This is a genomic window from Pseudomonas sp. S2_C03 (assembly GCF_054668405.1).
Genome location: NZ_CP162766.1, coordinates 2985663 through 3098860, shown reverse-complemented (window position 1 = coordinate 3098860; position 113198 = coordinate 2985663). Strand labels below are relative to the sequence as shown.

Here is a 113198-nt window from a genome sequence, read left to right as displayed (position 1 = left end):
GTGCAGGCAATCAAAGTAACAGACGAGGTCATAGTCATTGCCGGGGTAACTCTTCGCGGTACCCTGGAAGAACCGCGCCCTGTCGGACACACCGCCTTCCTCGGCACGCTGGGTGGCGACGCTCACGGACGGAGCATGGTAGTCGAAGCCAACGAACTGCGACTGCGGGAACGCCTGCGCCATGATCACCGTCGAGGCGCCGTGTCCGCAGCCGATGTCCGCCACCTTGGCACCGGCCTGCAGTTTTTCGACTACGCCGTCCAGGGCCGGCAACCATTCGGCCACCAGGTGTGCGCGATACCCGGGCCGGAAAAAACGCTCGGTGCCGCTGAACATGCACGGATGGTGGTCCCCCCAGGGCAGGGCGCCGTTGCCGCGCATGGCGTTGACCAGTTTATCCTTGTCGTGGAAGAACGACGCGACCACGCCGACACCCCCCGCCACGTACACCGGCGACGCTTCGATCGCCAACGCCAGCGCTTGTTCTTCCGGCAGGCGGAACTGGCCGTCGTGGTGTTCCATGTAGCCCGAAGCCGCATGGGCGCTGAGCCATTCGCGTAGCAGGCGGGCGTTACAGCCGGTTTTGCCCGCAAGGGCCTCGGGGCTGATCAGTTGGCTGTCGGCCATGGCCCGATACAGGCCGAGCTCTTCGCCGAGGATGACATTGGCGAGCATGGCCGCGCCGCCCATGTCGCTCACCAGTTTGCCCATGAAATCGTTAAGCCTGGCCTCGTCCATCACGTGCGCTCCTGTTGCAGGGTCCAGGGTCATGTTGTTGGAGGCAGCGGGCTCTGGGCGGTGGTTGTGGGTTCATTGAGTTTAGTTCGCCGGCAGCGTGCAGGTGACCTGAGCGACGAAAGTACCTCTGATAACCACTTTTCTCTGTGGGATTCATGTATCGCAGTGTATCCAGGCACCCTCTCGATACACTCCCCACCATTTCCCGCTCGCCCCCGAACACAGCCCAGATACAAAGCTGCGATGAACTGTTCAGGTCGTTTGGCACCTACCGTCCGGGGATAACAATGAGCACGTTTAAGCCTGAAACAGACCTGAAATCCGAACCCGTGCAGCGTTTGCGCGTCGAGCAGTACACCAATGGCCTCATCGGCCCGAGCCAGCCGATGCTGGGCCCGTTGGCCGACGGTGGCACCCTGGTCACCGGGACGCCGCCTGGCTGCTGGGGGCCGATGATCACGCCGGCTTTCGAGGGCGGGCATGAAGTGACGCAACCGGTGGCCATCGCGGGAGCCGAGATCGGCGACGCCGTGGCGATCAAGATCAAAAGCCTGCGCGTCACCTCACAGGCAACGTCCTCCGGGGTGATGAGCTTTGTCGAAGGCCGTTACCACGGCGATCCTTTCGTTGCCAAATTCTGCTCCAAATGCGGCACCGAACACCCGGCGAGCCACGTCGAGGGCATCGGAGAGGATTCGATCCGCTGCAATACCTGTGGCGCAGAAGTCAGTGCGTTCCGGTTCAGTCATGGTTACGTGATCGTGTTCGATGCGCAGAACCAGGTCAGCCTGACCGTCAATCAGAATGTGGCCAACCGCCTGGCCGGCAATGCATCACAAATGTCGGCGCTTCCGGAATTCGCCGCGCAGCATTCGATCCTGTCGCTGGCCCGCGCCGATATTCCCGGTGTTGCCGCGCACATGCGTCCATTCCTCGGCAACATCGGTACAACGCCGTCCCGAGATCTGCCGGATTCGCACAACTGCGCCGATTTCGGCCAGTACCTTATCGGCGCGCCGCACCGTTTTGGCATGACCCGCGAAGAGCTGCACGCGGCCAAGACCGATGGGCACATGGACACCAATTCGATCCGTGAGGGCTGCGTGTTGATCTGCCCGGTGAAAGTACCGGGAGCCGGTGTGTACATGGGCGACATGCATGCCCAGCAGGGCAATGGCGAAATCGCCGGGCACGCCACCGATTGCTCCGGCGAAACCGAAGTGCAGGTGCAGGTGATCAAGGCGCTGAGCCTGGAAGGCCCGATCATCCTGCAAAACCTCGACGACCTGCCGCCCATGGCCCGGCCGATGACCGCTGAGCAGCGGCGCAACGTTCGCGAGCTGGGCGCACGCTGGGGCCAGACCGAAATCGAACAGAGCGGCCCGATCACCTTCATCGGAAGCGGCGAGAACCTCAACGTGGCGGTAGAGAACGGTCTGCAACGTGCCGCCAGCGTCACGGGCTTGCCCTACGACGAAGTGCTCAACCGCGCGACCATCACCGGCTCCATCGACATCAGTCGCTTGCCGGGCACCGTGCGCGTGACGTTCCTGTGTCCGATGGACGTGCTCGACCGCATGGGCATCGGCCATCTGGTGCGTGAGCAATACGACCTGACCCTTGAGATCGACATCATGCAAACCTCTGTTGCCTCAATCAAAACCAGCGTCGGGCTGGGCCTGCGTCGCGGTTTGATGAAAGATCTCCTGGCGGCCCCGATGGGTGATTTCGACTTTCTGGAAGTCGCGCCGGAGAACTGGATCGGCATCGGTGGCGCCCATGGCGTGGCGTTGCACACCCTGGCCGAACGTTATCCGCTGTCCTGTCACGGCCTGTCGCTTTCGTTGGGCGGGCCGGCACCACTGGATGTCGGGTTCCTCCGTGAGGTCAGGGTGTTCCTCGATCACTACAAGGTGCCGTTGTACAGCGAGCACCTGAGTTACTGCAGCGATGACGGTCACCTGTACGACCTGTTGCCGCTGCCGTTTACCGAGGAGGCGGTGCATCACGTGGCTGCGCGGATCCGTCAGGCACAGGACATTCTCGGCCGGCGCCTGGCCGTGGAAAATGTCTCGTATTACGCCGCGCCCCGGCAGGACATGGACGAGGTGACCTTCACCAACGCGGTGTTGCGCGAAGCCGATTGCGATCTGCTGCTGGACGTCAATAACGTTTACGTCAACTCGATCAACCACCGTTTCGATCCGCAGGCCTTCCTGGCCAACATCGACGCGGGTCGGGTGGTGGCCATGCACGTGGCCGGTCATTTCGATGAGTCGGATACCTTGAAAATCGACACCCATGGCGCATCGGTGAAACCGGCCGTGTGGTCGCTGCTGGCCGCGGCCTACGCGCGTTTTGGCGCCCAGCCGACGCTGCTGGAGCGCGATTTCAACTTCCCGGCCTTTACCGAACTGGTCGGCGAGTTGCAGACCATTCGCCGCTTGCAAACGGAGGCTCCGAATCGTGGATAAATCAGCCCTGTTCGATGAGCAAACCAACCTGGGTCGTTACCTGCGCGATCCCGATCACTGTGCGCCACCGGTCGGGATGGACATCGCACGGGTGCAAGTCTACCGGGACCTGATTTTCAACAACCTTTCGCTATTGCTCAGTGGCACCTTTCCAGTGTTGATCAGGATTCTCGGTGATGAGCGCTGGCGTGCGCTGATGCGCGCTTTCCTGCGTGACCATCGTGCGCGCACGCCGAAATTCGGCGAGATCGCCCAGGAGTTCGTTGAATTCCTCGCCTCGCAACCCGTCTTGAGCGGGGAGGCCTGGCCGCCGTTCATGGTGGAGTTGGCACACTATGAATGGGTGGAAATGGCGCTGCAGCAGTCCGAAGCCGAGGCGTTTCCAGCCAGTGATGGCGGGCAGTTGTTGGGCCGCGCCTTGCGGGTTTCGGCGCTGGCATGGCCCCTGGCCTACACGTGGCCTGTGCATCGGGTGGGGGTGGACTATCAACCTGAAACACCGCCGGCCCAGCCGACCTTGCTGCTGGTGCGGCGGGTGGAAGACTGGAGCGTGAGGTTTTCCGAATTGAGCCCATTGGCCTGGCGGTTGTTGCAGCGTATTGGCGAGTTTCCTCAATTGAGTGGGGCAGAGCAGTTGCAGGGGTTGGCGGTTGAGGCCGGTGCGGTGGGATCGAATGAGTTCATCGAGAACGGCGCGGCGTTGTTGCGGCAGATGCATGCAGAAGGTGTCATCAACCCGGCGTGATAATTCCCCTGTAGGAGCGAGCTTGCTCGCGATAGCGGCGTATCAGTCTTCATGGTTTTGACTGGAAAACCGCTATCGCGAGCAAGCTCGCTCCTACAGGGGAAGTTGTTACGTCACCGAAAAAAAGTACCGCGTCAGGTGAAAGAAGATCGGCGCGGCAAAGCAGATCGAGTCCATGCGGTCGAGCATGCCGCCGTGGCCCTTGATCATGGTGCCCCAATCCTTGGCACTTAGACTGCGCTTGATCGCCGACATCACCAGCCCGCCGAGAAAACCCATGGCGACGATGACAAACGACATCAGCAGCGACTGCCAGAAGCTGAACGGTGTCATCCAGAACATGCAGCCGCCAATCAGGGTGGCTGACAAGCCGCCGCCGACCAGTCCTTCGACGGTTTTCGACGGGCTGACCAGCGGCGCCACCTTGTGTTTGCCGAACAGCTTGCCGAATACGTACTGCAACACGTCGCTCAACTGCACCACGAACACCAGATAGAACAGTAGTAGCGCGTTTTGCCCCTGGAAGCCTTCGAGGTCCAGGAGCAGCAGGGCCGGTGCGTGGCTGATGCAGTAGATGCAAATCATCACACCCCACTGGATTTTTGCGGTCCTTTCCAGAAACGCGTCCGTGTCCTGGCTCAGCACCGCAATCGCCGGCAGCAACAGGAAGGCGTACACCGGAATCAGCAGGGTGAACATCGAATACCAGTGCGTGCCGATCAGCAGGTATTGCAGGGGGATGAGGATGAAAAACGCGGAAAACAGGGCGTTGTGATCGCCCAGGGTGGTTGGCGTCAAGGTGATGAATTCCCTGAGCGCGAACAGCGAAATGAAGGCGAACAGCACGACGGTCGCATTGCCACCCAACTGGTAGGACACAAAGAAGATGATCACCATCCCCCACCAGGCATTCACCCGCTGGTTGAGGTTTTCGATGGTCGCCACCGAGCTATCCGATGTCGCGCGCCGGGCCAGCACACGGCCGATGATCGAAGCCAGCGCCAGCAGGCAGGCGATGGCGAAGAAGAACCACAGGAACTTGTCTTCAAGACTCATTTGGACAGCCTCAAAATGGCTTCACGCGCCCGCTCCAGAAACACTTGTTTTTCCTCATGCGCGATGTGGGGCAGAGGGTCGCCGATGCGGATGGTACAAATGATGGGCAACGGCACATGCTTGCCCTTGGGCATCGAACGGTGCAGGTTTTCCAGGTAGATCGGCACCAGGTCAACGTCCGGGAAGGTCTCGGCGAGCCGGAACAGCCCAGATTTGAATGGGCCAGGCAGGGCCTGGCTGGAGCGGGTGCCTTCGGGAAAGATGATGATCGAATGACCGTCGCGCACCACGTCGAAAATCGGCTCCAGCACATTCACTCCTGGCTCGGGGTTGCGTTCGATCAGTACGGCGTTGAGGCCTTGCTGCGAGATGTACGACAGGAATCGGTTCTTGCCCCAGTAATCGGCGGCGGCCACCGGTTTCACATTCTTGCGGGCTTTGGGAGGCAGGGCCGCGATGATCGCCAGGGTGTCCATGTGGCTGGTGTGATTGGCAAAGTAGATGCGCTGGCGCGACAGGTCCGGGGGGCTTTCCCAGCGCGCCGTCACGCCAATGAGAAAACGCAGGACGGAGATCAACGCATTACTGATCCACATGGGCGGCCCCTTTGAGTTGCCTGGCAATGGCCAGCGTGCGCGTGACGCAAGTGGCGGCGGAGCCGACGGCGATGATGATCAGCGCGATCAACAAGACGTAGTGGCTGGCGTAGACCGCCGCTTCGACGGCGTTGAGCAGCAGCGCCAAGGTCATCACCGCCATCCGGTGCTGCTTGGCCATCGGGCCGATGAAGATCTGCGCCAGCCCGATGGAGCCGCCGAACACCCGCACGTAAGCGGTCAGCGCCGCCGCCAGCGCGGCAAACCAGCCCAGGTCCGAATAGCCGATGGCGTAGCCGAGTCCGACGATCAGCAGGCTGTCGGCGATGCGGTCGGGAAATTCGTTGTACAGGCTGCCGATAGGGGATTGCTTGCCGCCTTCGATCGCCACCATGCCGTCGAACAAATTGCACAACAGGCGCAGTTGAATGCCAATGGCGCAGAGGATCGAGCCAGCAACGCCTGTGTCGATGTTCAGCGCGCTGATGCCGATCAGCGCGAAAACGATGCTCGCCACGGAAATCTGATTGGGGGAGAGGTCGCGCTTGACCAGGATGTCGGTGATACGTCTGGCCCATCCCGAAGAACGGGTCTTGATGGGCCGGCGGTTTTCATCCATTGGCATGTCCTTGGCAATGATGAAGAGGGGACTGGAGTTTCAATATAGAGGCTTTCCGTGGCCTCTGCTCTGTGCTGCCTTGAACTGGTAGGAGCGAGCTTGCTCCGGGCGGCGTTCCGACGATGGTGGCCCACACACCGCGGGGATTCAGACAGCCATCATCATCGTTGACCACCATCGCGACGGTTCGACGCCTCGACATGCTCGCTCCTGCAGGTCAAGGTTTCAGAGGGCTGCTTGGCAGGGTCAATTCTGCGCACAGGCCGCCACCTTCGCGATTACTCAGGGTCAGCGATCCGCCGAGTGCCAGTGCCAGTTGTTGCGCAATGGCCAGGCCCAGGCCCGTACCGCCGGTGCTGCGGTTGCGTGAGTTTTCCACGCGGTAGAAGGGTTCCATGACGTGGGCCAGGTCTTCTTCGGAAATGCCAGGGCCGCGGTCCAAGACTTTCAGCGAAAGCTTGCCGTCAGCCCCGGTTTGCACCTGCAGCTCGGCTGCACCTGCGAATTTCAGCGCGTTGTCGGTCAGGTTCACCAACACCCGGCGCAAGGCATGCGGGCGGGTGTCGATGACCGCGTCGCTTTTTCCGCTCAGTTGCACGAGCTTGTTCATGTCCTGATAGTCGAACACCAGGCTGTCGAGGAAGGAGTCCAGATTGGTGCGGCGGGTCTCTTCGGTGGCGCCATGCACACTGCGGGCATAGGCCACGCCTTCGCGCACCAAGTGCTCCATTTCGCTGAGGTCATTCCACAGTTTGTCTTTTTCGCTGGAGTCGTCCATGAACTCGGCGCGCAGTTTCATGCGGGTGATCGGCGTTTGCAGGTCGTGGGAAATGGCTGCCAGCAGTTGCATGCGCTCCTTCAGGTACGCGGCGATGCGCGCCTGCATGGCGTTGAAAGCCCTGGCGGCATGGGCCACTTCGGTCGGGCCTTTTTCATCCAGAAGCACCGGATGGGTGTTGGGGTCCAGGGTTTCCACGGCTTGCGCCAGGCGGGTGAGGGGGCCAATGGCGATGCGCACGGCCAGCCAGGTGCACAGGATGAGCAGCGCCAGTTGACCGAGCAACACAAAGGGTAACCACGGTGATAGCGGCACCATGCTCGGGCGAACATCGATGGTCACCGGGCTGCCATCGGCCAGTTTCAGGTGGACCTGAAAGCGTTTGATCGGGCCGGGAATATCGGTCACGGTCATGGGGTAGTCCATACCGATTGCGTCCTTGATCGATGTCACCGCAATCGGTGTGTCGTTCATGGCTCTGCCTGGCGAACCTTCATCGAGCAGGTAGCGATAGTTACGCCGGTCCAGCTGTGGCAACCAGCTTGCCCGCTCATCCGCCGGCAAGCGGTCGAGGATGGCAATCGAGGTGGAAACGTCGGTTTCGAGGTTGCCGAGCATGGTGTTTTTGGCACTTTCGTAGCGCTCGTAATATTGCGCGCCGAAAGACAGCGCCTGCGCCAGGATCAGACCAACCAGGAAAATCAGCGACAGTCGCGAGGCGAGGGTACGGGGCCAGCGCAGCGGGTATTTCATGAGAGCTCACCGAGGATTTCCACTGGCAGGGAAAACACATAGCCCTCACTGCGCACGGTTTTGATGTAGGCCGGTTCGCGCGCATCGTCCAGCAAACGCTGACGCAAACGGCTGACCAGCAGGTCAATGGAGCGGTCGAACAGGTCAGCGTCGCGACCCTGGGTCAGGTTCAGCAACTGGTCGCGGGTCAGCACCCTCTGCGGGTGATCGAGGAACACCCGCAGCAGTCGATATTCCGCGCCGCTCAGGGCAACCATGGTGTCGTCCTTGTCCAGCAAATGTCGGGCTGAAGTGTCCAGGCGCCAGCGTCCGAAAGCAAGCAGCCGTCCGCTTTCGGTCACGACGAGGTTGGGTGGCAGCATCCGCGTCCGACGCAACACGGAGTTGATACGTGCCAGCAGTTCGCGGGCGGCAAACGGCTTGACCAGATAGTCGTCAGCACCCATCTCCAGGCCGATGATGCGATCGGTTTCATCATTGCGTGCCGTGAGCATCAGCACTGGGGTCGCCTTGTGTTTACCGGCGCGAATCTCGCGACACAGCATCAGGCCATCGTCGCCCGGCATCATGATGTCGAGCACGATCAGGTCAACCGGCGTCGATTCCAGGAACGTACGCATCTGCCGGCCATCCGCGACGACCGTGGTGCGCAAACCGTTTTTCTTCAGGTAGTTGCCTACCAGTTCTCGGATTTCACGGTCATCGTCAACGATGAGAATGTGATCGACGTGTTCCATGGTGCAGCCTCAACAAAGGGGGGATGGGCCGCAGTCTATCGAGCCTTTGCCCGCTCGCCCGACACGATTTGTATTGCAGTGTATCTGCTGTGTCGACGGATACACGCGGACAAAAAAACGCCGGATTTGAGGGGTTTTGTATCGCTGTGTATCTCCGGGCGTTCTGGATACGTACCGATTTACACGCGCCGGTTTTGGACACAGACGAGATACCTCGCAGGTTTTAAATGGCTTCCATCGAGGCAAACGCAACCGCCTCACTCGAACACCCAACCATTGAAACCTGAGGATCTCACCATGAACACCAAAGCCATCTACGCCGCCTGCCTGTTTGCCGCCCTGAACATCTGCACCCTGTCGGCCCGCGCCGAAGCCGATGTCAGCGAGAAAACCTACTCGTACGGCACCCACCTGGACATCAAGAAAGTGGTGTCGCTGACCCAGGCCAGCAGCGATACCTGCGGCATTGTCGACGCCAAGCTGACCTACCTGGACTCCCAGAGCAAAACCCAGGTCCTGGACTACCGCAAATTCGGCGAATGCAGCTCGGACAACTGAGTCTGGCGTCGTCTGCACATCCATTCTTTTCGAGACAGGAGCACCATCATGAACAACATCACACGCTTTCTGACCGCGTCAGCCTTTGCCTTTGCCGGTGCCGCCGCCCATGCCAACGCCGCCGTTGAACAAAGCACCTGCGGTAGCAGCACGTGCTTCCAGCTGGCCCCGATGAAAAACCAGGGCGCCCATGACTTCCTGGCACAGGACGGCGCAAGCCGTACGCCGCAGGGGCAATCGCTCGATAACCAGATGGCGTGATGTTGGGCGCTGCTCTTGATAACGCCGTTGATCCCCTTGTGGGAGCGGGCTTGCCCGCGATGACGCCCAACCAGTCGATATAGATGTTGAATGTACGGGCCTCATCGCGGGCAAACCCGCTCCCACAAGGGGTGATGTGGTGTGTCGTGAATACATAAAGGTGATCACCATGTTCCTCATCGCTTTTCTGGGCGGCATCCTGACCGTCCTCAGTCCTTGTATCCTGCCGGTCGTGCCGTTCCTGTTCGCCGGCGTCGACCGCACCCGTTCCTCGATCCTGTTGACTCTTGGCGGCATGGTCATGACCTTCGCCCTCATTTCCAGCCTGGCCGTGGTCAGCAGTGAGTGGGTGATCCAGGCCAACAACACCGGTCGGCACGTCGCCCTGCTGGTCATGGCGCTGTTTGCCCTGTCGCTGATCTCCGCGCGAGTGGGCGGCTGGCTCGCACGTCCATTCGTATTGCTGGGCAATCGCCTCGACCCCAACACCCGCAAAATGTCCGGTCCGCTGGGTTCGCTGATGATCGGCGTGGCTACCGGCCTACTCTGGGCACCGTGTGCCGGGCCGATTCTCGGGGTCATTCTGACCGGCGCGATGCTACAGGGCGCCAACGCGCAAACCAGTTTGTTGCTGGTGGCTTACGGCCTGGGCAGTGCGTTGTCACTGGGCACATTGATCTTCGCCGGTCGTGGCCTGGTCAATCGCTTGAAAGCCTCGATTCCGGTCACCGGCTGGCTGCGGCGTGGCACTGGCTTCGCGGTACTGGCCGCTGCACTGGTGATCTCCACCGGTGCTGACAAGACCTTGCTGGCCGGCACTTCCTCCGAAGGCGTCAGCGCTCTGGAGAAAGGCGTACTGCAAAGCGTACCCAAAGTGGTCGACTACCTGGTCAGCAAGGTCCAGGCCGACATGATCGAGGACAATGCCAAAGGCGCCATGCCGTCACTGACCGGTGCCGTGGAGTGGATCAATTCGCCGGCGCTGACCAACGATGCGCTCAAGGGCAAAGTGGTGCTGGTGGATTTCTGGACCTTTGACTGCATCAACTGCCAGCATACCCTGCCGTATGTGAAGGATTGGGCGAAGAAATACGAGAAGGACGGCCTGGTGGTCATCGGCGTGCACACCCCGGAATACGGCTTCGAGCGCATCATCGATAACGTCAAGGCTCAGGTGAAGAAACTCGGCATTACCTACCCGGTGGCCATCGACAATAACTATGCGATCTGGCGCAACTTCGACAACCAGTACTGGCCGGCGCACTACCTGGTCGATGCCAAGGGGCAGGTGCGTTACACCCACTTCGGTGAGGGGCGCTACGACGAGCAGGAAAAAATGATCCAGCAACTGCTGCAAGAGGCCAAGGCCGACGCCCCCAAACCGGCAGCGTAAAACGCAAGGATCAATGGCTCACAGGTCTCGCACCATGAGCCATTGCTCCTTGTCCCAGGCGCGAAAACGCTCAAGCGCGGTCCAGCCACGTTTGGCGTAGTAGGCATGCTGGTCCTGGGTGTGCAAATAAATGTTCCGTTCACCAGCGGCTTTGGCCTGCTCGCAAATCCGCTCGATCAAGGCTTCCGCCAGGCCCTGGCCTCGTGCCTCGGGGGTGACGAACACACAGGCGAGCCACGGTCCCAGGTCTGGCCGCTGTTCCAGGTCAGACCTCGCCAGCGCGGCCCCTCCCAGCAATTGATCGCCCTGCAGTGCAATCAGGCATTTCCAGTCGCCGTTGAGTTGTCCCTGGGCAAACTCCCGTTGCCAGTCGGGGAGGGATTGCTCGGCGTACTCGTAGTGAAACTGTCGATGAATCCACGCGGCGAAGGTGTCGCTGTGTTGCGGATGATCGACCAGCCAGTCCAGGCGCAGTGCCATGCTTGAATCCTTTCAAAAAATGCAGGTGGCCCATAAGAGCCGATTCACGACGTCTCGGCAATCCCGATCTCGTTACGGGGGCTCGTCTGCCCGCGCCGCCAGGCCGCAGGTGGCGCGCCGTATTCGCGCCGAAAGGCCCGGCTGAAGGCCGTGTCGGTCTGGTAGCCCACCTCTTCGGCGATGCGTAGCAGCGAGCTGTTACTGCTGCGCAACAGATTGGCCGCCAGCAGCATTCGCCATTGCGTCAAATACTGCATCGGCGACACTCCGACCATCTGCTGGAAGCGCTCGGCCAACACCGATCTTGACGTGCCGGCTGTGCGCGCCAGCTCCTCCAGAGTCCAGGTGTGACAGGGCTTCTTGTGCAGCGCATTGAGGGCGGCGCCGACGATCCGGTCCCCCACGCCCGCCAGCCAACCGGTGCGACCCTCGCCCTGCTGGTGCATGTACAGGCGCAGCACCTCGATGAACAGCACCTCCGCCAGCTTGGCCAGGACGCCTTCGCCACCCGGACGAGGCGAGCGGGCTTCGGCCAGTGCGTAGCGCACCGAGGACTCGAGCCATTTGCCGGCGTTGGAACCCCGCACGTTGACTCGAACCACCGTCGGCAAGCCAGTCAACAACATGCCCGCCAGGCGCTTGTCGCACGCCAGGTAACCGCAGACCAGACGGCAGACCGTGCCACCACCGCCGTAATTGAGCTGCCGTGGACGGCGCGCCAGGATCTCGTCCAGCCGTGCGCTGGTTGCGGGTTTCAAACCCGGCTGGGAACTCATGCGATGGGCGTCTCCCTGGGGAAACAACACCACGTCTCCGGCACTCAGGAGCAGTGTCGGGGCATCGCCGAGCTCGACGTAACACTCGCCTTCGGTGATCAGGTGAAAAATCACCACCCGCTCGGCGTCGGGCTCCAGGAACGGGGCAGCGGTGTCGGCGTGGGGCGATTGATAGCACCAGGGGGCCGTAAATCTCGCACTGATGAAGATTGCACCGACCAGGCGGACCACACGCAGGGTCTGGGACAGGGCGTCCATGAGGGGTTTCCCCTGTTTGGCGAAATGTTTTTGATTGTGAGCCTGTTGTGGCGCTTGGGAAAACCTCCGGACGATCGGACAGTCTTGCCCGACGATCGGATAGGACGCTCCCTGTCAGCGGCGCGATAGTGGACGCACAGGGCCTGCCGGCCCTGTCATCCATAACAAGAATGAGAGGTTGCCATGCCCAAGTTCGTCATTGAACGTGAGATTCCAGGCGCTGGAACACTGTCAGAAAGGGATCTGAAAGCGGCTTCACAAAAGTCCTGCAAGGCGTTGCGAGATTTGCCCCAGGTGCAGTGGCAGCAGAGCTATGTCACCGGTGACAAACTCTACTGCGTGTACATCGCACCCGACGAGGAGTCGATCAGGGAACATGCCAGGCTAAGTGGATTCCCAGCCAGCAGTATTGCCCGGGTTGCCACCATCATCGATCCCACCACGGCCGAATGAGCCTTGGCATTGTATTCCCTGAACGGAGCTGCTTTATGAGTACCCCCATTGATCTTGCTGCCTTGAAAAACCGCCAGATGGCCTCCTGGGCCAGCGGCGACTACGCCGTGATCGGCACCACCCTGCAACTGGTGGGCGAGCAGTTGGCCGAAGCCTGCGATCTGCTGTGCGATGAGCGCGTTCTGGACGTTGCGGCCGGCAACGGCAATGCGACGCTGGCGGCCGCGCGCCGAGGAGCCCACGTCACCTCCACCGACTATGTGGCGGCCCTGCTGGAGCGCGGCGAAGACCGGGCACGGGCCGAACGGCTGGAAGTGACTTTCCAGGTGGCCGACGCCGAGGCGCTGCCGTTCAAGGACGACAGTTTCGACCTGGTACTGTCTACCTTCGGTGTGATGTTCGCGCCTGACCAGGTGAAGGCCGCCGCCGAACTGGCGCGGGTTTGCCGCCAGGGCGGGCGAATCGGCCTGGCCAACTGGACGCCTGACGGTTTTGTCGGGCAGATGTTCAAGACCCTCGGCCGGCACTTGCCACCTTCCGGAGCACAACCGCCGTCGAACTGGGGCAGCGAGCCCTGGTTGCACGAGCACTTTGAAGAGCGGGATTTCCTGATCCAGGTGACCCGGCGCTTCTTCAACTTCCGCTATCGCTCGGCGGCGCACTTCATCGACACCTTCCGCACCTGGTATGGCCCGGTCCACAAGGCCTTCGCCGCACTGCCAGCCGAAGCGGCCCAGGCGCTGGAAGCGGACTTGACCGAACTGATCAACCGCTCGAACCGCGCCGGTGAGAAATCGCTGGTGGTGCCGAGCGAATACCTTGAAGTGGTGATCACTCGGCGCTGAGGTGGGTTATTGAGAGATTCCCCAGTGGGAGCGAGCAGGCTCGCTCCCACTGGGGGTAGTGATCTATGTCGCGGGCACACCACACCCTTCGATGTCAGCGATGCCGCGCTTCGTCGAACCACTCCATCGCCGTGCGCCAGATGCAGATACCCAGGAAGTACGCCGACATCAGTAGCCAGAGGCCCATCACCAGAGGGTTGATCACCGGGTGGTTGATCACCAGCGAAAGGCTGCACAGCAACCAGATGGCGGTCACGGCGATGTTGATCGGCATGAAACGGCGCACCCGGAATGGGTGCAGGAATTTCATCCGGGTCACGGTCAGCAGCGCCAGGCCAATGACCGTGAGCAGGGTGATCCAGGGCGACGGCGCAATGATGTACAGGCACAACGCAACCACATTCCAGGCAGCGGGGAAGCCCTGGAAGTAGTTGTCCTTGCTTTTCATGTTGACGTTGCAGAAACAGAACAGTGACGACACCAGGATCAGCGACACCGTCAGCAGCAGTGTGTAGTCCGGCAGCGGGATGTAGCGATAGATGAACAGGGCAGGGATGAACACATAGGTGAGGTAATCGATCACCAGGTCGAGGATCGACCCGTCGAAACTGGGCAAGACAGACTGCACATTGACCTTGCGCGCGAGTGCGCCATCCAGCCCGTCGACAATCAGCGCAACGCCCAGCCACAGCAGGCAATTGGTCGGTTGGTTCTCCAGCAGGGCGAGCGTGGCGAGGAAGGCAGTGACCACTCCGGTGGCGGTGAAACCGTGGGCACCCCACGCTTTGAGTCTGGCGATGTGTAGGGTCGAAATCACGGGGCATTCTCCAGAAAGTCAAACAAGCCAATCATCACCCTCGAGGTCCGGGGGCGGTGGCAAACCGGGTCGGGTTGCAGGTATCGACCGAAAATCCGGGAATAAGGTTCACCATCCGTAAATCTTAGCTGGGCCTCGTAAAAACACTGCGGATTAATCCAGTCGCCATTTTGCGTATTTGTCGGCTAAACGGTGCTGGCGCAATGGGGGACGCGGTCTATCGTTCTCAGACGGAATGCTCCCTTCGATGAGGACGTCGTCATGAACACCAGCGATTTGCTCGAACAACTGCTGCGAGCCGGCCAGGGCTCAATGACCCGTCCGGGCGGCGCGCCCCAGGGTGGCACGGGGGGCGACCTGGGTGGATTGCTCGGTGGCCTGCTGGGTGGCGGCGCCGGTGCGGGCGGCGGCCTGGGTGGCCTGCTGGGTGGGTTGCTCGGTGGCGGCTCGGCGTTGGGTGGTGCAAGTCAGCGCCGGTCGGGCGGTGGGACCAACTACGCCGCGCTCGCCTCGTTGGGCATGATGGCATTCCAGGCCTATCAAGCCTGGCAGCGCAGCCAGGCCGCCGCCCCCCAGCAGGCCTTGCGCACGGCTGACATGCTGGCCGGCCCGGAGGTCGAAAGTCACAGCCACGCGGTGCTGCGGGCACTGATTGCGGCCGCCAAGGCCGACGGTCGCATCGATGAGGCCGAGAGGCAGATGATCAGCACGGAAATCGGCCGTCATACCGACGACCCTGAGTTGCAGCAATGGTTGGACGACGAAGTCGCCAAGCCGCTGGACGCCCATGACGTGGCGCAATCAGCGACAGACCCTGCGATGGCCGCCGAGATGTATCTGGCCAGTGTGATGGTGGCTGGGGATCAGCAGGGCGCCGAGCGCGACTACCTGGATGAACTGGCGGCGGCGTTGCAGATCGACCCGCAGTTGCAGGTGCACCTGGAGCAGCAGGCCAGGGGCGTTTGAGTTTTGTGCCTTGGTTGAGTTATCCGGCCGCATCGCGGGCAAGCTCGCTCCTACAATGTATTCGCATAGCTACTGTAGGAGCGGGCTTGCCCGCGATGAGGCCATTCCATCCAATGCAGATAAAGGTGCCCTCCACAAAGTCCGTCCATCCCTGCATTCCAAAACCCGATTGAATTTTTGCCCCAGCGCATCGCTCTGCTGAAGAAGAGACGTTGTTTCAGCGTCCTGCCCCGGCCAACAGACCGAGAGATACGCCCATGACTGCCCTGACCCAAATCCATTCCCGGCCTGCTCAAGAGATCCGCAGCGCCGGCTGCCTGAAAGAGACTTACGAACAATTGCTGCTCGGTGATGATCCCGGCCAGCGTCGCGACCTTGGCCAAGCCTTTCTCGAGACTCAGCTACAGAAGGCCGCCAGCTTGCCGGATGAATTGCCACGGGACATTTCGGCCCTGCAAGGATTCGTCGAGCAGCACTGTGCCGACGTGGCGAGCCAGTACGGCGAATACCTGAGCGCGCGCCAAGAGGGTGGCCCGCGCCAGTTTTTCCATAACAAGGCACACGCACTGTTTTTCCTCCAGGCAGTCAGCCCGACCAAACTGGTCGACGGCGCCTGGCTGTACGGTTTGCTTGAGCATTGGCGCGATCCGCGTTTCGACGGTTTGATCTGCACCTACCTGGAAGAGCTGGGTGACGGCAACCCGGCGCAGAATCATGTGGTGATTTATCGCAAGCTGCTGGCCGAACACGGTTTGGACAGCTCGGTGGTCCCTGACGAGTACTATTTGCAAGGCGCCATCCAGCTGGCGTTGGGCGAATGTGCCGAGCAGTTTCTCCCGGAAGTGATTGGTTACAACCTGGGTTACGAACAATTGCCGCTGCATTTGCTGATCAGCGCCTATGAACTGCGCGAGCTGGGCATCGATCCGTATTACTTCACTTTGCACGTCACCATCGATAACGCCAGCACCGGGCATGCGCAAAAAGCCGTGCAATCGGTGCTGGAGCTGTTGCCGATCGAGGGCGATCGCGAGGCGTTCCTGCGGCGGGTGGCAGTGGGGTATCGGCTCAATGACCTGGGGCTGGGGAGTCGGGCGATTATCGAATCGTTCGACCTGGACGCCGAAGTACTGGGCATGCTCGAACGCAAGCGACCTTTCGGCCAGCACATGCATTCCGATTACTGCCGTTTCGAAGGCAAGACCGTCAACCAGTGGCTGGCCTCGCGGGAGCAACTGCCCGGCTTTCTCGCCGCCATGGAGAACAAGGGCTGGATCAAGCGCAACCAGGACCCGCAGCAGAGCCGCTTCTGGCAGTTGATCGAGGGCAACGGAGCGGCGATGTTCGGGGTATTCAGTCCCTTTGAGAAACAACTGCTGCACGACTGGATCGCCGGCGACTGGAAGCCCGAACGCAAAACGCCGCCCGTGCGTAGCACCAGCACTCCGGCGATGGAGCCCACCCCCCCAGCGGCCGACCCGGATGTTCAACGTTTGCAGGTCGCGCTACAGAGCGTGCCCGCCCATGAGCAGATGCAAGTGCTGCTGCCATGGTTGTCGGCCCATCGCCATGCGCACCCAGCCGGACTGCTTGCCACCCGCCGCTTCATCGAACTCAAATCCAGCCTGCGATAAGGAATGCCGCATGAATGAACCATCACAACTCAATGCAGCCGATCTGGCGCTGGTGCAACTGGGGCGCCGTTTGCAGGCGGACGGTTATCGCTTCATCACGCCGACGCCGCTGACCCATCAACGAGTCAATGACCGGGCGTTCGGGCAGAGCGCGCGGAACCTGCGTGAAGTGTTCGGCTGGTCTCGCTCATTCGAGCCAGGGCTGTTGTCACCCGACGAGCAGCAACAGTTGCACCAGGCGGGCGTACTGGAAGAGAGCAATGGCCGAATGAAGAGCCGGATCCGCTGGTCGAGCCTGGATGACCTGCTATTCGTGCATTCCGGGTTTCCCACCGATGCTGCGGACTCCGTGTTTTTCGGGCCGGACACCTATCGCTTTGCGCAACTGATCCACCGCCATCTGCAGCAGTCCTTCACTCCGATAAGGCGCGCGGTGGACATCGGCTGCGGCGCCGGTGTCGGGGCCATTGTCATTGCCCGGGCACGGCATGAGGCCCAGGTGCTGGCGGTCGATATCAATCCGGCGGCGCTACGTTTGACCGCTGTGAACGCGGCGTTGGCCGAAGTGAGCAACCTCACTGTCGAAACCAGCGATGTGCTGCAGGGGGTGGACGGCAGTTTCGACCTGATCGTCGCCAATCCTCCCTATATGGCCGACCCCAACGAACGCGCGTATCGCCACGGCGGGGGCGCACTGGGCGCACAGCTGTCGTTGCGCATCGTCGAGCAGGCGTTGAATCGTTTGGCGCCAGAGGGTTCGCTGGTGCTGTACACCGGTGTGGCGATGGTCGATGGCTGCGACCCGTTTCTCGATGCCGTGACGCCTTACCTGGATTCGGCGCGATTTGGCTGGACGTATCAGGAAATCGACCCCGACGTCTTCGGAGAGGAACTGCTGACCCCCGGCTACAAACGGGTGGAGCGTATTGCCGTGGTCGCCCTGATTGTGACGCGGCTCGGCGGGGACGCTGGCGCCAAGGTTGAATCAGCCACAGGTGATTGAACATGAACAAGGATCTGGACGACTACAACCGTATGCGCGATTTCTCGGCCACGTCGGAGCCGGCCGCCAAACGCCCGGGCAAGAAATCCGCAAAGGCCCATGCCTTGCAGTTCTGTATCCAGAAGCATGACGCCTCGCGCCTGCATTACGACTTTCGCCTGGAACTCGATGGTGCGCTGAAGAGCTGGGCCGTGCCCAAGGGACCGTCGCTGGATCCCAAGGTCAAGCGCCTGGCGGTGCATGTCGAAGATCACCCCATCGACTATGCGACCTTCGAGGGCAGTATCCCCGAAGGCCATTATGGTGCTGGCGATGTGATCGTTTGGGACCGTGGCGTATGGATACCCCAGGAAGACCCTGCCAAGGCGTACGCCAAGGGCAAGCTCAAGTTCGAATTGCAGGGCGAGAAGCTTGCCGGCTTATGGAACCTGGTGCGAACGCACATGCCCGGCAAGCAGGAACAATGGTTTTTGATCAAACACCAGGACAGTGCCGCCAAGCCTGAAAGCGATTACGACGTAGTGACCGCCGAGCCGGACAGTGTGCTCAGCGACCGGACCATCGAGCCCAAAAAGGCCAGGACGGCCGCCAAGCCCAAGCCCGTCAAGAAACCGGCCAGTAAAGTCGCGGCCAAAACACAGTCGGCGAAACTGACTGGCGCGCACAAGGCCAAGCTGCCGGAGTCGTTCAAGCCCGAGCTGGCGACGCTGGTTGAAACGGCCCCGGAGGGCGAGTGGAGCTACGAGATCAAATTCGACGGCTACCGGATCATGGCGCGCATTGATCACGGCGAAGTGAAACTCTTTACCCGCAACGGCCATGACTGGACGCACAAGTTGCCCAACCAAGCCGAAGCATTGGCGGCGCTGCAACTGGAGTCGGCCTGGCTCGACGGTGAAATGGTGGTGGCCAACGAACAGGGCGTCCCCGATTTCCAGGCATTGCAAAACGCTTTCGATAGCGCCCACAGTGAAAACATCCTCTATTACCTGTTCGATATGCCTTACCTCAACGGCGTCGACCTGCGCGAAGTGCCGGTGGAGGAGCGTCGAGTGGCACTGGCGACGGTGCTCAAGACCGCCAAGGATCCGCTGCTGCGCTTCTCCGAAGCGTTTGCCGAAGCCCCCGATGCGCTTTTGAACAGTGCGTGCCAGATGCAGATGGAAGGCCTGATCGGCAAACGCCTGGGTTCACCCTATGTCTCACGGCGCAGCAGCGACTGGATCAAGCTCAAATGCAAGCATCGGCAAGAGTTCGTCGTGGTGGGTTACACCGATCCCAAGGGGGCCCGCAGTGGTTTCGGCGCGTTGCTGTTGGGGCTGCATGACAAGGACAGTGGAGAACTGCGTTATGCCGGCAAGGTCGGCACCGGCTTCAATGAAGCCACGCTGATGCGTATTTATGAGCAGCTCAAGCCGCTGCAGGCCAGGAAGGCGTCAGTCGTCAATCCGCCGAGCGGGTTTGACGCCAAGGGCGTGCACTGGCTCAAGCCGACCTTGCTGGCCGAAGTGGCCTTTGCGGAAATGACCAAGGAGGGTTCGGTGCGCCACGCTGTGTTCCATGGTCTGCGCAACGACAAGCCCGCCAAAGCCATAACTGAGGAGCGACCCACTGTGGTGACGAAAGCTGCCAAGGAAAAACCCGCAGGCAAGAAGGCCAGCCCCACCAGGAAGGCCGCCGAAAAGGTGGTACCGGCTCCGTCCCAACTGGGGCTGGCCCAGGGCAAGGTCCGTATCACTCACCCCGACCGGGTGATCGATGCCGCCAGTGGCACGACAAAGATGCAACTGGCGGAGTACTACGCCAGTGTCGCCAAGTGGATCCTGCCTCAGTTGAAAGATCGCCCTGTGGCGCTGGTGCGCGCCCCGGACGGCATCGCGGGCGAATTGTTTTTCCAGAAAAACGCCGAAAAACTGGCGATTCCCGGGATCACCGTGCTGGACAAGGAGCTCACGGGCCAGCCCATCATGATCGTCAATAATGCCGAGGCGTTGATTGGCGCCGTGCAAATGAGCACCGTGGAGCTGCACACCTGGAACGCCACTTCAACCAACCTCGACAAGCCTGACCGCTTCGTGCTCGACCTGGACCCGGACCCGGCGCTGCCTTGGAAAAGCATGGTTGAAGCGACGCATCTGACCCTGTCGGTTCTGGACGAGCTGGGGCTCAAGGCATTCCTGAAGACCAGCGGCGGCAAGGGCGTTCATATCGTGGTGCCAATAACGCGCAAGTTTGGTTGGGATGAGGTGAAGGATTTCAGCCACGCCATCGTCAGCCACATCGCCAAACTGCTGCCAGAGCGCTTTTCTGCCGTCTCGGGGCCAAAGAACCGGGTCGGACGAATCTTCATCGACTACCTGCGCAACGGCCTCGGTGCCACGACGATCTGCGCCTACGCGGCACGTACCCGCGAAGGGTTGCCGGTGTCGGTGCCGATCTTTCGTGAGGAAGTGGCTGAGCTCAAGGGTGGCAACCAGTGGAACATTCACAACGTCCATCAGCGCCTGACAGAGGTGGGGGACGACCCCTGGGCGCAGTTGAGCAAGACCCGGCAGTCGATTACCGCCGAGATGAGGCGCAGAGTCGGAATGAAAAAATAACCTCTTGCTCACGTAGTGGATTGATCTGATCTCGATGCCGCCTCTCAGGCATCGCGCAGCAGGTCATTGGCATTGAGCAAGGCAAAGGCAATCTCCGGACGCTTCTCCAGCCCGCGACGAATCGCGCTCGGGATCGCCTGCCGAGTCTTGCGACACAGTCCTGGCAGCTCGTCGATCGTAATGGCGATGCCGCGCATGGTGCGCACTTCGTTAAAACCAGGGGCGATCTCTACACGAATGCCCAACTGCTGGTACATCTTCTGCTGCATCCCCTCCAAATCGCTGAGACTTCGCAGGTTTTCCAGGCGCTCCAGCAGACGCTTTTCTTCGTTGCGCGTCAAAAACAGGATGCGCAGATCGGCGCCCGGCGTCTCCAGCAGCGGTTCACGCTCGCAGATGCAGGCACCGGGTGGGCAGGGTTGTCGGATCGTCAGCGAAGTTGTCATGGGCTCAATCATAAAGCGCTGCGCGACAATTTGCCCATCACTGTGAACGCCGCGGATTTACCCGGCTGCACGTCGTTCAGGCCGTGCGAAAAAACGTACTTGTGAATCAATTCATAGGCATAGCGCAGGTATCGCGAAACACCCTTTAAAGTCGATATTTTGACGTCATTTGACCTTGATTTTTATTTTTTACCGTTCAGGTGACGGGCCATTGACGTAATGGCTATGTGCTTATAGTCTGCTGAAAAACCGGTCACGATTCCTTCGTCCGGCAACAGAAACATCCGCTGGGCAGGGAGGCGGTTTATGCGCAAATCACTCGTCTTTAAATGCGTTTTGTTGTCGGTGCTCTTTAATGGTGCAGCTATCACCAGCGCGCAAGCGAGTCATTTGGCCTATGAAATTAGTCGCATACAAGGCTCTTGCGAGGCATTTGCGCCTCAACAGGGCACAGCCGCTGAAGAACAGATTGGCACATCCTTGAATGTCGGCGGCGGTTCCGGAACACCCGCAGCAACCCTCGAAACCCATTCGGCCAACAACACCAAACAGCAGTTCAATTTACTCGTGAATTCCGCTGCCAAAGTGGGCGCCTCCGTCAATACTTCTGCCTGCGACGGATTAATGGCGCAACTTGCCAAGAGTAATTTTCTGGCAAATTCCGAGACTCAGACTAAGGTGTTGAGTGCAGGGGCTGAAGTCTTTACCAATCAACCAATTGCCGTCTCGTTGCCGGCTGCGGCGTGGCTGTTTTCATCGGCGCTGTTCGGTTTCGTGATGGTCGCCAATCGCCGCAAGGTGTAGCGATGGTTGATGGTCAATATTGAGAAGAAACAACTTGGTTGATATCAATTTGATGCGCCTATGGCGGCACCTTAGTTGATGCGTTTCACGCGTGTGTTTGGCGATGTAGTTGCTGAATGACAGGCTCTTGTAAATAGAGTGCTATTAATTTGGCGGGTATGCATCGGGGGTAATATGTTTGACTGCACATTGTTGTTAAATAAGAAACTTCCTTCGCAGAAGCCTGCCAACCAGAAGATTTTTACGCCGTTACGCCGACCATTGGCGGCTTCAAGGCGCAAAAAATCTTCTTGTGAGCGATATCTCGATGTGAGCATGGGCGAGCGTGAATCGCTTCCCGTTTTATGCAAAGCTTCTTGCATGGCTATCTAGCGGAGGGACCCCGATGTCACGTTTCTTGCTACCTGTCTTTTTTGCGCTGGCTGTTCTGCCCAGCGTTTCCGGCGCCGCTGAAAGTAATTCCCCCTACTACTTGAATCCGGGTGACAGGATTGCGATCTCCGTCTGGGGCGAAGACAAGCTCAAGGAGGAGGTGAGTGTGCTCCCCGACGGCAGCATTACCTTCCCGCTGGCGGGCAAGATCGACGTACAGGGGCTGGACTCCACCGCCGTCGAGGAAAAGTTGGCAGCCAGGCTCGAGAAGTTCATACCTGATCCGCAGGTAAGCGTTGTCATCACGGGTACCGAGGGCAATCTCGTCTACGTGCAGGGCAAGGTGCTCAAACCGGGCACCGTGCCGATGTCCCGCGCCCTCACGGTGCTGCAAGCATTGAGCCTCTCGGGCGGCCTCGACAAGTTTGCCGACAAGGATGAGATCAAGGTGGTGCGCAGCAAGGGCGGCACGCAACAGATCCTGCCCGTGCGTTATGGCGACCTGATGTCCGGGCGTGACATGTCCACCAATATCCAGCTCCAGGCCGGCGATACGCTGGTCGTGCCTTAACCTTGCGCAACGCATCTGGAGTGACCTTGATGACGCTGCGAAGAACCGGAATTGCGACGGCGATGTTTGTCCTGCCGTGCTCCGGCATGGTCTACGCTGCTACCTGGCAATCGGCAATCACGGTGCCATCGACTGTCGAGTACGACAGTAATCCGACGTTGGCGACCAGCGGCGAGAAAGGCGTGACACGCTACATCGTCGCTCCGGATGCGAGACTCGTGGGGACTGCCGACCAGGACGAGTTCCAGTTTGGGTTGGGCCTGTATGTCGTGCGCTCGTCGGACACGGCGATCGTGACCGACCGTGAAGATCCAAGACTCAAGCTGGGCTGGCTGCGGGAAACCGAAACCGGTGCCTTTGGCCTCACGGCGCGGTATGAGGAAAGCTCCACCTTGTCCTCGACGGTTCAGGAAACCGGTGTTGTCGTGCCTGACGGCACTCAGAAAATGTCGTCGCTGGAGGGTACCTGGCGCATGGCCTTGAGCGAGCGCAGCACCCTGAACAACGATATCGAGTACCGGCACGTCACCTACGATATCAATACGCTGACCAACTACGACGAGCTGTCGAACCGCTTGGGCTATACCTACGCATGGAGCGAACGTATGGAGCTGTTCACCCGACTGGGGTTCAAGCACTACAAGCCTGACTCCCAGGTGCCATTAGTGGAGTCTTCGAACAGCTACACCCCCGATGTCGGCGTGAATTACCAGTTTTCCGAGAAACTCCGGGGCACGGTGTACCTGGGTGTCAACGAGGAATCCAACGCCAACAGCGGCCCGAGTGCCCAAGGGGGGATGTCACTGGATTACAGCGGTGACCGCGCGGATGCCGGGATCGAAGCCAGTCGTAACTCCGTGGCCAGCGGCGACGGCGGTTTTGTCGAGGTCGACAGCATCAGTGGTGTCTGGAGCTACGCCCTCGATGAAACCCGCCGTGCCGGCATTGCGGCCTCCTGGCAGGACTCCAAGGGCCAGACGCCCAACACATTGCGCAACTACAGCGCCTGGTTCAGTCAGGAGATCTCGCCTTTTTGGTTCGCGCGCCTATCCTACACATACAAACAACGCCAGCAAGATGGTTTGCCGGATGCTACTGCAAACGTCGTCGGGTTGACGCTGACTTATAGCTACCCCGGTTTCTGAAATTCTGTAGTGTGAGAAATATGGCCACTGAATACGAAATGTCGGTCAACGACTACCTTGCTATCGTCAAGCATCATGCGCTGCTGATCATCCTGAGCGTCACGGCCATTCTCGGCGTGTGCCTGGCCGTTGCGCTTTCCTTGCCGCCGACCTATGAGTCGTCCGGCACCATTCTGGTCGAGTCGCAACAGATTTCGCCGGACCTGGTGGGGCCCAACAACAATACCTTTGCCGATGAGCGCATCGAGGTGATTCGCCAGCGCGTGATGACCCGTGAGCACCTGGAAGGGATCATCAATAAATACAACTTGTTCACCTCGCAAAGCCGACAACTGACCCTGAGCGAAAAGATCGAGGAAATGCGTAACTCGATCACCGTTTCGCTGGTCAGCGCGGATGTCAAAGGCCGGGGAGAGGTGACGATTGCATTTCGTCTGGGCTTTGAACACCGTCAACCGGACATCGCCAACAAGGTGGCCAATGAGCTGGTTACGTTGTTCCTGGACGAAAACATCAAGCAGCGCACCGAGCGGGCCAGTGAAACCACCGAGTTCCTGACCCAGGAAGCCGACAAGCTGCGGGTCGAACTCGAAACCCTGGAAAATCGCCTGGCGGACTTCAAGCAGGCGCACAGCAATGCGCTGCCCGAGCACCAGGAACTGCGCATGAACATGCTGACGCGTGCCGAGACCGAGCTCAAGGAGGTCGATCGCGACTACAAGTCCGCCCGGGAAGAAATGCGCTTCAACGAGCTGGAGCTGTCTGCGGCCAATTCCGGTCTGGCGTCCGCGCCTGGCGTGGGTGGTGCCGCCGCGGCCCAACCGCAGGATCTGGGCAGTCTGAAGGCGGAGTACGCGCGGTTGATGTCGCTGTACACCGAGGCTCATCCTGATGTGCGCGCGGTCAAACGCAAGATCGCTGCCCTTGAGGCCCAGGGCTCTTCGGGTAAAGCGCTTCCAGCCAGCATGGATGTGGCCAAGGCCCAGGCGCGTATTTCCGCTTCCGAGGCGCGCATCCAGTCACTGGCCGACCAGAAGCAGCAAATCCTCAAGAAGATTTCCACCTACGAGGCGCAGATCCTGGAAACGCCGCAAGTCGAGCGTGGCCTTGTCACGTTGATGCGCGACCACGAAAATGCGCGCAAGAAATACGAGGAAATTCGCACCAAGGAAATGAGTGCGAAAATTTCCGAGAGCCTCGAGCAGGAAAACAAGGCCGAGCGGTTCGTACTGCTGGAGTCGCCGCTGATGCCGGAGCGGCCAATCAAGCCCAACCGCAAGAAAGTGGTTGCCATGGGCCTGGTGCTCGCCCCGGTGGGCGCGGGAGCCCTGGTCATGCTGCTGGAGCTGATCAACCCGCGTGTGCGTGGCGCCGAAGCGCTGGCCAGCGTACTGGGCAAGCGGGTACTGGTTTCCATTCCCTATATTCACACCCGAGCGGAATTGGCACGCCGCAAGCAATGGCGAGTGCGTCTGGTCATCATAGGGCTCGTGATTTTCACGATCTTCCTGGTGCTCGTGCACTTCCTCTACATGCCCCTGGATCTTTTGATGATCAAAGCTCTGGGCCGGTTTGCATAAGGAAAGACAGCGATGGACATTCTCAAGCCCGATGCCGACAAGGCCGAGCAACCCGCCTCGTCAAAGGCCATGACACCGACCGGTTCGGGGCTCAATGCGCTCAGTTATGTACAGACCAGGGTGGTGCCTCTGCGGTACGACCATCTGGAGCGCAACCGCATTGTTGCTTACAACAAGAACTCGAACATGGGTGGCGCGTTCGACCTGCTGCGTACGCAGGTCCTTAAAGCCATGGATGAAAATGGCTGGCGCACCCTGGCCATCACCTCGCCGACGCCGGAGGCCGGCAAGACGGTACTGGCGATCAACCTGGCCATGAGTATCGCCCATCACACTACCAAGACTGCGTTGCTGGTGGACTTCGACCTGCGTCGTCCCAAGGTGGGTTCCTGCCTGGGGTTGTCGATGGAGAAGTCGCTCAATGAGCTGCTGAGCAACCAGGCTGAACTGCATGATGTGCTGGTCAATCCGACGTTGCCGCGTTTTGTGGTCTTGCCCACGCGAGAGCCAATTCCCTTGTCCACCGAGGTGCTGTCGTCGCCCGAGGTGAGCAATCTGATCGTCGATCTGCGCGAACGTTACGACTCGCGTATCGTGATTTTCGACTTGCCGCCGGTCCTGAGTTCGGATGACGTGATCACCGTCCTCCCGAAATTCGACTGTGTGCTGTTGGTGGTGGCCAACGGCGTCAACAGTAACAAGGAAATCGAGGAAAGCCTCCATCACCTGGACGGCGCCAATCTCATCGGTACGGTGCTGAACAAGGCCGAGCCGCAAAACCGCACTTACTACTGAAGTGATGCTTATCGGCGCCGCGCGTTACGCGAGGGCGCCGATGATCACTGCCAGGGGTGCTTCTGCTCCCACGCCCAGGCGTGCGTAACGATCTGTTCAAGTGATGCGAACTGCGGTTGCCAGCCGAGTATTTCATTGGCCTTTTTCGGGTCGGCGACCAGGCGTGGCGGATCACCGGCACGGCGTGGCGCTTCACTCACACAGATCTGCTGCCCGGTGACCCGGCGTGCGGTGTCTATCACTTGCTGCACCGAAAACCCCAGGCCATTGCCGAGGTTGAAGGCCGTGCTCGCACCGCCCGCCCGAAGGTAATCCACGGCCAGGGCATGCGCGGCGACCAGGTCACTGACATGAACATAATCGCGGATGCAGGTGCCGTCAGGTGTGTCGTAGTCACGACCGTACACCGTGATGGCGGTGCGCCGTCCGGACGCCGCCTGCAGGATCAACGGCAGCAAATGGGTTTCCGGCTCATGGCGTTCGCCCAACTGACCTTCGGGGTCCGCGCCGGCGGCGTTGAAATAGCGCAGGCAAACCGACTTGAGCCCGTAGGCGCGATCGAAATCCTCGAGCATCTGCTCGACCATCCATTTACTGCGGCCATAAGGGTTGATCGCCGCCTTCGGATGCTCTTCGTCCATGGGAACATACATCGGGTCGCCGTAGACGGCGGCAGTCGAGGAAAAGATGAAGTGCCTGACGTTGGCGCGGACCATGGCTTGCAGCAGAGTCAGGGTGGCGGCCAGGTTGTTTTCATAATACTTGGCCGGTTCGCTGACGGATTCACCCACCTGGATGAAAGAGGCGAAGTGAAACACCGCATCAAAGCGCTGCGATGCGAACAGGTGGTCGAGAGCCTTTGCGTCAGCGATATCCAGTTCCACGAGTTTCGCGCCCATCAGCGCACTGCGGTAGCCCGTGGAAAAGTTGTCGGCAACCACCAGCTCGTGCCCGGCGCGTTGCAGCTGTTTGACCATGTGCGAGCCAATGTAGCCGGCGCCGCCAACCACCAGAAAATTCATTCTGTCCTCCTGGACGAGTGTTGCTGTGTAAACGCGGATTGTGCCATCAACGCGTGGCACTTTTCCTTAAAAACAACCAGTTGGCGGTTTGCAACCCTTCGAGCTTGAGCGTGTAGCGCCCATCGGCGTAGGTGGCGGGCAGCTTCTTCAACTGCGCCAGTACGCCTTGGGTGAACAGGGTCAGCCCTGGCGGTGCCTCAATGGTCAACGTGCCGGCCAGTGGTTCGACGAAGTAGGGCGGTCGCTCTTCCTCGTTCGCAATGGCGCGTGCGCCCAGGGAAATCATCAAATCTGCGGACTGGCCCAGGGGCGTGTCGTTCAGGCTCTGCACCACCACGCTGGCGTTGGCGGTTTTGGCATTGACCTGGATGTTGTCGAGGTTGATCGACTCGCCGCCAATCCAGCCGGAAGCGGCCTGGGTGCGCGGCGTATTGATCGTGTACACACCGCGTTTCCAGTTGCGCTTCAGTTCGCCGGTGTCGGAGGTGGATTCGCTGGCATTGGCGTCCAGCAGCGACTGGTTGGGATCGGCAAACACCTTGGCGTTGTTCGCCGTCGAACCGGTTGTCAGCCAGGGCAGAGCCGGTGTTTGTGGCATGACGATCTGCAACTTGCCTTTCTCCATGGCGGTGCGCAGCAGTGCCGAGTTGCTCGGTGTAATGGCCTGGCCGAACAGCGTGTCCGGCGTCGGCGCGAAAGCATACGTGGTCTTCGCCTCGGCAACATCGCCGCGCCGGTAAAGCAGGGCGGCGGCGGGAAAGGTGGACAGCAATGCCGGGTCGTTATAGAGGTTCCAGTTGCCGACCGTCCTCCACGTTCCAGAGAGGCCCTCCTGGCTATAGGCATACTGCATCATCGCGTCCCAACCCTGGTAACTGGCGGTGCCCGCCAGATAGAGCGGCACGGCGTGGCGGTCGGGCGTGGGGAAAGGTTCGCTGTTCCACTCAGTGACGGTCAGCGGTTTGCCGCTGACCTGGGCGGCGCCAATCCAGTTGACGATGCCGGGGCTGGTCAGCGGGTTTTTCTCCAACTGGCCGAGGCCGCCGTAGCTGTGGGCATCGATGACATCGCCGGAAGTCAGGGCCGGCAGCGCCACGAGACCGTCGCCACCCCAGCTATTGGTTGTGGCGATGGGCACTTTCACGCCCAGGTCGCGCAGGTGCTGGATCATGTCGACGTTGAAACGACGTTCCAGGTCATTGAGGAACATCTTCGAGGCGCCGTACTCCCAGGCGCGCCAGGTCTGGCTCGAGGACAGGTTGTGCTGCCTGGCAAACGCCTCGGCCTCGGCCATGTAGACCTTGCTGTGCTTGGGCACATCCTTGTCGCCCAGCAGGATATTGCCGAAGTGGTTGGTGATGTCGTTCTCGTTGGTGATCAGCACGGCGGCGATCGCCGGATCGTCCTTGTAGGCGAGGCCTGTGTAACTGTTGACGTGGTTCATGTAAGCGGCGGTAAAGCGCTTCATCGCCTGTTGAATGGTGATGTTGACGTAGTTGTAACCCTTGAGTCCCGCGTTGCCGTGCTCATCCTTTGGCAGCTCTTCGAAACCGTAGATATTGTCCCTGGCAGTGAAGGCCCGTTCGACGTGCATGTCGAGCCACACATAAATACCTTCGTCTTTCAGGTACTTGATCCACAGGTCGAGCTGTTTCAGCGACGCCGGACTGGGTTGTTGGGTGTCCGCGTTGGGCGCCTTGCCGAAGACGTTCGGGCTGACCCAGGGGGAGTCATGGTGGTGCAGGCGCACGAGGTTGATGCCCAGTGCCGACAGACGCCTGGCCTGGCGCTTGATGTCTTCTTCGGCGGTGTCGAACAGCGAATAGGCTGACATGTTGGTGCCCCAGAAGCGCGCCGGGGTGTTGTCGGCGAACATCAGTTGCTCGCCAGAAGCCTTGACGAAGCCGCGCTTGCCGGCGGGTTTTTCGTTGGCATTGAGGAATGACAGGTCGACCGGTGAGGTTTGCCAGTCGATCTTGTCGGTTGGCCAGGTTTTCGGATCGACCAGGCCGAATCGCTCGCTCGTGGTCGGAGCAAGGGCCACGTCGCCTGAGATGCTCAAGGTCGCCTTGAAATGCTGCTGGCCGGGCTTGATGGAGTTTTTGTAGAAAAACGCCCTCACTTCAGACCCATCGCCCGGTTCGACAAAGACATCCGCCAGCGCCGGCTCAAAGCGCATCTCGATGCGTCGGCCCTGGGCATTGCCCCAGGCCCAGCCCTTGTTGCCATCGAGCAACTTCGGCTTACCCATATCGCCCTGGAACAGCGCCGGGTCGAAGTTGAACACGAAGCCTCCGCCGATGACGTTCGGCTTTGCGCTGTGTGCATCAAGGGTGACGTCCCAGCTCAGTTGCTGCTCGCCTTCCTTGCGGATGTTGGCCTTGAGGTCAAAGTCGAGGGTCGGGTTCTGCCCGATCAGGCTGTAGCTGTAGGGCGCCTGGGTGGTGAATTGGGTCGGGAACCCCGTCCAGCCATAATTGGCCTCGAAAAACACGAATGAGGACGCCAGGGCAGGGCTGCCCCCTTGCGTCAGCGCGGGCAAGCCACTTTTTTCATCGACATTGGCCACCCAGTCCGACGCCCCAGCGCTCAGTGGCAGGAAAACGACAGACAAGACAACCGGAAGCAGCAAGCGGATGCGGCGAGCAATGTGAGCCATGGGGTTACCGGAGTTGGAGGTGGGCACTGGCCGTGACGGCGGGCGCGGTTTGCTTGAGATTGCGCACCATTCGGACGTAGGCAACGCCCAGCCCGGCCACCGACCAGTACACCACTGGAATGATCGTGATGCTGCTGACGGTGAAAATGGTCACCATGATGCCGGCCAGTGTCGCGAACAGCGCCCGGCCGAGCCTGCGCCCTTCATCATCCTTGTCGGGGAACGAACGCATGGACTTGCGGATGCCAAACAGTACGGTGGCAAAAAAGGCGACGAACACGGTCAATCCGACCAGTCCATAGGACAGTGCGACGCCGATGTAAGTGTTGACGATATCAATGATGCCCTCGCCCTGGATCATGACCTGCATCTCTGGGGCCTTGCGGTAATCGAAGGTGCCCAGCAGCGGGTTGCGCTGGATCACCAGGAGGGAGTTGTCGATCAGGCGTTCACGGTAAGTGATGTTCTCCACCTCCACCGTGCCGATGAAGGGCAGCAGGTCGAGGACCTTCTGCCCACCCGGCACGAGGGTCAGTGCGGGCAGGGAGAGTACCCCGGCGCATCCCAGCAGCATCATGCGCTTGATCACTTTCTCGCCGGTGGCGATGTACACCAGGAACATGGCCAACGCCCCCATCCACGGGCCCCGGGACAGCGGCGCGAACAGTCCGCCGGCGAGCAACAGGGCGCCCAGGCGCCGTTGCAGCTTGCTGCGCACGCTTTGTTGCAAATACAGGTAGAAACCGAGCGCCGCGCTGATCACCAGTCCCAGCGCGATGGCCTGGCCGGTGGTGACGCTGGCGCGCAGCAGGCCGCCGCGACTCAAGTAGCTGGACATTTCCCATTGCATGCCCATGGCGCCGATCAATGCGCTGTAGAGCAACCAACCACGGGCAAACTCGAAAAAGCCGATCAGCGACATGACCATCGCGGCGAGGACAAAACCGAGCAGGGCGTCCTTGAAGTCATTGATATTCTTCAGGGCACGGCTGGCCACGTAATACGGCAGGAAAACGTCGGTGAACTGGTAGAGCGTCTGGCGCATGGTGTCGGTGACGGTGGTTTCGCGCAACAGAAGCAGGCTGGTCAGGACCAGGTAGACGGCGAGGAATTTGTCAGGCCAGGTGCGACCGAAACCTTGGGTGTCGCTTTGCCGACGCAGTGCCAAAAACGCCGGCAGCAGCACGCACAGAGACAGCAGGCGCACGTAGTTGAGGTCGAAAAAGTAGTTCATCAGGCCGAAGCCGGGGATTCGCGCCTGAGCGGGCGGCACCAGGAACGCCAGGATGAAGAACAGCGCCACGGGGTTGTGTTCGCGCTTTCTCGCCACGGTCAGGAGGATCGTGGTCACGGCCACGTAGATCCAGAAGCTATGGGAAACGAATGCCAGGACGGTCAGCACGAACCACAGGTTGCGTCGACGGGTGAAGTCCTTGGCTGGGATCAGGTCGCTTGCAGGCCGGCGTGCCATGTAAAAAACGACACCGGCTAGAACCAGAATGACGACTAACGCGCGAAAGTGCTCAGGCATGGAGAGTCAGGCTTACCGGTGGGTGAATGACAGATACTAGTAGAATGGCAAAGTGCGACTATAGTACGTTTTTAGGGAGTTGAGTCCGGGGTTGTTCTGATGCCACCAGCTGATATCTCGCCAACGTTGAGCCTTCGCAGGCGAGCCATCTTTGCCGGGGCATGGAATTTGGGGGCGCTGATCACGTCCCAGGCCATCCGCCTGGGCGGCAACCTGATCATGGCCCGCCTGTTGATGCCTGAAATGTTCGGCATCATGGTCATCGCCACCACCGTGTCCGTGGTGCTGCACCTGCTGTCCGATGTCGGCTTTCGGCAGAACATCATCCAGAGTCCTCGGGGCGACGATCCGGCCTTTCTCAATACCGTGTGGACGGTGCAGATCATCCGCGGGTTCATTCTTTTCGCCTTCACCCTGTTGATTGCCGGCTGTTCCTGGTTCACCCAGCTTCTGCACCTGTGGCCGGACCAGTCGACCTATGCCTCGCCGCAACTGCCACTGGTACTGGCCGTCACCGGATTTTCGGCGATCATCTACGGGTTCCAGTCGACCAAGGTCGATGTCGCCGTGCGCGACTTCCAGCAGAAAAAAGTCGTGCTCGCCGAGTTCATTTCGCAGTTGGCGGGCCTGCTGACCATGTTGGTCATCGGCTATTTCACCCGGTCGATCTGGGCGCTGGTAGGTTCTGGCCTGGTCGCCGCCCTGGCCATGACGCTGCTGGGGCACTTCTGGTTTCCGGGCAAGCCCAACCGTCTACACTGGGATCGTGAGGCGCTTGCCGAAGTCGTGGTGTTCGGCCGCTGGATGCTGTTGTCCTCGGCGGTTGGCGTGCTGGCCATGAACGGCGACCGGATCTGGTTCGGTGGCAGCATGTCGGCCAATGAACTGGGGGTCTTTTCAATTGCCGTGCTGATACTGGGGGCGTTGCAACTGGGCATGGCGCGGTTGCTCGGAGCGGTGGCGCTACCGGCATTCAGCGAGGCCTCCCGGGTCAACGACACGGCACGGTTGCACCTTTTGTATGATCGCTTCAAATTGATATTCGATCTGGTTTCGTTGTTCATCTGCGGGTTGTTCTGGGTCATCAGCCCGTTGCTCATCAGCATTTTGTACGATGAGCGCTATGCCGAAGCCGGCCACATGCTGTCGGTGCTTTCGCTGTCGTTTTTCACCTGGCGCTTTGCGGTGGCGCATCAGGTCTGGCTGGCGCTGGGGCTGACCAAATACCAGGCCATGGACAACATCATCCGCGCGGTGTCGTTGTGGGTGTTGCTACCGCTGCTGTTGTCCATTGGCGGCGTGCATCTGGCCATCTGGGGGGTCGCTCTGCACGCCTTGCCGACGGTGTTCCTGGTGGTCTACGTGAATCGCAAGGTGGGCTTGTTCGATCTCAGGCGTGAGCTGATCGTCCTGCCCATGGTGTTGGTGGGGGTTGTTTGCGGGCAAATGGTGTTGGGGATTGCTGATTGGTTTTGATCTTGATGTCGGGGAGCTTTGAATCATGAATGAACTTGATTTGAGTACTTCTGCGATGGATCGCAGGGACTTCCTCCAGGTGTTTGCGCTGTTGAGCCTGGGAGTGTTGGCCTTTGGATGTTCCGAAATCGTCGCCCGGCCTTCCGCAGTCAAGTCCGGGTACATCGTTATCAATGGATGGGTGCTGCCTGCCCAGCACTTTCAGCCAGCGCAAACATGATCAAAGACTATCAAACGCAAAAAGAGCTGCGCGACTTCTACGACATCTGCATCATCGGTGCGGGGCCGGCGGGCATAACCCTGGCCTTGCAGCTGGCGGTCAATGGCCGACAGGTGTTACTGCTCGAGGGCGGCGGGCACGAGTATTCACAAAACTCGCAGAGCCTTTACCAGTGTCCCTCCACTGGACTTGAGGTCTATGCAGAGGAAACCCGCCTGCGTTATCTGGGGGGGACGTCCAATCATTGGTCGGGGCGCTGCCGTCCCTTCGAGGCGTCCGACTTCAATACCGGCCCGCCGGTGCGCCTGCCCGGTTGGCCGATCGCATTTTCCGAAATGGAGCGCCACCTGGCGCAGGCAATGGCGATTGTCGACCTGGTGCCCAATGCCAGCTTCAAGGCGATCAACCCGTCCCTGGACGGCGCCGACTTTGTAGCGGATCGATTCCTGCTCAGCCCGCCGACGCGTTTTGCCAAGAAGTACGCCAAGGAGCTCAATGACACCGAAGGGCTTGATGTCTTCATCAACTGCAACTGCGTTGATCTCGAATTCAACAGCAACACCGGGCGGATCGAGACGATCGTTGTCGCGGACTACGAGCAGCATCGTGAACGGGTCAAGGCCAGGCAATTCATCCTGGCCACCGGCGCGATCGAGAATGCCCGGCAACTGCTCAACAGCGAGTCCCTGGCCGTGGGCGGAATCGTCAGCGAGGGCGGCCTGGTCGGCAAATGTTTCATGGAACACCTGAACGTCGAGCTCGGCACCTTCATTCTCAAGGACGGGCAGGGCAAGGATTCCCGGGAGTACTTCACCACCGATACCTTCGTCTCGCAGCACAAGGCCGGCAAGGGCAACGTGGCGATCTCGCTGGTCTCCGAAGTCAAAACCTACGGGAGAATGGCGGCCATCAAGAGCTTCTTCGAGAACCTGATCTGCGATGTCGGTGTAGAGCAGAAAATCGAATTCATCACCAAGTTCGATTGCCCGGGCGACGGCGTCATTGGCACGCTGATCGAACAGTTTCCCAACCTCAACAGCCGCGTCTCGCTGGTGCCCGAGCGGGATGCCTTGGGCATGCGCAAGGCGACCGTGCATTGGGAACTGGGCCCTGCAGACCGTGACACCGTGAAGTCCATTGGCCTGGAAATGGCCAAGTGTTTCGCCGATACCGGCCTGGGCCTGGTCAAGCTGGAGCAGTGCGTCTATGACGAAACCGTGCCATTGAAGCTCAACCCCCATGCGCATCACATGGGGACCACACGGATGGCCACGGCGCCGGAATTCGGCGTGGTCGACGAGAACTGCAAAGTGTTCGGCGTCGAGAATCTCCATATCGCCGGCAGCAGCGTTTTTGCGACCGGCGGTGCGAGCAATCCGACCATGCCGCTGTTACAACTGACACTAAGACTGGCGGAGCACATTAATAGTATAAGTTAGCGCTTGATTGGATTTTCTGGCTGGTGCTCGTCAGGGTGGCTCGATCACGGCTCACCTGGCTGGATGTGCATCGGAATTTGGTAGCCAGCCTCCGGTTTTCCGGAGGGGGAATGGAGATAGCCTGTTGAAAGTGACTTTTGTTCTGAGTGTGGCCAGCATGTCCGGCGGTATTCGCGTGGTGACCATCTACGCGCAGGCATTGGCCGACGCCGGGCACGACGTGACACTCGTCTCCCTGCCTTATCCCGCGATTCCGCTGCGCAGAAAGATCAAGAGCTTCGTGACAGGCAAGGGCTGGTTGGTCACGCCGGTCATTCCTTCCTATCTGGACGAGATGGACCTCGATCACCGGGTGATCGAAAAGTACCGACCCATCGTGGAGTCGGATGTCCCGGATGCCGATGTGGTCATCGCCACCTGGTGGGAAACCGCCGAGTGGGTGAACGACCTCAGCCCGGCCAAGGGCGAAAAGGTGTATTTCGTGCAGGGCCACGAGATTTTTCCGTTCTGCCCGACCGACCGGGTCATCGCGACCTATAACACGTTGCCACTGCACAAAATCACCATTTCCCGGTGGCTGGCCGATCTGATGCGCGTGGAGTACGGTGACGCGGATGTCGACCTGGTGCCCAACAGCGTCGATCACCAGCAGTTCTTCGCGGCACCGCGGGGCCGTCAGCAGCGACCGACCCTTGGCTTCCTGTACCACGAAACCCCGTTGAAGGGGCTCGACGTGACGATCGACGTGATTAGCGCGCTCCAGAAGAAAATCCCGGACCTGCGCGTCATTTCCTTCGGCAGCTTTGCGCCCACGGGGGCGTTCGAACTGCCGGCGAGTGTCGAGTTTCACTTGGCGCCCGATCAGGAACATATCCGCGACCTCTACACCCAGTGCGATGTCTGGCTCGCCTCCAGCCGCAGTGAAGGCTTCAACCTGACGGCGATGGAAGCCATGGCCTGTCGCACGCCCGTGGTGTCGACCCGCACGGGTTGGCCGCTGGAAGCCATCACCTGTTTCAAGAACGGCGTGCTGGCCGACATTGATGACACCGAGGCGCTGACGGCGGGTGCCGAACACCTGCTGACCCTGGACGATTCGCAATGGCGCGCGGTGTCCGAGGCGGCCCATCAAACCGTGGCATCGAGCTCCTGGGAGCACTCGGCGAAGCTGTTTGAAGCGGCATTGGTCAAGGCGGTCGGGAAGCGATCCTGCGGGCAACGTCTGGCCAAAACAGCCTCTTCCGTGGTGTAAACCGGTGCGCCTGCCAGATTCCAGTGGTATGGCTGACGGCGACTATAGTACCTTTTCGTGTCATTGATTCCGGGGTTGTAGTGATGCCACCAGCTGATGTATCGCCACCGTTGAGCCTGCGCAGGCGAGCGATATTCGCCGGGGCGTGGAATCTGGGGGCGCTGGTGGCATCCCAAGGCATTCGCCTGGGTGGCAACCTGATCATGGCGCGCCTGCTGATGCCGGAAATGTTCGGCATCATGGTCATCGCCACCACCGTGTCGGTGGTGCTGCACCTGCTGTCCGATGTCGGCTTTCGCCAGAACATCATCCAGAGCCCGCGTGGCAACGATCCGGCATTCCTCAATACCGTGTGGACCGCACAGATCATCCGCGGCTTCATCCTTTTTGCCTTTACCCTGCTGATCGCCGGCGTTGCCTGGTTCGCCCAGTACATCCATATGTGGTCGGAACATTCCACCTACGCCGCGCCCGAGTTGCCTCTGGTGCTGGCGCTGACGGGTTTGTCCGCGATCATCTATGGCTTCCAGTCGACCAAGGTCGACGTGGCGGTGCGCGACTTCCAGCAGAAAAAAGTCGTACTCGCCGAGTTTGCTTCGCAGATTGCCGGCCTGTTGACGATGTTGGTCATCGGTTATTTCACCCGCTCGATCTGGTCGCTGGTGGGGGCTGGCCTGGTGTCCGCCCTGGTCATGACGCTGCTGGGGCACGTATGGTTTTCGGGGCCGCCCAACCGCCTGCACTGGGAGCGTCGTGCGCTCGAGGAAGTGGTGGGCTTCGGTCGCTGGATGCTGTTGTCTTCCGCCGTTGGCGTACTGGCCATGAATGGCGACCGGATCTGGTTCGGCGGCAGCATGTCGGCCGGCGAGCTGGGCGTCTATTCCATTGCCGTGCTGTTTCTGGGCGCCCTGCAAATGGGCATGCAAAGGTTGCTCGGAGCCGTGGCGCTACCGGCATTCAGCGAGGCCGCTCGGGTCAATGACACGGCGCGACTGCACCTGTTGTATGACCGTTTCAAATTGATGTTCGACCTGATCTCGCTGTTTCTCTGTGGCTTGGCGTGGGTTCTCAGCCCGCTGCTGATCCACTTTCTGTACGATGAGCGTTATGCCGGCGCTGGCCATATGCTGGCGATTCTTTCGTTGTCGTTTTTCACCTGGCGGTTCGCCGTGGCGCACCAGCTCTGGCTGGCGCTTGGGCTGACCAAGTATCAGGCCATGGACAACATCATCCGCGCGGTCTCTTTGTGGGTGCTGTTGCCGCTGTTGTTGGCCGTTGGCGGTGTGGAATACGCGATCTGGGGCGTCGCCCTGCATGCGCTGCCGACGTTGTTCCTGGTGGCGTATGTCAATCGCAAGGTGGGGTTGTTCGACATCAGGCGTGAACTGATCGTCTTGCCGATGGTGCTGGTCGGGTGGGCGTGCGGGCAGTTGCTGCTGGGACTGTTCCAATGGTTTGACTGGGTGTGACGACAGTCGTGCCGGATTTCGGCGTGGGGACTACGCTTAGGGACACGAATCGAGAACCAGGGTGAACCGAACCCTGGCGCAGATGTTTACTGGTTTTTTGGGGCTGACAGGATGATTGGTCTACTGAAACGCGCGATTGCTTGTATTGCCATGAGAACGGGGCGTTTAACCTGGATCTACAAGCGATTTTGTCAACCGGATGGCCTGCAATGGGCTATACATATGGCTCGCTGGGGCGGGCTGCACTCCATTGGCAAGAACGTGTGGATCAATCTTGGTTGCAATATCGCCGACCCGACGCTGGTACGCCTGGGCAACAACGTCGGGTTATCCGATTGCACACTGTTCGGCCACGACGCGACAGTTGGTCTGCTCAACGTGCGCTACGGCACCAAACTCGATTCCGTCGGCCCGATCGACATCCTTGATAACTGCTTTATCGGTCATGGCGCGATCATCCTGCCGCGCGTGACGATTGGTCCGGATTCCGTCGTGGCAGCGGGAGCCGTGGTGCTCCGGGACGTTCCACCCGGGGTGGTCGTGGGGGGAAATCCAGCCAGGGTGATCTGTACGATGGAAACGCTATTGAAAAATTCCCAGGAACGCTGCGCCGCTTATCCGTGGATGGACCTGATCCGCGAGCGTGACGGTGAGTTCGACCCGGAACTGGAGTTGAAGCTGCGAGCCATGCGCGTCGAATATTTCTTCGGTGAAAAATCCAATGGCTAGTGCTCCCCTCGATGTACTGGTGGTCAACTACAACACGGCGGGCCTGTTACAGCCGATGTTCAACGCATTGCGCCAACCCGCCAGTGCCGAACCTGCGCGCTTTCTGGTGGTGGATAACGCTTCGGTGGATGATTCGCTGGAGCGTTTGGCGACAGTCTGTCCCGAGGCCCTGCTGTTGGCCAACGAGAACAACGTTGGATTCGGCCGTGCCAACAATCAACTGGTTGAACACCTTCAAGGCAAGTACGCGCTGCTGCTCAACACCGACGCGTTCGTCGCTGCGGACACCTTGAGCAAGACCCTCGAGTACATGGAGGCCCATCCCGATTGCGGCGTCCTCGGCGTGCGCCTGGAAGGCCGGGAAGGGGATCTGCAACCCTCTTGCCGTTATTTTCCGACGCCCCTGAATGTCTTTCTCTCACGCACGGGGCTGGAACGTTTTTTCCCGATGGTCAGGCGAGTCGACGACCTGCAGTGGGATCATGCCTCGGTCCGCGAATGCGACTGGGTGCCGGGCTGTTATTACCTGATCCGCCGTGAGGTGATCGACACCGTCGGGCTGTTCGACCCGCGCTACTTCCTTTACTACGAAGAAGTGGATCACTGTAAACGCGTCAAGCAGGCGGGCTGGAAAGTCATTTTCTACCCGCACACGACGGTGGTGCATATCGGCGGTGAAAGTGCCAAGTCCGTTGACGAACTCAATGCGGCGAGCCGGCAAATCCCCAGGCTGCAAATCGAAAGCGAGCTGCTGTATTTCCGCAAGCACCACGGCGTGGTGGGCCTGGCCTGGCATATGGCGCTGGTGTGCGCGGGAGACCTGATCCTGGCGCTCAAGGCGTTGCTTAAAGGCCGCGGCCGTCCGGCCATGGCTGCGTGCTGGGAGCACGCACGGGTCACCTGGGCGCTGCTGCGTGATACCAAACTTGCCACCCAACCCACACGGTAGAGCCTTTCATGTTTGACAACATACGCGCGGATTTACGTGCCTACGGCGGTGATTGGGGCGCCCAGGGATTCTGGGTGATGCTGGTTTATCGCTTCGGGCGCTGGCGTTATGGCGTACGCCCGGCACTGTTACGCAAGCTGTTCTCCTTCATCTACAAAGTACTGTTCAAACTGGTGCAGATCGTCACGGGCATCGAGTTGCCATGCGAAGTGGCGGTGGGGCGCAACTTTGTCATCGATCATTTCGGCGGCATCGTCATCAGCGGCTACGCCCAGTTCGGCGACGACTGCCGGATCCGCAATGGCGTTGTCGTGGGCCTGAAGAATGTCGAAGAGCCCATTGCGCCGGTGATCGGCAACAACGTCGACATCGGTTCCGGGGCGAAGGTGCTGGGCAATATCCGCATCGGTAACAACGTGGTCATCGGCGCCAATGCCGTGGTGTTGACCGACGTACCGGACGACTGCGTAGCCGTGGGCGTCCCCGCGATCATCAAACAACGCAAGCCAGCACAGGCCAGGGAATGCTCATGAACATTTTTGCTTGCCGGACCTGGTGAACGCCTTGATCAATGACATGGGGGTCGTGGTCATCGGGCGCAACGAAGGCCAGCGCCTGGAGCGTTGCCTGGCATCACTGGTGGGTGCAGCGCAGCAGATTGTCTACGTTGACTCCGGGTCGAGCGATGGTTCGGTGCAAATGGCCCGGGCGCTCGGAGTGGCGGTGGTCGAGCTGGACATGACGATTGCGTTCACCGCCGCCCGTGCGCGCAATGAAGGGTTTGCCTGCATGCAAAGGCTGCTGCCGACCCTGCGTCATGTGCAGTTTGTCGACGGCGACTGCGAAGTGGTTGCCAGTTGGTTGCCCCGGGCACAGGCGTTTCTCGATGCGCGGCCCGAGGTCGCGGTGGTGTGTGGCCGGCGCCGTGAGCGCTTTCCCCAGCGCTCGGTGTACAACCTGATGTGTGACATCGAATGGGACACGCCGATCGGCGAGGCCAAGGCCTGCGGTGGCGATGCCCTGATGCGCGCGGATGCCTTTGCCGCCGTCTCCGGATACCGCTCGGACCTGATTGCCGGCGAAGAGCCGGAGCTGTGCGTGCGCTTGCGGGCCAAGGGCTGGCTGGTCTGGCGGCTGGACGAGGAAATGACCCTGCACGATGCGGCCATGACTCGTTTTGGCCAGTGGTGGAAGCGCACCTTGCGCGGTGGCCACGCGTTTGCCGAGGGCGCCTCGCTGCATGGGGCAACGGCGCAACAGCATTGGCGACGTGAATCGCGGCGTGCCTGGTTTTGGGGCCTTGGCGTGCCACTGGTGACACTGGTTGCCTGTTCGCTGCTGGGCGCGGCGGGGTTGTTGATCCTGCTGATCTATCCCTTGCAGGTGGCGCGCCTGGCTCGCCGTGGTGGCCGCTCGACACGGGAAAACTGGCTGCTGGCGTTTTTCCTGGTGCTGGGGAAATTTCCCGAGATGCTGGGCCAGGTCAAATTTCTATTGAGCAAATTCGGCGCCGGCAAGTCGGCCTTGATCGAATACAAGTGAGGCGTTCATGGATTATTGGCTCACCCTCAAAAGCTTGCTGAAGCTCAATGCCGGGGTCACACCGAGAGCGTTCAAAAACCAGCTCAAGGTGCCTGGGCTGGTGGCAAAAAACCGGCCGGCCCTCGAGCTGTTTTCGTCACGCATGATCAAGGCGCTGGGCGCGAATGGCTTGCAAACCCTGGGCACCGATTGCCTCGGCGTCGTTCAGTGGCCTTATGTCAGCAAGCGCTGGGAGGCCGAGCAAAGGCTGAGCGCGATCGCGTCACATTACGAGGTGGTCACCCAGCGTTGCCCGCAACTGCTGTTGTCCGGGCGCGATGAAAGCCTGAAGTTGGGCGACTTGTCCGAGTGGGCTCCCGAGTGCTCCCTGGTGATGGATCGACCGAAGTGGTTCATGCGCGAAGGCGAATTGGTGCTGAACCTGTTCCAGGACGATCTTCGAATCGCCTCACTGGCGTTCACACTCGGGCGCACCGAGGCCGGAGTCTGTCTGTTCATCGGCGCTGTCCAGGGGATTCACAAAGGCGTGGACAGTGACAGGTCCCTGGCGATCTATCGGGATCTGACCAAGGCTTTTGAAGGCCTGCGCCCCAGGAGCCTGCTGATTGAAGTGCTCAAGCACCTGGCGGTCAGGTTGGGCGTCGACAGGCTCTACGCAGTCGGGGATGAGTTTCGTCATCATCGCCATCCGTATTTTGGCGCCAACAAGGCCCAGGAACTGGCGGCCAATTACGATGTGATCTGGTTGGAGCACGGGGCGACGCCCTCTGATCGCGAAGACTTTTTCGAGATCCCCATGGCGCCGTCGATCAAGCCCCTGGAAACCATTGCTGCGAAAAAACGCGCCATGTATCGCCGGCGTTATGAGTTGCTGGAAAGCACGTTCAACAAAGTCGACAGCGTATTGATCGGCAGCGGTGCGGCCATTCCCCCCGCGCGCACCGATACACAGGCAGCCGTGGCCATGCCCGCCGCCGTCACTCCCAACGATCTTTAAGCCCGGTCCCTATGCGCATCGCTTACTTCATCAATCAATACCCCAAGGTCAGCCATAGCTTCATTCGTCGCGAGATCCTGGCGTTGGAACGCCAGGGGTTCGAGGTGCAGCGCATTGCCCTGCGGGGCTGGGATGCCGAATTGGTGGACGCCGAGGACGTGTCCGAACGGGACAAAACCCTTTATGTCCTGCAGGGCGGGGTCATGGCGCTGCTCAAACCGGTGCTGCAAGTGCTGCGCCACCGGCCACGGGCATTCTTTTCGGCATTGTGGCTGGCGTTGCGCATGGGTCGGCGTGCCGATCGCAGCTGGCCGTATCACTTGATTTACCTCGCTGAAGCCTGCCGTATGCTGCCCTGGCTGCAAACGTTCGGTGCAGAACACGTGCATGCGCACTTCGGCACCAACTCCACTGAAGTGGTGATGCTGGCCAATGCGCTGGGCGGCCCGACGTACAGCTTCACCGTGCACGGTCCGGAGGAGTTCGACAAAGCGCAGTTCATTCACCTGGGTGAAAAGGTCCGGCGCTCGGCGTTCGTCGCTGCCATCAGTTCATACGGGCGCAGCCAGTTGTATCGCTGGGTGGACCATGGGCATTGGGCCAAGGTGAAGGTCGTGCATTGTGGGCTGGAGCGGGCGTTCCACGATGTGCCGGCGGTGCCGATCCCCGCCGTGCCACGCCTGGTTTGTGTCGGGCGTCTGTGTGAACAGAAAGGCCAGTTGTTGCTGATGGAAGCTGCACGCCTGCTGGCGGCGAAAGGCGTGGCATTTGAAATGGTCCTGGCCGGCGACGGTGAAATGCGCGGGCAAATCGAAACCCTGATCGCGCAACACGGCCTTCAAGCACAGGTGCGCATCACCGGCTGGATCGGCAGCGAACAAGTGCGCGAGGAAATCCTGGCGGCGCGCGCCATGGTCTTGCCAAGCTTCGCCGAGGGGTTGCCGGTGGTCATCATGGAGGCGATGGCGTTGCGTCGTCCCGTGCTGACGACCTATGTGGCGGGCATTCCCGAACTGGTGCGCCACGGTGAGAACGGTTGGCTGTTTCCCGCAGGGGCCGTGGAGGAATTAGCGGACGTGCTGGAAGATTGTCTGATGCAACCCGATGAGGTGTTGCAAAGGATGGGCGAAGCCGCGTATCAGCGTGTGCTGCAGCGACACGACATCGACACCGAAGCGGCCAAACTGGCGGCATTATTCAAGGCGCAGGCATGATCACACTTCTCGGTTGGTTGTTCAGTGCGGTGTTGCTACTCATCGTGTTGCCGGTGCTGGTGCTGTTTGTCCAGGTGCTGCTGGCCTGCCTGCCGGTGCGCTCGAATCAGCCCCTGCGAGGGCCGCGACCACGGGTGGCGGTGCTGGTGCCGGCGCACAATGAATCCTCGGTGATCGTCGCGACGATCAACAGTATCAAGCCGCAGCTCCAGGCAGGTGATCGTCTGCTGGTGGTGGCCGACAACTGCAGCGACGACACCGCCGCCGTAGCCCGTACTGCCGGTGCCGAGGTGGTTGAACGCAGCGACGAACAGCAGCGCGGCAAGGGCTTTGCCCTGGAGTTCGGCGCCCGTCATCTGGCCAGCGATGCACCTGAGGTGATGGTCGTCATCGACGCGGATTGCCAGCTGGGGGAGGGCACGATCGAACGTCTGGCCATCCGCTGCATCGAGTCAGGGCGGCCGACCCAGGCGCTCGACCTGATGCACGCGCCAACAGGTTCCGGGCTGAAGGTGCAACTGGCGGAATTTGCCTGGTGCGTGAAAAACCGCGTGCGCCCGCGTGGCTGGGCATGGCTCAATCTGCCTTGCCCGTTGATGGGCACGGGCATGGCGTTTGTCTGGAAGGATCTGGCGCTGATCGAGTTGGGCAGCAACCACATCGTCGAAGACCTGAAGATGGGCCTGGATTTCTGCCGCAGTGGCAAGCCGCCGCTGTTTTGCCCCGATGCACTGGTGACCAGCTACTTCCCCCGTACCGATGAAGGCCTGGCCAGCCAGCGAACCCGCTGGGAGCATGGTCACCTGGGCGTGATCCTGGGGGATGCACCGAGGTTGTTCGTCGAATCGATCCGCCGCAAAAACTGGAACCTGCTGGCGATGACCCTGGATATGTGGGTTCCGCCGCTGGCGTTGTTGACCCTCATGCTGGGGGCCGGGTTCGTTCTGGCATGGCTGGTGGTGCTGTTGGGTGGCCCTGGCGCGCCGGCCTCCATCGCCACGGCGGGGATGGTCCTGCTGGGCGTCTCGATCCTGCTGGCATGGAGCCAATTCGGGCGGGCGATCATTTCGTTCACCGCGCTGATGTACGCCCCCCTTTACGCACTGAAGAAAATCCCCCTGTATATCGGCTTTTTGCTCAAGCGCCAGGTTGAGTGGGTGCGTTCGAAACGGGATGATCATTGATGAGCACCTGGGGCTGGCAACGTCACTGGCAAACGATCGTGCGCAAAATCCGTGTGGTTGGCGATGCAAGCGATGAACAAGCGTTGATTGAAGGCTTGTCCGACCCGCAAAAGGCCACGGTTGTCGGCTTCGTCAACGCCCATGCGATGAACCTGGTGACGGGCAACGACGATTACTACCAGGCCCTGTCGGCGGCCGACGTATTGCTGCGTGATGGCTCCGGCATGACTATCCTGTTTCGCCGGCTGGGTACCGAGCCCGGGCTGAACATGAACGGTACCGATCTGATTCCGAAGTTGCTGGCCGCTTACAGTGGGCGGCGGGTGGCGTTCTGGGGAACACAGGAACCGTGGTTATCCAGTGCGGTACGACAAAGCGAAGCAAGGTTTTCGGTCAATGTCGTTTCGGCTCACCATGGTTTTGCGCCGATGCAGGAATACGTTGATCTGGCCGTGAAACATCAGCCGCAACTGATTGTGCTGGGCATGGGCATGCCCAAACAGGAGGCTGTCGCTGCCATGCTGGCGGCCAGCAGCGAGCCCTGCGTGATTGTATGCGGCGGGGCCATCCTGGACTTTCTCGGCGGCAAGGTTTCCCGCGCTCCGCAATGGATGCGCCGCCTCGGTTGTGAATGGGTATTCAGGCTGATCAGCGAGCCGAAACGCCTGTTCAGCCGTTACGTGGTGGGTAACCCACTGTTCCTGTTACGGACTTTTCTCAGCAAGGATTTTTGAGGGGAGTCGGCCTAAGTAACAGTTCTGAAATATCTTGCAAAACACTCGGCTTGCATCTTTACTCTGCTTAGTATTTCGACTTGGCAGGTGTGCTAAAACTTTTATCTTCACAAGGGGTGTTGACGACTTAATGGCGTCAAAAACCGGTGTCCACGGAGGGAGTTGCGAGTTTATCGCAAGAAGGAAAGTTGGCATGTATTCAAAGACGTGTAATGTCATGTTTTTGCAGCACGTCGTAGAGCGCTGATGTCGAATAGTGGGTTTATTGGTTTTAAACCTGAATAAACTTTATTTGACGTGTGTTGAAAAAATGAAAGAAAAAGCAGCGCAAATATTACGCAAGTTATTATCACCATCGGTGCGATTTGAACTGCGAAAAATGCTCGCCTGGTTTCAGGATATCGCCGCGCGGGCCTGTTTCTGGCAGTGGGAGGTAGTTCGATTCAAGCTACGAGAAGACAGCGCTCACGACATCCTTTACCTGGGCACGAAAACACGCCGAGCGTTTGCGCAAGTGTTGTTGGGCGCAAAGCCCCAAGGTGCCGATAACCGGATGCGGCTGCGAAAGTCGGCGCACACCGTGCTGGTCACTGAAGTGCCCACTCCCGGTGCCTTGTACGTGCCGCAATTACTCAGTGCGGTGGTTCCGCTGAACCGCTCTATTGATGAGATTGCCGGACAATACAACGCCGAACTGCGGCGAAACCTGCGAAAGAATCGTGCTCGTTATCGTATGCAACAGGCGTTGAACGATGATGATATCGCCAGCGCGGACCGTGACATGCTGCAGCCCTATGCCAGCGCCAGGCATGGTTCCGCGGCCTCGCAAATTGCAACCCATGAGGTGCATCGCGTTGCAAAAACCGCCGGACGACTCGATCTGGTGCTGTTGGAAGATGAGGTCGTCGCTTGCCACCTTGGCTGCACCGTGATCCGCGCGGGCAAACGTTATTGGAGCACCGTACGGTTCGGGTATCCCGATACCGTGTTCTCTGATCAGAAAAAGTTGCGTGAAGTTAATTCGATTACCACGTTCATGGCACTTGAATGGGCGATTGAAAACAACTTCGATTACTACGATATCGGAACTTGTCTCGCTCGTCCGGATGACGGGCTTCTTGAGTGGAAGAGAAGGCGCGGTGGTGATGTCGATACGTTGGGTAATCACGGTTATTTGTTTGTAACCCTGCCGAAAGCGGGCGCTGCAGAGTTTCTTTGGGAAACGCCACTCTTCGCAGTTGAAAGTGGAAAGTTGACACTGCACTTGGGTGTGCCTGGCGATAAGAGTGATGCACAAGTTGCCACTCGTTATCGGGAAATGGGGTTCGGTGGGTTATCCAGGGTCTACCTCCATTGTCCAGATACACCACGGGAAGAACTGCTGGATATTTTGCGCAGTCGATACAGTCACCTGAACGATCCCCCGCTCCTTGAAACAGTTTTGTCGCCTGAACAGTCGCCCGTTGAAAGGGTCGTTGGGTATAGCCGCGGTTAGAGGGGGTGAGGACATGTTGCAGTTAAACGCGTCGGCCGGCAGCAGTCCATCGAAGTGGAGCCTTGCTGCGTACAAATACATGTTCAATACCCGAGTGACCCGCAAGCCCTCGGCGACCCTGGAAAGCCTCGCGGTCAAGTCCTGGGACATTGCGCCCGGCTCGAGCGCTATTGCACCGCCAGCGTTTTACCTGCCCAACCAACTGGAGCGGGTCACCGGTTGGGAAGAGGCGTTGTTTTATCCCAACGAGCACCCCCGTCGGACCATGGAAGGCACCGGACTGGTTGAGCACGGCGCAACCCGGGGCTTTCTGCTCAAGGATGTGTGGATGATCGATGGCGCGCTTTACAAGGACAACGCCAAATCCTGGCTCACGCCGGGTGCCGGCCGGCTGCCGGGGATCCGCGTGGACCAGGAGATCGAGCGTGGGGCGTTGTATTGCACCGTCGGCGGCAACAAATGGTTTGGCACCTGGTTGATGGATGATTGCCTGACCTATCGCCTGGCCTGCGAAGAGGGTGTTCCAGTTACAACAGCTCCTTTTGCCGACAACGCATCCGTTGCCCGCAACGGTATCCTGCACGCACCCGGTTACGAGCGGTGGCTGGGGATGAGTCCCGTGCGCGTGCGCAATGCGTTTTTTCGAGAGCTGGTGATTTTCAACGACCTGAGCCAGAACTTGCATAAACACCGGCGTTTCCGGGCGATGGGTGAACAATTGCTTTCACACGTCAACGTCAACACGCATCCCGGAGTATTCATCGTACGGGGCGGCCACGGGGCCTCGCGGCGGTTGCGCAATGAGATGGAAGTGGCTGAACGCCTGCGTGACCGGTGGGGCTTTCGCATCCTCGACCCCGCCACCAGTGATGTCCCGACCATCGTTGCGGCCTGCGCCGGCGCGAAAACCGTGGTTGGCATCGAGGGCAGTCATCTGATCCATGGGGTCAACGTGCTGCCACCTGGTGGTTCGCTGCTGGTCTTGCAGCCACCAAATCGCTTCCTGTGTTTCTTCAAGTACCTCACGGACCGCGACCATCAGAACTTCGGGTTCGTGGTGGGGATCGCGCAGGGGGATGGTTTCAGGATCGATCCTGACGAGGTTGAGCGGACACTGGAACTGTTCCCGGCGTCGTATGAAGGATTGAACCGCTATGGCAGCCTTTGAAGCGGTTCGGTACTTGATCGGTTCACGCAGGTCGCGTGAACCGATCAAGTAGTGGCCCGCTCAATAGGCATGCTTGCCGGTAAACGCAAACAGCGTGCGCACCAGGATGGTGAAGTCGAGCCACAGCGACCAGTTGTTGATGTACTCGATGTCTGAATCGACCCGGCGGATCATCTGGTCGATTTCACGGGTCTCACCTCGCAGCCCGCGCACCTGCGCCAGGCCGGTAATACCGGGTTTGATGTTGTGGCGGGCAAAGTAACCCGAGACATCGGGTGAGTACTGCACGTCATGCGCGATGGCGTGGGGGCGAGGGCCCACCAGTGACATTTCCCCCATCAACACGTTAAACAACTGCGGCAGCTCGTCGAGGCTGGTGCGTCGGATGAAGGCGCCTACCCGGGTGACCCGTGGGTCGTTCTTTTGTGCCTGCTTGATGGTCCCCTCGGCGGGTTGATGGACCACCATGCTGCGGAATTTCCAGATGCGAAAGGACTCGCCGCTCCAACCCATTCGCTCCTGGCGAAAAAACACCGGCCCCGGGCTGTCGAGCTTGATCGCCAGGGCAACCAGCGCCAGCACCGGGGCAGCCATCAGCAAAATGAGGGAGGACAGAACTTTGTCCTCAAGGTTTTTGAGGAACAGGCGCATGCCGATCAGCGGCGTTTCCGACAAGGTCAGTACGGGAATGCCGGCAATCTCGCGAACGCTGTGGTTGATCAGGCGCAGGGAAAAAATATCCGGCACCCAGTTAACCGATATGTGTTTGTCGAACAGTCTCAGGTACACATCCTGGATCACCTCGGATCCACCCAGCGGCGTGACAAAATAAACGGTACGGATGGAATGCTTGACCACCAGTTCGTCCAGGTGCGAGATATCGCCGAGGACCGACAAGCGATGCTTGACGTTCGCGGGCTCCTTGCCTCGATCATCGTCCGCGCCAATCAACACGCAGCCGACGATGCGCTCGCCCAGCCAGGGGTTGGTACTGATTTTCTTGTGCAGGTAGTTGGCCAGTTCGCCGGAGCCGATGATCAGGGCATTTTCCAGTTGCGTGGGGTGGGCGAGGAATTTCTTCTGCATTTCCCGGGTCGCCAGGTGCAACAGCAACTGGGCGATATAGCCCAGGACGAAGAGCTCGCCCATCAACAAGCGTGAATAGACTTCGCTCTGCTTGGTCAGGAATGCCATGGCCACCAGGAACCCGAAGGTCGCGGTCCACGCCTTGAGAAGCTTGAACGCCTTGATGGTAAACACCACGTTGCTGCGGTAAATGGCGTAGTGGTCATAAACCACGGCCAATGCGCCAAGCAGCAACAACAGCATGATGACGTAGTCTTGGGTGATGTAGCCGATGTGATAGGTGATCAGGAACCAGGCAACGCCGGTGACTGCAACACAATCCAAACCTGCCTGAATCACTGCACTGGTACTGCTTCGACGCTGGAGCACGGAGCGGGTGTTGTTAGGTTCAAAAATCATGCTTGGACCTCATTTGCTTTCCTTCGCGCTCGATAATGACGAGATTCAGGTCAGTCGACTCCCCTCGAGAGTCCTGGCGTCACCGGCAAGCCACTTCACCCGTCATCCATCTCCGCAATGTACAGATTACGGAAGATGGAGACGCGTGCTATCACTTTAGCAGTACTGTGCAATCATCGACGGTATTGCTGCGGTTTGATACAACATCCTTGTCAAAAAATGAAGTCTGTTTCCTGTAGATCAAGCGAGCATTGCCTGCAAGCTGCCCTGACGATCCAGTTTTGCCAGGTCGTCGAACCCGCCGACATGAATGTCGCCGATAAAAATCTGCGGCACGCTGCGCCGTCCACCGCTGCGGGTGAGCATTTCCTCGAACTTCCCAGGTTCGCGCTGGACATTTATTTCTTCGCCAACCACCCCTCGGCTGGCCAGCAACGCCTTGGCGTTGCGGCAATACGGACAGGTGTCGGTGGTGTAGAGCGTTACAGTGTTCATCAGCAATACTCCGCAATCGGGTAACAGGGTTCAGGCGACCGGAAAGTCGATCTCGGTCTGCGCCACGTTGTTGAGGTAGTTGGTCAGCGTCATCAAGGCGACCTGGGCGATCACTTCAATGATTTTGCTGTCGTCGATGCCGGCAGCTCGTGCCGCTTCAATCTGTTCGTTGGCCAACCGGCCACGGCTTTCGGTGATCTGCCGTGCGAGGAGGGCAACGGCATTCAATTGGCCATGGCGTGCGGCGTCGATGTCTTGCGCCGACATCCCGGCCTTGCCGGCAAAGAACGAGTGGGCGCTGAGGCAATAGTCACAGCCGTTGACCTGGGAGGTGGCGAGGGCGATCACCTCTTTTTCCACGGCGCTCAGTGACGTCTTGCCCAGGGTTGCCGACTGTTGCAGGTAGGATGTCAACACGGCAGGTGCGTGTATCAGCGTCTTGAACATGTTCGGCAGGAAGCCGATTTTTTTCTGCACGCCTTCCAGCAGCGGGCGGGTAGCGTCAGTGGCGTGTTCGAGGCTCAGGGTGTTGATGCGGCTCATGATGTTTCTCCGTAAAGGGCGCGGTATGCGCTGGGTACGGAGTTCATGTTAGTGATTATGGCTGGCGTATTGGGTGCAAATCGTCGAGGATATACAACAGATCGTCCAAACTTGTTGTCGGGAGTCCTTCCATGGATCGCTTGTCGACCTTGCTCAGTCATTTCGGCGTCAGTGCCGGCACCTTCCACAGCGGTACATTCTGCGGCATCACCGCGTTCGACGGTGAACAGGCCTGCGGACACCTGCATCTGCTGCGCGCCGGCGAGCTGACGCTGAAACTGGCCGATGAGCGCGAGCTGCTGCTGGACACGCCCACACTGATTTTTTTTCCCAGGCCTTATCGTCATCGTCTGTTTGCCGATGACGCGTCCGATACGCAACTGGTGTGTGCTTCACTGGATTTTGATGGTGGCGCCGGCAATGCACTGGCGGCGGCGTTGCCCGATTACCTGGTGCTGGATCTCAAGGACCTGCCGACCTTGGCCGGCACCCTGGACTGGTTGTTCCAGGAGGCCTTCGACGGACTGTGCGGGCGAGAAGCGATGATGGATCGCCTTTTCGAAGTGCTGGTGATCCAGTTGCTGCGTCACCTGCTGAGCAGTCGCGAGCAAACCCCGGGCTTGATGGCGGGCCTTGCCGATCCACGGCTGTCCCGTGCCTTGAGCCTGATGCACGATACGCCGGCCAAGGCCTGGACCGTGGCCGAGTTGTCGGCAGCGGCCAACATGTCCAGGGCCAGCTTTGCTGAACACTTTCGTCAAGCGGTGGGGCAGACGCCAGTGGATTATCTGGTGAGCTGGCGGGTCAGCCTGGCGCAGAAGCGTTTGCGTGAGGGTAAGTCGATCGCCTTGATTGCCGATGAAGTCGGCTATGAAAGTCCATCGGCACTGTCTCGGGCATTCCGGCGCAAAACCGGGGTCAGCCCGCGTGAGTGGGTGCAGGGCAGCAAGCGACGCTAGACGCTTGCGCTCATGGGGTCATGCCGTCTTCGATGGCGATGCCTTGTGCTTGCATCGCCTTGATCAGCTCGGCACGGGTGCCGGGCAGGTTGAGCATGGTTTCAGCGCGCAGGGCCGTGACTTCTTCGGCGGTGTACGGCTGGTAATGTTCGGGCACGCTTTTGCCGGCCATGCCGTCCGGTCGCATCAGCCAGTTGAGCAGGTCAGCCAGTTGCGCGTTGTTCAATGCCGATTGCGACATGCCAGGGACCCGCACGAGAAACTCGCGCCCGCCCGGCACCTTCAGAAAGTTGCCAACGAAGCCGGCCATCCTCGGGGTGTCATTGGCAGGCGAGCCCATGCCACTGCCCAGGTGGCAGCCCGCGCATTGCAGCTGGTAGTTCACACCAACGCTGTAGCCGGCCTGGTCGATCGGCGTCTGCAACGCTTCGTTGCCCGGTGCATGACGTTGGTTGGGATTTGGGATGGCCCGCGCATGGGCGAGCGGGGCAATAAAAAGGCAGGCCAGGCTGAGGATTAACACGTGACGCATGACAGACCCTTCTTGTTTTTATGATCGGCCCTGTCCCTGTAGGAGCGAGCTTGTCTCCGGGCGGCGTTCCGACGATGGTCGTTAACGATAACGCTGGCTGTCTGAATGCCAGCGGTGCCTGGGCGTCCATCGCGAGCATGCTCGCTCCTACAGGGATTGCAGGGGTATGGGGGTTACATCAACTCAAACAGCCACGCCACGAATGATCGAAACGGTGCAGTGATAGATGTGCGATTTGGCAGCCAGGCACCAGTTCACATCGTTGTTGTTGAACGGGCGATAGGCCGGTTCTTCACTGTCGTTTCGGGTACAGGCGCATTGGGCGCAGCTTTGCTTACCGCAGCAGTCGTTGTAGGAAATGATGTAATCCTTGCCGTCGGCCGGGTTGCGGCACGTGCCGATCCAGGTCACTTGGGAGGCCTCGGTGCCCGGCGGGCAGGAGGTCACCGACCCGCCGCAGCAGCTGCACAGAAAGCCGTCAATGGAGCAATAGCGCCAGTAATCGCAGCTATTTGGGTCACCAGGGTCGCCGGCTTTCGGGTCGGTGGCCGCCAGTGCCTTGCTGGTGCGATCCAGCGGCAGCAGCAAGGGCAGGGCGGCACCGGCCACCATCAGCGAGCCCATGCGCGCCAGCAGTTTGCGGCGCGAAGTGGTGTCGGCAACACGGCGCGAGGAGCGCTCGAACAACAGATCCAGCAGTTTCATGAAGGTCTCCCTGCCTTATCAGTGGCTATGGCCGTGGCTGTGATCATGCTCGTGGGGCTGAGCATTGAGGTATTGCTGCAACGTGGCGTGCTTGAGGTGTTCGACTTCAAACAGGCTGTCCAGGTGTTCGCGGGAATTGACCAGGCCCTTGGCTCGCAGGGTGCCGGCCTTGTCGATCAGGGCGGCATAAGGCAGCTTGCCAATCTGGTAGGTCATGCCCACTTCCGGGCCGACCACGTAGGTGGCGTCTTCGAGTTTGTGTTCGCGGATCAGGGCTTGCTGGGCGTCCATGTCGCCATCGCTGACAAACACCACGTCGAGGCGGTCTGCCTGCTCTTTGGCGATGGATTTGATCGCCGGCAGCAGCGACTTGCAGATCGGGCAGGTCGGCGAGAGGAAGAACAGCAATTGCGATTTTTCCCCGGCGTAGCCGAAGTTCACCGGGCGGCCGTGACGGTCCGAGGCGGTGATTTGTGGTGCGGCCTCATTGACCGCCACACCTTTGTCGACCATCAGTGCGCCGGCAGGCGCCAGGCGACCGTGCAGCACACCAATCTGACGCACCAGGCCCATGACGACGAATGCCACGGCGACCAGCAGCACCCAGAGCAGAACGTTGGAAACGATTAAACCTTCCATTTTGATTACCTACCAATCAATTTGAGCAGAAGAGGGGAGTTCGCCAGCAGGCCATCGGCTGCGGCGTAAATCAGTAGCGCAACGGCGCTGGCGGCGACGGTTACGAAGCCATCGAAGAAACCGAGTTCGCGCACGGCCGGCGTGACGCAAGCCAACAGCGCCAGGCCCACCAGTGCGCTGTTTCGCAGCAGCAGGATCGGGCGCAGCGGTTGCGCCTGATCGGGGCCCGCGCAGCCACAGTCGATGTCGCGCCGACCGCGCCACAGGTTGATGCCGATGGCGGCCGCGTACAGCGCGATCAGTGCACCAGCCGTCAGAGCAGCGTAGGCGCGGCAGGCCGGCACAAGCAGGGCGAAGGCAATCACCAGTTCAACCACCGGGATCAAGCGGGCAATGGGCCGCACCAGAACATCGGGCAGCAGTTGATAGTCCGCCAGTTGTTTTCTGAAGCGTGCCGGCGCGCGCAACTTGTGGGTTGCGGCGCTGGCCAGCAACACCGCGATGGCGAGTGCGCTGGCAATGATGAAAATCGGATCTGGTTGCATGGCCAAGCCTCGTTAGTAGCTCATGACCTGGGTCGCGGTTTTTGCGACCTTCGCCATGCTGCCGGTGTGCTTGTTGGTCTTGAGGTCGAAGATCTGCAGGCCGCCCTCGACGTCGCTGCCCAGCAGCAATGGCTTGTCGTCGCCAGTGGCCTGCATGCTCCAGATCGGTGCCGGCGCTTCCAGGGTGGCGATTTTCTTGCCCGTCTTGAGGTCGAAGGCCCAGATCAGCGGGCTCGGGTCTTCCCACTTCATCGGTTCGTGAGCGTCATGCATCAGCACGTACAGGCGATTCAGCTTCGGCGCGACCGCCATCAGCTGCCAGCCTCCCGGCGCCCAACCGGCCTTCTTTTCCTCTTCGGTGGTCAGCGACCAGCTCGGCAGGATCTTTGGTGCTTCGCCACTGAAATCCACTGCGCGGACGGTGCCGGTGGTCGTGGTGAAGTAGTAGGTGTCGCCGACGTTGACGGCGCGCTCCACCAGTCGCTCGGCGTTCGGATCGAAGAACGGCGTGCGGCTGCGCGTGGTTTCCTGGCCCTGGTCGTTGAGAGTGACGACCTGCAGGCTGCCATCGCCGCACAGCGAGGCGAAGCGACGTTTGCCCACCGGGTAGTTGAGCACGCAACCGGGGATCGCGATTTCGGTGACCACGGCCTTGGCCTCGGTGTCGACCACGGTTACCGATGTCGACGGGGTGAAGTTGTAGACGTAGACAAAACGGTCGTCGGCGCTGGTTTTCAGGCCATAGCGCTGGGTCAGCGACTCGGCGCGTTTGTTCGGGATCAGCACTTCCCAGGCCGGCGACAGGGTCGAGCTGTCCCAGGCGGTCAACACGTCGGTGCGCGTGCCGCGAGTGCCGCGCGAGTACCAGATGTCGGCGCTGTAGAGGGTTTTCTGGTCGTGGCTCAAGGTCGACGGCGCGGCGAAACCGGTCGGCACCATGCCGAGCACGCGCTTCTTGTCGGGGTCGACCACGGTGACGCGGCCCGCGACGAAACTTTCGAATTCGACATCGACCACAAAGGCTCGGTGGGCTTCGGGCGGGAATGCCAAAACGGTCTGGCCGATGCCAGTGTCAGCGGGAAGATCCGCGCTGGCATTGTTCAAACCCAGTACCAGCAGGCTGAGACTCAGCGCTGACTGTACGGTGATCCTGGTGGCTCGCATGGGAACTCCCTGAATTATTGTTCTCGCAAATCGCGGGTGCATGGCAGATTTTTACAGTTCGATTCTGCCTTGCCGGGGAGGAGGGGGAATTGCTGTGGGTGCCAAGAGGTTGTGTGTCTGTGCCAGTCTTGATGAGTGGGGGGCTGATTGGTGTACATATCCATTGTTGCGGTAACGGCCACCTAAGGTTCCGCCCTTACGGCGGGTCACTTTGGTACGGCGCCAAAGTAACCAAAACGCCATGCCCCTGACGTTCGGTGCCTCGCCTAGGCTCGGCATACCCTCGCTCCGGCATCCCGAGGGGGCGGACACCGCGTCACGGCGACGCGAGGCGGCCTACCGGCCGGCCTGTTCTTTGAAGCGACGCATTCCCCTGTAGGAGCGAGCTTGCTCGCGATGGTGGACAAGATGACGCTGGCGGCCTGACACACTGCGGTGCCTGGGCCACCATCGCGAGCAAGCTCGCTCCTACAGGTCCGGGGCGATGGGGAGGGTGAAGCTGAACACCGCGCCACAGGGCTCCAGGTTCTGGGCCCAGATGTCGCCGCGGTGGCGGCCGATGATGTTTTTGCACAGGGCCAGGCCGATGCCGTTGCCGCTGACCTTGGAGGAGAAGAAGCCGTCGAACAGTTTCTCCTGGGCCTCGGCCTGGATGCCGCGTCCACGATCCTCGATGCGCAGCAGCGCCATGCCGTCCTCACTGCTCGCCTGAATGCGCAGCACCCGGCGTTCGACGGGCAAATCGCTCATTTCTTCAATCGCATTGAACGCCAGGTTGAGGATGACCTGGCCGATCAGTACTTTTTCGCAACTGACCCGCAGCGGCGTCGGGTTGGGGATGATCTCGACCCGAACCTGGCTTGGGTCGGCGCGCAGGCTGATGAAATAGCGGGTTTCGCGCAGCAGCTCGTTGAGGTCGATCAGTTCTTCGCTCTGCTCCAGTTTGACCACGTAGTCGCGCACGCTTTTGATGATCACCGAAGCGTGTTCGACCTGCCGTACAGCATTTTGCAAACCCCAGGTCACGCCCGGATCGGTGCTGGGTTCCTTGCCCAGGCGGATCACCGCGCCTTCGATGAAATTGCGTGTCGCCGCCAGCGGTTGGCTCAACTCATGGGCAATCGCCACGGCCATTTCGCCCATGGCGTTATAGCGCGCGAGGTATTCGAGCTTCTGCTCACTCAAGCGCCTCGCCTCTTCGGTGCGCACTTGTTCGGTGACGTCACGAAACAGCAGCAGGTGGCCGACCAGGTCGTCCTCGATCTCGATAAACCGACAGGTCGCCTGATGCCAGCGCCAGGCTCCATCACGACGCTGTACGTGGTAATGCACGCTGAACGGCGCATGTTCCGGGGTTTCGCTGGCCAGTTGTTGCAACAGACGCTGGCGTGAGTCGTCGTCGCACCAGGACAGGAAGTTTTCCCCGGTCAGCGCATGCCCTTCGCCGTGCAGCAGGAGCGCGCCGGAGTCGCTGATAAAACGGATCTCGCCCTGGGGGCCGAGCACTGCCACGCCTTCGGCCAGGTCCTGCATGAATGCCTTGAGCCGGCTTTCGAACCGCTTGAGGTCACGCTTGACCTTGTCCTCTTTGGAGATGTCGCGGAACTGCACCATCAGCACATCACGGCCTTCGAGGTGCACCAGGGTCGCGACCGCCTCGGAGAGAATTTCCACCCCTTGCTTGGAGCGATAACACCACTCGATGGCGCGCTGGCCGGTGCGTGCGGCGCCTTCCAGCCAGCGCAGGCCGACCGAACGCCGGTACTTGGGCGCATTGCGGGTCATGTCGGGGGCCTTGAGCGGTGTCAGTTCTTCCAGGGTGAACCCCAGCGCGTCGAGGGCGGCGGTGTTGGCCCAGAGAATCTCCTTGCTGTGTGCGTCGTGAAGAATGATGCACAGTGGCATGGCTTCGATCAGGGTGAAGAAATCGTTGGATGTTGGCAGGTACATCGCGCAGCCCTTGCAGCCAGTGAAACCTGGGAATGGGAAGTATGGCTTTTTATACCCGCTTGCGCGTGGGGATGCGCTCAGAAGTAACCGGGGGCGGGGTAGGGGATTTCTTTAGCCATGGGGCTACACGCACCAATAGTTGCGCACTGAGGCGGTTTTTACACTGGAACCCAACACAAGGGTAACGGCCTGCCGCTTCCCCTGTAGGAGCGAGCTTGCTCGCGATGGCGGTGTACCTGTCGACATCACTGGTGGCTGACACACCGTCATCGCGAGCAAGCTCGCTCCTACAGGGGGACGCGGGGCAACGAATAATAAATACAACGGAGACAAGCCATGCTGCGTTCAGCTGTCGCGGAGAAAGACCCTCTGCCAGGCGTTGAAGAGAACACCGCTTTTGCGCAAGTGCTGGAAGAAGTACGCCAGCGCCGCGATGAGTTCGATGCGGTGTCCCATGTGCCAAGGGACATGATCGAGCGCTTCAAGCAGATCGGCATCTACCGCGCCGCCACGCCGAAACGATTCGGTGGCGATGCTCTGGCACCCGCGCTGTTCCTGCGCATGATCGAGCGAATCTCCGAGGCTGACGGCTCGGCGGGCTGGGTCGCCAGTTTCGGTAGCGCCGGTGTCTACCTCGCGGCTTTACCGCCAGAAACCCTGGCCGAACTCTATGCTGACGGTCCTGACCTGGTGTTCGCCGGCGGCCTGTTCCCGCTGCAACCGGCCGAAGCGGTCGAGGGTGGTTATCAGGTCAACGGCACCTGGAAATTCGCCAGCGGCTGCAAGGGGGCCGACCTGCTTGGTGTCGGCATCGGCGCGGCCGGTGGCAAGCCGCGCACTGCGGTGCTGCGCCCGGATCAGGTGGATATCATCGAAAACTGGGACGTGGTTGGCCTCAAGGGCACCGGCAGCCATGACTTGCGCGTCTGCGACAAACGTGTCGACGAACGCTGGACATTCATTCGCGGCGGCGCAGCCACCATCGACGAACCGCTGTTCCGCTACCCGTCAATTGCCTATGCCGCCCAGGTGCTGGCGGTGGTCAACCTTGGCCTGGCCCGCGCCGCGCTCGACGAAGTCAGCCGCATGGCTGCCGGCAGCGGCATCACCGGCGCGCCAAAAATGGCCGACCGCGCCTACGTGCGCATCGAGATCGCCAAGGCCGAAGCCAGCCTGGCCGCCGCGCGCGGTTTCTTCTACAACGCCACCGAGCAGGTGTGGAACTCGATCCTCGCAGGCTGCCCGGTCACCGCCGAACAGACCAGCCTGCTGCGCCTGTCCGCCATTCACGTGTCCCAGGCCGGTGCCGCCGTGGTGCAAAGCGCCTACAGCCTGGCCGGTACCACCGCCATTTACCTGCGCCACCCGCTGCAGCGTTACCTGCGCGATTCGATGGTGGTCACCCAGCACGCTTTTCTCAGCGAAGGCCTGTACGACGGCGCCGGTTCGGTGCTGCTCGGCGTGCCGCCATTCCCTGGCTACATCTGAACCCACACTTAAAGGATCACCCCATGTCCCAGACTACCCAGGAACCGTTGCGCGTCGTCTTTTGCATCGGCATCACCCAGAACTTCTTCGACCTGCCCACCGGCGAAGGCCTGAGCGTGTGGAAAGGTTTCAGCCAGATGATGGCCTCGCTTGGCGCCATGCCCGGCATCAACGTGCTCGGCGCGATGGACGATGATCGGCTGATGGTCGGCCCGTCCACCACCTCGCCCTGGACCGTGTACATCATGGCCGACGTCGATTGCCACCAGTCGGTGATCGACGCCTGCAACCTGTTCCGCACCACCCCGGTAAACGAGTACAGCCTGTGGCGCTACGCCAAGGTCGAAGCGCGCATCGGTCGGCCGCTGACCATTCCCGACGCGGCCAAGGTGTAAGCCATGGAACAGGCCTTGCTCCAGCGTCTGGCGACGCTCGAAGGGGAAAGTGAGGTGCGCCGTTTGATGGCGCGCTACATGGACCTGTGCGATGTCCCCAGGGCACCCTGCCACGTCAGCGAATTGGCCGAGCTGTTCTGCCTCGACGCAATCTGGGAAGGCATCGGCAGCCAGACCGCGCAGACCTTCGGCCAGCATCACGGGCGGGACGCGGTGGCGGCATTCGTCGGCGGTTACCTGCCGCCGTCGGATCACTTCCGGCTCAACCTGCATTACCTCACCAGCGAGTCGATCCAGGTCGACGGCGGGACGGCGCAAGGGCAGTGGATCATGCAGCAGATTTCCACTTACGCCGACGGGCGCACCGAGTTGTTTGGCACGCGGTTGAACATCGATTTTCGCTGCGTCGACGGTACTTGGCTGATCGCGCATTTTCGCACCCAACGCCTCTTCAACCAGGAACTCAATGCATGAGCACCTTCATCAGCGAATTCCGCCTCGGCGGCAACGGCAAACGCGTGGCCATCAAGGACTCCATCGACATTGCCGGTCACCCGACCCGTTCCGGCAGCCGTGCCTTTGCCGACGCAGCGCCAGCGACGAAAAACGCCGAGGTGGTCGAATCGATCATCCAGGCTGGCTGGCAGATCGTCGGCAAGACCAACCTGCACGAACTGGCCTTTGGCGTCACCGGCATCAATGACTGGACCGGCACGCCGATCAACCCGCAGGCGCCGGACCGTGTACCGGGTGGCTCCTCCAGCGGTTCGGCAGCGGCGGTCGCGGCGGGGCTCGCGGACATCGCCATCGGCACCGACACCGGCGGTTCCGTGCGAGTGCCAGCGGCTTGCTGCGGTGTTGCCGGGCTCAAGCCGACTTATGGCCGTGTCAGCCGCGAGGGTGCGCATCCACTTCAATCGAGCCTCGATTGCGTCGGCCCGTTCGCCCGCAACATGGACGACCTGATTGCGGCCATGCGGGTGATCTGCCCGGGCTTCAACGTTCAGGGACTGCCCGCTGACGGCGCCAAAGTCGGGTTTCTTGAAGTCGATTGTGATGCCCACCTGCAAGCCCGTCTCGGTGCCGCTGCCGACCGCGCAGGATGGCGGCGCAGCTCGCTTTCGTTGAGCGAGTTCGAGGCCGCGTTCGCCGCCGGCCTGACCGTGATCAACTTTGAAAACTGGGCGGCCTTCGGCCACCTCACCGGCAAGGGTCTGATCGGCGCGGACGTCGAGCAGCGCCTGCTGGCGGCCAGTCGCACCACGGCGGCGGACCTGGCCCACGCGGAAAAAGTGCGGGCGCGCTTCAGCCAGCAGGTGGATGCCGCGCTGGATCAATTCGAGGTGCTGCTGTTGCCCACGTTGCCCAGCCTGCCGCCGACGTTGGCAGAGGCCCGCAGCGCGAGCAAGGCAGTGGCCGGGATGACGCCGCTGGTGCGGCCTTTCAACCTGAGCGGCCACCCGGCGCTTTCGGTGCCGGTGGAACTCGATTGTGGCGGGCTGAAGGTCGGCCTGCAGATTGTTGGCCGCAAAGGCCAGGACGAACAGGTCTGCGCCTTCGGTGCGCAGTTGCAACAACGCATGGCCGGTTAACGCTTTAGGCCTGAAAACAATCATAAAAACGCCATGAGGAGAACCGCATGAGCACCCATGACTACCGGCTGATCGCATCATCGAAAAGCCCCGAAGACCTGGTCCAGCCTGACCGCGTCGACGTCTCGCTGTACAACGACCCGGCGCTGTTCGAAGTCGAACTGGAGAAGATTTTCTACCGCACCTGGGTGTGGGTGGCCCACGAAAGCGAAGTGCGCAATAGCGGCGACTTCAAGACTGCCATGATCGGCCGTCGCCCGGTGATCGTGGTGCGCGACAAGAAGAACACCATTAACGTGCTTGAAAACCGGTGCCGCCACCGTGGTGCCACCGTGTGCGAAAAGCACAAGGGCAACGCCACCGGTTTCACCTGCCCGTACCACAGCTGGTCCTATGGCCTGGACGGCAAGCTGCGTGCGCTGCCGTACCCGGACGGTTATGAAGGCATCCTCGAAAAATCCGAGCTGCCGCTGACAAGCCTGCGCGTCGAAAGCTACGCCGGCATGATCTTCGCCAGCTACAACGACGATATCGAACCGCTGGAGGACTTCCTCGGCGGTGCCAGACACTGGATGGACCTGTTCATGAAGCAGGGCGCCGGTTATCCGATCAAGACCCAGGGCGAACACAAGTTCAGCTTCAAGGGCAACTGGAAGATCCAGCTGGAAAACACTACCGACGGCTACCACTTCCCGATCGTGCACAAGTCGTTCATGTCGTCAGTGGATGAGGAAACCTCGGAAATGCTCTCGTTCATGACTGACGACCAGGCCGTGACCCATTCGCTGGGCAACGGGCACAGCGTCATGGTGATGGTGCCGGAGCACGTCGATCTGGATCACGACGACGGCACCGAGCAGTTGCAGGAACGCTTCGCCCACGTCACCCGGGAGCTGTCCAAAACCATGGCGCCGGAGCAGGTGCGCCGGATCGTGCGCTCGTTGCATGGCGCCGGGTTCAACCTGAACCTGTTCCCCAATGTGGCCATGTCGATGTCGTTCTTTCGGGTGTTGCGCCCGGTGTCGGTCACTGAAACCGAGATCCGCCATGTTGCCCTGGGCATGGACGGCGGTCCGGAAATCGCCAACCGCGAGCGCATGCGTATTCATGAACACTTCCAGGGCCCGTTCGGTTTTGGCAGCCCCGATGACGCCGAGGCCTGGGACCGCGTGCAGCGCGGGTCCTACGCGGGTGTCGATGCACCGATCCTGGTCAACCGTGGCCTGAACCGCGAAATCACCGCTGAAAATGGCGACAAAGTCAGCCACGCCACCGACGAAGGCGGGATGCGCGGTGCCTACGACATGTGGAAAAGGATGATGAGCCAATGAGCAATCACGACATCTTGAATGGCGGCCCGCTGGCCCAGGCCATCGAATTCATCTGGCGCGAAGCCGAGTTGCTGGACCACAAGCACTACGCCGAGTGGGCGACCCTGTGGAGCGAAAGCGGCAAGTACATCGTGCCGATCGACCCGGACACCGAAGACTTCGAGGCCACGCTCAACTATGCCTACGACGACGCACGCATGCGTGACCTGCGCATTGAGCGCCTGACCGCCGGTTACTCGCCGTCTGCCGTGGACGCGGCGAAAACCATCCGCACCGTCTCGCGTTTTCGCCTGGTGGAAGCGGCGGGAGACATCGTTGAAGTCAACTCGGCACAGTTGCTCTACGCCTACAAACGTGGGGTGCACACGCCGTTCGTGGCCGACCTCAACCACCGCATCCGCTTCACCGACGGCGTGCCGAGCCTGGAACGCAAAGTGGTACGCCTGATCAACTCCACCGACAGCCTGAGCGCGCTCGGCTTCCTTTTGTGAGGGCTTGAACATGGACCGAGTAGCCCTTGTCACTGGCGCCTCGCGGGGGCTGGGCGAATGCATCGCCCGGCGCCTGCATGCGGCGGGTTATCGCGTCGCCTTGGCCGATGTGCAGATCAACGGCGTGCAGCGCCTGGCCCTGGAGCTGGACAGCAGCGGGACCAGCGCGGTGGCCATCGAGCTCGACGTGCGCAGCAAGGATGATTTCGTCCGCGCTCGCGACCTGTTGGGCGAACGCTGGGGCGGCACCGACATCCTGGTGAACAACGCCGGAGTGTCGAAAGTCGCGGCGCTGATGGACATCACACCCGAAGAGTTCGACGATTCGATGGCAATCAACCTGCGCGGCACCTTCGTCGCCTGCCAGGTGTTCGGCGCGCATTTTGCCGAGCGTGGCTTTGGCCGCATCGTGAACATCGCCTCGCTCGCCGGGCAGAACGGCGGTACCGCCACCGGCGCGCACTATGCGGCGGCCAAGGGTGGCGTGGCCACGTTGACCAAGGTGTTCGCCCGTGAGCTCGCCCCGAGCGGGGTGACGGTCAACAGCATTTCGCCGGGTCCGCTGGACTTGCCGGTGGTGCGCGAGACGGTGGCGCCGGAGCGTCTGGAGCAGATCCTCAAGATGATCCCGGCGGGCACCCTCGGCGACCCGGCGTATGTCGCCGACAGCGTGCTGCTGCTGATCGCTGATCACGCCACCTCGATGACGGGCGCGTGTCTGGACATCAATGGCGGGTTGTTCATGCGTTGAAGTAATTTCAGCAACACCCTCACCCCTTGTGGGAGCGGGCTTGCCCGCTCCCTCAGGAGTAAAGCATTCCACCGGGGGCGCGGCATTCCAACAAAAACAACATGATTCAGGTGATGCAATGATGAAGGTGAAGATCGAAAGGATCGTCGACGAAGCGCTGGATATCCGCTCCTTTCGCCTCGTGCGCAGTGACGGCCAGCCGCTCGACACCTATGAGCCGGGTGCCCACGTCGATTTGACCGGGCCAACCGGGGTGACCCGTCAGTATTCGTTGTGCAGTCCACCCCAGGACCGCCGTGCGTACCTGGTGGCGGTGAAGAAAGAGGCGCAGTCCCGTGGCGGTTCGGCGGCGCTGCATGAAGTGCAGGAGGGCACCGAGCTGGAAATGGGCGCGCCGCGCAACCTGTTCCGCCTCGACCCTGAGGCGGGTGAACATGTGTTGTGCGCCGCCGGCATCGGCGTCACGCCGCTGCTGAGCATGGCCTACCGGCTGGCGGAGACCGGTCAACCGTGGCGCCTGCACTATTTTGCCCGTTCTGCGCAGTACGCTGCGTTTTCGGCTCTGTTAGCCGAGACGTTCGCCGGGCATGTGCAGTTTCACTACGGCGTCGAACCGGATGACATGGACGCGGTGTTGAGTGAGTGCCTGAGTCAGGCCGGACGCGCCGCCCACGTTTACACCTGCGGCCCGGCGCCGTTCATGAACAAAGTGGTGGAAGTCGCGGCGCGCGGTCGTGGCGATGAAGCCATCCACCTCGAGCATTTCCAGGCCGATCCGGCCGCGAATGCCGGTCCCTGTGGCGATTTCGAAGTCGAGCTGGCCAGTTCCGGCGTGGTGCTGCAGGTGCCCGCCAATATGTCGCTGGTGGACGTGTTGCAGGCTCATGGCTGCGACATCGATACTGAATGCCGCGAGGGGATCTGCGGAACCTGCATCGTCGAGGTGCTCGACGGTGTGCCGGAACACCGCGACAACTGCCTGTCGAACAAGGAAAAGGCAGGGAACAAGCAGATTTGCGCCTGCGTATCCCGCGCGCTTTCCGCTCGTCTGGTATTGGACATCTGATTCAAGGCAAGACTGGCTATGCTGCGCAGCAGTCTGTTGAATAGAACCTGCGGCTGTCGAGGGAGGCGGCGGCCCAGGTTGTGACATTTGCCGAACCGCTCGACGAAGCGGTCGAAAAATAACAATAAAAGACGTGAGGCTTTGCAGTGATGATGACTTCTTCGGCGGTTCGCAACGAGGCGTTCGAAAGCTGGTTGAACCAGGTCAACCAGGCGTGTGGGCGTTTCGATGCCCGGGCCCTGGACAGGGATTTCTATGGCGAGCTGGCGGAGTACCGCAACGGTGCCATCAATCTCAGTGTCGTCGACATGGCGCACGTGCACCTGTATCGCACCAGCAAGGACGTCAGCGTCAGCAGCGACGGGCATTACTACGCGGTGTTCCAGATGCGCGGCAGCTCACAACTTGAGCAGGGCGGCAATCGTGCCCGGCTGGGCGCGGGCGACATCGCCCTGATCGATGCCAGCCGCCCCAGCGACATGACTTATCACGACGATTCCCGGCAGTTGTCGCTGATCCTGCCTCGGCAGGTGGTCGAGCGCGGTTCGCACTTCAACGCGGTCAACTGCGCCACGCGCATTGGCGCCACATCGCCCTTGGCGGCCATGGCCAACAAGCTGGTGCTCGACACCCGACAGCAGGAAGGCCTGGACATGCAGGAGAGCGAAGCCGTGCTGGATGCGCTGGTGAGCTTGCTGCTACCGGGCATCAGCGCCCGTGATAATGGCGGCGACCCTCATGAGCGGCAGTTTCGCAAGATCATCGCCTACATCGACGACCACCTGGGCACCGAAGAATTGTGCCCCGAGCTGATTGCCCGAGAAGTGGGGATTTCCGTGCGCGGGCTGTACCGGATGTTCTCCAAACGCGGTTTGGTGGTGGCGCAATACATCAAGCACCGACGCCTGGATTTCTGCGCGGAAAACCTGCGCCGCTCAAACGTCGAGCAGAAGCTGTCGGCGCTGTGTTATGCGTGGGGGTTTTCGGACTCGAGTTATTTCTCGTCAGCGTTCAAATCGCGCTTTGGCGTATCGCCGGGGGCTTATCGCAAGCGCTATAGCCAGGTTTGACCTCACTGCCGCCATCGCGGGCAAGCCCGCTCCCACAGGGTTATGCGCCGAGAACAAATGTCAGGCTAACCGCAACACCTGTGGGAGCGGGCTTGCCCGCGATGGCGTCCCAATGTTCACCTCAATGCCGCACCGGCTCCTCCGCCGGCAAATGCAGCACTTCGCGCACCAGCATGGCGATGCTGGTCACGCCCATCTTTTCCTTGATCTTGGTGCGGTGCACGTCAACGGTCTTGACGCTGATGTTCAGCTCCCGGGCGATGACCTTGCTGGCCTTGCCATCGATCACCAGCATCAACACCTCGCGCTCACGCCCGGTCAGCAGCGCCAATTTGCTTTGCAGGTGCTGTCGCTGCTGCTGGTCAGCCTGGGCGTGTACGGCGGTCTTCAGCGCGGCCTGGATGCGGTCGATCATCTGTTGCGGGTTGTAGGGCTTCTCGACGAAGTCCAGGGCGCCGTTCTTCATCGCCGTCACCGACATGGGAATGTCGCCATGGGCCGAGACGAAGATCGTCGGCAGGCTGCTGCCGCGCTGGTTGAGGATTTCCTGGAGCTGGAAGCCACTGGTTTCCGGCATGCGCACGTCCAGCACCAGACACGCCGGCTGCCTCGGGTCGTACTGGCTGAGGAACTCTTCAGCACCGGCAAAACACTGCGCCTGCACGCTGACCGACTCCAGGAGCCAGGCCAGCGAGGTGCGCAAATCCTTGTCGTCGTCGACGATATAAACAATCGGTTTGCGAGTTTCCATCAGGGTTGCCACGAATTTCTAATTATTGTTTTCGCACGCGTGCACGCAGCGGCGGTTGGCGTCCATGTGACGTCTACAAGCAGCATAACCACTGCTGCGGGCCCTGACGATAAAGAAACCACCTAGTCGACTAGCGGAAAGCCCACCTCGCCATGGTGATCGTCAGAATGGCTGCGCGCTGCCCCCGGCCTTAGTCTTGTATTCAATCCAACGGGCCGCGCAATGACGGCCCTGCACAAGAAAAAGGGGCACCGACATGGCCAACCTGAGCCAGCAGCAAATCGACTTCCGCAACGCCATGGCGCAGTTGCCAGCGGCGGTGAACATCATCACCACCAACGGCCCCGGCGGTCGCTGCGGGATCACGGCCAGCGCGGTGTGCTCGGTGACCGATTCGCCGCCCACCGTGCTGGTGTGCGTCAACCGCAACAGCGCCACCCACGACGTATTCCGCACCAACGGACAACTGTGCGTCAACGTGCTGTGTAGCGAACAGGAGGAACTGGCCCGCCACTTTGCCGGAATGACCCAGGCAACCATGGCCGAGCGTTTCGCCTGGGACCTCTGGGACGGCGGCGACAGCGGCGTGCCGGTGTTGCGCGATGCGCTGGTGCAGTTGGAAGGGCGGATCAGCGAATGCAAGGAAGTGGGCTCGCATTCGGTGATGTTCGTCGAGTTGTCCAACATCGGTGTGCGCGGGGCGGGCGACAGCCTGGTGTATTTCAACCGCCTGTTTCACCGGCTCGAGCATGCCGGGGTGGCTTGCTGAATGTGATTAACCTGTAGGAGCGAGTTTACTCGCGAGGGTCTCAAGGTCGCCGCGGGCTGTCAGGTTTGCCGCGTGATCGTTCACGACCATCGCGAGTAAACTCGCTCCTACAGGGGACAGGGTGTACACAAATCATGTGAACACCGCTGGCCTTGTGGGAGCGGGCTTGCCCGCGATAGCTATGCAACAGGCACAGCAGATATCAGATCCGAAAACTCCCCACCAACTCATGCAACCGCCCAGCCTCGCGCTCAAGCTCGGTACACGCGCGCAAGGTCGATTGCAGGTTTTCCACCCCACGCTGGTTCAGGGTGTTGATCTCGGTGATGTCGACATTCAACGCCTCCACCACCGACGTCTGCTCTTCGGTGGCGGCGGCGACGGACTGGTTGACGTTGTCGATCTCGCCGATGCGCTGGGTCACGCTGCCCAGCCGGGTGCCGGCGAGGTTGGCGATGGTGACGCTTTGCTCGCTGTGCTGCTGGCTCTCGGTCATGGTGCTGACCGACTCGCGCGCGCCGATCTGCAGCGCTTCAATCATCTGCTGGATCTGCGCTGCCGAAGTCTGCGTGCGACCCGCCAGGCTGCGCACTTCATCGGCGACCACCGCAAAACCACGACCGGCTTCACCGGCCCGCGCCGCTTCAATCGCGGCGTTGAGCGCCAGCAGGTTGGTCTGCTGGGAAATGCCCTTGATCACTTCGAGGATTTGCCCGATGTCCACGGTCTTGGTGTTCAGCACCTCAATGTTGGCGCATGAGTCGCTGATTTTTGCGGACAGTTCGTTCATCACCTCAATGGTGCGCTCCACCACCTGACGCCCATCTTCGGCCTGTTGCCGGGCGGCGGACGCCTGCTGCGAGGCGTCGGAGGCGTTGTGGGCGATTTCCTGTGCTGCGGCACCTAACTGGTTGATGGCGGCGGCGACGCTGTTGGTGCGGGTCGATTGTTCGTCGACATTGCTCAGTGACGAGTTGGACGCCAGGAGCACGCGCTTGGCCCCTTCATTGACCCCGAGCGCCGCCGAGGACACTTCGCGGATGGAGTGATGGATGCGCTCCACAAAGCGGTTGAATGCCGTCGCCAGTTGGCCGATCTCGTCCCGCGATTGCACGGTCAGGCGTCGGGTAAGGTCGCCTTCGCCCAGGGAGATGTCTTCCATGACCCGGGTCAGCACTTGCAATGGCCGGGTGATGCGATAGGCCGCGTACCAGATGAGCGTCAGTCCCAACAGGGCTGAGCCGCCGCCGAGCAGCAGCGACAGCGCGGTGCTTTGCACGCCTCGCGCCTCCAGGTGACTTTGCAGCGTGGTGACCGGTGCCAACAGCACGTCCTGCGGGACGCCGACCAGCACGCCCCAAGGCGCGGAACCGGCAATCGGTGCCAGCGGCTCGAGGACCTCGATCTGCTGTCGGTCGGCGAACACCTTCGGCTGTCCCTGGCGCAGGGCCGCCATGACTTCGTTATTGTCCAGCGTCTGTCCCAGGCGTGCCATGTCCCGGCTGTCGGCTGAGATCACTCCGCGCGGGCTGACGATGCTGATCTGGCCTTGGCCGTCGAACAGTTGTCGGGCGCTGGCCTCGCTGTTTTGCTGGAGGGCGGCGAGGTTGATGTCGAGGCCGACAACGGCGATGACTTTGCCGTTGTCCAGCAGCGGGAAGGCGATACTGGTCACCAGTTTGCGACTACCGGAGGCTTCGTCGAAATACGGTTCCAGCACACACGCCTGGCGGCTGTCCCGGGCGCAGGTGTAGAACGCGTTGTACGGCGCGCCGCTGGGGCCCGGCTCGGTGTTTGCCAACAGGCCTTCGTCGCCGATCACCGCTTGCAGCTCACCGGGTTTGCCTTGCACCCAATACACTGAGAAACGACCTTTTTCGTTGCTGCCCAGATCGGCCTTGTCGATAAAAGCGGTGTCGTCGCCGTCCAGCGCATCGGGTTCGAAAATGACATAAAGCCCGAGCAGGTCGGGCTTGTCGTTCAGGGCTTGATGCAGCTGGGTGTTCAGCTCCTGGCGCAGTTGTTGGCGGGACAATGTGCCCTGATGTTGAAGTTGCCGCAGGTACAACAGATAGCGCGACAGGCCCTGGCCATATTCCTGAGTCTGGTTGAAGGTGCGTTGCACCTGCATCGCCTGCACCTTGCCCAGTGCCTGCATGTGTTCCCTGGCCGCATCGGCGAGCATGTCGCTGCTGGCCTGGGCCACTTGCTGGCGGCTCTCGTGGCTCTGGTACAGCGCCAGGCCCATCAGTAACGCCACCACCAACAGCAGGCAGAGGCCGGCGAGCAGGGCAATCTTGCTCTGGATCGTGAGGAATTTGTTGTGCATTGGAAAAGCCTTTTTCCTGGAAACGAACATCGCTCTCTGTAGGAGCGAGCTTGCTCGAGATGGAAGTCCAGGCACCGCTGGGTGTCAGACAGCCAGCGTCATCTTTGACGACCATCGTCGGAACGCCGCCCGGAGCAAGCTCGCTCCTACAGAAAGCAGGAAGCAGCAGAAAGATCAGAAGGTGGTGGCGAAAATCACCTGGCTGTAGAGGTTCTTGTCGTGGTTGCCCAACTGCGTGCCGCCCTGATCGGCGCTCTTGTCCGGCTGGAACAGGCCCACCAGCGGCATGATGCTCAGGTGGTCGTTGACGTGCCATTCGGCGTACAGGTCGATTTCGTGGCCGTCGGTATTGCCGAGGTTTCGGTCGATGGTGTCGAAGTTGAAGTACATGGCGCCGACGTTGACGTTCTCCAGCGGCGAGACGGTGAACTTGACCTGCTGGATGCGTGAGTTGGTGTTGAACGGGCCGGCGTAGTTGCCCGCCACTTCACCCTGGAACCAGGTGCCGAAACCACGGCTGAAACCGTAGAACAGCGTGTCGTAGTTTTCCGAGAAACGGCTGTAGCGATAGCCCACGTACGGCGACCAGGCAACGTCGGAGAAGGTCCAGCCGGCTTCCAGGTACCAGGCGTCTTCAGTGCCGGTGTGCGGTTTGTCCTGCGTGGCGTATTCACCGGAGAGGAACAGGTCCTTGACCCCGGCGTTGCCCGTGGCGCGCAGGCTGTAGGTCTTCATGCCGTCGCGCTCGAGCTGGATCGGCGAAGCGTATTGTTCGTCGACGTCGGTGGTGTCGATGTAGGTAAGGCCGACAGTGACGGCTTCGGACACGTGCTCCAGGGTGCCGACGTACATTTCGGTCATGGCCTGGGCGCGGTTGTTCGACTTGAGGTACATCAGGTCGCCACGCCAACCTTCCTTGCCACCGATGCGCAGCACGGCGGTTTCATCGAACGCCTTGCGCGCGGCCAGCCAGTAGGCGCCGCCACGGTTGAACTCGCCATCCGCCAGGCCCTTGCCCATGTTCAGGGCGTCGCCGTCGATCAGGAAACCATCGCCCACCACGATGTTCTGGCGGCCGAAGGACAAGTCGATGCCGTCGTCACCGAGCACGTCGAACAACTTGCCCGAACGCCAGCCGAGGTAAGCGTCTTCGAACTTGGTGGTGCGCTCGGAACCGTCGCTGAAGCCTGCGGCATCGCCGTCACCCCAGGTGCCGGAGCTGAGCAGGTTCGCCGCACCATAGGCGGTGCCCACGCCGGCCAGGCCCTTGTCGAAGCTCAGGCCGTATTTGATGTAGCCCTCGCGCCACGACGACGAGCCTTCGTTGAGGCGACCCGACAGCGCGTAGTTTTCCTGGCTATGGAACACGCCGAACACGGCTTCCAGCGTGGCATTCAGGTGGCTGTCATCATCGGCGTAGAGTTCGTAGGCGCAGGCCTGGCCAGCGCTGATCATCAGCGCAAGGGTGGAGAGACGAAGCAAGGGCGACTTGAGCATGGTGGGGCATCCGTTCTTGTTCTTGAGCGCAGGTTTGCGGTCTTTTTCGATACTAAGTCGCGGAACTTTTCCAACCTTTTGTGTGGTTGCCAAAGAGTTGGTTGTGCTTGCCAAAATGACCGGTTTGGCAGCCTCGACAATACGACTGGCACGCAGGGCAAAGCCTGCGCGCCAATGACCGTCGACAATCCTTCTCAACCTGCCGATGCCGCGTTGCATCAGCCTCCCGTGTTGGCGCTCGCCTGGCGAGTGCGGATTTTCAAGGTCGTTTCCCTATGTTCAGTTCTTTGCGTCTGCCCCTTTTCGGCTTGCTCTCGTTCACCGTGGCGCACACCGCGTTGGCCGCCGATTGCAGCCCCGACCAGGGCCGTGGCGCCCAGGTCTTCGCCAACGAGTGCGGCGTGTGCCACTCGGTCACCAAGGGCGCGACGGGGATGATGGGGCCGAACCTGGCCGGGGTGGTGGGGCGCAAGTCGGGCTCGCTGGAAGGCTTCAACTATTCCCAGGCCATGCGCACCAGGGGCGTCACCTGGCAGGCCGAGAACATCGCGCAACTGATCACCCAGCCCCAGGCGTACGTCCCGGGCACCTACATGCCTTACATGGGCCTGGCCTCGGCGGACGACCGCCAGGCCGTCACGTGCTATCTCAAAGAACAACACTGATCAGCCGGCTTCAGGCTGACATCCAATCGAAAGGTGATGTATGAGCAATGTTGAAATCCTGCCGCAGGTTGCTGCATTTCTGGAGCGCCGCCATGGCTGCTTCATCGACGGCCAATGGGTGTTCGCCGAAGGACCGCGCATTGCCGTAGTCAACCCGGCGGACGGCCAGACCCTGTGTGAAACCCTCGATGCGCCACTGGACGTGGTCGAGCAGGCCGTGCAGTCCTCGCACAAGGCGTTCAAGGCGGGCGTCTGGTCGGGCCTGCGCCCGGCGGATCGCGAACGCATCCTGCTCAACTTCACCCGACTGGTGGAAGAGCACGCCGAAGAGCTGGCACAGCTGGAAACCCTGAGCCAGGGCAAGTCGATCAACATGGCCCGCGCCCTGGATTTGAACGCCACCGTGGAGTTCATGCGCTACATGTCGGGCTGGGCAACCAAGATCGAGGGACAGACGTTCGACGTGTCGATCCCGCTGCCACCGGGGGCGAAGTTCACCGCGTTCACCAAGCGTGAACCGGTGGGTGTGGTGGTCGGCATTGTGCCGTGGAACTTCCCGCTGCTGATTGCTGCCTGGAAGCTGATGCCCGCACTGGCCACCGGTTGCACGGTGATCATCAAGCCGGCCATGGAAACCCCGCTGACCGCCATGCGCCTGGCCGAGCTGGCGCTGGAAGCGGGCATTCCGGCGGGCGTGTTCAACGTGGTTACTGGTGGCGGTGCCTCGGTGGGGGGCGTGCTGACTGCGCACCCGCTGGTGAGCAAAGTGTCGTTCACCGGCTCCACCGCCGTGGGCAAGAGCGTCGGCGTGTCCTGCATGGCCAACATGACGCGGTTCTCGCTGGAGCTGGGCGGCAAGAACCCGATGATTGTGCTGGCCGATGCCGACATCGAGAAAGCGGTGCAGGGCGCGATTCTCGGTGGCCTGTTGAACAACGGCCAGGTGTGCGCGGCGGCCTCGCGTTTCTACGTGCATCGTTCGATCCACGACACATTTGTCGAAGCCCTGGCCGCCGCGGTTTCGGCCATGCCCATCGGTGCCGGCATGAACGGCGACGCGGCGATCAACCCGCTGGTGTCGCGCAAGCAGCAACAGGCGGTGCTCAAGCACATCGAACTGGCTCGCCAGGAAGGTGCACGCGTGGTGACGGGTGGCGAACTGCTGGACCGCGAGGGCTTCTTTGTCCAGCCCACCATCCTGGCCGATATCGACCATGGCATGACCGTGGCCCGCGAAGAAGTGTTCGGCCCGGTGCTGGGGGTGATGCCGTTCGATGATGAAGACGCCGTGATCGCTCTGGCCAACGACAACCGTTACGGTCTGGCTGCGAGCCTGTGGACCAACGACCTTGGCAAGGCGATGAACCTGGTGCCGCGCATCGAGGCCGGCACCGTATGGGTCAACGCCCACGTGTTGCTCGACCCGGCGATGCCGTTCGGCGGGGTCAAGCAGTCGGGCATGGGGCGTGAGTTCGGGCGAGCGGTGATCGAGGCCTACACGGAGCTTAAATCGGTGTGCATCGCCCACTGATTCACGTGGTTGGCGCGGGCTTCGCCAGTTCGATGCCCGCAGCGCCCAAGCGCTTGAGAATCTCGAACAGCAGGTCGCTCTTGGTCACCCCGACAATCCTGGGACTGGCCACGTAGCCCGTAACGGTCAGGGTGATGCCATCGGGCGTCAGCTTGCTGAACCGCACCACCGGCGCCGGTTTATCGAGGATGGTCTCGTTCTCGTGATAGGTGTTGTAGAGCAGGTCCTTGACCTGTTCCGGGTCGATGTCCAGGGGAAACGTCAGCTCCAGTGACGCCACCCCCTGGGCACTGCCACCCAGGGTCACGTTGCGCAGGTTCTGCGAAATCAGCTGTGAATTGGGCACGATGACAATCGAGCGGTCACTGAGCTGGATTTCCGTGGCTCGCACGTTGATCCGGCGGATGTCGCCTTCGACGCCGCTGATGCTGATCAGGTCGCCCACCTTCACCGGGCGCTCGGTGAGCAGGATCAGGCCGGAAACGAAATTTTTCACGATCTCCTGCAAACCAAAACCAATCCCCACCGACAGGGCGCTGACGATCCATGCCAGGTTGGTCCATTGCACCCCCAGCGACGACAAGGTCAGCAGGATCACCAGTGCATAGGCGATGTTGGCGAACAGCGTGCTGAGCGAGGCGCACATGCCGGGGTCCATGCGGGTTTTGGGCAGGAACTCGTTGTCCAACCAGCGTCGCAACGTGCGCACCAGGTAGATGCCGATCATCAGGGCCAGTACGGCGTTGAGCAAATGGCCGGGGATGATGTTCAGTTTGCGCAGCCCCGCACCGCCAAGCACGGCCATGGTCTGGTCGATCAATTGCCCCAGCGTGGTGCCCACACCACCGACGAACAGCGTGATGATCGCCAGCAGGATCAACCCTGCGCGACCCAGGCCCGAAAGAATGACCGACGCCTGTTCGAGGCGCGTATCGCCCATGCCCAATACCTGTTTCAACGCCTTGCCGCTGGCACTTTTGGGGGAAAACAGGTGCTCGCAGGTGTCGTTGAACAACTGCACCAGCAGATAAAAACCGGACAGGATGATGAACATCCACACCAGTTGGTAGGTGATGAAGCGTGCGGCGGAAATGTAGCCGATCAACAACGCACACAAGGAGGCCACCACGCACAGGCAGGCGAAGGCATACAGGAGGCTGGCGACCGCGGAGCTGGAAGGGGAATGGTCGCCTGTGCCCGCCACGGCTTTTCGCGCCTTGTTGATGCGCAGGAACAGGGCGCCGATCAGCAGGGTGATCACCAGTGAAACGAAGCCGCGCGCGAACAGCACGGCCTGGCTGCTCATGTCCGAGACATTGACGATCTGTGCCAGGGTCATCAGCACCAGCAGCACGCCGGCCACCAGCTTGGGGAAGGGTTTGACCGCCTGCGCGACCGGGTCGGCAATGGCCGGCAAACGCCAGGAAGGATGCTGCGTGGACAACAAGGCACGGCTCAAGCCGGTAATGAGCACGCACACGTACACGACTTTTTCGAATTCATCTGAATAGCTCTGCATCAGCGGCGACAGGGGAATGTGGCGCGTCAGCGCGTAAAACAGCAACGACATTGCGCACGCGGTGGTCAAGAGTGTGGCGGCGACCGAGGCGAAGGCCAGGGAACTGCGGCGCAGGCGACCTTCGGGCATTCGGTGGATACAGACCCAGGTGAAACCCCGGTCTGCGACCTGGCGTCCGAACGTCCACAACACAAACGCCAGTGCTATCAATATCACTGTAAACAGACGCTCACCCGGCAACCAGGCCACCGCCAGCGCTGCCACGGCGTGCTGGAAGAAGATGCTCAGGCTATCAAGGTCACTCTCCAGTGGCCTGAACAACGGCGACCAGAAATCGGTGCTCAAGATGCTGCCGGCGCGTAACGACACTTCTGATTCCAACAGGCTGCGGCGAATCGCGGCAATCTGGATAAGCAGGCCGGCGCCGCTGTCCTTGAGGCTGGTCAGGGTCTTGATGTTGGCGTCGACTTTGCTCTTCTGTTCGGAAATGGCGTCTCGTTGCGCGGCGATTTCCGATTTTTCCAGCACCACATCGCCCTGGGACACAGGCTCCAGCACGTCGAGCTGGGCCTGCAACTGTTTCTGCTCGGGGAGTAGCGCCGACTGCATGGCCGTGACATCGGTGATGAACGACTGGATCAGGTCCTGCAACGTGATCATCTGGTTGACATTGTTGGCCTGGGAAACCTGCTGCTTGATGCGGTCCAGGCGCAGTTGCAGGCCTTGCAGGTCGCTCTGGGACACGGCCACCGTGGTGAGGCCGGACAGGGAAGGGGCGTTGCCCGTCAGGTTGGCGGCCAACAGCGGTGCGCCGCTCGGTACAAGCAGGGTGAACAGGAGAAAAAACACTGACCGCAATGCATTGCCCATGGCCTGGCCGACTCGATGTTAGTCATTCAGCCTATGAGGTTAGGTCATCCGGTCAATATTCGAGGGATAGTTTGCTTGGTGGGACCCGATTGAGCCCCACCAAGGTGCTGACTAGACGCGTTCGAACAACACCGCGATACCCTGGCCGCCGCCGATGCACATGGTCGCCAGTGCATAACGGCCCTGGACGCGGATCAATTCGTGGATGGCCTTGGTGGCGATGATAGCGCCCGTGGCACCCACCGGGTGGCCCAGGGAGATCCCCGAACCGTTCGGGTTGACCTTTTCCGGGTCGAAGCCCAGCTCCTGGGCGACGGCGCAGGCTTGCGCGGCGAAGGCTTCGTTGGACTCGATAACGTCCAGGTCAGCCACGGTCAGGCCGGCACGCTTGAGGACCAGGCGCGTGGCGGGAATCGGGCCCAGGCCCATCAGCTCCGGCTCGACACCGGCGTGGGCGTATCCGACCAGGCGGACCATCGGCTTGAGGCCCTGGGCTTTAACCATTTCGCCAGTGGCCATGATCAGCGCCGCCGCGCCATCGTTCAGGCCCGAGGCGTTGCCGGCGGTGACGCTGCCGTCCTTCTTGAACGCCGGTTTCATCTTCGCCAATTGCTCGGCATTGACCTCGCCACGCACGTGCTCATCGGTGTCGAAAGTCACGGTGCCTTTGCGCGAGGCGATTTCGATCGGCACGATCTGGCTGGCAAAACGACCTTCGGCAATCGCCCGTGCCGCGCGCTGCTGGCTGACCAGGGCCAGTTCGTCCTGGGCCTGGCGGCTGATGCCAAACCGTTCGGCGACGTTTTCGGCGGTGATGCCCATGTGGAAACCGGCAAACGGGTCCTGCAATACGCCGAGCATGTAGTCGATGGCCTGCATGTCACCCATGCGGGCGCCCCAGCGTGCCTGCGGCAACAAGTACGCGCCACGGCTCATGGACTCGACACCACCGGCCAGCGCCGCACCGGCATCACCGAGCATCAGGCTCTGGGCGGCACTGACGATCGCCTGCAAACCGGAGCCGCACAGGCGGTTGACGTTGAACGCCGGGGTTTCCTTGGGCAGCCCGGCATTCATTGACGCGGTACGGGAAATGTAGGCATCGCGGGCTTCGGTGGGGATCACATGCCCCAACACCGCATGACCGATATGCTCAGGTGCCAGCCCCGAGCGCTCGATGGCGGCGCGGCAAATATCGGTCGCCAGTTGGGTCGGCGGCACATCCTTGAGCGAGCCACCAAAACTGCCGATGGCGGAACGCACGGCGCTGATCACATAAATGTCGGATGGGTTCATGAAGGTTCCCTGCTTGAGTCGGGTGCGCGTCTGGCACTGTTAATGGTGCAAGAGTCTAGGCGCGGCGGGGGCATTGGCCTATGTCGCAAGTGCTCAAGGGCGGTGGTGTTTTTTGCCAGTTGTACCGTGCTCCGCAGCGTCCCCTGTAGGAGCGAGCATGCTCGCGATGGTCGTTAACGATAACGCTGGCTGCCTGATACCCCTTGGCGCCTGATACACCATCGCGAGCATGCTCGCTCCTACAGGGGGTGTGTCAGGTTCACAGTCGATCATTCACCCTGCCGCCGTGCCGGGAACACCAGCTCGAAACTCGTCAGCCCATCCAGGCTGTTGGCGCTGCATGTGCCATTGTGCAGCTGCATGATCGTCGCCACGATTGACAGCCCCAGGCCATTGGAGTTGGCCGAGCGTTCGCGGGACTGGTCGACGCGGTAGAAACGCTCGAACAGTCGGGGCAGGTGTTCGGCGGGGATGGTCGGGCCGTGATTGCGCACGCTCAGGCGGATACCTTCGGCGCACGGCGTGGCGTCGATGAGCAGTTCAGAGTCAGGGGCACCGTACTTGATCGCGTTGGCGCACAGATTGGCCAATGCTCGACGCAGAAGCATCGGTTCGGCCCAGATCACTCCACTCCCGCGGGCTTGTATGTGGATGCCGACATCGGCTGCCGGCCCCTCGAAATAATCGGCCATGCGTTGCATTTCATCGGCAGCGTCCAGTTGCTGTCGCTGTTTCAGGGCACTGGACGGGTCGGTACGGGCCAGAAACAGCATGCTGTCGAGCATGCGCGCCAGGCGCTCCAGTTCTTCAACATTGGAAGCCAGCAGCTGCTGATAGGCGTCCAGGCTGCGGTCCTGCTGCAGAGCGACCTGGGTTTCGCCGAGCAGGTTGTTGATCGGCGTGCGCAACTCGTGCGCCATGTCGGTCGAGACCTGGCTGAGTTGCGCGAAGCCTCTGCCCAGGCGGTCGAGCATGGCATTGAACGCATCGATCATCGGCAGCAGTTCCTGGGGGGCGCCGTGGCTGTCGAGGCGTTCGCCGAGGTTTCCGACGTCAATGCCATGGGCGTGCCGCGCCAGGCGTCGCACCGGCAGCAGGCCACGATGAACCAGCCAATAACCGGAGAGCGCGAGCAGCACCGCCGCGACGCTGGCGAACAGGTAGACGTTGAGTCGATAACTGGCGAGCAGGGCGGTGCGTTCAGTCATCAGGCGTCCGGTAACGACTTGCAGGGCCCCCATGTCGCCGGAGTCGATGTTTGCCGCGACGGCAGAAAACGGGACGCCGTCGACCCCGGGATAATGCTGCACGTCCGAAAGCCCCAGTTTATGGTCCATCGGCACTGGCGCCAGTGACGGCAGCGGCAGATTGCCGGGGTTCACCACCAGTAAGGGCTTGCCACCGGGAGGGGTGATGGTCAGCAGGGCTTCGCGGTTGCCCATCATGTTCTGGAACAACGCCGGCTTGCTCTTGATCAGCTCCAGGGTGTTGCTGTCGTTGAGGAACGTGCGCAACTGGTCGATCCGCGTGATCAGGGCGGCGTCGTCGCGGTGGATCAGTTCGCGCTCCAGGTCGCGATACAGCGCCACGCCCAGCAGTGTCAGCGACACGAACGCCAGCAGGGCGAACACCAGTGCCAGGCGCAGGGTCAGGGAATGGCGCAGTCCGTTCATGGTTGCGTGTCGAAGCGGTAGCCGATACCGCGCACGCTGTGGATCAGCTTGAGCTGGAACGGGTCGTCGATTTTCAGGCGCAGACGGCGCACGGCGACGTCGACGACATTGGTGTCGCTGTCGAAATTCATGTCCCACACCCGCGAGGCAATCATCGAACGTGAGAGGACTTCGCCCTGGTGCGTGGCGAAAAGGTGCAGTAGGGCGAACTCTTTGTTGGTCAGGGTGATGCGTACGCCGGCGCGGGTGATACGACGCTTGAGCACGTCGATTTGCAGGTCGTCGACGTGCAGCTGTTCTTCCTCGCGAGTGGGGCCACGGCGCGTCAGAGTGCGCAGGCGCGCCACCAGTTCGGCGAAGGAAAACGGCTTGATCAGGTAATCATCGGCGCCCAGTTCCAGGCCCTTGATTCGGTCGGCGATGTCATCCCGGGCGGTCAGAAACAGCACCGGCGTATCAGCCTCCTTGCGCAACCGGCGCAAGACTTCCCAGCCGTCCATCTTGGGCATCATCACGTCGAGTACGATGACATCGAAGTCATGCTCCAGGGCCTGGTGCAAACCATCGGCGCCGTCCCGCGCCAGGGTCACGCAATAACCCAGCTCCTGCAGGCCGTTGAGCAAATAATTGCCTGCCTTGGGTTCGTCTTCTACTACGAGGATGTTCATGCCAATACGCCTCAGACCGATCGCGCCAGTGTAGCTGGATCAATGGTCATTGGTGCAGCCCGAGCCGTTGACCTCGTAATCCAGCACATGCTCACGGCCCTGGGAATCGAGGTAGTTGAGCTGCGCCGGAATGACCCCGCATTGTTGGGAAATGTCGGTGCTGGACAGGACCTTGGCGACATCCAGGTGCACGAAGAAGCCGGTCTTGTCGTGGATCACCGGCGCGGTGCCTGTGGTGCCGGCAAAGGCCGAACCTGCGGTGAGGAGGGCGGCGATACCGAAGATAAACATTTTCATGGCGAGTCTCTCTATTCAAGGGGGGTGGCTGCCGGGGAGTGACCTGACAGTGAGTTCAGGTTAACGAGGCGATCCAGACAGCCGACCAACAGAACAATGACAATCCTGTAATGAAGCGGATCAGGGCTGGCGGCCGGAGGCTTCAAGGATCAGGTCGGTGATTTCCCTGGCGTGGGACACCAGCGACAGGTGGCTCGACGGCAGCTCGATGGTGCTGGCGTTCATGCGTTTGGCCAGGAAGCGCTCAAGGTCCGGATTGATGGTCTGGTCGAGGCTGGACACCGCATACCATGACGGTTTGCTGTGCCAGGCCGCTGCGGTGGTGCGGTCGGTGAAGAGGGTCTTGGCGATCGGTTGCTGCACCGCGAACAATTGCATGGCCTTGGCATGGGGCACGTCGCTGGCGAAGTATTTGAGGAAGGCGTCCTGTTTGAGACTGATGAACCCGCCATGCTCTTCGGTGCCGGCACGCACCGGCATGGTTGGGTATTTCGCCGACAGCGCGACGAAATCTTCGCCGGCGTCCGGGGCGCGAGCGGCGACGTAGACGAGCGAGCTGACCTTCGGATCGACGCCGGCCTCGCTGACTACGGTCCCAGCATAGGAATGACCGACCAGTACCGTGGGGCCGTCCTGTTGGTCCAGTACACGTTGAGTGGCAGCAACGTCGTCGGCAACGGACGTCAGCGGATTCTGTACCGCAGTCACGTGCAGGCCCGCCGCCTGCAACCGGGAAATAACCTCCGCCCAGCTCGAACCATCGGCCCAGGAACCGTGCACCAGCACGACATTGTCGGCCTTGACCGGCGCGATGTCGGCGGCCATGGCGGAACCGGTGCCCAGCAACATCAGGCTGGCGGCGATCAGGCAAAGTTTGCTCAATGGTTTCATGATTTGGACCCTCGTCATCATCAGCGAAAAGCGTCACCCGATGGGGTGAGCGACGCCGCCACTTTAGGGAGCGAGGGGGTTGGCAACGCTGACAAGTCGATGACAAATCGGTAATGCACGCCGTGCCGTATGTCGGGCGCCAGGAACGGCTGTTGGTGCAAATCTTCCAAATCAGAACAACGAAGGGAGATCAACCATGACCAATGACTGTCGACGTGAGGCCCTGTCCGCCTGGTATAACTTGCTGGCTCACCCTGGACTTCTCATGGATGTAGAAGAGCAATACGATGAGTTGCTCAAGGCGGCAGACGAGATGGAACGCGCCAACTTGATCAGTTGTGCGGAGTGGCGAAGCCTGGTACGCAAGGCGGTATCGGTGTTTGCCCATGACAGGAGCGATGCAGGTTCTGGTGCCCAGGATCAACCTTTACCCTGCAATGCTCAGCAACCACCCCCCCAGGCCACCGGCAATAACCACTAGCCATGGCGGCAGCTTCCAAAACATCAAGGCGACCAGTGCCAGTAATGCCAGGCCCAAGTCCTGTGGTTTGCCGATCGCGCTGGTCCACACCGGATGGTACAGCGCGGCCAGCAGCAATCCGACGACTGCAGCGTTGACGCCGATCAGCGCCGCCTGGATGCGCTGGCTGCGGCGTAGCGCTTCCCAAAATGGCAAGGCGCCGAGGATCAGCAAGAAGGACGGCGCGAAGATTGCCAGCAGGCAGATCACACCGCCGCCGAGGCCCGAGGGCGACTGGTTCATGGCCGCGCCCAGGAACGCGCCGAAGCTGAACAACGGGCCAGGGATGGCCTGCGCGGCGCCGTAACCGGCCAGGAACAACTCATTGTCGACCCAGCCCGACGGCACGACTTCGCTTTGCAGCAGGGGAAGCACGACGTGGCCGCCTCCGAACACCAGGGCACCGGAACGGTAAAAGGCGTCCACCATCGCCAGCGTTTGATTGGCCAGGACTTCGTGAGCCAACGGCAGGCCAACCAGCAGAAGGATAAAGAGCGTCAACCACGTTGCGCCTGCGTGTCGTCCAATGGTGATGGGCAGAGGGTCGTGCTGGCTGACGGGCATGGGTTTGAATAACAGCAGTCCCGCCACACCGGCGATCACCATCACGCCGACTTGGGCCCACGCGGACGGTTCCACCAGGACAATGCAGGCGGTCACTATCATTATGGTCATGCGCAAACCATCGGTGCACAGATTGCGCGCCATGCCCCAGACCGCTTGTGCAACCACTGCCACGGCGACCACCTTGAGGCCGTGCAGGGCGCCGGGCGGGAGGATGGAACCATAGTGGGTGAGCCCAAGGGCGAACAGGATCAGCAAGACGGCAGTGGGCAACGTAAACCCGGCCCAGGCTGCAATCGCGCCTGCGTAACCCGCCCGCGACAGGCCCAGGGCAATGCCGACCTGACTGCTGGCTGGCCCCGGCAGAAACTGACACAGCGCGACCAGATCCGCGTAGCTTCGCTCGCTCAGCCAACGTCGGCGGCTGACAAACTCGGCGCGAAAGTAGCCCAAGTGTGCGATGGGACCGCCGAACGAGGTCAGGCCCAGGCGCAGGAAGATGAGGAACACCGACCAGGCGCTTTGGGAGTGAGTCATGCCGGGCCTGTCTGGGTGGGGTGGAAGGCCGACATTATAACCATGATGCTCACTGTACGAGGGGGCTGCCGGATGCCCGCGGTGTTTGGTCTACCATCGCGAGTAAACTCGCTCCTACAGTAAGTTGCGGTGTATGCAATGTCCTGTAGGAGCGGGCTTGCCCGCGATGAGGGCGGCACATTCAGCGTCGCTGGTGTCCTTTAGGCGCTATCTTGTGGCTTGTTAGCGTTAGTCGGTAGCTCGCGGGCGCGTTAAAGTGGACGCCATGTTTCTCGCACCTCGATGGATGCTGCCCATGACTCGCCCCCGTTTCCTGCCCGACAATTTCACCTTGACCCTCATTGCCGTGGTCATTCTCGCCAGTCTGCTGCCCGCCAGCGGGCAAGTCGCGGTGGGTTTTGGCTGGTTGACCAACCTCGCGATCGGGCTGCTGTTCTTCCTGCACGGCGCCAAACTGTCACGTGAGTCGATCATCGCCGGTGCGGGTCATTGGCGCCTGCATCTGCTGGTGTTCAGCCTGACATTCATCCTGTTTCCGCTGATCGGCCTGGCGCTCAAGCCGGTGCTGTCGCCGCTGATCGGCGACGATCTGTACCTGGGCATGCTCTACCTGTGTGCCTTGCCGGCCACGGTACAGTCTGCGATTGCCTTCACCTCATTGGCGCGCGGCAACATTCCGGCAGCGATTTGCAGTGCGGCGGCATCCAGCCTGTTCGGGATTTTCCTCACGCCGTTGCTGGTGACCTTGCTGCTCAACGTGCACGGCGATGGCGGTTCGACCCTGGATGCGATCGTGAAGATCAGCGTGCAACTGTTGCTGCCCTTCATCGCCGGGCAGATCGCCCGTCGCTGGATCGGTGCCTGGGTGGGTCGCAACAAGAGCTGGCTGAAATTCGTTGATCAGGGCTCGATCCTGCTGGTGGTCTACGGCGCGTTCAGCGAGGCCGTCAACGAAGGCATCTGGCATCAGATCCCGTTGTGGGAACTGGCCGGCCTGGTGATCGCCTGCTGTATTGTCCTGGCGCTGGTGTTGGCGGCGTCAACCGTGCTGGGCAAGGCCTTTGGCTTCAATCAGGAAGACCGCATCACCATTCTGTTCTGCGGTTCGAAGAAAAGCCTGGCGACCGGCGTGCCGATGGCGCAGGTGCTGTTCGCTGGCAGCACCATCGGCGTGTTGATCCTGCCGCTGATGCTGTTTCACCAGATTCAATTGATGGTGTGCGCGGTCCTTGCGCAGCGTTACGCCAAACGCCCGGAAAGCGTTCCGGAGTTGATGGCTCACGTCGATCCTTGATCGCGGTTTACTGGCCGTCCACCACGCGCGGCAGTTGCAACGGGTTGAAATCACGCAGCGCGTCGGGTAGCAACGCCTGCGGGAAACCCTGGTAAGCCACTGGCCGCAGGAAGCGTTCGATCGACGTCATGCCCACCGAGGTGAAGCGGCTGTCGGAGGTGGCAGGGAAGGGGCCGCCGTGCACGGTGGCGTGCGTGACTTCCTGGGGGTGAGCGAAGGCGTTGACCACAATCCGACCGGTGCGACGCTCCAGCAACGGCAACACGCGCCGCGCCAGTAGCAAGTCAGGTTCTTCAAGGTGCAACGTGGCGCTGAGTTGTCCCTTGAGCGAACGGGCCACGGCGAGCCACTGCGATTCATCCCGGGCTGTGACCAACAGCGCTGACGGACCGAACACCTCTTGCGCCAGCACCGGTTCGCTGAGGAAGCGTTCACCGCTGACCTCCAGCAAGGCTGACTGGCCGTCAAAGTCCGCTCCGGCCGGCGAGCCTGCGGCAATACGCTGCGCACCCACACTTTCCAGGGTCGCGAGGCCATTGAGGTAGGCCGCGTGAATCCCCGGCGTCAGCATCGTGCGCGCTGGCGCCTCATTCACCCGTTTCATCATTGCCTCCCGCAACGGCTGCAAACCCGCGCCTTCTATCGCGATCAGCAGGGCTGGACGCAGGCAGGCTTGGCCGACATTGACCAGCATGCGTTCGATAAAACCATCGCCGATCTGCGTACCACGCTCGGCCAGGGCTGCAGGCAGGATGAACGTGGGGTTGATGCTGGTCATTTCGGTAAACACCGGAATCGGGTCGGGCCGAAGTTGCGCCCGGCGATACAGGGCCATTCCGCCGTGTTCGGAGCCGGTGAAGGTCACCGCCTTGATCAGGGGGTGATCCACCAGGGCTTCCCCGATGGCGTTACCGGCGCCGCGTACCATCGAGAACACGCCTTCGTGCAGGCCATGATCGCGGACGGCCTTCTGAATCGCCCGCGCCTGGATTTCCGAGGCGCCCGGGTGGGCGTTGTGCGCCTTGAGGATCACGGTCGCACCCGCGGCCAGGGCCGATGCGGTATCGCCACCAGCGACCGAATAGGAGATCGGAAAGTTGCTCGCGCCGAAAATCGCCACCGGGCCGATGGCGATTTTTTGCAGGCGATGGTCCATGCGCGGGCGCGGCTGACGCGCCGGCTGCGCCGGGTCGATGGCCAATTGCAGGAAGCGGCCCTTGCGCACGACGTCGGCGAACTGGCGAAATTGCGTGGCGGCCCGGCCCACTTCGCCTTCCAGCTGCGCTTGCGGCAGGCCTGTTTCGAGTGCGGCCCGCTCCGCCAGCTCGCCACGAACAGCCTCCAGGTTGTCGGCAATGCTCTCCAGGAACGCCGCTCGCTGGCTGAGTGAGGTATGGCTGTAACTGTCGAACGCTTCGTCGGCGAGGGTCGCCGCCCGATGCACCTGCAATGCGCCACCCAAGGCGAATTCGGTTTCGAGCCATTGGTTGGTGGCCGGGTTGAGCGCCTTCATTGTCCCTTCACTGGCGGGGACATCGTGGGCGCCGATCAACAGGTTTCCCGTGAGGTTCATCGGCGATTACTCCTGACCTGTGAGGGTGGCGATGAGTTCATGGGTCGTCACGATCGAATGCGCGAAGGTCGGGCCGTTGAGTTCATGGGCGGCGTGCATCATTTCCGGACGCAACGCGGCAGTCGCGTCGCGCACCAGGGTGACGTGATAACCCATTTCGGCGGCGTAGCGGGCGGTCGCCTCGATGCAGGTATTGGCCAGCAGCCCGACGATGATCACGTGGGTGATACCTTGTTGCTTCAAGCGAAAATCCAGGTCGGTGTTGGCAAAACCGCTGGAACCCCAGTGTTCCTGGACGACGATGTCACCGTCCTTGGGTGCGAAGTCAGGGTGCCATTCGCCACCCCATTCACCGCGGGCAAAATGGTGCATGTGCATGATTTTGCTTTGGGTCGGCGTCGGGTGGTCCCAGCATTCGTAGTCACCATGCTCCCAGCGGCGGTGCGGTACGATGACCACCTGGATGCCTTGGGCGCGCACGGCGAGATCCAGGGTACGCAGGTTGTCGAGCAGACCGGCCTGTTCGGCAATCGGCTTGAGAAGGGGGAAAACCTTGCCGCCTTCGGACAGGAAATCGTTGTACGGATCGACCAGCAGATAAGCGGTGCGATCCAGGGGATAAAAGGGCTGCGACATGACGATGTGCTCCACAGGAAGATGAGTGTCAGGTGCCGGGGGTTGCCCGGTCATCTTGTTGATATGATAATCATAGTAACTAGGAATGAGGCAAGTCCCTATGTCGACAAACACCAATGCACCCGACACCCTGTGCCCGATTGCGCGGGCCGAAGCGGTCGTGGGAGACCGCTGGACCGTGCTGGTGCTGCGGGAGCTGTTCATGGGTAGCCATCGATACGACGAGATCCAGGCGCAGACCGGCGGCACCCCGCAAATGGTCGCCACGCGCCTGAAAAATCTCGAGGCCGAGGGCATGGTCGAACGCCGCCTCTACAACGAACGACCGCCACGCTACGAATATCACCTTAGCGAAAAAGGCCGGGCTTTCTACTCGGTGATACTGGCGCTGCGGGCCTGGGGGGAAACCTGGTGCAAGTCGCCGGAGGAGGGATTGGCGGTGGTCTATACCCACAAGGCGTGCGGCGAACCCGCGGGCCTTGGACCTGCGTGCGATCATTGCGGCGAATTGCTGCGCCGTGACGAGCTGGCCAGCGAACAGAGCCCGGCCTACCAGGCCGAACGGCTGGCACGTCGCGAGGCGTTCAAGAGCGGACGTAGCCCGCAGTGATCGGAGCATGGATGACATCGCGCAAGGAGCCCACATGCCACTGACCGCCACCACCCTGATCGACATTGCAATGACCAATCCGGTCAACGCCCAAATCACCCGGCGCCTGCCTGAACTCGGGTTGCGCCAATGCATGCTGACGGCAGGGTGCCTGTTCCAGGCGGTGTGGAATCATCAGGCCGGCCAGCCTTCTGACTGGGGCATCAAGGATTACGATGTTTTCTACTTTGATGAAGACCTGTCCTGGGACGCGGAAAACCAGGCAATACAGACCGCGCAGGCGCTGTTTCAGGATCTCGACGTCAACATCGAATTGAAGAATCAGGCGCGGGTGCACCTGTGGTACGAACAACGTTTCGGCACTCAATACCCGCAGCTACTGTCGGCGAAGGATGGCATCGACCGCTACCTGGTCGCTGGCACGTGCATTGGCCTGGAAGTGGCGACAGGGGAGGTGTACGCGCCCTTTGGCCTGGACGATATCGAGCAGGGCCTTTTGCGTATCAATCCAATCAATCCCCGGCCCGAGTTGTTTGCCCGCAAGGCGCAGAGTTACCAGTCTCGTTGGCCCTGGCTGACAATTCTCGATTGAAAAAGGGGATGGAGTGCCGACATACCCCAACCCCTTCATCACGCCATGATCAGAACTTGAATGCCTGGCGTCCCACCAGCAGCCACTGGCCTTTCTGTTTCTGCCAGATCTGGAAGTTCTCGATCTCGGTCGGGATCACTTCAGTGCCTTTGAGCGCCTGTGCCGAGAAATGGTTGCGCACCAGCGCAACGTCGCCCGACAGGTTGATGGTCTGGTTCTGCATCTCCAGGGTCTTGAACGCGCTGCGACCGGTTTCGATGTCGGCTATGTATTCCTGCTTGTTCTGGATTTTCCCGCTGGAGTGACCGTAGGTCAGGTTCTCGGCGGTCAACGCGTTGAGTTCGGGGATATTCTTTTTCAGCATGGCCTGGGTCAACTTGTCGACGGCCTTGGCCACATCGGCCTCGCCGGCAGACGGGGCGGCGGCGACGTAGCCACTGAACAGGCAGAGAAAACCGACCAGCACTTTCACTTTTTTCATGGGGCATTCCTTGTTGTTGTAGGGAGCGAATGATGGATCTGGGTAGGCATTCATCAGTCGTCGTACAACCTAGCATGAGGCGAGGAAAAAGCGAACTGTCTGGAGAATTGACTGGGCCGGTCTGGCCCCATCGCGAGCAAGCTCGCTCCTACAGGGGCAACGCGAACAAACTGTAGGAGCGAGCCTGCTCGCGATGGTCGTCAACGATAACGCTGGCGTCCTGCTGCCCCGCGTTGTCTGCGCCACCATCGCGAGCGTGCTCGCTCCTACAGGGACAGCGCGGACAAACTGTAGGAGCGAGCTTGCTCGCGATGGTCGTCAACGATAACGCTGGCGTCCTGCTGCCCCGCGTTGTCTGCGCCACCATCGCGAGCGTGCTCGCTCCTACAGGGGCAACGCGAACAAACTGTAGGAGCGAGCCTGCTCGCGATGGTCGTCAACGATAACGCTGGCGTCCTGCTGCCCCGCGTTGTCTGCGCCACCATCGCGAGCGTGCTCGCTCCTACAGGGACAACGCGAACAAACTGTAGGAGCGAGCTTGCTCGCGATGGTCTTCAACGATAACGCTGGCGTCCTGCTGCCCCGCGTTGTCTGCGCCACCATCGCGAGCGTGCTCGCTCCTACAGGGACAACGCGGACAAACTGTAGGAGCGAGCTTGCTCGCGATGGTCGTCAACGATAACGCTGGCGTCCTGCTGCCCCGCGTTGTCTGCGCCACCATCGCGAGCGTGCTCGCTCCTACAGGGACAGCGCGGACAAACTGTAGGAGCGAGCTTGCTCGCGATGAGGCCCGCCCAGCCAATACAAACACCTGGTCAAAGATACTTGTCCGTCACCGCCCCCTCCGAAGCACTGGACACCGTCCTGGCATACTTGGCCAGCACCCCTCGCGTGTACTTGGGCGCAGGCCTGATCCAGCGGGCCTTGCGCTCCGCCAACACCGTATCGGAGAGCGCGACGCTGATCTGCCGCGTTTGTGCGTCAATGGTAATCCGGTCACCATTCTCGACCAGCGCAATCGGCCCGCCGTCGAAGGCTTCCGGGGTAATGTGGCCGACCACAAACCCATGGGACCCGCCTGAAAAACGCCCGTCGGTGATCAGCGCCACTTCCTTGCCCAGGCCCTTGCCCATCACCGCCGAGGTCGGTGACAGCATTTCGCGCATGCCCGGCCCGCCCCTGGGGCCTTCGTAGCGGATTACGATCACGTCGCCCGCTTGCACTTCGCCATTGAGAATGCCCGCCAGCGCGCCTTCTTCGCCGTGATAGACCCGCGCCGTGCCTTCAAAACGCAGGCCTTCCTTGCCGGTAATCTTGGCGACCGCGCCAGTGGGCGAGAGGTTGCCGTGCAGCACCACCAGGTGCGAATCCTTTTTTACCGGCTGGTCGAACGGGAGGATCACGTCCTGGCCTGGCGGGTAATCCGCCACGTTTTCCAGGTTTTGCGCCAGGGTCTTGCCGGTGACGGTCATGGCATCCCCGTGCAACATGCCGGCGGCGAGCATGCGTTTCATCAACGGTTGGATGCCGCCGATGGCCACGAGCTCGCTCATCATGTACTGGCCGCTGGGGCGAAGGTCGGCGACTACGGGGGAAATTTTGCCCAGCTCGATGAAGTCCTCCAGGCTGAGATCGACGTCCACCGCATGGGCCATGGCCAACAGATGCAGCACCGCATTGGTCGAGCCGGCGAGGGCGATCACCACGCGAATGGCGTTTTCGAAAGCCTTGCGGGTCATGATATCCCGTGGCTTGAGGTCCAGCTTGAGCAGTTCCATGACCTGCTGCCCGGCGCGGAAGCTGTCCGAGGCCTTGTCGCCGCCGACCGCGTCCTGGGAGCTGGAACCGGGCAGGCTCATGCCCAGCGCTTCGATGGCCGAGGCCATGGTGTTGGCGGTGTACATGCCGCCACAGGAGCCCGGCCCGGGGATCGCCACTTCCTCGATCTGCTTGACCTGGATTTCGTTGATGTCGCCGCGGGCGTTCTGGCCCACCGCTTCGAACACGGAAATGATGTCGGTGTGCCCGGCGCCGGGGCGAATGGTGCCGCCATAGACGAAGATGGACGGGCGGTTCAGCCGGGCCATGCCGATCAGGCAGCCCGGCATGTTCTTGTCGCAACCGCCCACTGTTACCAGCCCGTCGAAGCCCTCGCAACCGGCGACGGTTTCGATGGAGTCGGCGATTACTTCGCGCGACACCAGCGAGTACTTCATGCCTTCGGTGCCGTTGGCGATGCCATCGGAAATGGTGATGGTGTTGAAAATGACGCCTTTTGCCCCGGCGGCGTTCGCGCCTTTTTCCGCTTCGATTGCCAGTTTGTCGATGTGCATGTTGCACGGCGTGACCATGGCCCAGGTGGAGGCGATGCCGATTTGCGGCTTCTTGAAGTCCTCGTCCGTGAAACCCACGGCCCGCAGCATCGAACGGCCCGGCGCACGCTCCACGCCATCGACCACTTGAGAGGAGTACTTGCGCAAATCGTCTTTGTTGCTCATGACTGTTCCTCATCCAGGCGTCTGGAAATCAGCATGAGTATAGTGGCCAGCGGGCGTGGGTCCGGACTACCAGGTCAGGAACAGACGCGCGGGTTTACGCGGTCGTGATATTCTTCGCGCCATTGGGTTTGATCCATTCCGTTTTCCTGTCCCTGGCGACAGGGGAACAGAATCACTGTCGCTCAAGTAGCTGAAGCCAAGAAAGATAAAAAGTCAGTTCAGTAGGGACATATAACTGGGGTCGATGCATTCAATCGGCCTTGTGTGCCCACCCTTCGTTTCTTATGTGCGAGTACCGGGGACAGTTGGCTTGTCTGTCGTGATCAGGGGCTCGTGGGTAAGTGGGAAGGGCGGATGACGGTTTATCATAGGTGCTACAGATGTTTAAGAAAGTGAACACGGCCCTGCTGGGTCTGGCTCTGTCGTTGGGGATGACGACTGCCCAGGCTGAAGAAGCCAAGAAAGTCGATGTGCTGCTCATTGGCGGCGGCATCATGAGCGCCACCCTTGGCGTCTGGCTCAACGAGCTGGAGCCGGGAACCTCGATGGAAATGATCGAGCGCCTGGACGGTGTGGCCCTCGAGAGCTCCAACGGCTGGAACAACGCCGGTACCGGTCACTCTGCCTTGGCCGAACTGAACTACACCCCGGAAGACGACAAAGGTAACGTGTCGATTCCCAAGGCGGTTGAAATCAACGAAGCGTTCCAGGTCTCCCGTCAGTTCTGGGCCTGGCAGGTTCAGCAAGGCGTGCTGAAAAACCCGCGTTCGTTCATCAACACCACGCCGCACATGAGCTTCGTGTGGGGTGATGACAACATCAAATTCCTGAAGAAGCGCTACGAAGCGCTGCAAGCGAGCCCGCTGTTCGCCGGCATGCAGTACTCCGAAGATCCGGCTGTGATCAAGAAGTGGGTTCCGCTGATGATGGAAGGGCGTGATCCGAACCAGAAGATCGCGGCCACCTGGAGCCCGCTGGGTACCGACATGAACTTTGGCGAAATCACGCGCCAGTTCGTCGCTCACCTGCAAACCCTGCCGAAATTCGATTTGAAGCTGTCCAGCGAAGTGCAGGACATCACCCGTAACGAAGACGGCACCTGGCGCGTCAGCTCCAAGAACCTGAAAGACGGCAGCAAGTTCGCCACCGACGCCAAGTTCGTGTTCATCGGCGCGGGCGGCGGTGCTCTGCACCTGCTGCAGAAGTCCGGCATCGACGAAGCCAAGGAATACGCGGGCTTCCCGGTAGGCGGCTCGTTCCTGGTGACCGATAACCCGGCCATCGCCGAGCAACACCTGGCCAAGGCCTACGGCAAGGCTTCGGTGGGTGCACCGCCGATGTCGGTTCCGCACCTGGACACCCGTGTACTGGACGGCAAGCGCGTCATCCTCTTTGGCCCATTCGCCACTTTCAGCACCAAGTTCCTGAAAGAGGGTTCTTACCTCGATCTGCTGACGACCACTACTACCCACAACGTGTGGCCAATGACCAAGGTCGGTATCAAGGAATACCCGCTGGTGGAATACCTCGCCGGCCAACTGATGCTGTCGGATGAAGACCGCCTCAATGCCCTGAAGGAATACTTCCCGAACGCCAAGGCTGAAGACTGGCGTCTGTGGCAAGCCGGCCAGCGCGTGCAGATCATCAAGCGTGATGAAGCCGCCGGTGGCGTCCTGAAACTGGGTACCGAGATCGTTGCTTCGGCTGACGGTTCGATTGCCGGTCTGCTCGGCGCCTCGCCAGGTGCTTCGACCGCTGCACCGATCATGCTGTCGGTCATCCAGAAAGTGTTCAAAGACAAGGTCGCGACCCCTGAGTGGCAGGAAAAGCTGCACAAGATCGTGCCAAGCTACGGCACTCAGCTGAACAACGACCCGGCCAAAGTGGCCGAGGAGTGGGCCTACACCGCCAAGGTCCTGCAACTGCCGACGCCTCCGGTGATCGGTCAGGCCGCCGCGCCGGCACCGGCCGCTGCGCCAACTGAAGCGCCAAAGGCTGAAGCTGCACGCGACATGGCTCTGTAACCACAGGCCTGCTGGAAAAGCCCACTGAACCGGCAACGGTCAGTGGGTTTTTTTAGCCCCTCTGTAGGAGACAAGCTCGCTCCTACAGAAGGGGTGGGGAGGGTTCGGGTTGTTGGTGTCAAAAAATCGACAGTCAAGTGCCCTGGATTTTATTCATGGCTAATATGTTTCAAGATGTAAAAAAATACACAAATCAAAATGCCTTCCATATCAAGGTTTAAGCGTATATCCCGGCAACTGTTCACGTTGCCCTCGATCGCGCCATCGCGTTGCGATTTTCAATAAAAGTCCTTTTCAGTCAGTATGTTGAAGAAGTTTTTCGCTGCGTTTTTGAAGAGTCACCCGCTTTTATCCCCCCTCGATCCCATCTGCGCCACCCACCCGTCCACTCTTGCAAACGAAAGCCTTTCTTTCTTAACTGTTACCTAATGTAAAAAAATAATTTCATCGACGATGTCTTTTAAATCAAGGTTTTAGGACGGCCAAGTGCTGCCGGATGTTTCTCTGACCTGGGCAAAATGACTCTCAAGGGATGACCGATAAATGAAAGAGAAGCTGACAGCACTGGTTCGAAAATTCGTCTCGCCTTCAATGCGCTATGAGCTGCGAAGCGCCGCCAACCGGTTGCGCGGTCTGCTGGAGCGTGCCTGTTTATGGCGCTGGGAAATTGCCCGGTTTCGGCTGCAGCATGAAAGTCCTTACGAGGTTCTCTACGTGGGCCGCAAAAACCGGCGGGACATGGCCAAGTTGCTGATCGGTGGCAAGTCCCTGATCGACAGCGAGGTGCAGCAGGAGGAAGTCCGACCCGCGGGCTCGAATCATGTGGTGGTCATCAGCGAAGTACCGACCACGGGCGCCTTGAACGTGCCTGTTTATTTGAGTGCCGTCGTGCCCCTGGGGCGCTCCCTGGAAGACATCACCGCCCGCTACGACAGCGAATTGCGGCGCAGCATCCGCAAGAACCGGCCGTTGTACCAGATGCGTCAGGCGTTGTCGGACGAAGACATCGAAATGGCCGACCGCGAGCTTTTGCGCCCTTATGCTGCGGCTCGACAAGGCACGCATGCGGCGCAATTTGCCACGCAAGAGGTGTTCAGGATCGCCAGGTCCGTCGGCAGGCTCGACCTGATCACCCTCAACGGCGAAGTTGTGGCTTGTCACCTGGGCTGCGTCATCACTCGGGGTGGCAAGCGCTATTGGAGCACGCTGCGTTTCGGTTATACGCAGGCCGTGTTCTGCGACGCCAAGAAGCTGCGGGAGGTGAATTCGATCACCACCTACATGGCACTCGAATGGGCCATCGAGAACGGCTTCGACTACTACGACATCGGGCTGTGCGTGGCGCGACCGGATGATGGCTTGTTGAAGTGGAAAAGACGCCGTGGCGGTGACGTTGACTCCCTGGGCAACGATTCATTCCTGTTTGTTCGCCTGCCCAAGACCGGCACCGCGCGCTTCCTTTGGGATACGCCATTGTTTGCGTTCGAAGGCAAACAGCTGACCCTGCATCTTGGGTTGCCGGATGGCCCTAGCGATGAGGAGGCGGCGCGTCGTTACCATGAGATGGTTTTCGGCGGGCTCGACAAGATCTACCTGCACTGCGAGAAGAACAAGGGCGAGCAGTTCCTGGAGACCTTGCGCAACCGCTATGCCAATGCGCAAGTCACTCCGGTTTTACAGAAGGTGGCCTCGAGTTGAACCATGTCCAGGCTAAATCAGCGCAATGCTTCGATGTCCTGCTAGGAGGACTTTCATGAAAGGAGATATGACGCATTCGAGCACCTTGAGCGCCAGCCGCCGGAAAAAGTGGACCCTGGCCGCTTACCGATATATCGCCAGAAAACGCTTGGCGCACACAGCTGAAATCAACCTGAAAAACCTTGCAGTGAAAAGTTGGGATATCGCCCCCAGCGAGGTGACCTGTTCGCCGCCGGCGTTCTTCCTGCCCGGCCAAATGGAGCGCGTGACGGGCTGGGAGGCCAAGCGCTTTTATCCCTACGAGCATCCGTCGCGCACCATGCAAGGGCTGGGTGATGTCGTTCAGGGGCCGACCCGTGGTTACCTGCTCAAGGATGTTTGGCTGATCGACGGCGTGCTTTACAAGGGCAAGGCCAGTCTGTGGCTGTCGAACAAACCGTCGCGGTTTCCGCACATCGTGGTCGAGCGTGAAATTCAGCGTGCCGCCGTCTATTGCACGCAAAACGGCAATAGCTGGTTTGGCACTTGGCTGATGGAAGATTGCCCGACCTACGCGTTGGCCGAGGAAGAGGGCATGCCGGTCACCACCGCGCCGTCTGCGCGGTTCCCGCTGTTCACTCAGGCGCCGGCGTACGAGGACTGGTTCGACATGCGGCCGACGCGCCTGCACACGGCGTTTTTCCGCGAACTGGTGCTGTTCGACGATCAAAGCCAGAACAGCAGCCGGAGCCTGCGCTATCGGGCCATGGGCGAAAAATTGCTGTCGCGCGTCAACGCTGCTGCGCACCCCGGCGTGTTCATCCTGCGCGGCGGCGCGGGCGATCTGCGGCTGTTGCGTAACGAACTGGAACTGGCGGATCACCTGCACAAGACTCGCGGCTTTCGCATTCTCGATCCACTTAAAAACGATGTCCCGACTATTGTTGCCACCTGCGCGGGTGCGCAAACCGTGATGGGTGTCGAAGGCAGCCAGTTGGTGCATGGCGTCAATGTACTGAAGCCGGGTGGGTCGGTGCTGACCTTGCAGCCCCCGAATCGCTTCGTCAGTTACTACAAATACCTGACGGATCGTGACCGGCAGAACTTCGGCTTTGTGGTGGGGCGCCCGGAAGGGGATGGGTTCACCATCGACATTGGCGAGGTGGAGCGCACGCTGGATTTGTTGCCTGCGTAGCGCGGAATGGGTCGCAAAAGCTGCATAAGATCGTGCCAAGCTACGGCACTCAGTTGAACCACGACCCGCCAGCACCAAAGCCTGGTGCTGCAAACGACATGGTTCTGTAACCACAGGTCTGTTGCAAAAAAGCCCACTGAACCGGCGACGGTCAGTGGGCTTTTTTGTGCGCGGTGTCCTTGCGCAGTCGCGAGCCCGCAGCACAGCGGTCAACCGCGTCCCATGGGAATGTGGTCGTCGGCCGTTTTAGCGCGATACCGTATTGGCGCCAGGGATGCGCAGCGCCATCTTCATCAGCCAGTAATAAGTGAGCGCCGGTACCAGCAAGCCTACGAGCCACGCCAGGTCCACACCATCCAGTGCACGAGCCACCGGCCCCACGTACAACGTGGTGTTCATGAAGGGGACTTCCAGCGCGATCGCCAGCAGGAAGCTGCCGCAGGCGACACCATTGAACCGACCATAGACCCCGTCCGGATTAAAGATGTCCTCGATTCGGTACTGGCCTTTGCGCAGGCAGTAGTAGTCCACCAGGTTGATCGCCGTCCAGGGAATCAAAAAGTAGCTCATAAAGAAGATGAAGTTGAGAAAGAAGCTGACAAAGTCATCCTGACCGATGGTGCACAGCGCCGTGGCCAGCAAGGTGATCAGTAGCATGAACAGGCCGCGAACCCGAGGCGTCACCTTCAAGCGCGCGAATGGCTCGATCACGGTAATGGTCGACATGAATGCCCCATACAGGTTGAAGACGTTGATCGAAACCTGGCCGTACACAATGAACAGGAACAGCAGCAACGCCCCGCCTCCAAACAGCCCCGCCACGTGCCCGCCGACATTACTGGAAAAATCCGCGATGCCGACACTGAGGATGGCCCCCAGTATCATCATCCAGGCACCCCCAATGACCGTGCCGGCGTAGCTGAACCAGAATACCTTGGCGGTAGAGGTGGCACTGGGCAGGTAGCGTGAGTAGTCAGCGACATAAGGTGCATAGGACAATTGCCAGGTCACCGCAATGCTCACCGCCACCAGGAATTTGGACAGGGAGAAGCCGACGGGCAACCATTGTTCGGCCGCGATGGGTAACTGCATGGCCAGCAGCGTTGCACCAATGAACACCACCAGCGACAACAGCGACAGCCACTTCTGCAATCGATGGATCAATCGATAGCCATACAATGCCACCACAAAGCACAGCGCACCGATCAGGTAGGTATTCGCCGTGGCGGACAGTGGGCTGACGGTTTCCAGCGCCTGGGCGGCCAGCAAGGTGTTGCTGACGAAGAAACCGAGATAGATCAGCATCACGAACAGCAGGGGCAGGACGGCCCCCAGCACGCCGAACTGCGCGCGGCTCTGGATCATTTGTGGAATGCCGAGTTTTGGACCCTGCGCAGAATGCGAGGCCATGAACACTGCTCCCAGCAGAGAGCCGATGACAATGGCCAGCGCACTCCAGAACAGGTTGAGCCCCATCACGACCGGCAACACGCCAGACGCGATGGTGGTGATGTTCATGTTGGCGCCGAACCAGATGAAGAACAGCGAGCCTGGCTGGCCATGACGTTCGGTCTCGGGAATGAAGTCGATGCTTCTTTTTTCGACGTGCATGGCGATCACTCCTGGGTCCGGGTGAGGTGGGAATGCAAACGGGCGATGGTGGCTTCGAATTCGTGCGGTTGGTGGGCAAAACCATCCGGATGCTCCGGGATCAGGCTGACATGATCGCGACCTTCCATGGCCCGCCGGCATTGCTCGCTGGTGAGGATTTCCAGCGCATAAATCCAGTTGGCCATGATCAACAGGGCCGCATGATGTCCCGCCAGGGTGGTCGTGGTGCAGGCGTCGCTGACCAGGCGAACCCGGTAGCCCAGCGCGAAGGCATCGAACACGCTGGCAAGCACACAAACGTCGGTCAGTACGCCGCAGATGATCAGCGTCTCGATACCCGACGCCTTTAACCGGGCGTCCAGGTCGGTGCGGTGGAAGGCGCTATAACGACCTTTGTCCAGCACACATTCACCGGAATGCGGTGCCAACTGCGGGAGAATTTCCACCTGACGGGTGCCGGCGCGATAGCTGCTGGGGCCACCGTCGGCCGCGCGGGGTTCGCCGCGTGGCAAATCGCTGCCTTCGGCCGAATTGATGTGGCGGGTATAGATGACAGGTATCTGCTGACGACGAGCCGCGTCGAGCAGTGTCGAGGTATTGGTGATTACAGCGTCGAAGTTTTCGAGGACGAAGCTGTCCTCCTGCTGCATGTCGATGATCAACAGCGCATTGTTATTATTCATTGGGTAAACCTGAGCTCGAGTCGAAGCACAATGCACCACACATGCGCCCTGGAGCGTGACGTGAGGGGCGTGGATTGCTGTTCGGGAGCTCAGTTGACTATTTGCCAGAATCCGTTCTGCTTGGCGCAGACACAGGCGCGCAGACGTTTGAAGTGCAGATGCGAAGCGGTCCATTCGCCGCGCAGATAAGCCTGCTCGGCGCCGCAGGGCAGGGTAATGGATGGGAGACGATCTTCTAGCATCACAATCGACCCTGCATTTGCGTCAGTCCCCGTAATGGGCATCCGGGGACGTTGGTGGACTCAGCGAAACGCCGGAACCACGTGTTTGATGAACAGCTCCAGGGATTTTTTCTTCTCCGCGTGGGACAAGCTGTTATCGCACCAGAAGCTGAACTCGTCGACCCCCAGTTCCTGGTAATACTTGATGCGCGGAATGATCTCTTCCGGGGTGCCGATCATGGCGGTCTTGTGCAGGCTGTCCAGTTCGAACTCGGGACGACCGGCAAATTTTTCTTCCGGGCTTGGTTCCAGGAAACCGTTGACCGGCGTTTGCTTGTTGCCGAACCAGGCATCGAATGTCCGATAGAACTTCGAAATTGCCCTGGCGCCGACTTTCCAGCCTTCCGGGTTGTCAGCGGTGTGCACGTGGGTGTGACGCAGCACCATCAGTTGCGGACGTGGCACGCCCGGGTTGTTGTCGAGCGCGGTCTGGAACTTGTTCTTCAGGTCGAGGACTTCTTCGTCGCCCTTCATCAGCGGGGTGACCATGACGTTGCAACCATTGGCCACGGCGAAGTTGTGCGAGTCCGGGTCACGGGCGGCGATCCACATCGGCGGGTTAGGCTGCTGGATGGGCTTGGGCACGCTGGTGGAGGTCGGAAACTTCCAGATGTCGCCGTCGTGGGCGTAGTCGCCTTGCCACAGCGCACGGACCACCGGAACCATTTCGCGCAGGGCCTGGCCACCGCTTGAGGCGGGCATGCCACCGGCCATGCGGTCGAATTCTACCTGGTAGGCGCCGCGCGCCAGGCCGACTTCCATGCGGCCATTGCTGATCACGTCGAGCAGGGCGCATTCCCCGGCCACTCGCAGAGGGTGCCAGAACGGCGCGATGATGGTCCCGGCGCCGAGGTGAATGGTGGTGGTTTTGGCGGCCAGGTAAGCCAGCAGCGGCATCGGGCTTGGCGAGATGGTGTATTCCATGGCGTGGTGTTCGCCAATCCACACGGTGCTGAAACCGCCGGCTTCGGCCATCAGGGTCAGTTCGGTCAGGTCCTCGAACAGCTGGCGGTGGCTGACGCTTTCGTCCCAACGTTCCATGTGTACGAACAGGGAAAATTTCATGACGCTACCTCGAATCTCTTGTGGTCGACCCGTCGACTGCGGGGCTGTTGGTTATTGGTATACCATAATACCAAGTGACTGCAAATTGTTTAGATGCTTAACCTTGTTTTCCTGTAGGAGCGAGCATGCTCGCGATGGTGGAACAGGCACCGCGGGCATCCAGACAGCCAGCGTTATCGTTGACGACCATCGCGAGCGTGCTCGCTCCTACAGGGAATGGGGGAGTCAAGCGAGAACGGGCAACGCCCCCATCTTGCCGTGGCAATACACCAGAGGGCCGTTGTTGTGCTGCGGCACGATCAGGTTTTTCACCGCGCCAACCATGATGGCGTGGTCGCCCCCTTCATATTCGCGCCACAACTCGCATTCGATGACCGCCGTGGCATTGGCCAGGATCGGGTTGCCCAGTTCGCTCAACGTCCATTCGACGCCTTGCGCCTTGTCCTTGCCTTTACGCGCGAAGGCATAGGCTTCGCTTTGCTGGCCGCCAGACAGGACGTGGATGGCGAAGCGTTTGTTCTTGATCAGGACAGGATAGGAGTCGGAGCTGTAGTTGGGGCAGAACAGCACCAGGGCCGGATCCATTGACAGCGAGCTGAACGCGCTGGCGGTCAGACCGACGATTTGCCCATCGTCATCGAGCGTGGTGATCACGGTAACCCCGGACGGAAACGAACCCATCACTTGTTTGTAGATGGCGGCATCGATCATGGGACGGTCCTCTGGCGGTGAAACGGGTTTTTATGAATTTATAGGTATGATGGTATACCGTAATACATCGTTTGCAAGTGCTTTTTCAGTCATGCCGATAAACGTATGTTTTTGCTGTTTCGTCTAATGATTACGGGGTTTTTTCAAGATTTGACGTGCAGGTCATTCGTCAGGAAAGCGGATCAGACCGCTTTTTAAAGGCCGGATCAGTCTTGTCAAAAGTTTGGAATACCATAATATGACTCGCATCTGAGGGGGGCCATGGAGCACCCCCGGTTTGGCTTCGTACAACTATAAGATCAGACAAACTCGAGTTCATGCACATGTCCCAGATGTCCCGGCAAGACCCCCTGATCGAGAATCACACGGTCGATTACGTCCCACTCGCGGAACGCCACGGGAAGGCCCGCGACCTGTTCACCTTATGGTTCAGTACCAACATTGCGCCACTGCCCATCGTCACCGGTGCCATGGTTGTACAAGTGTTCCATCTCGACCTGTTCTGGGGCCTGCTGGCGATTGCCCTCGGGCATATGATCGGCGGCCTGGTGATTGCACTCGCCTCGGCGCAGGGCCCGCGCATGGGCATCCCGCAGATGGTGCAGAGCCGTGGCCAATTCGGCCGTTACGGCGCGCTGCTGATCGTGTTCTTCGCGGCGATCATCTACGTCGGTTTCTTCATCTCCAACATCGTGCTGGCCGGCAAGTCGATCGTCGGCATTGCGCCGTCGGTCCCGGTGCCGGTAAGCATCCTGATCGGCGCACTGAGCGCCACGGCCATTGGCGTGATCGGCTACAACTTCATCCATACGCTCAACCGCATCGGCACCTGGGTGATGGGCAGCGCGTTGCTCGCCGGCTTTATCTACATCTTTGCCCATGACCTGCCGGCGGACTTCTTCACCCGTGGTGATTTCAACTTGTCCGGATGGTTGGCGACGGTGTCGTTGGGGATCATCTGGCAGATCAGCTTCTCGCCGTACGTGTCCGACTATTCGCGTTACCTGCCGGCGGACATCGGCATCAGCAAACCGTTTTTAGCCACTTATCTCGGGGCGACGCTGGGCACCATCCTGTCGTTCACCTTTGGCGCCGTGGCCGTGTTGGCAACGCCCGAAGGCACCGAGGCGATGGCGGCGGTCAAGCAGTCCACCGGCTGGCTGGGGCCGATCCTGATGGTGTTGTTCCTGCTCAACATCATTAGCCACAACGCGCTGAATCTGTATGGTGCGGTGCTGTCGATCATCACTTCGATCCAGACCTTCGCCAGCCAATGGACCCCGAGCATCAAAGTGCGCGTGGTGCTATCGAGCGTAATCCTGGCAGGTTGCTGCCTGGTGGCGCTGGGGGCATCGGCAGACTTCATCTCCGAGTTCATCGGCCTGATTCTCGCGCTGTTACTGGTGCTGGTGCCGTGGGCTTCGATCAACCTGATCGACTTCTACGTGATCAAACGCGGCAGCTACGACATCGCCTCGATCTTTAGTGCCGACGGCGGCATCTACGGGCGCTTCAACCTGCACGCGATCATCGCCTACTTCATCGGCATCATCGTCCAGTTGCCGTTCGCCAACACCTCACTGTACGTCGGCCCCTACGCCAATCTGGTGGACGGTGCGGACTTGTCCTGGCTGGTCGGCCTGATCGTGACCTGCCCGCTGTATTACTGCCTGGCGACACGCGGCAACGCACAGCAGCAAAGAACTGCGGCGCGTCTGGGTTACACCGACTGACCGCTGTCATTCAACTCGCCAGCGGGGCACAGCCAGCACCTACAGGTTCTGGGTCTGGCTGTCCTTGCGGGTGAGGATGAGGCTCAATACCACCGACCCCAGAATCACCACGCCCACCACTGCCAGCGACCATTCCACGGGCATGTGGAACCACGGCATGATCGTCATCTTGCCGCCAATGAACACCAGCACCAGCGCCAGCCCATACTTGAGCAGATGAAAGCGGTCGGCCATGTCGGCGAGCAGGAAGTACAGCGCGCGCAGGCCCATGATCGCGAAGATGTTCGACGTGAAAATGATGAAAGGATCGGTGGTGACGGCGAAGATCGCCGGGATGCTGTCGACCGCGAACATCAGGTCGCTGGCCTCGATCAGCACCAGCACGAGGAACATCGGCGTGGCCCAGCGCACACCGTTGCGCACCACGAAAAAGCGCTCGCCGTGAAAACTCTGAGTGATGCGCATATGACCGCGTATCCAGCGCAGCAGCGGGTTGTTGTCCAGGTCCGGTTGCTTGTCGGCGAACACCAGCATCTTGATCCCGGTGATGATCAGGAACACGCCGAACACATACAGGATCCAGGTGAACTGCGAGACCAGCCAGACGCCGGCGAAAATCATCGCCGCACGCATCACGATTGCCCCGAGCACGCCGTAGAGCAGAACGCGGCGCTGCAGTTCCGGCGGTACGGCGAAGTAGCTGAAGATCATCACGAATACGAACATGTTGTCGATCGACAGCGATTGCTCGATCAGATAACCGGTGAGGAACTCGAGGGTCTTGTCGCGGGCAATGTCGGCACCGAACTCACCGTGCAGATACCACCAGAGCAGGGCGGCGAACGCCAATGCCAACAAGCACCAGGCAACCACCCAGGACGCGGCTTCGCGAACCGACACCCGATGGGCCTTGCGCCCACCGAAGACAAACAGGTCCAGGGCAAGCATTGCCAGCACGAAGACGATGAAGGCGCCCCACATCCAGGGTTCGCCGATATTGATGTGCGTGGCTGGCATGGCGTTCTCCCTGTCTGTGAGTAGTCGGGGTCATGCTAGCGAAGGGATTGCAGGAGAGAAAAATCGTTTATTTCGTCGTGATGGTTCGGTTTTTCCGAAGTATCACCGTTCCCCCCTCCCACAAAATGCACCATGTTCCCTGTAGGAGCGAGCATGTCGAGGCGTCGAACTGTCGCGATGGGCGTCAACGGTGACGCGGGCTTTCTGGATGCCTGCGGTGTCTGGACCACCATCGCGAGCATGCTCGCTCCTACAGGGGGGAGGGGGGATATCGAGGGCAAAAAAAGACCGCCACAACCCGACGTTGTGGCGGCCCGAGGGTGACGCGTTGGATCAGTGTGCGCCAGCGGCCTTGTTCAGGTCGCTTTCCGCCCACTCGGTGTACACGCAGGCATCGGCGGTGGCCCAGCGGACCCGCACCGGATCACCGGCCTTGAGCGGCATGCCTGCGGCCGAGAGTGCCTTGACCGTCATCGAGGTGCCGCCCAGGGTTTTTACGGTGCAGGTCTGGCTCTCGCCCAGGAACAGCATTTCACCGACAATCGCCGACACCTCGTTCCAGCCCGCCGCCAGCGGTTCCTGCGCAGCCTGTTCGACACTCAGCGCCAGCGCTTTTTCCGGGCGGACCATCAGCAGCACATCCTGGTCGGTCTGCAGCCCGGCGGTCAGGCGGATCGACAGCGACTGGCCTTCGAACGAGGCCGCCGCGTTGCCTTGGGCCTTGAGCTTGAGGAAGTTCGAGTTGCCGAGGAACGACGCCACAAACGCGTTTGGCGGGTTCTGATACAGGTCATAACCACTGCCCAGGCCTACGATCTTGCCGTGGCTGAAGATGGCGATGCGCTGGGACAGGCGCATGGCTTCTTCCTGGTCGTGGGTCACGTAGACGATGGTGATGCCCAGGCGCCGATGCAGTTGGCGCAGTTCGTCCTGCAAGTCTTCACGCAACTTTTTGTCCAGCGCACCCAGGGGTTCGTCCATCAGCAGGATGCGGGGTTCATAGACCAGCGCCCGGGCGATGGCGACCCGTTGCTGCTGGCCTCCGGACAATTGCGAAGGGCGGCGATGGGCGAATTGCTCCAGTTGCACCAGCTTGAGCATGGCATCGACCCGGCGCTCGCGTTCGGCGCTGTCGAGCTTGCGGACCGCCAGCGGAAACGCGATGTTGTCGCGTACCGACAGGTGCGGGAACAGCGAGTAGCGTTGGAACACCATACCGATGTCGCGTTTGTGCGGCGGCACATTGACCAGGGATTTGCCCTCGACCAGGATCTCGCCGCTGGTGGGCGTTTCGAAGCCGGCGAGCATCGACAGGGTAGTACTTTTGCCCGAGCCGCTGGAGCCCAGGAACGTGAGGAATTCGCCGTCCTTGATGTCCAGGGCGATGTTGTCCACGGCGGCGAATTCGCCGTAGTACTTGTTCAGGTTGCGCAGGCTTACCAGGGGTTGGGCATTCTGCTGCGCGGCATCTTTGATCACTGCACTCATGTCGTACTCCTGGCGCTAGGCGCTGATTTCATTGCGCCGGCGAAGGGCGGCGGCGATCACCATGACCAATACCGAGAGGCCGATCAGCAGCGTCGAAGCGACGGCGATCACAGGCGTCAGGTCCTGGCGCAGGGTGGTCCACATTTTCACGGGAAGGGTCTGCAAGGTCGGGCTGGCCATCATCACGCTCAGCACCACTTCGTCCCACGAGACGAGGAAGGCGAAGAGGGCGCCGGCCACCATGCCGGGGCGGATCGCCGGGAATGTCACCTTGAACACCGCTTGCAGGCGCGAGGCACCGCAGATCACGGCGGCATCTTCAATCGACTGGTCAAACAGCTTCAGCGAGTTGATGATCGAGATGATCGTGAACGGCAGCGCCACGATCACATGGCTGACCACGAAAGCGAACATCGTCCCGGTGTAGCCCAGCTTGAGGAACAGCGCGTACACGGCCACGGCAATGATCACCAGTGGCACGATCATCGGCAGGGTGAACAGCCCGTAGAGCATTTCCCGCCCGGGGAAGCGTCCGCGCACCAAGGCAAACGCGGTTGGCAGGCCGAGCGCCACGGCGAAGAACGTGGTCAGCACGGCGACCTTGAGGCTGGCCATCGCCGCGTTCATCCAGTCGGCATTGGAGAAAAACTGGCCGTACCATTTCAGCGTCCAGCCCGGCGGTGGAAACACCAGCCACTGGGAGGAACCGAACGACAGCAGCACGATGAACACGATAGGCAACAGCAGGAACAGCGCGATCAGGCCCGTGGTGAAATAAAGGCCCAGGCGCATGCGCCGGCTCATCGCATTGGGGGTCAGGAGCATGACGGCTTACCTCGCGTTGCTGGCGCCAACCGGGGATTCCGGCTGAAGCTTCAGGTAGAAGTAGAACAACACCAGCGTGATGGCGATCAGCAACGCGGCGCCAGCGCTGGCCAGGCCCCAGTTGAGGAACGATTGCACCTGCTGGATGATGAACTCGGGCAGCATCATGTTCTGCGCACCGCCCAGCAACGCGGGGGTGACGTAGTAACCGAGCGACATCACGAACACCATCAGGCCGCCAGAGAACAGCCCCGGCCGGCACAGCGGCAGGAACACCCGGAAGAAGTTGGTCCATGGGCTGGCGCCACAGATGGAACCGGCCTGCAAAATCATCGGATCGATGGCCTGCATGGTCGCCTGCAAGGGCAGCACGATGAACGGGATCATGATGTAGCTCATGCCGATCACCACGCCGGTGAGGTTATGCACCATCTCCAGCGGCTGATCGATGATGCCCATGGTCATCAGTGCCTTGTTGATCACCCCGGAGGCTTGCAGCAACACCAGCCAGGAGTAGGTGCGGGCCAGCAGGCTGGTCCACATCGACAGCAGCACGATGTTGAGGATCCAGCGACCCCAGCCGCGCGGCACCAGGGTGATCGCCCAGGCCAGCGGGAAACCCAGCAGCAGGCTGAACAAGGTCACCAGGCCCGCCACCGAAAAGGTGTTGATCAAGACCCGGGCATAGGCCGAGTTGGCGAACAACTGCTCGTAGTTGCCCAGGCCGGGCACCGGTTCGAGCACGCCGCGCAGCAACAGGCCGATCAGCGGAGCCAGGAAGAACAGACCGAGAAACAGCAGGGCCGGGATCAGGTTACTCGACCCGCGCCAGCGCTGGGCCAGGCTCGGGGCCTGATTGGCCAGCGCCGCTTTGCCGGATGCCGCCCCGAGGGCGCCAGTGGCGCCCCCGGTCGGCGTGGATGCCGTCATTTTCATTTGACCAGCCATTCGTTCCACCGTGTCGCGATGGCTTGACCGTTCTTGGCCCAGTACGCGAAATCGAGAGTGATTTGATCCTTGGCATAAGCAGTCGGCAGGTTAGGTGCCAGCACCGAATCCAGGCGCGCCACGCTGTCGACGTTGACCGGTGCATAAGCGGTCAGGTTGGAGAAGTCGGCCTGGCCTTTGGCGCTGCTCGCATTGGCCAGGAATTTCATGGCCGCTTCCTTGTTTTTCGAGCCTTTTGGCACAATCAGGATGTCGGCCATGACCAGGTTCTGTTTCCAGCTCACACCCACCGGGGCGCCGTCTTCCTGCAAGGCGTGGATGCGACCGTTCCAGAACTGGCCCATGCTGGCTTCACCGGAGGCCAGCAGCTGTTGCGATTGTGCGCCGCCGCCCCACCAGACGATGTCTTTCTTGATGGTGTCGAGTTTCTTGAAGGCGCGATCCAGGTCCAGCGGATAGAGCTTGTCGGCGGCTACGCCGTCAGCCAGCAACGCCAGTTCCAGCACACCAGGGCTTGGCCATTTGTAGAGGGCGCGTTTGCCGGGGTAGGTCTTGGTGTCGAACAGGGCGGACCAGTCCTGGGGCTTGCTGGCGCCGAGTTTGCCTTCGTTATAGCCGAGGACAAAGGAGAAGAAGAACGAGCCGACGCCGTGATCGGAGACGAAACGTGGGTCGATCTTGTCGCGCTGGATGACCGAAAAGTCGAGGGGTTCGAGCAGGCCTTCGGCCGCAGCGCGCAGGGCGAAGTCGGCTTCGACATCGACCACGTCCCATTGCACATTGCCGCTTTCGACCATGGCCTTGAGTTTGCCGTAGTCGGTCGGGCCATCCTGGACCACGGTGATGCCGGTGGCCTTGCTGAATGGGTCGGCCCAGGCCTGCTTTTGCGCATCTTGGGTGCTACCGCCCCAACTGACGAAGTTGACGCTTTCGGCAGCCATCGACGCCTGGCTGGTCACGCTCAGCAGTCCCGCAAAAAAAATCGCGGTTGCACGTTTGTTCAACACCATTTTTACGCCCTCATTGTTGTGTTTATGAGCGGGGCTTTCATGCCCGCCTATCGGGAGCAGTAGGTCCGAACGGTCACTGATGATCGGTCGGTCTATGGAATATCATATTATGGTATTCCAAACTTTGTGCAAGCATTTTGCCTTACCGGCCATCTGCTGAGCCTGTTTTTTTTCTTTGATCTGTATTGCCTTTCAAGCGGCCGATTCCATCCCTGTAGGTGCAAGCTCGCTCCTACAGGGGGCTTGGTGAGTCATCCCGTGAAAGCAATACTCTCCACCACCTCCAGGTCATACCCGGTCAAGCCCGCATACTTCAGCGGTGGGCCCAGGTGCCGCAGTTTGCCGACGCCCAGGTTCTGCAGGATCTGCGCGCCCGTACCCACTTCAGAATAGATGCGTGACTGCGAACGGCTGAATTGGCGGGGCGGTTGGGTCAGTTGCGGAACCCGTTCGAGCAGCGCCTGGGACGATTCATGGTTGGCGAGCACCACCACCACGCCACGACCTTCTTCGGCCACGCGTTGCAGGGCAGCCCACAGCGTCCAGTTGCTCGGGCCGCTGTATTGCGCGCCCACCAGGTCGCGCAGCGGGTCGATGACATGAACCCGCACCAGGGTCGGTTCCTCGCGACGCAATTCGCCCATGACCATGGCCATGTGCACACCGCCTTCGATGCGGTCCTCATAAGTGATCAGGCGAAAGGTGCCGTGCACGGTCGGCAATTCACGCTCACCGATGCGCTCGACGGTGTGTTCGTTGCTCAGTCGATAGTGGATCAGGTCGGCGATGGTGCCGATCTTGATCCCATGCTTGCGTGCGAACACTTCAAGGTCGGGACGACGGGCCATGGTGCCGTCGTCGTTCATCACTTCGACGATCACCGAGGCGGGGGTAAACCCGGCCAGGCGCGCCAGGTCGCAGCCGGCTTCGGTATGACCGGCGCGGGTCAGCACGCCGCCTTCACGGGCGCGCAAGGGGAAGATGTGGCCGGGCTGGACGATATCGGCGGCCGTTGCCCCCGCCGTTACCGCGGCGGCCACGGTTCGTGCCCGGTCAGCGGCCGAGATGCCGGTGGTGACGCCAACGGCGGCCTCAATGGACACGGTGAACGCGGTGCTGAACACGCTGCCGTTACTGGGCACCATCTGTTCCAGGCCAAGGCGCTGGCAGTGCTCGTCCGTCAGGGTCAGGCAAATCAGGCCACGTGCTTCGCGAGCCATGAAGCTGATGGTTTCGGCCGAGCAGCAGTCGGCGGCAAGGAGGAGGTCGCCTTCGTTCTCGCGATCCTCATCGTCCACCAGAAGCACCATCTTGCCCTGGCGGTAGTCTTCGATGATTTCTTCGATGCTGTTGAACGCCATGATGTAACTCTCGATGTGGGGTGGAGATATTTGTGGTATACCATAATACAAAATCAACACAGAGGTCACTATGAAGGCGTACTGGATAGCCCACGTGGATGTCACTGATCCCGATCAATACAGTCAATATACCCAGCGGGCGCCAGCGGCCTTCGCGTTGTACGGTGGTCGGCTGCTGGCCCGGGGCGGACGCAGCCAGGCGATGGAAGGTCGGGTGACGCCGCAGCGTAGCGTGGTGATCGAGTTTGAAACGTACGAGCAGGCGCTGGCTTGCTACAACTCTGATGAATACCAGGAAGCCAAACGGCACCGTGAAGGTGTGGCGCGGGCTGAGGTGATTATTGTTGAGGGGGTTGCGCCGGTGTAACCATCCCTCTGTAGGAGCGAATTTATTCGCGATGGAGGTCAACGATGACGCGGGAAGCCTGACACCCTGCGGCGACCCAGAAACCATCGCGAGCATGCTCGCTCCTACAGGGGAGGTGGAGTGTGCTTAGCGGATGAAGTGAATCTTCCCGCTATCGTCATTGCCGATGTAGATGCCATACACCCCGGCCTGGCGTTCTTCGATGTAGCGTTCGAGAATCTGGCGGATCGCGGGGTAGTAGATGCTGTCCCAGGGAATGTCCTCGGGCGCGAAGAATTTGTAGTCGAGGGTTTCCGGGCCGAACTGTCCGGTGATCTCCAGCGCGACGGCGCGGTAGATGATGTACACCTCGCTGATCTTCGGCACGCTGAAGATCGAGTACGGCGAGTGGATTTCGGCACGCACGCCGCTTTCCTCCCAGACCTCGCGCAGCGCCGCTTGCTCGGTGGTTTCGCCGCCTTCCATGAAACCGGCCGGCAGCGTCCAGGTGCCGGGGCGCGGGGGGATGGCGCGCTGGCACAACAGATACTTGCCGTCCTGCTCGATGATGCAGCCGGCAATGATCTTCGGGTTGACGTAATGGATGTAACCGCATCCACAGCACATCAGGCGCTCGTGCGTATCACCCGGCGGCAGCTGCGACTTGAGGTCGTTGCCACCGCACCTTGGGCAAAAGCTCGGGCTGAACATGATCAGCGACCTATGCGCGGTTCTTTCAGCGCGATGGGCAGGGTGATCTCAGGCGTGGGCCCGGTCTCTTCCTGCTTGCGCTTGAGGTATTCCAGCGCCACTGTGGCTGCGGCGCGAACGTGGTCGACACAGGCCTGGTGCGCCACCACCGGATCGCCGGTCTTGATCGCCTCCACCATGCGTTCCATTTCCTGGTTGCTGGCGCCACGACGGTTTTCCTGAGACACCGAGGTCGCACGCAGGTAGCTGATGCGCGCCTGCAACTGGCGCAACTGGGTGGCCGCCACATGGTTGCCCGAACCTTCGAGCAGCACGTCGTAGAAACCCTGTACCGAATCGATCACCTGTTGCAGTTCGCCTTCCTTGAGGGCCTTGCGGTTTTCCTCCAGGGCTTTTTCCAGGGCCTTGATGTCCTTGGCCTTGGCGCGCAGGGTGAACAGCTGGACGATCAGCCCTTCGAGCACGCAACGCAGTTCATAGATGTCGACGGCATCGTCCAGGGTGATGATCGCCACCCGTGGGCCCTTGGCATCGGCGAATTCCACCAGGCCCTCGGATTCGAGGTGGCGCAGAGCTTCGCGAACGGAGGTGCGGCTGACACCGAGGCGGTCGCACAGATCACGCTCGACCAGACGGTCTCCCGGCATGAGCTGGAAGTTCATGATGGCGCTTCGCAGTTTATCCAGCACGATTTCGCGCAGGGTAACGGGGTTGCGATTGACCTTGAAGCTGTCGTCGAGTGGCAGGCGTTTCATGGGGTCCGCTCTGAGTGTGGCTGTCCATGCAAAAAGAGCACTTGGACCCGAAGATCATCGTGCTCAGTCAATCAAAACAGCCAAAGGTTAACTGGAGGCCTCGGCGTCGGCTTCGGCGAACGCTTCGCGGGCGAGCCGGAAGCTGTCCACCGCAGCGGGGACACCGCAATAAATACCGACCTGAAGCAGAATTTCGCGTATTTGTTCACGACTCAGCCCGTTACGCAAGGCGCCGCCTACATGCAGCTTGAGTTCGTGTGGCCGGTTGAGGGCCGAAATCATGGCCAAGTTTATCATGCTGCGCTCTTTAAGCGACAAACCCTCGCGACCCCAGACGTGGCCCCAGCAGTACTCGGTCACCATCTCCTGCAAGGGCCGGGTGAAGTCGTCGGCGTTCTCGATGGAGCGCTTGACGTAGGCTTCACCCAGCACCTGCGTGCGGATTTTCAGGCCCTGTTCATACTTTTCGTTGCTCATTAACGATTGCTCCCAAAGTCGTCGAGCCCACCCATCAGGGTGTATTTGATTTCCAGGTAATCCTCGATGCCGTATTTGGAGCCTTCGCGGCCCAGGCCCGAGGACTTGATGCCGCCAAATGGCGCGACTTCGGTAGAGATCAGCCCTTCGTTGATCCCGACCATGCCGTACTCCAGCGCTTCGCTCATGCGCCAGGCGCGGCCGAGGTCGCGGGTGTAGCAGTAGGCCGCCAGCCCGAACTCGGTGTCGTTCGCCAGATGGATCGCCTCGGCTTCGCTGTCGAAGCGGAATACGGCGGCCAGCGGGCCGAAGGTTTCTTCGCGGGCGACTTTCATCGCAGCGTTCACACCGGCCAGTACGGTGGGTTGGAAGAACCCGTGGCCGAGGGCGTGCCGTTCACCGCCGCAGAGCAGTTGCGCGCCATGGGCGAGGGCGTCCTGCACGTGATCTTCGACCTTGGCCACCGCGCGCTCGTTGATCAATGGGCCCTGATTCACGCCGCTGTCGAAGCCGCTGCCGACGTTCAACTGCGCCACGCGTTCGGCCAACCGTGCCACGAAAGCATCATGGATGCCCGACTGCACCAGGAAGCGGTTGACGCAAACGCAGGTTTGCCCGGCGTTGCGGAACTTGGCGATCAAGGCGCCTTCCACCGCTCGCTCCAGATTGGCGTCGTCGAACACGACAAAGGGGGCGTTGCCGCCCAATTCCAGCGAGACCTTTTTCAGCGTCGGCGCGCATTGCGCCATCAGCAGCTTGCCGATGCCGGTGGAGCCGGTGAACGACAGTTTGCGCACAAGGGGGCTGGCCGTCAGTTCGCCGCCGATGGCGATGGCATCGCCGGTGATCACGTTGAAAATACCCGGCGGAATGCCAGCCTGTTCCGCCAGCGCGGCCATGGCCAGTGCCGAGAATGGTGTTTCCGGAGCGGGTTTGACGATGCACGGGCAGCCGGCGGCCAATGCCGGGCCGGCCTTGCGGGTAATCATCGCCGCCGGGAAGTTCCACGGTGTGATGGCCGCGACGACGCCGATCGGCTCCTTGCTCACAACGATGCGGGCATCGCCCTTGTGGCTCGGGATGGTGTCGCCGTAGATGCGCTTGGCTTCCTCGGCGAACCACTCGATGAAGCTGGCGGCGTAGAGGATTTCGCCTTTGGCTTCGGCCAGAGGTTTGCCTTGTTCGAGGGTGAGGATTTCGGCCAGGGCATCGGCATTGTCGATCATCAGCGCGTGCCAGCGCTTGAGGACCGTGCTGCGCTCCTTGGCGGTCAAGGCGCGCCAGGCCGGCCAGGCGTCGTTGGCCGCTTTGATGACCTGCTGCGCCTGGGCTGCGCCCAGGTTTGGCACCTGGCCGATCAGCTCACCGGTGGCCGGGTTGAAGATGTCCTGGGTGGCGCCGTCGGGCGCATCCAGCCATTGGCCATTGAGGTAGGCCTGCTGGCGGAACAGTTGCAAGGCTGCTGGACTCATGCCGGCTCCTGAAAAAAGTGGGGAAAACACCGCATTCTGTAGGAGCGAGCATGCTCGCGATGGTCGTCAACGATAACGTTGGCATCCTGGCACCCCGCGGAGTTGCGGAGTTTCTTCGCGAGCATGCTCGCTCCTACAGGAGGGCAGGGATCTTGGATCAAGCCAGCGAGGGCAGCGGCCCCAGCTTGCCTTTGTGGTAGATCATCGGCGTCACAGGCTGTTCGGGCAGGATCAGGTTCTTTACCGCACCGACGATGATGGCGTGGTCGCCACCGTCGTATTCGCGCCACAGCTCGCACTCGATGATCGCCGTGGCCTTGCCTAGCAGCGGGTTACCCAGGGCGCTCAGGTGCCACTCGATGTCCTTGGCCTTGTCCTTGCCTTTACTGGCAAAGGCATAGGCCTCGGTGGTCTGGTCGGCCGACAGCAGGTGAATCGCGAACTGCTTGCTGTCGCGCAGCACCGGGTAGGTGTCCGAAGCGTAGTTGGGGCAGAACAGCACCAGCGCCGGATCGATCGACAGCGCGCTGAACGCGCTGGCGGTGATGCCGACGATACCGCCGTCCGGGTCCAGGGTGGTGACCACCGTGACGCCGGATGGGAAGGAACTCATGACGTCTTTGTAAATGCCGGGTTCGATCATGTCGGTGGTCTCCTAACGCATCACAAACGGGTCAGGCATGGGTGCCTGGGAGAGGTTGATCCACACCGTTTTCAGTTCGGTGTAGGCCAGCACCGAGTCGATGCCGCTTTCGCGTCCATAGCCGCTGTTCTTGAAACCGCCGATCGGCGCCATGGCCGAGACCGCGCGGTAGGTGTTGACCCAGATGATCCCTGAACGCACATCCCGCGCCAAACGGTGGGCGCGACCCAGGTCGCGGGTCCAGATGCCGGCGGCGAGGCCGAACTGGGAGTCGTTGGCAATCGCCAGTGCTTCGGCTTCGTCCTTGAAACGGATGACCGACGCCACCGGGCCAAAGACTTCTTCCTGCATGATCTTCATCGAGTTGCGGTCGCACTCGAACAGCGTCGGCTCGTAGAACCAGCCGTCACCCACGCCGCTCGGACGTTTGCCCCCCGTGCGCAGGCGCGCACCCTCTGCGATGGCGTCCGCCACCAGGCCCTCGACGACCGCCAATTGTTGTGCGGTGGCCATCGGGCCCATTTCGCTGGTGTCCTCCTGCGGGTTGCCGATGCGGATGCGCTGGGCGCGTTCCACCAGGCGACCCACGAACTCGTCGTAGATTTCGTCTTGCACCAGAAGGCGCGAGCCGGATACGCAACTTTGCCCGGACGCGGCGTAGATCCCGGCGATGGCGCCGTTGATCGCGCTGTCGAGGTCTGCGTCGGCAAAAATGATGTTCGGCGATTTGCCGCCCAGCTCCAGCGACAGCTTGGCGAAGTTCTCGGCGCTGCTGCGCACCACATGCCGGGCCGTCGCTGCGCCGCCGGTGAAGGCGATCTTGCGCACCAGCGGATGGCGGGTGAGGGCCGCACCGGTGCTCGGGCCGTAGCCGGTGACCACGTTGACCACACCCGGTGGAATGCCGGCTTCCAGGGCCAGGCGAGCCAGTTCCAGAATGGTCGCCGAGGCGTGCTCGGAGGGCTTGATCACGATGGTATTGCCGGCGGCCAGGGCGGGCGCGAGCTTGATGGCGGTCAGGTACAGCGGGCTGTTCCAGGGGATGATCGCGGCGACCACGCCCATGGCTTCGTGCACGGTGTAGGCAAAGAGGTCGGGCTTGTCCAAAGGCAGGGTGCCGCCTTCGAGCTTGTCGGCCAAGCCTGCGGTGTAGTGGAAGAACTCCGGCAGGTAGCCGACCTGGCCGCGGGTCTCGCGGATCAGCTTACCGTTGTCGCGGCTTTCCAGCTGGGCCAGGTTTTCCTTGTTCTCGGCGATCAAGTCGCCCAGGCGACGCAGCAGTTTGCCGCGAGCAGTGGCGGTCAGGCCGCGCCAGGCCGGGCTGTCGAAAGCGGTCTGCGCAGCCTGAACGGCGCGCTCGACATCGGCTTCATCGGCATCGGGCAGTTCGGCCCAGGGTTCGGCCAGGGCCGGGTTCAGGCTTTCGAATGTCTTGCCCGAGAGGGCATCGACCCATTCACCGCCGATGCACATCTGAAAGCGTGCGAGTGTCATGCAACGATCCCCTTTATAGGATTTTGTCGGGCGTGCGCAGTGTCGAGAAACTCGAGCAACAACTGGTTGACCAGGCGCGGCGATTCTACGGGCATCATATGCCGCTGTTCGGCCAGTACGGCAACCGTTGCGCCGGGAATGCGCTCGGCCAGTTGCCGGGCCATTTCCGGGGTGGAGCCGGGGTCCAGTTCGCCGGTGGCGACGAGCGTCGGTGCCTGGATAGAAGCCAGGTCGTCGGCGCGGTACATGTCCTGGGTGGCGAACAGTTCGTAAGTGGTGAGGTAGCCCTGCGGGTCATTCTCGGCCAGGGTCTGGCGCAACGCGGCGATCTGAGCCGGGTTGGCTGCCTGATATTCACGGCTGAACCAGCGCGAGAGCGCCGCTTCAGCGTTGGCATCCGGGCCGTGCTCGGCCGCCTGGGCGGTGCGGGCAATGACGCCGGCACGCTGTTCGGCGGTGCGATTGAACACGCTGTTGAGTACCACCAGGCCTTGCAGGCGTTGCGGGTAATGCAGGGCGAAGGCTCGCGCCACCAGACCGCCCATGGAGAAGCCGATCACGGTCGCCTGGGGCAACTGCAAGTGATCGAGCAGCTCCAGCAACTGGTCGGCATAACCGAGCAGTGGCGTGCCGCTTTCCGGGCGCGGGCTGGCGCCATGACCCAGCATGTCATAAGCGATCACGCGGTACTTCGTGGCCAGGCCAACGACCTGGCCGCCCCACATTTCTTTATTCAGGCCCACGCCGTGGATCAAAACCACAGGCTGGCCTTGGCCGGTCGCCAGATAACTGGTGCCAGCCGGGGTGCGTTCAGCGGTGAGCCGAATCATGGAGCGCTCCTGCATACCTTTTTGTTGTAGTGACCGACCGTCTTACTGGGCTTTTTCGGCGGCCAGTTCTTCCAGGTCGATGTAGCGGTTGCCGATGCGTGGGTGCAGGCGGCCGCCGTCGGCGCAACCCAGGACCACAACGATTTCATCGGCACGAGGGGCATCTTCGATCTGCATTTCCAGGGTGATGTAGTGCGAACGCTGGCCTTCGTCGTCCTTGTGCATCATCGGGATCTGGATCGAAGT

The 113198-nt window shown here is 60.9% G+C and carries 107 protein-coding genes and 3 pseudogenes (2 of these 110 cut by a window edge); 54 read left to right on the top strand and 56 right to left on the bottom strand.

The annotated features are described in order from the left end of the window. A protein-coding gene (locus AB4N64_RS14120; RefSeq protein WP_460126435.1) for a class I SAM-dependent methyltransferase crosses the window boundary here: on the bottom strand, positions 1-738 show its 5' portion. 309 nt of this gene lie to the left of the window's left edge; only the first 738 of its 1047 coding nucleotides appear in the window; the start codon lies at positions 736-738; its stop codon lies beyond the left edge, outside the window. A gap of 287 nt (positions 739-1025) precedes the next feature. Here AB4N64_RS14120 and AB4N64_RS14115 point away from each other — a divergent pair. The 3 genes and pseudogenes from AB4N64_RS14115 to AB4N64_RS14105 form a co-directional block, all read left to right on the top strand. Further along, positions 1026-2354: pseudogene (locus AB4N64_RS14115) on the top strand (acetamidase/formamidase family protein); the annotation flags it as partial. A gap of 18 nt (positions 2355-2372) precedes the next feature. After that, positions 2373-3212 carry an HvfB family MNIO-type RiPP peptide maturase gene (locus AB4N64_RS14110; protein ID WP_460126750.1) on the top strand — a complete coding sequence of 280 codons (840 nt, stop codon included), beginning with the start codon at positions 2373-2375 and terminating at the stop codon, positions 3210-3212. Beyond that, positions 3205-3957 carry an HvfC family RiPP maturation protein gene (locus AB4N64_RS14105; RefSeq protein WP_460126433.1) on the top strand — a complete coding sequence of 251 codons (753 nt, stop codon included), beginning with the start codon at positions 3205-3207 and terminating at the stop codon, positions 3955-3957. Before AB4N64_RS14110 ends, AB4N64_RS14105 begins: the two co-directional genes overlap by 8 nt. Before the next feature lie 108 nt (positions 3958-4065). On the opposite strand, the gene AB4N64_RS14100 is transcribed toward AB4N64_RS14105, so the two are convergent. The 5 genes from AB4N64_RS14100 to AB4N64_RS14080 form a co-directional block, all read right to left on the bottom strand. Continuing rightward, positions 4066-5013, bottom strand: coding sequence for a phosphatidate cytidylyltransferase (locus AB4N64_RS14100; protein WP_460126432.1), 948 nt, complete (start codon positions 5011-5013; stop codon positions 4066-4068). Continuing rightward, positions 5010-5609 carry a lysophospholipid acyltransferase family protein gene (locus tag AB4N64_RS14095; RefSeq protein WP_460126430.1) on the bottom strand — a complete coding sequence of 200 codons (600 nt, stop codon included), beginning with the start codon at positions 5607-5609 and terminating at the stop codon, positions 5010-5012. Before AB4N64_RS14095 ends, AB4N64_RS14100 begins: the two co-directional genes overlap by 4 nt. After that, a complete protein-coding gene (locus tag AB4N64_RS14090; protein ID WP_460126428.1) occupies positions 5596-6228 on the bottom strand; it encodes a CDP-alcohol phosphatidyltransferase family protein in 633 nt (210 codons plus the stop codon). Before AB4N64_RS14090 ends, AB4N64_RS14095 begins: the two co-directional genes overlap by 14 nt. 217 nt (positions 6229-6445) lie before the next feature. Next, positions 6446-7759 (bottom strand): ATP-binding protein, encoded by a 1314-nt coding sequence (locus AB4N64_RS14085; RefSeq protein ID WP_460126426.1) that lies wholly within the window; start codon positions 7757-7759, stop codon positions 6446-6448. Then, positions 7756-8496 (bottom strand): response regulator, encoded by a 741-nt coding sequence (locus AB4N64_RS14080; RefSeq protein ID WP_460126425.1) that lies wholly within the window; start codon positions 8494-8496, stop codon positions 7756-7758. Before AB4N64_RS14080 ends, AB4N64_RS14085 begins: the two co-directional genes overlap by 4 nt. Positions 8497-8793: 297 nt before the next feature. On the opposite strand from AB4N64_RS14080, the gene AB4N64_RS14075 reads away from it, so the two are divergent. From AB4N64_RS14075 to AB4N64_RS14065, 3 genes are all read left to right on the top strand, one after another. Then, positions 8794-9054: a DUF2790 domain-containing protein gene (locus AB4N64_RS14075; protein ID WP_460126424.1), complete on the top strand. Its 261-nt coding sequence runs from the start codon at positions 8794-8796 to the stop codon at positions 9052-9054. 48 nt (positions 9055-9102) lie between these two features. Then, positions 9103-9315 carry a hypothetical protein gene (locus AB4N64_RS14070; protein WP_460126423.1) on the top strand — a complete coding sequence of 71 codons (213 nt, stop codon included), beginning with the start codon at positions 9103-9105 and terminating at the stop codon, positions 9313-9315. Positions 9316-9484: 169 nt separating this feature from the next. Next, a complete protein-coding gene (locus AB4N64_RS14065; RefSeq protein ID WP_460126421.1) occupies positions 9485-10708 on the top strand; it encodes a cytochrome c biogenesis protein DipZ in 1224 nt (407 codons plus the stop codon). A gap of 18 nt (positions 10709-10726) precedes the next feature. Here the strand turns inward: AB4N64_RS14065 and AB4N64_RS14060 are convergent, their stop codons facing one another. Then, positions 10727-11188, bottom strand: a complete 462-nt coding sequence (locus AB4N64_RS14060) for a GNAT family N-acetyltransferase (RefSeq protein ID WP_460126419.1) — start codon at positions 11186-11188, stop codon at positions 10727-10729. A gap of 44 nt (positions 11189-11232) precedes the next feature. Beyond that, a complete protein-coding gene (locus AB4N64_RS14055; RefSeq protein WP_460126417.1) occupies positions 11233-12222 on the bottom strand; it encodes an AraC family transcriptional regulator in 990 nt (329 codons plus the stop codon). Between the two features lie 183 nt (positions 12223-12405). On the opposite strand from AB4N64_RS14055, the gene AB4N64_RS14050 reads away from it, so the two are divergent. Together AB4N64_RS14050 and AB4N64_RS14045 are read left to right on the top strand one after the other, a co-directional pair. Next, positions 12406-12675: a DUF4242 domain-containing protein gene (locus tag AB4N64_RS14050; protein WP_460126415.1), complete on the top strand. Its 270-nt coding sequence runs from the start codon at positions 12406-12408 to the stop codon at positions 12673-12675. Positions 12676-12710: 35 nt separating this feature from the next. After that, entirely contained in the window at positions 12711-13520 is an 810-nt protein-coding gene (locus AB4N64_RS14045) for a class I SAM-dependent methyltransferase (RefSeq protein ID WP_460126414.1), read from the top strand. 94 nt (positions 13521-13614) lie between these two features. Here the strand turns inward: AB4N64_RS14045 and pcsA are convergent, their stop codons facing one another. Continuing rightward, positions 13615-14337, bottom strand: coding sequence for a phosphatidylcholine synthase (gene pcsA / locus AB4N64_RS14040; RefSeq protein ID WP_460126412.1), 723 nt, complete (start codon positions 14335-14337; stop codon positions 13615-13617). Positions 14338-14598: 261 nt separating this feature from the next. Here pcsA and AB4N64_RS14035 point away from each other — a divergent pair, with 261 nt between their 5' ends. The 4 genes from AB4N64_RS14035 to ligD all read left to right on the top strand — a co-directional run bounded on the left by AB4N64_RS14035 (position 14599) and on the right by ligD (position 20540). After that, positions 14599-15303, top strand: coding sequence for a tellurite resistance TerB family protein (locus AB4N64_RS14035; RefSeq protein ID WP_460126410.1), 705 nt, complete (start codon positions 14599-14601; stop codon positions 15301-15303). A 257-nt stretch (positions 15304-15560) separates the two neighbouring features. Continuing rightward, on the top strand, positions 15561-16937 hold the full coding sequence (locus AB4N64_RS14030) for an iron-containing redox enzyme family protein (RefSeq protein WP_460126408.1): 1377 nt from the start codon (positions 15561-15563) through the stop codon (positions 16935-16937). 10 nt (positions 16938-16947) lie between these two features. After that, on the top strand, positions 16948-17940 hold the full coding sequence (locus AB4N64_RS14025) for a methyltransferase (RefSeq protein ID WP_460126406.1): 993 nt from the start codon (positions 16948-16950) through the stop codon (positions 17938-17940). A gap of 2 nt (positions 17941-17942) precedes the next feature. Further along, positions 17943-20540, top strand: coding sequence for a DNA ligase D (gene ligD, locus AB4N64_RS14020; protein WP_460126405.1), 2598 nt, complete (start codon positions 17943-17945; stop codon positions 20538-20540). A 44-nt stretch (positions 20541-20584) separates the two neighbouring features. On the opposite strand, the gene AB4N64_RS14015 is transcribed toward ligD, so the two are convergent. Then, complete coding sequence (locus AB4N64_RS14015) at positions 20585-20986, bottom strand: hypothetical protein (protein ID WP_460126404.1); 402 nt, start codon at positions 20984-20986, stop codon at positions 20585-20587. A gap of 306 nt (positions 20987-21292) precedes the next feature. Here AB4N64_RS14015 and AB4N64_RS14010 point away from each other — a divergent pair, with 306 nt between their 5' ends. The 5 genes from AB4N64_RS14010 to AB4N64_RS13990 all read left to right on the top strand — a co-directional run bounded on the left by AB4N64_RS14010 (position 21293) and on the right by AB4N64_RS13990 (position 26253). Next, on the top strand, positions 21293-21790 hold the full coding sequence (locus AB4N64_RS14010) for a hypothetical protein (RefSeq protein ID WP_460126403.1): 498 nt from the start codon (positions 21293-21295) through the stop codon (positions 21788-21790). A 385-nt stretch (positions 21791-22175) separates the two neighbouring features. Beyond that, positions 22176-22733 (top strand): polysaccharide biosynthesis/export family protein, encoded by a 558-nt coding sequence (locus AB4N64_RS14005; RefSeq protein ID WP_460126402.1) that lies wholly within the window; start codon positions 22176-22178, stop codon positions 22731-22733. Between the two features lie 26 nt (positions 22734-22759). Beyond that, positions 22760-23878, top strand: a complete 1119-nt coding sequence (locus tag AB4N64_RS14000) for a hypothetical protein (protein ID WP_460126400.1) — start codon at positions 22760-22762, stop codon at positions 23876-23878. 20 nt (positions 23879-23898) lie between these two features. Then, positions 23899-25458, top strand: coding sequence for a GumC family protein (locus tag AB4N64_RS13995; protein WP_460126398.1), 1560 nt, complete (start codon positions 23899-23901; stop codon positions 25456-25458). A gap of 69 nt (positions 25459-25527) precedes the next feature. Continuing rightward, entirely contained in the window at positions 25528-26253 is a 726-nt protein-coding gene (locus tag AB4N64_RS13990) for a CpsD/CapB family tyrosine-protein kinase (protein WP_460126748.1), read from the top strand. 44 nt (positions 26254-26297) lie between these two features. Here the strand turns inward: AB4N64_RS13990 and galE are convergent, their stop codons facing one another. Genes galE through AB4N64_RS13975 form a run of 3 tightly spaced genes read right to left on the bottom strand, consistent with a single transcriptional unit; the run spans position 26298 to position 31465 of the window. Beyond that, on the bottom strand, positions 26298-27275 hold the full coding sequence (gene galE, locus AB4N64_RS13985; protein WP_460126396.1) for a UDP-glucose 4-epimerase GalE: 978 nt from the start codon (positions 27273-27275) through the stop codon (positions 26298-26300). 46 nt (positions 27276-27321) lie between these two features. Then, entirely contained in the window at positions 27322-29934 is a 2613-nt protein-coding gene (locus AB4N64_RS13980) for a cellulase family glycosylhydrolase (RefSeq protein ID WP_460126395.1), read from the bottom strand. A 4-nt stretch (positions 29935-29938) separates the two neighbouring features. Next, positions 29939-31465, bottom strand: coding sequence for an O-antigen ligase family protein (locus AB4N64_RS13975; RefSeq protein WP_460126393.1), 1527 nt, complete (start codon positions 31463-31465; stop codon positions 29939-29941). Between the two features lie 99 nt (positions 31466-31564). On the opposite strand from AB4N64_RS13975, the gene AB4N64_RS13970 reads away from it, so the two are divergent. The 15 genes from AB4N64_RS13970 to AB4N64_RS13900 all read left to right on the top strand — a co-directional run bounded on the left by AB4N64_RS13970 (position 31565) and on the right by AB4N64_RS13900 (position 47333). Then, positions 31565-32941 (top strand): oligosaccharide flippase family protein, encoded by a 1377-nt coding sequence (locus AB4N64_RS13970; RefSeq protein WP_460126392.1) that lies wholly within the window; start codon positions 31565-31567, stop codon positions 32939-32941. A 25-nt stretch (positions 32942-32966) separates the two neighbouring features. Next, entirely contained in the window at positions 32967-33161 is a 195-nt protein-coding gene (locus AB4N64_RS13965) for a hypothetical protein (RefSeq protein WP_460126391.1), read from the top strand. After that, a complete protein-coding gene (locus AB4N64_RS13960; RefSeq protein ID WP_460126389.1) occupies positions 33158-34600 on the top strand; it encodes an FAD-dependent oxidoreductase in 1443 nt (480 codons plus the stop codon). The genes AB4N64_RS13965 and AB4N64_RS13960 overlap by 4 nt, the downstream gene beginning before the upstream one ends. A 130-nt stretch (positions 34601-34730) precedes the next feature. Beyond that, entirely contained in the window at positions 34731-35852 is a 1122-nt protein-coding gene (locus tag AB4N64_RS13955; RefSeq protein ID WP_460126746.1) for a glycosyltransferase family 4 protein, read from the top strand. 83 nt (positions 35853-35935) lie between these two features. Beyond that, the gene (locus AB4N64_RS13950) at positions 35936-37321 is read left to right on the top strand and encodes an oligosaccharide flippase family protein (protein WP_460126388.1); all 1386 of its coding nucleotides are present in this window, start codon (positions 35936-35938) and stop codon (positions 37319-37321) included. 111 nt (positions 37322-37432) lie between these two features. Then, entirely contained in the window at positions 37433-38050 is a 618-nt protein-coding gene (locus AB4N64_RS13945) for an acyltransferase (protein ID WP_460126386.1), read from the top strand. Next, the gene (locus AB4N64_RS13940) at positions 38043-38999 is read left to right on the top strand and encodes a glycosyltransferase family 2 protein (RefSeq protein WP_460126385.1); all 957 of its coding nucleotides are present in this window, start codon (positions 38043-38045) and stop codon (positions 38997-38999) included. Before AB4N64_RS13945 ends, AB4N64_RS13940 begins: the two co-directional genes overlap by 8 nt. An 8-nt stretch (positions 39000-39007) precedes the next feature. Further along, positions 39008-39532 carry a serine O-acetyltransferase gene (locus AB4N64_RS13935; RefSeq protein ID WP_460126383.1) on the top strand — a complete coding sequence of 175 codons (525 nt, stop codon included), beginning with the start codon at positions 39008-39010 and terminating at the stop codon, positions 39530-39532. 43 nt (positions 39533-39575) lie between these two features. Then, the gene (locus AB4N64_RS13930) at positions 39576-40541 is read left to right on the top strand and encodes a glycosyltransferase family 2 protein (RefSeq protein WP_460126744.1); all 966 of its coding nucleotides are present in this window, start codon (positions 39576-39578) and stop codon (positions 40539-40541) included. A 7-nt stretch (positions 40542-40548) separates the two neighbouring features. Next, positions 40549-41538 carry a DUF535 family protein gene (locus tag AB4N64_RS13925; RefSeq protein WP_460126382.1) on the top strand — a complete coding sequence of 330 codons (990 nt, stop codon included), beginning with the start codon at positions 40549-40551 and terminating at the stop codon, positions 41536-41538. An 11-nt stretch (positions 41539-41549) separates the two neighbouring features. Continuing rightward, positions 41550-42752, top strand: coding sequence for a glycosyltransferase (locus tag AB4N64_RS13920; protein WP_460126381.1), 1203 nt, complete (start codon positions 41550-41552; stop codon positions 42750-42752). Next, positions 42749-43936: a glycosyltransferase family 2 protein gene (locus AB4N64_RS13915; RefSeq protein WP_460126379.1), complete on the top strand. Its 1188-nt coding sequence runs from the start codon at positions 42749-42751 to the stop codon at positions 43934-43936. The genes AB4N64_RS13920 and AB4N64_RS13915 overlap by 4 nt, the downstream gene beginning before the upstream one ends. Further along, on the top strand, positions 43936-44670 hold the full coding sequence (locus tag AB4N64_RS13910; RefSeq protein WP_460126377.1) for a WecB/TagA/CpsF family glycosyltransferase: 735 nt from the start codon (positions 43936-43938) through the stop codon (positions 44668-44670). Before AB4N64_RS13915 ends, AB4N64_RS13910 begins: the two co-directional genes overlap by 1 nt. A 310-nt stretch (positions 44671-44980) precedes the next feature. Next, a complete protein-coding gene (locus tag AB4N64_RS13905; RefSeq protein WP_460126742.1) occupies positions 44981-46165 on the top strand; it encodes a hypothetical protein in 1185 nt (394 codons plus the stop codon). Positions 46166-46178: 13 nt separating this feature from the next. Then, entirely contained in the window at positions 46179-47333 is a 1155-nt protein-coding gene (locus tag AB4N64_RS13900) for a glycosyltransferase 61 family protein (RefSeq protein WP_460126375.1), read from the top strand. Positions 47334-47393: 60 nt separating this feature from the next. On the opposite strand, the gene AB4N64_RS13895 is transcribed toward AB4N64_RS13900, so the two are convergent. The 3 genes from AB4N64_RS13895 to AB4N64_RS13885 all read right to left on the bottom strand — a co-directional run bounded on the left by AB4N64_RS13895 (position 47394) and on the right by AB4N64_RS13885 (position 49856). Beyond that, positions 47394-48818 carry an undecaprenyl-phosphate glucose phosphotransferase gene (locus AB4N64_RS13895; protein ID WP_460126374.1) on the bottom strand — a complete coding sequence of 475 codons (1425 nt, stop codon included), beginning with the start codon at positions 48816-48818 and terminating at the stop codon, positions 47394-47396. Between the two features lie 240 nt (positions 48819-49058). Beyond that, positions 49059-49313, bottom strand: coding sequence for a glutaredoxin 3 (gene grxC / locus AB4N64_RS13890; RefSeq protein ID WP_460126372.1), 255 nt, complete (start codon positions 49311-49313; stop codon positions 49059-49061). Between the two features lie 30 nt (positions 49314-49343). Then, the gene (locus AB4N64_RS13885) at positions 49344-49856 is read right to left on the bottom strand and encodes a carboxymuconolactone decarboxylase family protein (RefSeq protein WP_460126371.1); all 513 of its coding nucleotides are present in this window, start codon (positions 49854-49856) and stop codon (positions 49344-49346) included. 131 nt (positions 49857-49987) lie between these two features. Here AB4N64_RS13885 and AB4N64_RS13880 point away from each other — a divergent pair, with 131 nt between their 5' ends. Beyond that, positions 49988-50815 (top strand): AraC family transcriptional regulator, encoded by an 828-nt coding sequence (locus AB4N64_RS13880; RefSeq protein ID WP_460126369.1) that lies wholly within the window; start codon positions 49988-49990, stop codon positions 50813-50815. A 10-nt stretch (positions 50816-50825) separates the two neighbouring features. Here AB4N64_RS13880 and AB4N64_RS13875 read toward each other — a convergent pair whose 3' ends face one another. The 6 genes from AB4N64_RS13875 to AB4N64_RS13850 all read right to left on the bottom strand — a co-directional run bounded on the left by AB4N64_RS13875 (position 50826) and on the right by AB4N64_RS13850 (position 56350). Then, positions 50826-51347, bottom strand: a complete 522-nt coding sequence (locus tag AB4N64_RS13875; protein ID WP_460126368.1) for a cytochrome C — start codon at positions 51345-51347, stop codon at positions 50826-50828. A gap of 183 nt (positions 51348-51530) precedes the next feature. Then, positions 51531-52052 (bottom strand): methylamine dehydrogenase light chain, encoded by a 522-nt coding sequence (locus AB4N64_RS13870; RefSeq protein WP_460126367.1) that lies wholly within the window; start codon positions 52050-52052, stop codon positions 51531-51533. Positions 52053-52070: 18 nt separating this feature from the next. After that, positions 52071-52691, bottom strand: a complete 621-nt coding sequence (gene mauD / locus AB4N64_RS13865) for a methylamine dehydrogenase accessory protein MauD (RefSeq protein ID WP_460126366.1) — start codon at positions 52689-52691, stop codon at positions 52071-52073. Between the two features lie 5 nt (positions 52692-52696). Next, on the bottom strand, positions 52697-53236 hold the full coding sequence (locus AB4N64_RS13860; RefSeq protein WP_460126365.1) for a MauE/DoxX family redox-associated membrane protein: 540 nt from the start codon (positions 53234-53236) through the stop codon (positions 52697-52699). Positions 53237-53248: 12 nt separating this feature from the next. After that, complete coding sequence (locus AB4N64_RS13855; RefSeq protein ID WP_460126364.1) at positions 53249-54400, bottom strand: amine dehydrogenase large subunit; 1152 nt, start codon at positions 54398-54400, stop codon at positions 53249-53251. Between the two features lie 468 nt (positions 54401-54868). Beyond that, positions 54869-56350, bottom strand: coding sequence for an ATP-binding protein (locus AB4N64_RS13850; RefSeq protein ID WP_460126363.1), 1482 nt, complete (start codon positions 56348-56350; stop codon positions 54869-54871). A gap of 336 nt (positions 56351-56686) precedes the next feature. On the opposite strand from AB4N64_RS13850, the gene AB4N64_RS13845 reads away from it, so the two are divergent. From AB4N64_RS13845 to feaR, 9 genes are all read left to right on the top strand, one after another. Then, a complete protein-coding gene (locus tag AB4N64_RS13845; protein WP_460126362.1) occupies positions 56687-57838 on the top strand; it encodes an acyl-CoA dehydrogenase family protein in 1152 nt (383 codons plus the stop codon). 23 nt (positions 57839-57861) lie between these two features. After that, complete coding sequence (locus tag AB4N64_RS13840; protein WP_368554123.1) at positions 57862-58233, top strand: hypothetical protein; 372 nt, start codon at positions 57862-57864, stop codon at positions 58231-58233. Between the two features lie 3 nt (positions 58234-58236). Continuing rightward, positions 58237-58707, top strand: a complete 471-nt coding sequence (locus AB4N64_RS13835; protein WP_460126361.1) for a nuclear transport factor 2 family protein — start codon at positions 58237-58239, stop codon at positions 58705-58707. Next, a complete protein-coding gene (locus AB4N64_RS13830; protein WP_460126360.1) occupies positions 58704-59825 on the top strand; it encodes an amidase in 1122 nt (373 codons plus the stop codon). Before AB4N64_RS13835 ends, AB4N64_RS13830 begins: the two co-directional genes overlap by 4 nt. Before the next feature lie 47 nt (positions 59826-59872). Beyond that, positions 59873-61156, top strand: coding sequence for an aromatic ring-hydroxylating oxygenase subunit alpha (locus AB4N64_RS13825; protein ID WP_460126359.1), 1284 nt, complete (start codon positions 59873-59875; stop codon positions 61154-61156). Further along, complete coding sequence (locus tag AB4N64_RS13820) at positions 61153-61647, top strand: aromatic-ring-hydroxylating dioxygenase subunit beta (protein ID WP_460126358.1); 495 nt, start codon at positions 61153-61155, stop codon at positions 61645-61647. The genes AB4N64_RS13825 and AB4N64_RS13820 overlap by 4 nt, the downstream gene beginning before the upstream one ends. 10 nt (positions 61648-61657) lie before the next feature. Further along, positions 61658-62398 carry an SDR family NAD(P)-dependent oxidoreductase gene (locus AB4N64_RS13815; protein WP_460126357.1) on the top strand — a complete coding sequence of 247 codons (741 nt, stop codon included), beginning with the start codon at positions 61658-61660 and terminating at the stop codon, positions 62396-62398. 118 nt (positions 62399-62516) lie between these two features. Further along, complete coding sequence (locus AB4N64_RS13810; protein ID WP_460126356.1) at positions 62517-63464, top strand: PDR/VanB family oxidoreductase; 948 nt, start codon at positions 62517-62519, stop codon at positions 63462-63464. Between the two features lie 149 nt (positions 63465-63613). Continuing rightward, on the top strand, positions 63614-64534 hold the full coding sequence (gene feaR, locus AB4N64_RS13805) for a transcriptional regulator FeaR (RefSeq protein WP_460126355.1): 921 nt from the start codon (positions 63614-63616) through the stop codon (positions 64532-64534). Between the two features lie 121 nt (positions 64535-64655). Here the strand turns inward: feaR and AB4N64_RS13800 are convergent, their stop codons facing one another. Further along, entirely contained in the window at positions 64656-65285 is a 630-nt protein-coding gene (locus AB4N64_RS13800; protein WP_460126354.1) for a response regulator transcription factor, read from the bottom strand. Between the two features lie 256 nt (positions 65286-65541). Between AB4N64_RS13800 and hpaC the strand changes: the two genes are divergently transcribed. Next, on the top strand, positions 65542-66054 hold the full coding sequence (hpaC, locus tag AB4N64_RS13795; RefSeq protein ID WP_460126353.1) for a 4-hydroxyphenylacetate 3-monooxygenase, reductase component: 513 nt from the start codon (positions 65542-65544) through the stop codon (positions 66052-66054). A gap of 202 nt (positions 66055-66256) precedes the next feature. On the opposite strand, the pseudogene AB4N64_RS13790 reads toward hpaC, so the two are convergent. The 3 genes and pseudogenes from AB4N64_RS13790 to AB4N64_RS13780 form a co-directional block, all read right to left on the bottom strand. Next, positions 66257-66853 (bottom strand): annotated as a pseudogene (locus AB4N64_RS13790) (methyl-accepting chemotaxis protein); the annotation flags it as partial. Positions 66854-67114: 261 nt separating this feature from the next. Further along, positions 67115-68185: pseudogene (locus AB4N64_RS13785) on the bottom strand (methyl-accepting chemotaxis protein); the annotation flags it as partial. Between the two features lie 372 nt (positions 68186-68557). Further along, complete coding sequence (locus AB4N64_RS13780) at positions 68558-69880, bottom strand: alginate export family protein (RefSeq protein ID WP_460126352.1); 1323 nt, start codon at positions 69878-69880, stop codon at positions 68558-68560. Positions 69881-70155: 275 nt separating this feature from the next. Between AB4N64_RS13780 and AB4N64_RS13775 the strand changes: the two genes are divergently transcribed. Both AB4N64_RS13775 and AB4N64_RS13770 read left to right on the top strand, forming a co-directional pair. Further along, the gene (locus tag AB4N64_RS13775; protein ID WP_460126351.1) at positions 70156-70545 is read left to right on the top strand and encodes a c-type cytochrome; all 390 of its coding nucleotides are present in this window, start codon (positions 70156-70158) and stop codon (positions 70543-70545) included. 40 nt (positions 70546-70585) lie between these two features. Continuing rightward, positions 70586-72076 carry an aldehyde dehydrogenase family protein gene (locus tag AB4N64_RS13770; protein ID WP_460126350.1) on the top strand — a complete coding sequence of 497 codons (1491 nt, stop codon included), beginning with the start codon at positions 70586-70588 and terminating at the stop codon, positions 72074-72076. Position 72077: 1 nt separating this feature from the next. Here AB4N64_RS13770 and AB4N64_RS13765 read toward each other — a convergent pair whose 3' ends face one another. The 6 genes from AB4N64_RS13765 to AB4N64_RS13740 form a co-directional block, all read right to left on the bottom strand. After that, the gene (locus AB4N64_RS13765) at positions 72078-74465 is read right to left on the bottom strand and encodes a DUF3772 domain-containing protein (protein ID WP_460126349.1); all 2388 of its coding nucleotides are present in this window, start codon (positions 74463-74465) and stop codon (positions 72078-72080) included. A 111-nt stretch (positions 74466-74576) separates the two neighbouring features. After that, entirely contained in the window at positions 74577-75761 is a 1185-nt protein-coding gene (locus tag AB4N64_RS13760; protein ID WP_460126348.1) for an acetyl-CoA C-acyltransferase family protein, read from the bottom strand. Between the two features lie 269 nt (positions 75762-76030). Next, positions 76031-77434 (bottom strand): heavy metal sensor histidine kinase, encoded by a 1404-nt coding sequence (locus AB4N64_RS13755; RefSeq protein ID WP_460126347.1) that lies wholly within the window; start codon positions 77432-77434, stop codon positions 76031-76033. Continuing rightward, positions 77431-78102 (bottom strand): heavy metal response regulator transcription factor, encoded by a 672-nt coding sequence (locus tag AB4N64_RS13750; protein WP_460126346.1) that lies wholly within the window; start codon positions 78100-78102, stop codon positions 77431-77433. Before AB4N64_RS13750 ends, AB4N64_RS13755 begins: the two co-directional genes overlap by 4 nt. Before the next feature lie 39 nt (positions 78103-78141). After that, positions 78142-78399: a DUF2790 domain-containing protein gene (locus AB4N64_RS13745; RefSeq protein ID WP_460126345.1), complete on the bottom strand. Its 258-nt coding sequence runs from the start codon at positions 78397-78399 to the stop codon at positions 78142-78144. Positions 78400-78519: 120 nt separating this feature from the next. Further along, positions 78520-79290 (bottom strand): alpha/beta hydrolase, encoded by a 771-nt coding sequence (locus AB4N64_RS13740; protein WP_460126344.1) that lies wholly within the window; start codon positions 79288-79290, stop codon positions 78520-78522. Between the two features lie 196 nt (positions 79291-79486). Between AB4N64_RS13740 and AB4N64_RS13735 the strand changes: the two genes are divergently transcribed. Next, positions 79487-79771 (top strand): hypothetical protein, encoded by a 285-nt coding sequence (locus tag AB4N64_RS13735; protein WP_460126343.1) that lies wholly within the window; start codon positions 79487-79489, stop codon positions 79769-79771. On the opposite strand, the gene chrA is transcribed toward AB4N64_RS13735, so the two are convergent. Continuing rightward, the gene (gene chrA, locus AB4N64_RS13730; RefSeq protein ID WP_460126342.1) at positions 79718-80911 is read right to left on the bottom strand and encodes a chromate efflux transporter; all 1194 of its coding nucleotides are present in this window, start codon (positions 80909-80911) and stop codon (positions 79718-79720) included. The two genes, AB4N64_RS13735 and chrA, sit on opposite strands and share 54 nt — an antisense overlap. A 295-nt stretch (positions 80912-81206) precedes the next feature. Here chrA and AB4N64_RS13725 point away from each other — a divergent pair, with 295 nt between their 5' ends. Beyond that, complete coding sequence (locus AB4N64_RS13725; protein WP_460126341.1) at positions 81207-82205, top strand: bile acid:sodium symporter family protein; 999 nt, start codon at positions 81207-81209, stop codon at positions 82203-82205. A gap of 7 nt (positions 82206-82212) precedes the next feature. On the opposite strand, the gene AB4N64_RS13720 is transcribed toward AB4N64_RS13725, so the two are convergent. Together AB4N64_RS13720 and AB4N64_RS13715 are read right to left on the bottom strand one after the other, a co-directional pair. Then, the gene (locus tag AB4N64_RS13720) at positions 82213-83778 is read right to left on the bottom strand and encodes an aldehyde dehydrogenase (NADP(+)) (protein WP_460126340.1); all 1566 of its coding nucleotides are present in this window, start codon (positions 83776-83778) and stop codon (positions 82213-82215) included. Positions 83779-83784: 6 nt separating this feature from the next. Then, a complete protein-coding gene (locus tag AB4N64_RS13715) occupies positions 83785-84414 on the bottom strand; it encodes a cysteine hydrolase family protein (protein ID WP_460126339.1) in 630 nt (209 codons plus the stop codon). 100 nt (positions 84415-84514) lie between these two features. On the opposite strand from AB4N64_RS13715, the gene AB4N64_RS13710 reads away from it, so the two are divergent. After that, entirely contained in the window at positions 84515-85024 is a 510-nt protein-coding gene (locus AB4N64_RS13710; protein WP_460126338.1) for a winged helix-turn-helix transcriptional regulator, read from the top strand. Positions 85025-85058: 34 nt separating this feature from the next. Then, positions 85059-85616: a nucleotidyltransferase family protein gene (locus AB4N64_RS13705; protein WP_460126337.1), complete on the top strand. Its 558-nt coding sequence runs from the start codon at positions 85059-85061 to the stop codon at positions 85614-85616. A gap of 49 nt (positions 85617-85665) precedes the next feature. Here AB4N64_RS13705 and AB4N64_RS13700 read toward each other — a convergent pair whose 3' ends face one another. Together AB4N64_RS13700 and ilvD are read right to left on the bottom strand one after the other, a co-directional pair. Next, positions 85666-86097: a nuclear transport factor 2 family protein gene (locus tag AB4N64_RS13700; RefSeq protein WP_192303898.1), complete on the bottom strand. Its 432-nt coding sequence runs from the start codon at positions 86095-86097 to the stop codon at positions 85666-85668. Positions 86098-86912: 815 nt separating this feature from the next. After that, a complete protein-coding gene (gene ilvD / locus AB4N64_RS13695) occupies positions 86913-88595 on the bottom strand; it encodes a dihydroxy-acid dehydratase (RefSeq protein ID WP_460126336.1) in 1683 nt (560 codons plus the stop codon). Between the two features lie 380 nt (positions 88596-88975). Here ilvD and mqo point away from each other — a divergent pair, with 380 nt between their 5' ends. The 3 genes from mqo to AB4N64_RS13680 all read left to right on the top strand — a co-directional run bounded on the left by mqo (position 88976) and on the right by AB4N64_RS13680 (position 93491). Continuing rightward, entirely contained in the window at positions 88976-90619 is a 1644-nt protein-coding gene (gene mqo, locus AB4N64_RS13690) for a malate dehydrogenase (quinone) (RefSeq protein ID WP_460126335.1), read from the top strand. 543 nt (positions 90620-91162) lie between these two features. Further along, on the top strand, positions 91163-92317 hold the full coding sequence (locus AB4N64_RS13685; protein ID WP_460126334.1) for a hypothetical protein: 1155 nt from the start codon (positions 91163-91165) through the stop codon (positions 92315-92317). 55 nt (positions 92318-92372) lie between these two features. Then, positions 92373-93491 carry a glycosyltransferase 61 family protein gene (locus AB4N64_RS13680; RefSeq protein WP_460126333.1) on the top strand — a complete coding sequence of 373 codons (1119 nt, stop codon included), beginning with the start codon at positions 92373-92375 and terminating at the stop codon, positions 93489-93491. 246 nt (positions 93492-93737) lie between these two features. On the opposite strand, the gene AB4N64_RS13675 is transcribed toward AB4N64_RS13680, so the two are convergent. From AB4N64_RS13675 to AB4N64_RS13655, 5 genes are all read right to left on the bottom strand, one after another. Continuing rightward, positions 93738-95102 carry a purine-cytosine permease family protein gene (locus AB4N64_RS13675; RefSeq protein WP_460126332.1) on the bottom strand — a complete coding sequence of 455 codons (1365 nt, stop codon included), beginning with the start codon at positions 95100-95102 and terminating at the stop codon, positions 93738-93740. A gap of 5 nt (positions 95103-95107) precedes the next feature. Further along, positions 95108-95785: a cysteine hydrolase family protein gene (locus tag AB4N64_RS13670; protein ID WP_460126331.1), complete on the bottom strand. Its 678-nt coding sequence runs from the start codon at positions 95783-95785 to the stop codon at positions 95108-95110. Positions 95786-95874: 89 nt separating this feature from the next. Continuing rightward, positions 95875-96027 carry a hypothetical protein gene (locus AB4N64_RS13665; protein ID WP_460126330.1) on the bottom strand — a complete coding sequence of 51 codons (153 nt, stop codon included), beginning with the start codon at positions 96025-96027 and terminating at the stop codon, positions 95875-95877. Positions 96028-96087: 60 nt separating this feature from the next. After that, positions 96088-97131 (bottom strand): LLM class flavin-dependent oxidoreductase, encoded by a 1044-nt coding sequence (locus AB4N64_RS13660; protein ID WP_460126329.1) that lies wholly within the window; start codon positions 97129-97131, stop codon positions 96088-96090. Positions 97132-97356: 225 nt separating this feature from the next. Next, entirely contained in the window at positions 97357-97842 is a 486-nt protein-coding gene (locus AB4N64_RS13655) for a flavin reductase family protein (protein ID WP_460126328.1), read from the bottom strand. A 323-nt stretch (positions 97843-98165) separates the two neighbouring features. Here AB4N64_RS13655 and AB4N64_RS13650 point away from each other — a divergent pair, with 323 nt between their 5' ends. Further along, positions 98166-99575, top strand: a complete 1410-nt coding sequence (locus AB4N64_RS13650; protein ID WP_460126327.1) for a purine-cytosine permease family protein — start codon at positions 98166-98168, stop codon at positions 99573-99575. A 39-nt stretch (positions 99576-99614) separates the two neighbouring features. Here AB4N64_RS13650 and AB4N64_RS13645 read toward each other — a convergent pair whose 3' ends face one another. The 6 genes from AB4N64_RS13645 to ribBA form a co-directional block, all read right to left on the bottom strand. Next, positions 99615-100592: a TerC family protein gene (locus AB4N64_RS13645; RefSeq protein ID WP_460126326.1), complete on the bottom strand. Its 978-nt coding sequence runs from the start codon at positions 100590-100592 to the stop codon at positions 99615-99617. A 333-nt stretch (positions 100593-100925) separates the two neighbouring features. Then, positions 100926-102080: an ABC transporter ATP-binding protein gene (locus AB4N64_RS13640; RefSeq protein WP_460126325.1), complete on the bottom strand. Its 1155-nt coding sequence runs from the start codon at positions 102078-102080 to the stop codon at positions 100926-100928. A gap of 15 nt (positions 102081-102095) precedes the next feature. After that, positions 102096-102905 carry an ABC transporter permease gene (locus AB4N64_RS13635; protein ID WP_460126324.1) on the bottom strand — a complete coding sequence of 270 codons (810 nt, stop codon included), beginning with the start codon at positions 102903-102905 and terminating at the stop codon, positions 102096-102098. A 6-nt stretch (positions 102906-102911) separates the two neighbouring features. Continuing rightward, positions 102912-103841, bottom strand: coding sequence for an ABC transporter permease (locus AB4N64_RS13630; RefSeq protein WP_460126323.1), 930 nt, complete (start codon positions 103839-103841; stop codon positions 102912-102914). Beyond that, on the bottom strand, positions 103838-104863 hold the full coding sequence (locus tag AB4N64_RS13625) for an ABC transporter substrate-binding protein (RefSeq protein WP_460126322.1): 1026 nt from the start codon (positions 104861-104863) through the stop codon (positions 103838-103840). Before AB4N64_RS13625 ends, AB4N64_RS13630 begins: the two co-directional genes overlap by 4 nt. Before the next feature lie 251 nt (positions 104864-105114). Beyond that, positions 105115-106224 carry a bifunctional 3,4-dihydroxy-2-butanone-4-phosphate synthase/GTP cyclohydrolase II gene (gene ribBA, locus AB4N64_RS13620; RefSeq protein WP_460126321.1) on the bottom strand — a complete coding sequence of 370 codons (1110 nt, stop codon included), beginning with the start codon at positions 106222-106224 and terminating at the stop codon, positions 105115-105117. Between the two features lie 70 nt (positions 106225-106294). Here ribBA and AB4N64_RS13615 point away from each other — a divergent pair, with 70 nt between their 5' ends. Next, entirely contained in the window at positions 106295-106591 is a 297-nt protein-coding gene (locus AB4N64_RS13615) for a DUF1330 domain-containing protein (protein ID WP_460126320.1), read from the top strand. A gap of 126 nt (positions 106592-106717) precedes the next feature. On the opposite strand, the gene AB4N64_RS13610 is transcribed toward AB4N64_RS13615, so the two are convergent. From AB4N64_RS13610 to AB4N64_RS13575, 8 genes are all read right to left on the bottom strand, one after another. Continuing rightward, positions 106718-107281: an NUDIX hydrolase gene (locus AB4N64_RS13610; protein WP_460126319.1), complete on the bottom strand. Its 564-nt coding sequence runs from the start codon at positions 107279-107281 to the stop codon at positions 106718-106720. 2 nt (positions 107282-107283) lie between these two features. Continuing rightward, a complete protein-coding gene (locus AB4N64_RS13605; RefSeq protein ID WP_460126318.1) occupies positions 107284-108036 on the bottom strand; it encodes a GntR family transcriptional regulator in 753 nt (250 codons plus the stop codon). Between the two features lie 87 nt (positions 108037-108123). Beyond that, positions 108124-108513, bottom strand: coding sequence for a carboxymuconolactone decarboxylase family protein (locus AB4N64_RS13600; RefSeq protein ID WP_460126317.1), 390 nt, complete (start codon positions 108511-108513; stop codon positions 108124-108126). Further along, the gene (locus AB4N64_RS13595) at positions 108513-109985 is read right to left on the bottom strand and encodes an NAD-dependent succinate-semialdehyde dehydrogenase (protein WP_460126316.1); all 1473 of its coding nucleotides are present in this window, start codon (positions 109983-109985) and stop codon (positions 108513-108515) included. Before AB4N64_RS13595 ends, AB4N64_RS13600 begins: the two co-directional genes overlap by 1 nt. A gap of 157 nt (positions 109986-110142) precedes the next feature. Then, the gene (locus AB4N64_RS13590; RefSeq protein ID WP_460126315.1) at positions 110143-110628 is read right to left on the bottom strand and encodes a flavin reductase family protein; all 486 of its coding nucleotides are present in this window, start codon (positions 110626-110628) and stop codon (positions 110143-110145) included. Positions 110629-110640: 12 nt separating this feature from the next. After that, positions 110641-112122, bottom strand: coding sequence for an aldehyde dehydrogenase (locus AB4N64_RS13585; protein WP_460126314.1), 1482 nt, complete (start codon positions 112120-112122; stop codon positions 110641-110643). Continuing rightward, a complete protein-coding gene (locus tag AB4N64_RS13580) occupies positions 112119-112952 on the bottom strand; it encodes an alpha/beta fold hydrolase (RefSeq protein WP_460126313.1) in 834 nt (277 codons plus the stop codon). Before AB4N64_RS13580 ends, AB4N64_RS13585 begins: the two co-directional genes overlap by 4 nt. Before the next feature lie 42 nt (positions 112953-112994). Further along, a protein-coding gene (locus tag AB4N64_RS13575; protein ID WP_460126312.1) for an amino acid synthesis family protein crosses the window boundary here: on the bottom strand, positions 112995-113198 show its end. The gene runs 387 nt beyond the window's last position; 204 of the gene's 591 nt are visible here — the last part of the coding sequence; its start codon lies off the right edge, out of view — the gene reads right to left on this strand; its stop codon occupies positions 112995-112997.

Coding starts and splice junctions, on each gene's coding strand:
- AB4N64_RS14110 (WP_460126750.1), top strand. CDS start 2,373: ATGCAAACCTCTGTTGCCTCAATCAAAACCAGCGTCGGGCTGGGCCTG.
- AB4N64_RS14100 (WP_460126432.1), bottom strand. CDS start 5,013: ATGAGTCTTGAAGACAAGTTCCTGTGGTTCTTCTTCGCCATCGCCTGC.
- AB4N64_RS14095 (WP_460126430.1), bottom strand. CDS start 5,609: ATGTGGATCAGTAATGCGTTGATCTCCGTCCTGCGTTTTCTCATTGGC.
- AB4N64_RS14090 (WP_460126428.1), bottom strand. CDS start 6,228: ATGGATGAAAACCGCCGGCCCATCAAGACCCGTTCTTCGGGATGGGCC.
- AB4N64_RS14085 (WP_460126426.1), bottom strand. CDS start 7,759: ATGAAATACCCGCTGCGCTGGCCCCGTACCCTCGCCTCGCGACTGTCG.
- AB4N64_RS14080 (WP_460126425.1), bottom strand. CDS start 8,496: ATGGAACACGTCGATCACATTCTCATCGTTGACGATGACCGTGAAATC.
- AB4N64_RS14075 (WP_460126424.1), top strand. CDS start 8,794: ATGAACACCAAAGCCATCTACGCCGCCTGCCTGTTTGCCGCCCTGAAC.
- AB4N64_RS14070 (WP_460126423.1), top strand. CDS start 9,103: ATGAACAACATCACACGCTTTCTGACCGCGTCAGCCTTTGCCTTTGCC.
- AB4N64_RS14065 (WP_460126421.1), top strand. CDS start 9,485: ATGTTCCTCATCGCTTTTCTGGGCGGCATCCTGACCGTCCTCAGTCCT.
- AB4N64_RS14060 (WP_460126419.1), bottom strand. CDS start 11,188: ATGGCACTGCGCCTGGACTGGCTGGTCGATCATCCGCAACACAGCGAC.
- AB4N64_RS14055 (WP_460126417.1), bottom strand. CDS start 12,222: ATGGACGCCCTGTCCCAGACCCTGCGTGTGGTCCGCCTGGTCGGTGCA.
- AB4N64_RS14050 (WP_460126415.1), top strand. CDS start 12,406: ATGCCCAAGTTCGTCATTGAACGTGAGATTCCAGGCGCTGGAACACTG.
- AB4N64_RS14045 (WP_460126414.1), top strand. CDS start 12,711: ATGAGTACCCCCATTGATCTTGCTGCCTTGAAAAACCGCCAGATGGCC.
- AB4N64_RS14035 (WP_460126410.1), top strand. CDS start 14,599: ATGAACACCAGCGATTTGCTCGAACAACTGCTGCGAGCCGGCCAGGGC.
- AB4N64_RS14030 (WP_460126408.1), top strand. CDS start 15,561: ATGACTGCCCTGACCCAAATCCATTCCCGGCCTGCTCAAGAGATCCGC.
- AB4N64_RS14025 (WP_460126406.1), top strand. CDS start 16,948: ATGAATGAACCATCACAACTCAATGCAGCCGATCTGGCGCTGGTGCAA.
- ligD (WP_460126405.1), top strand. CDS start 17,943: ATGAACAAGGATCTGGACGACTACAACCGTATGCGCGATTTCTCGGCC.
- AB4N64_RS14015 (WP_460126404.1), bottom strand. CDS start 20,986: ATGACAACTTCGCTGACGATCCGACAACCCTGCCCACCCGGTGCCTGC.
- AB4N64_RS14010 (WP_460126403.1), top strand. CDS start 21,293: ATGCGCAAATCACTCGTCTTTAAATGCGTTTTGTTGTCGGTGCTCTTT.
- AB4N64_RS14005 (WP_460126402.1), top strand. CDS start 22,176: ATGTCACGTTTCTTGCTACCTGTCTTTTTTGCGCTGGCTGTTCTGCCC.
- AB4N64_RS13995 (WP_460126398.1), top strand. CDS start 23,899: ATGGCCACTGAATACGAAATGTCGGTCAACGACTACCTTGCTATCGTC.
- AB4N64_RS13990 (WP_460126748.1), top strand. CDS start 25,528: ATGACACCGACCGGTTCGGGGCTCAATGCGCTCAGTTATGTACAGACC.
- galE (WP_460126396.1), bottom strand. CDS start 27,275: ATGAATTTTCTGGTGGTTGGCGGCGCCGGCTACATTGGCTCGCACATG.
- AB4N64_RS13980 (WP_460126395.1), bottom strand. CDS start 29,934: ATGGCTCACATTGCTCGCCGCATCCGCTTGCTGCTTCCGGTTGTCTTG.
- AB4N64_RS13975 (WP_460126393.1), bottom strand. CDS start 31,465: ATGCCTGAGCACTTTCGCGCGTTAGTCGTCATTCTGGTTCTAGCCGGT.
- AB4N64_RS13970 (WP_460126392.1), top strand. CDS start 31,565: ATGCCACCAGCTGATATCTCGCCAACGTTGAGCCTTCGCAGGCGAGCC.
- AB4N64_RS13965 (WP_460126391.1), top strand. CDS start 32,967: ATGAATGAACTTGATTTGAGTACTTCTGCGATGGATCGCAGGGACTTC.
- AB4N64_RS13960 (WP_460126389.1), top strand. CDS start 33,158: ATGATCAAAGACTATCAAACGCAAAAAGAGCTGCGCGACTTCTACGAC.
- AB4N64_RS13950 (WP_460126388.1), top strand. CDS start 35,936: ATGCCACCAGCTGATGTATCGCCACCGTTGAGCCTGCGCAGGCGAGCG.
- AB4N64_RS13945 (WP_460126386.1), top strand. CDS start 37,433: ATGATTGGTCTACTGAAACGCGCGATTGCTTGTATTGCCATGAGAACG.
- AB4N64_RS13940 (WP_460126385.1), top strand. CDS start 38,043: ATGGCTAGTGCTCCCCTCGATGTACTGGTGGTCAACTACAACACGGCG.
- AB4N64_RS13935 (WP_460126383.1), top strand. CDS start 39,008: ATGTTTGACAACATACGCGCGGATTTACGTGCCTACGGCGGTGATTGG.
- AB4N64_RS13930 (WP_460126744.1), top strand. CDS start 39,576: ATGGGGGTCGTGGTCATCGGGCGCAACGAAGGCCAGCGCCTGGAGCGT.
- AB4N64_RS13925 (WP_460126382.1), top strand. CDS start 40,549: ATGGATTATTGGCTCACCCTCAAAAGCTTGCTGAAGCTCAATGCCGGG.
- AB4N64_RS13920 (WP_460126381.1), top strand. CDS start 41,550: ATGCGCATCGCTTACTTCATCAATCAATACCCCAAGGTCAGCCATAGC.
- AB4N64_RS13915 (WP_460126379.1), top strand. CDS start 42,749: ATGATCACACTTCTCGGTTGGTTGTTCAGTGCGGTGTTGCTACTCATC.
- AB4N64_RS13910 (WP_460126377.1), top strand. CDS start 43,936: ATGAGCACCTGGGGCTGGCAACGTCACTGGCAAACGATCGTGCGCAAA.
- AB4N64_RS13905 (WP_460126742.1), top strand. CDS start 44,981: ATGAAAGAAAAAGCAGCGCAAATATTACGCAAGTTATTATCACCATCG.
- AB4N64_RS13900 (WP_460126375.1), top strand. CDS start 46,179: ATGTTGCAGTTAAACGCGTCGGCCGGCAGCAGTCCATCGAAGTGGAGC.
- AB4N64_RS13895 (WP_460126374.1), bottom strand. CDS start 48,818: ATGATTTTTGAACCTAACAACACCCGCTCCGTGCTCCAGCGTCGAAGC.
- grxC (WP_460126372.1), bottom strand. CDS start 49,313: ATGAACACTGTAACGCTCTACACCACCGACACCTGTCCGTATTGCCGC.
- AB4N64_RS13885 (WP_460126371.1), bottom strand. CDS start 49,856: ATGAGCCGCATCAACACCCTGAGCCTCGAACACGCCACTGACGCTACC.
- AB4N64_RS13880 (WP_460126369.1), top strand. CDS start 49,988: ATGGATCGCTTGTCGACCTTGCTCAGTCATTTCGGCGTCAGTGCCGGC.
- AB4N64_RS13875 (WP_460126368.1), bottom strand. CDS start 51,347: ATGCGTCACGTGTTAATCCTCAGCCTGGCCTGCCTTTTTATTGCCCCG.
- AB4N64_RS13870 (WP_460126367.1), bottom strand. CDS start 52,052: ATGAAACTGCTGGATCTGTTGTTCGAGCGCTCCTCGCGCCGTGTTGCC.
- mauD (WP_460126366.1), bottom strand. CDS start 52,691: ATGGAAGGTTTAATCGTTTCCAACGTTCTGCTCTGGGTGCTGCTGGTC.
- AB4N64_RS13860 (WP_460126365.1), bottom strand. CDS start 53,236: ATGCAACCAGATCCGATTTTCATCATTGCCAGCGCACTCGCCATCGCG.
- AB4N64_RS13855 (WP_460126364.1), bottom strand. CDS start 54,400: ATGCGAGCCACCAGGATCACCGTACAGTCAGCGCTGAGTCTCAGCCTG.
- AB4N64_RS13850 (WP_460126363.1), bottom strand. CDS start 56,350: ATGTACCTGCCAACATCCAACGATTTCTTCACCCTGATCGAAGCCATG.
- AB4N64_RS13845 (WP_460126362.1), top strand. CDS start 56,687: ATGCTGCGTTCAGCTGTCGCGGAGAAAGACCCTCTGCCAGGCGTTGAA.
- AB4N64_RS13840 (WP_368554123.1), top strand. CDS start 57,862: ATGTCCCAGACTACCCAGGAACCGTTGCGCGTCGTCTTTTGCATCGGC.
- AB4N64_RS13835 (WP_460126361.1), top strand. CDS start 58,237: ATGGAACAGGCCTTGCTCCAGCGTCTGGCGACGCTCGAAGGGGAAAGT.
- AB4N64_RS13830 (WP_460126360.1), top strand. CDS start 58,704: ATGAGCACCTTCATCAGCGAATTCCGCCTCGGCGGCAACGGCAAACGC.
- AB4N64_RS13825 (WP_460126359.1), top strand. CDS start 59,873: ATGAGCACCCATGACTACCGGCTGATCGCATCATCGAAAAGCCCCGAA.
- AB4N64_RS13820 (WP_460126358.1), top strand. CDS start 61,153: ATGAGCAATCACGACATCTTGAATGGCGGCCCGCTGGCCCAGGCCATC.
- AB4N64_RS13815 (WP_460126357.1), top strand. CDS start 61,658: ATGGACCGAGTAGCCCTTGTCACTGGCGCCTCGCGGGGGCTGGGCGAA.
- AB4N64_RS13810 (WP_460126356.1), top strand. CDS start 62,517: ATGATGAAGGTGAAGATCGAAAGGATCGTCGACGAAGCGCTGGATATC.
- feaR (WP_460126355.1), top strand. CDS start 63,614: ATGATGACTTCTTCGGCGGTTCGCAACGAGGCGTTCGAAAGCTGGTTG.
- AB4N64_RS13800 (WP_460126354.1), bottom strand. CDS start 65,285: ATGGAAACTCGCAAACCGATTGTTTATATCGTCGACGACGACAAGGAT.
- hpaC (WP_460126353.1), top strand. CDS start 65,542: ATGGCCAACCTGAGCCAGCAGCAAATCGACTTCCGCAACGCCATGGCG.
- AB4N64_RS13780 (WP_460126352.1), bottom strand. CDS start 69,880: ATGCTCAAGTCGCCCTTGCTTCGTCTCTCCACCCTTGCGCTGATGATC.
- AB4N64_RS13775 (WP_460126351.1), top strand. CDS start 70,156: ATGTTCAGTTCTTTGCGTCTGCCCCTTTTCGGCTTGCTCTCGTTCACC.
- AB4N64_RS13770 (WP_460126350.1), top strand. CDS start 70,586: ATGAGCAATGTTGAAATCCTGCCGCAGGTTGCTGCATTTCTGGAGCGC.
- AB4N64_RS13765 (WP_460126349.1), bottom strand. CDS start 74,465: ATGGGCAATGCATTGCGGTCAGTGTTTTTTCTCCTGTTCACCCTGCTT.
- AB4N64_RS13760 (WP_460126348.1), bottom strand. CDS start 75,761: ATGAACCCATCCGACATTTATGTGATCAGCGCCGTGCGTTCCGCCATC.
- AB4N64_RS13755 (WP_460126347.1), bottom strand. CDS start 77,434: ATGAACGGACTGCGCCATTCCCTGACCCTGCGCCTGGCACTGGTGTTC.
- AB4N64_RS13750 (WP_460126346.1), bottom strand. CDS start 78,102: ATGAACATCCTCGTAGTAGAAGACGAACCCAAGGCAGGCAATTATTTG.
- AB4N64_RS13745 (WP_460126345.1), bottom strand. CDS start 78,399: ATGAAAATGTTTATCTTCGGTATCGCCGCCCTCCTCACCGCAGGTTCG.
- AB4N64_RS13740 (WP_460126344.1), bottom strand. CDS start 79,290: ATGAAACCATTGAGCAAACTTTGCCTGATCGCCGCCAGCCTGATGTTG.
- AB4N64_RS13735 (WP_460126343.1), top strand. CDS start 79,487: ATGACCAATGACTGTCGACGTGAGGCCCTGTCCGCCTGGTATAACTTG.
- chrA (WP_460126342.1), bottom strand. CDS start 80,911: ATGACTCACTCCCAAAGCGCCTGGTCGGTGTTCCTCATCTTCCTGCGC.
- AB4N64_RS13725 (WP_460126341.1), top strand. CDS start 81,207: ATGACTCGCCCCCGTTTCCTGCCCGACAATTTCACCTTGACCCTCATT.
- AB4N64_RS13720 (WP_460126340.1), bottom strand. CDS start 83,778: ATGAACCTCACGGGAAACCTGTTGATCGGCGCCCACGATGTCCCCGCC.
- AB4N64_RS13715 (WP_460126339.1), bottom strand. CDS start 84,414: ATGTCGCAGCCCTTTTATCCCCTGGATCGCACCGCTTATCTGCTGGTC.
- AB4N64_RS13710 (WP_460126338.1), top strand. CDS start 84,515: ATGTCGACAAACACCAATGCACCCGACACCCTGTGCCCGATTGCGCGG.
- AB4N64_RS13705 (WP_460126337.1), top strand. CDS start 85,059: ATGCCACTGACCGCCACCACCCTGATCGACATTGCAATGACCAATCCG.
- AB4N64_RS13700 (WP_192303898.1), bottom strand. CDS start 86,097: ATGAAAAAAGTGAAAGTGCTGGTCGGTTTTCTCTGCCTGTTCAGTGGC.
- ilvD (WP_460126336.1), bottom strand. CDS start 88,595: ATGAGCAACAAAGACGATTTGCGCAAGTACTCCTCTCAAGTGGTCGAT.
- mqo (WP_460126335.1), top strand. CDS start 88,976: ATGTTTAAGAAAGTGAACACGGCCCTGCTGGGTCTGGCTCTGTCGTTG.
- AB4N64_RS13685 (WP_460126334.1), top strand. CDS start 91,163: ATGAAAGAGAAGCTGACAGCACTGGTTCGAAAATTCGTCTCGCCTTCA.
- AB4N64_RS13680 (WP_460126333.1), top strand. CDS start 92,373: ATGAAAGGAGATATGACGCATTCGAGCACCTTGAGCGCCAGCCGCCGG.
- AB4N64_RS13675 (WP_460126332.1), bottom strand. CDS start 95,102: ATGCACGTCGAAAAAAGAAGCATCGACTTCATTCCCGAGACCGAACGT.
- AB4N64_RS13670 (WP_460126331.1), bottom strand. CDS start 95,785: ATGAATAATAACAATGCGCTGTTGATCATCGACATGCAGCAGGAGGAC.
- AB4N64_RS13665 (WP_460126330.1), bottom strand. CDS start 96,027: ATGCTAGAAGATCGTCTCCCATCCATTACCCTGCCCTGCGGCGCCGAG.
- AB4N64_RS13660 (WP_460126329.1), bottom strand. CDS start 97,131: ATGAAATTTTCCCTGTTCGTACACATGGAACGTTGGGACGAAAGCGTC.
- AB4N64_RS13655 (WP_460126328.1), bottom strand. CDS start 97,842: ATGATCGATGCCGCCATCTACAAACAAGTGATGGGTTCGTTTCCGTCC.
- AB4N64_RS13650 (WP_460126327.1), top strand. CDS start 98,166: ATGTCCCAGATGTCCCGGCAAGACCCCCTGATCGAGAATCACACGGTC.
- AB4N64_RS13645 (WP_460126326.1), bottom strand. CDS start 100,592: ATGCCAGCCACGCACATCAATATCGGCGAACCCTGGATGTGGGGCGCC.
- AB4N64_RS13640 (WP_460126325.1), bottom strand. CDS start 102,080: ATGAGTGCAGTGATCAAAGATGCCGCGCAGCAGAATGCCCAACCCCTG.
- AB4N64_RS13635 (WP_460126324.1), bottom strand. CDS start 102,905: ATGCTCCTGACCCCCAATGCGATGAGCCGGCGCATGCGCCTGGGCCTT.
- AB4N64_RS13630 (WP_460126323.1), bottom strand. CDS start 103,841: ATGAAAATGACGGCATCCACGCCGACCGGGGGCGCCACTGGCGCCCTC.
- AB4N64_RS13625 (WP_460126322.1), bottom strand. CDS start 104,863: ATGGTGTTGAACAAACGTGCAACCGCGATTTTTTTTGCGGGACTGCTG.
- ribBA (WP_460126321.1), bottom strand. CDS start 106,224: ATGGCGTTCAACAGCATCGAAGAAATCATCGAAGACTACCGCCAGGGC.
- AB4N64_RS13615 (WP_460126320.1), top strand. CDS start 106,295: ATGAAGGCGTACTGGATAGCCCACGTGGATGTCACTGATCCCGATCAA.
- AB4N64_RS13610 (WP_460126319.1), bottom strand. CDS start 107,281: ATGTTCAGCCCGAGCTTTTGCCCAAGGTGCGGTGGCAACGACCTCAAG.
- AB4N64_RS13605 (WP_460126318.1), bottom strand. CDS start 108,036: ATGAAACGCCTGCCACTCGACGACAGCTTCAAGGTCAATCGCAACCCC.
- AB4N64_RS13600 (WP_460126317.1), bottom strand. CDS start 108,513: ATGAGCAACGAAAAGTATGAACAGGGCCTGAAAATCCGCACGCAGGTG.
- AB4N64_RS13595 (WP_460126316.1), bottom strand. CDS start 109,985: ATGAGTCCAGCAGCCTTGCAACTGTTCCGCCAGCAGGCCTACCTCAAT.
- AB4N64_RS13590 (WP_460126315.1), bottom strand. CDS start 110,628: ATGATCGAACCCGGCATTTACAAAGACGTCATGAGTTCCTTCCCATCC.
- AB4N64_RS13585 (WP_460126314.1), bottom strand. CDS start 112,122: ATGACACTCGCACGCTTTCAGATGTGCATCGGCGGTGAATGGGTCGAT.
- AB4N64_RS13580 (WP_460126313.1), bottom strand. CDS start 112,952: ATGATTCGGCTCACCGCTGAACGCACCCCGGCTGGCACCAGTTATCTG.